88 protein-coding genes (1 of these 88 only partly in view) are annotated in these 105,503 nt (G+C 68.9%); 37 read left to right on the forward strand and 51 right to left on the reverse strand.

What is annotated here, in order from left to right:
• From ACWEOI_RS29210 to ACWEOI_RS29225, 4 genes are all read left to right on the forward strand, one after another.
• On the forward strand, positions 1-208 hold the end of the coding sequence (locus ACWEOI_RS29210) for a GMC oxidoreductase (RefSeq protein ID WP_452361652.1). 1,373 nt of this gene lie to the left of the window's left edge; only the last 208 of its 1,581 coding nucleotides appear in the window; its start codon lies off the left edge, out of view; it ends in the stop codon at positions 206-208.
• Positions 209-230: 22 nt separating this feature from the next.
• Entirely contained in the window at positions 231-1,100 is an 870-nt protein-coding gene (locus ACWEOI_RS29215) for an SDR family NAD(P)-dependent oxidoreductase (protein WP_452361653.1), read from the forward strand.
• 204 nt (positions 1,101-1,304) lie between these two features.
• Positions 1,305-18,287, forward strand: coding sequence for an amino acid adenylation domain-containing protein (locus tag ACWEOI_RS29220; RefSeq protein WP_452361654.1), 16,983 nt, complete (start codon positions 1,305-1,307; stop codon positions 18,285-18,287).
• A complete protein-coding gene (locus ACWEOI_RS29225) occupies positions 18,284-18,958 on the forward strand; it encodes a DUF6875 domain-containing protein (RefSeq protein WP_433671222.1) in 675 nt (224 codons plus the stop codon). Before ACWEOI_RS29220 ends, ACWEOI_RS29225 begins: the two co-directional genes overlap by 4 nt.
• Positions 18,959-18,973: 15 nt before the next feature.
• Here the strand turns inward: ACWEOI_RS29225 and ACWEOI_RS29230 are convergent, their stop codons facing one another.
• The gene (locus ACWEOI_RS29230) at positions 18,974-19,621 is read right to left on the reverse strand and encodes a hypothetical protein (protein WP_404204776.1); all 648 of its coding nucleotides are present in this window, start codon (positions 19,619-19,621) and stop codon (positions 18,974-18,976) included.
• A gap of 105 nt (positions 19,622-19,726) precedes the next feature.
• On the opposite strand from ACWEOI_RS29230, the gene ACWEOI_RS29235 reads away from it, so the two are divergent.
• Positions 19,727-20,977, forward strand: a complete 1,251-nt coding sequence (locus ACWEOI_RS29235; protein WP_452361655.1) for an oxygenase MpaB family protein — start codon at positions 19,727-19,729, stop codon at positions 20,975-20,977.
• A gap of 56 nt (positions 20,978-21,033) precedes the next feature.
• Positions 21,034-22,011 (forward strand): nitronate monooxygenase, encoded by a 978-nt coding sequence (locus ACWEOI_RS29240; RefSeq protein WP_433671218.1) that lies wholly within the window; start codon positions 21,034-21,036, stop codon positions 22,009-22,011.
• Positions 22,012-22,081: 70 nt separating this feature from the next.
• Here the strand turns inward: ACWEOI_RS29240 and ACWEOI_RS29245 are convergent, their stop codons facing one another.
• Positions 22,082-23,809: a GMC oxidoreductase gene (locus ACWEOI_RS29245; protein ID WP_452361656.1), complete on the reverse strand. Its 1,728-nt coding sequence runs from the start codon at positions 23,807-23,809 to the stop codon at positions 22,082-22,084.
• A 168-nt stretch (positions 23,810-23,977) separates the two neighbouring features.
• Between ACWEOI_RS29245 and ACWEOI_RS29250 the strand changes: the two genes are divergently transcribed.
• Together ACWEOI_RS29250 and ACWEOI_RS29255 are read left to right on the forward strand one after the other, a co-directional pair.
• Positions 23,978-24,112: a hypothetical protein gene (locus tag ACWEOI_RS29250; RefSeq protein WP_433671214.1), complete on the forward strand. Its 135-nt coding sequence runs from the start codon at positions 23,978-23,980 to the stop codon at positions 24,110-24,112.
• Between the two features lie 85 nt (positions 24,113-24,197).
• A complete protein-coding gene (locus tag ACWEOI_RS29255; RefSeq protein WP_452361705.1) occupies positions 24,198-25,268 on the forward strand; it encodes a YeiH family protein in 1,071 nt (356 codons plus the stop codon).
• 60 nt (positions 25,269-25,328) lie between these two features.
• Here the strand turns inward: ACWEOI_RS29255 and ACWEOI_RS29260 are convergent, their stop codons facing one another.
• Positions 25,329-26,471: a lipase family protein gene (locus ACWEOI_RS29260; RefSeq protein ID WP_433671212.1), complete on the reverse strand. Its 1,143-nt coding sequence runs from the start codon at positions 26,469-26,471 to the stop codon at positions 25,329-25,331.
• Between the two features lie 223 nt (positions 26,472-26,694).
• On the opposite strand from ACWEOI_RS29260, the gene ACWEOI_RS29265 reads away from it, so the two are divergent.
• Entirely contained in the window at positions 26,695-27,264 is a 570-nt protein-coding gene (locus tag ACWEOI_RS29265) for an NADPH-dependent FMN reductase (RefSeq protein ID WP_452361657.1), read from the forward strand.
• Between the two features lie 64 nt (positions 27,265-27,328).
• On the opposite strand, the gene fadD32 is transcribed toward ACWEOI_RS29265, so the two are convergent.
• The gene (fadD32, locus tag ACWEOI_RS29270) at positions 27,329-29,209 is read right to left on the reverse strand and encodes a long-chain-fatty-acid--AMP ligase FadD32 (RefSeq protein ID WP_452361658.1); all 1,881 of its coding nucleotides are present in this window, start codon (positions 29,207-29,209) and stop codon (positions 27,329-27,331) included.
• Between the two features lie 109 nt (positions 29,210-29,318).
• The gene (locus ACWEOI_RS29275; RefSeq protein ID WP_433671206.1) at positions 29,319-30,563 is read right to left on the reverse strand and encodes a KasA/KasB family beta-ketoacyl-ACP synthase; all 1,245 of its coding nucleotides are present in this window, start codon (positions 30,561-30,563) and stop codon (positions 29,319-29,321) included.
• Positions 30,564-30,855: 292 nt separating this feature from the next.
• Between ACWEOI_RS29275 and ACWEOI_RS29280 the strand changes: the two genes are divergently transcribed.
• The gene (locus ACWEOI_RS29280) at positions 30,856-31,854 is read left to right on the forward strand and encodes an acyl-ACP desaturase (protein ID WP_433671204.1); all 999 of its coding nucleotides are present in this window, start codon (positions 30,856-30,858) and stop codon (positions 31,852-31,854) included.
• Between the two features lie 54 nt (positions 31,855-31,908).
• On the opposite strand, the gene ACWEOI_RS29285 is transcribed toward ACWEOI_RS29280, so the two are convergent.
• The 3 genes from ACWEOI_RS29285 to ACWEOI_RS29295 are packed head-to-tail and all read right to left on the reverse strand — an operon-like array spanning position 31,909 to position 35,057.
• Positions 31,909-32,742, reverse strand: a complete 834-nt coding sequence (locus ACWEOI_RS29285) for a DUF72 domain-containing protein (protein WP_452361659.1) — start codon at positions 32,740-32,742, stop codon at positions 31,909-31,911.
• A 10-nt stretch (positions 32,743-32,752) separates the two neighbouring features.
• Positions 32,753-34,267 (reverse strand): glycerol kinase GlpK, encoded by a 1,515-nt coding sequence (gene glpK, locus ACWEOI_RS29290; protein ID WP_433671201.1) that lies wholly within the window; start codon positions 34,265-34,267, stop codon positions 32,753-32,755.
• Between the two features lie 25 nt (positions 34,268-34,292).
• Entirely contained in the window at positions 34,293-35,057 is a 765-nt protein-coding gene (locus ACWEOI_RS29295) for an IclR family transcriptional regulator (protein WP_452361660.1), read from the reverse strand.
• Positions 35,058-35,230: 173 nt separating this feature from the next.
• Between ACWEOI_RS29295 and glpK (ACWEOI_RS29300) the strand changes: the two genes are divergently transcribed.
• The 4 genes from glpK (ACWEOI_RS29300) to ACWEOI_RS29315 all read left to right on the forward strand — a co-directional run bounded on the left by glpK (ACWEOI_RS29300) (position 35,231) and on the right by ACWEOI_RS29315 (position 40,746).
• Positions 35,231-36,760 carry a glycerol kinase GlpK gene (gene glpK / locus ACWEOI_RS29300; RefSeq protein WP_452361661.1) on the forward strand — a complete coding sequence of 510 codons (1,530 nt, stop codon included), beginning with the start codon at positions 35,231-35,233 and terminating at the stop codon, positions 36,758-36,760.
• A gap of 54 nt (positions 36,761-36,814) precedes the next feature.
• Positions 36,815-38,491, forward strand: coding sequence for a glycerol-3-phosphate dehydrogenase (gene glpD / locus ACWEOI_RS29305; RefSeq protein ID WP_452361662.1), 1,677 nt, complete (start codon positions 36,815-36,817; stop codon positions 38,489-38,491).
• Between the two features lie 254 nt (positions 38,492-38,745).
• Entirely contained in the window at positions 38,746-39,300 is a 555-nt protein-coding gene (locus ACWEOI_RS29310) for a hypothetical protein (RefSeq protein WP_452361663.1), read from the forward strand.
• A gap of 21 nt (positions 39,301-39,321) precedes the next feature.
• Positions 39,322-40,746 (forward strand): WGR domain-containing protein, encoded by a 1,425-nt coding sequence (locus ACWEOI_RS29315; RefSeq protein WP_452361664.1) that lies wholly within the window; start codon positions 39,322-39,324, stop codon positions 40,744-40,746.
• Between the two features lie 14 nt (positions 40,747-40,760).
• On the opposite strand, the gene ACWEOI_RS29320 is transcribed toward ACWEOI_RS29315, so the two are convergent.
• Positions 40,761-41,264 carry a hotdog domain-containing protein gene (locus tag ACWEOI_RS29320; RefSeq protein WP_433671189.1) on the reverse strand — a complete coding sequence of 168 codons (504 nt, stop codon included), beginning with the start codon at positions 41,262-41,264 and terminating at the stop codon, positions 40,761-40,763.
• Positions 41,265-41,310: 46 nt separating this feature from the next.
• A complete protein-coding gene (locus ACWEOI_RS29325) occupies positions 41,311-43,890 on the reverse strand; it encodes an ATP-dependent Clp protease ATP-binding subunit (protein ID WP_452361665.1) in 2,580 nt (859 codons plus the stop codon).
• 220 nt (positions 43,891-44,110) lie between these two features.
• Here ACWEOI_RS29325 and ACWEOI_RS29330 point away from each other — a divergent pair, with 220 nt between their 5' ends.
• Positions 44,111-44,260 carry a hypothetical protein gene (locus ACWEOI_RS29330; protein WP_452361666.1) on the forward strand — a complete coding sequence of 50 codons (150 nt, stop codon included), beginning with the start codon at positions 44,111-44,113 and terminating at the stop codon, positions 44,258-44,260.
• Positions 44,261-44,276: 16 nt separating this feature from the next.
• Here the strand turns inward: ACWEOI_RS29330 and ACWEOI_RS29335 are convergent, their stop codons facing one another.
• From ACWEOI_RS29335 to ACWEOI_RS29350, 4 genes are all read right to left on the reverse strand, one after another.
• Positions 44,277-44,474, reverse strand: coding sequence for a hypothetical protein (locus tag ACWEOI_RS29335; RefSeq protein ID WP_357095852.1), 198 nt, complete (start codon positions 44,472-44,474; stop codon positions 44,277-44,279).
• A gap of 238 nt (positions 44,475-44,712) precedes the next feature.
• Positions 44,713-45,054, reverse strand: coding sequence for a histone-like nucleoid-structuring protein Lsr2 (locus ACWEOI_RS29340; protein WP_213561466.1), 342 nt, complete (start codon positions 45,052-45,054; stop codon positions 44,713-44,715).
• Positions 45,055-45,188: 134 nt separating this feature from the next.
• Entirely contained in the window at positions 45,189-45,710 is a 522-nt protein-coding gene (locus tag ACWEOI_RS29345; protein WP_452361667.1) for an Rv3235 family protein, read from the reverse strand.
• 119 nt (positions 45,711-45,829) lie between these two features.
• On the reverse strand, positions 45,830-47,320 hold the full coding sequence (locus ACWEOI_RS29350; RefSeq protein ID WP_433671182.1) for an NAD(P)-binding protein: 1,491 nt from the start codon (positions 47,318-47,320) through the stop codon (positions 45,830-45,832).
• Between the two features lie 70 nt (positions 47,321-47,390).
• Here ACWEOI_RS29350 and ACWEOI_RS29355 point away from each other — a divergent pair, with 70 nt between their 5' ends.
• Positions 47,391-48,401, forward strand: coding sequence for an AraC family transcriptional regulator (locus ACWEOI_RS29355; protein WP_452361668.1), 1,011 nt, complete (start codon positions 47,391-47,393; stop codon positions 48,399-48,401).
• Positions 48,402-48,514: 113 nt separating this feature from the next.
• Positions 48,515-48,742 (forward strand): hypothetical protein, encoded by a 228-nt coding sequence (locus ACWEOI_RS29360; RefSeq protein WP_379272707.1) that lies wholly within the window; start codon positions 48,515-48,517, stop codon positions 48,740-48,742.
• Between the two features lie 21 nt (positions 48,743-48,763).
• Here the strand turns inward: ACWEOI_RS29360 and ACWEOI_RS29365 are convergent, their stop codons facing one another.
• Both ACWEOI_RS29365 and ACWEOI_RS29370 read right to left on the reverse strand, forming a co-directional pair.
• A complete protein-coding gene (locus ACWEOI_RS29365) occupies positions 48,764-49,570 on the reverse strand; it encodes a nuclear transport factor 2 family protein (RefSeq protein WP_433671179.1) in 807 nt (268 codons plus the stop codon).
• 66 nt (positions 49,571-49,636) lie between these two features.
• On the reverse strand, positions 49,637-50,506 hold the full coding sequence (locus ACWEOI_RS29370; RefSeq protein WP_452361669.1) for an LLM class F420-dependent oxidoreductase: 870 nt from the start codon (positions 50,504-50,506) through the stop codon (positions 49,637-49,639).
• A gap of 127 nt (positions 50,507-50,633) precedes the next feature.
• Here ACWEOI_RS29370 and ACWEOI_RS29375 point away from each other — a divergent pair, with 127 nt between their 5' ends.
• Positions 50,634-51,179, forward strand: a complete 546-nt coding sequence (locus ACWEOI_RS29375; RefSeq protein ID WP_452361670.1) for a YdcF family protein — start codon at positions 50,634-50,636, stop codon at positions 51,177-51,179.
• A 105-nt stretch (positions 51,180-51,284) separates the two neighbouring features.
• Positions 51,285-52,877, forward strand: coding sequence for a GMC oxidoreductase (locus tag ACWEOI_RS29380; RefSeq protein ID WP_433671174.1), 1,593 nt, complete (start codon positions 51,285-51,287; stop codon positions 52,875-52,877).
• A gap of 19 nt (positions 52,878-52,896) precedes the next feature.
• Here ACWEOI_RS29380 and ACWEOI_RS29385 read toward each other — a convergent pair whose 3' ends face one another.
• From ACWEOI_RS29385 to ACWEOI_RS29425, 9 genes are read right to left on the reverse strand one after another with little or no spacing between them, the layout of a single operon-like run.
• Complete coding sequence (locus ACWEOI_RS29385) at positions 52,897-53,484, reverse strand: hypothetical protein (RefSeq protein WP_452361671.1); 588 nt, start codon at positions 53,482-53,484, stop codon at positions 52,897-52,899.
• Between the two features lie 25 nt (positions 53,485-53,509).
• Positions 53,510-54,466, reverse strand: a complete 957-nt coding sequence (locus tag ACWEOI_RS29390; RefSeq protein ID WP_452361672.1) for an MlaD family protein — start codon at positions 54,464-54,466, stop codon at positions 53,510-53,512.
• Positions 54,463-55,596, reverse strand: a complete 1,134-nt coding sequence (locus ACWEOI_RS29395; protein WP_452361673.1) for an MlaD family protein — start codon at positions 55,594-55,596, stop codon at positions 54,463-54,465. Before ACWEOI_RS29395 ends, ACWEOI_RS29390 begins: the two co-directional genes overlap by 4 nt.
• The gene (locus tag ACWEOI_RS29400; protein ID WP_452361674.1) at positions 55,593-56,675 is read right to left on the reverse strand and encodes an MlaD family protein; all 1,083 of its coding nucleotides are present in this window, start codon (positions 56,673-56,675) and stop codon (positions 55,593-55,595) included. The genes ACWEOI_RS29395 and ACWEOI_RS29400 overlap by 4 nt, the downstream gene beginning before the upstream one ends.
• On the reverse strand, positions 56,675-57,676 hold the full coding sequence (locus ACWEOI_RS29405; protein ID WP_452361675.1) for an MlaD family protein: 1,002 nt from the start codon (positions 57,674-57,676) through the stop codon (positions 56,675-56,677). The genes ACWEOI_RS29400 and ACWEOI_RS29405 overlap by 1 nt, the downstream gene beginning before the upstream one ends.
• Positions 57,677-57,705: 29 nt before the next feature.
• Positions 57,706-58,704 (reverse strand): MCE family protein, encoded by a 999-nt coding sequence (locus ACWEOI_RS29410; protein WP_433671162.1) that lies wholly within the window; start codon positions 58,702-58,704, stop codon positions 57,706-57,708.
• Positions 58,701-59,729 carry an MlaD family protein gene (locus tag ACWEOI_RS29415; RefSeq protein ID WP_452361676.1) on the reverse strand — a complete coding sequence of 343 codons (1,029 nt, stop codon included), beginning with the start codon at positions 59,727-59,729 and terminating at the stop codon, positions 58,701-58,703. The genes ACWEOI_RS29410 and ACWEOI_RS29415 overlap by 4 nt, the downstream gene beginning before the upstream one ends.
• A gap of 3 nt (positions 59,730-59,732) precedes the next feature.
• A complete protein-coding gene (locus ACWEOI_RS29420) occupies positions 59,733-60,596 on the reverse strand; it encodes an ABC transporter permease (protein ID WP_452361677.1) in 864 nt (287 codons plus the stop codon).
• Positions 60,596-61,432: an ABC transporter permease gene (locus tag ACWEOI_RS29425; protein WP_357095820.1), complete on the reverse strand. Its 837-nt coding sequence runs from the start codon at positions 61,430-61,432 to the stop codon at positions 60,596-60,598. The genes ACWEOI_RS29420 and ACWEOI_RS29425 overlap by 1 nt, the downstream gene beginning before the upstream one ends.
• Before the next feature lie 400 nt (positions 61,433-61,832).
• Here ACWEOI_RS29425 and ACWEOI_RS29430 point away from each other — a divergent pair, with 400 nt between their 5' ends.
• On the forward strand, positions 61,833-62,048 hold the full coding sequence (locus ACWEOI_RS29430; protein WP_357095817.1) for a nuclear transport factor 2 family protein: 216 nt from the start codon (positions 61,833-61,835) through the stop codon (positions 62,046-62,048).
• Positions 62,049-62,074: 26 nt separating this feature from the next.
• Here the strand turns inward: ACWEOI_RS29430 and ACWEOI_RS29435 are convergent, their stop codons facing one another.
• Positions 62,075-63,163, reverse strand: a complete 1,089-nt coding sequence (locus ACWEOI_RS29435; RefSeq protein WP_452361678.1) for a calcium:proton antiporter — start codon at positions 63,161-63,163, stop codon at positions 62,075-62,077.
• Positions 63,164-63,278: 115 nt separating this feature from the next.
• Between ACWEOI_RS29435 and ACWEOI_RS29440 the strand changes: the two genes are divergently transcribed.
• Positions 63,279-64,010 carry a VIT1/CCC1 transporter family protein gene (locus ACWEOI_RS29440; RefSeq protein ID WP_433673252.1) on the forward strand — a complete coding sequence of 244 codons (732 nt, stop codon included), beginning with the start codon at positions 63,279-63,281 and terminating at the stop codon, positions 64,008-64,010.
• Positions 64,011-64,031: 21 nt separating this feature from the next.
• Here ACWEOI_RS29440 and ACWEOI_RS29445 read toward each other — a convergent pair whose 3' ends face one another.
• From ACWEOI_RS29445 to ACWEOI_RS29455, 3 genes are all read right to left on the reverse strand, one after another.
• Positions 64,032-64,469, reverse strand: a complete 438-nt coding sequence (locus tag ACWEOI_RS29445) for a hypothetical protein (protein ID WP_452361679.1) — start codon at positions 64,467-64,469, stop codon at positions 64,032-64,034.
• A gap of 32 nt (positions 64,470-64,501) precedes the next feature.
• Positions 64,502-65,065 (reverse strand): hypothetical protein, encoded by a 564-nt coding sequence (locus ACWEOI_RS29450; protein ID WP_452361680.1) that lies wholly within the window; start codon positions 65,063-65,065, stop codon positions 64,502-64,504.
• Between the two features lie 154 nt (positions 65,066-65,219).
• Positions 65,220-66,242, reverse strand: coding sequence for a zinc-dependent alcohol dehydrogenase family protein (locus tag ACWEOI_RS29455; RefSeq protein WP_452361681.1), 1,023 nt, complete (start codon positions 66,240-66,242; stop codon positions 65,220-65,222).
• 154 nt (positions 66,243-66,396) lie between these two features.
• Between ACWEOI_RS29455 and ACWEOI_RS29460 the strand changes: the two genes are divergently transcribed.
• The 3 genes from ACWEOI_RS29460 to ACWEOI_RS29470 all read left to right on the forward strand — a co-directional run bounded on the left by ACWEOI_RS29460 (position 66,397) and on the right by ACWEOI_RS29470 (position 69,312).
• Positions 66,397-67,194, forward strand: a complete 798-nt coding sequence (locus ACWEOI_RS29460) for a helix-turn-helix domain-containing protein (protein ID WP_379272673.1) — start codon at positions 66,397-66,399, stop codon at positions 67,192-67,194.
• Between the two features lie 58 nt (positions 67,195-67,252).
• The gene (locus ACWEOI_RS29465; RefSeq protein ID WP_452361682.1) at positions 67,253-67,921 is read left to right on the forward strand and encodes a PadR family transcriptional regulator; all 669 of its coding nucleotides are present in this window, start codon (positions 67,253-67,255) and stop codon (positions 67,919-67,921) included.
• A gap of 185 nt (positions 67,922-68,106) precedes the next feature.
• Entirely contained in the window at positions 68,107-69,312 is a 1,206-nt protein-coding gene (locus ACWEOI_RS29470; protein ID WP_452361683.1) for an FAD-dependent oxidoreductase, read from the forward strand.
• 5 nt (positions 69,313-69,317) lie between these two features.
• Here ACWEOI_RS29470 and ACWEOI_RS29475 read toward each other — a convergent pair whose 3' ends face one another.
• Entirely contained in the window at positions 69,318-71,357 is a 2,040-nt protein-coding gene (locus ACWEOI_RS29475; RefSeq protein ID WP_452361684.1) for a DHA2 family efflux MFS transporter permease subunit, read from the reverse strand.
• Between the two features lie 172 nt (positions 71,358-71,529).
• On the opposite strand from ACWEOI_RS29475, the gene ACWEOI_RS29480 reads away from it, so the two are divergent.
• From ACWEOI_RS29480 to ACWEOI_RS29490, 3 genes are read left to right on the forward strand one after another with little or no spacing between them, the layout of a single operon-like run.
• A complete protein-coding gene (locus ACWEOI_RS29480; protein WP_452361685.1) occupies positions 71,530-72,405 on the forward strand; it encodes an oxidoreductase in 876 nt (291 codons plus the stop codon).
• 42 nt (positions 72,406-72,447) lie between these two features.
• Positions 72,448-72,906 (forward strand): transcriptional regulator, encoded by a 459-nt coding sequence (locus tag ACWEOI_RS29485; protein ID WP_452361686.1) that lies wholly within the window; start codon positions 72,448-72,450, stop codon positions 72,904-72,906.
• Positions 72,903-73,310 (forward strand): DUF3817 domain-containing protein, encoded by a 408-nt coding sequence (locus ACWEOI_RS29490; RefSeq protein WP_433671137.1) that lies wholly within the window; start codon positions 72,903-72,905, stop codon positions 73,308-73,310. Before ACWEOI_RS29485 ends, ACWEOI_RS29490 begins: the two co-directional genes overlap by 4 nt.
• A 215-nt stretch (positions 73,311-73,525) precedes the next feature.
• Here ACWEOI_RS29490 and ACWEOI_RS29495 read toward each other — a convergent pair whose 3' ends face one another.
• The 10 genes from ACWEOI_RS29495 to clpS form a co-directional block, all read right to left on the reverse strand.
• On the reverse strand, positions 73,526-74,131 hold the full coding sequence (locus ACWEOI_RS29495) for a non-canonical purine NTP pyrophosphatase (protein WP_452361687.1): 606 nt from the start codon (positions 74,129-74,131) through the stop codon (positions 73,526-73,528).
• Complete coding sequence (rph, locus tag ACWEOI_RS29500; protein ID WP_357098674.1) at positions 74,128-74,898, reverse strand: ribonuclease PH; 771 nt, start codon at positions 74,896-74,898, stop codon at positions 74,128-74,130. The genes ACWEOI_RS29495 and rph overlap by 4 nt, the downstream gene beginning before the upstream one ends.
• Before the next feature lie 22 nt (positions 74,899-74,920).
• On the reverse strand, positions 74,921-75,685 hold the full coding sequence (locus ACWEOI_RS29505; RefSeq protein ID WP_452361688.1) for a cyclic nucleotide-degrading phosphodiesterase: 765 nt from the start codon (positions 75,683-75,685) through the stop codon (positions 74,921-74,923).
• Between the two features lie 75 nt (positions 75,686-75,760).
• Positions 75,761-76,489 (reverse strand): rhomboid family intramembrane serine protease, encoded by a 729-nt coding sequence (locus ACWEOI_RS29510; RefSeq protein WP_452361689.1) that lies wholly within the window; start codon positions 76,487-76,489, stop codon positions 75,761-75,763.
• Positions 76,490-76,528: 39 nt separating this feature from the next.
• Positions 76,529-77,491 carry a cysteine synthase gene (locus tag ACWEOI_RS29515; protein ID WP_433671129.1) on the reverse strand — a complete coding sequence of 321 codons (963 nt, stop codon included), beginning with the start codon at positions 77,489-77,491 and terminating at the stop codon, positions 76,529-76,531.
• Between the two features lie 2 nt (positions 77,492-77,493).
• Complete coding sequence (locus ACWEOI_RS29520) at positions 77,494-77,772, reverse strand: MoaD/ThiS family protein (RefSeq protein ID WP_433671127.1); 279 nt, start codon at positions 77,770-77,772, stop codon at positions 77,494-77,496.
• Positions 77,773-77,802: 30 nt separating this feature from the next.
• Entirely contained in the window at positions 77,803-78,222 is a 420-nt protein-coding gene (locus ACWEOI_RS29525; RefSeq protein WP_357098659.1) for a M67 family metallopeptidase, read from the reverse strand.
• A 119-nt stretch (positions 78,223-78,341) separates the two neighbouring features.
• A complete protein-coding gene (locus tag ACWEOI_RS29530) occupies positions 78,342-79,403 on the reverse strand; it encodes a P1 family peptidase (RefSeq protein ID WP_452361690.1) in 1,062 nt (353 codons plus the stop codon).
• A 59-nt stretch (positions 79,404-79,462) separates the two neighbouring features.
• Positions 79,463-80,032: an oxidative stress transcriptional regulator AosR gene (aosR, locus tag ACWEOI_RS29535; protein WP_379272699.1), complete on the reverse strand. Its 570-nt coding sequence runs from the start codon at positions 80,030-80,032 to the stop codon at positions 79,463-79,465.
• 22 nt (positions 80,033-80,054) lie between these two features.
• Positions 80,055-80,411: an ATP-dependent Clp protease adapter ClpS gene (gene clpS, locus ACWEOI_RS29540; protein WP_379272701.1), complete on the reverse strand. Its 357-nt coding sequence runs from the start codon at positions 80,409-80,411 to the stop codon at positions 80,055-80,057.
• Between the two features lie 137 nt (positions 80,412-80,548).
• On the opposite strand from clpS, the gene ACWEOI_RS29545 reads away from it, so the two are divergent.
• From ACWEOI_RS29545 to ACWEOI_RS29555, 3 genes are all read left to right on the forward strand, one after another.
• Positions 80,549-81,859 (forward strand): nicotinate phosphoribosyltransferase, encoded by a 1,311-nt coding sequence (locus ACWEOI_RS29545; RefSeq protein WP_452361706.1) that lies wholly within the window; start codon positions 80,549-80,551, stop codon positions 81,857-81,859.
• Between the two features lie 69 nt (positions 81,860-81,928).
• On the forward strand, positions 81,929-82,495 hold the full coding sequence (locus ACWEOI_RS29550) for an isochorismatase family protein (RefSeq protein ID WP_452361691.1): 567 nt from the start codon (positions 81,929-81,931) through the stop codon (positions 82,493-82,495).
• Positions 82,496-82,585: 90 nt separating this feature from the next.
• Positions 82,586-84,631, forward strand: a complete 2,046-nt coding sequence (locus tag ACWEOI_RS29555) for an ATP-dependent DNA helicase (protein ID WP_452361692.1) — start codon at positions 82,586-82,588, stop codon at positions 84,629-84,631.
• A gap of 161 nt (positions 84,632-84,792) precedes the next feature.
• Here ACWEOI_RS29555 and ACWEOI_RS29560 read toward each other — a convergent pair whose 3' ends face one another.
• Positions 84,793-85,299 (reverse strand): DoxX family protein, encoded by a 507-nt coding sequence (locus ACWEOI_RS29560; protein ID WP_452361693.1) that lies wholly within the window; start codon positions 85,297-85,299, stop codon positions 84,793-84,795.
• A 147-nt stretch (positions 85,300-85,446) separates the two neighbouring features.
• Positions 85,447-86,814, reverse strand: coding sequence for a solute carrier family 23 protein (locus ACWEOI_RS29565; protein ID WP_433671120.1), 1,368 nt, complete (start codon positions 86,812-86,814; stop codon positions 85,447-85,449).
• A gap of 269 nt (positions 86,815-87,083) precedes the next feature.
• Between ACWEOI_RS29565 and ACWEOI_RS29570 the strand changes: the two genes are divergently transcribed.
• A complete protein-coding gene (locus ACWEOI_RS29570) occupies positions 87,084-89,138 on the forward strand; it encodes an AMP-binding protein (protein ID WP_452361694.1) in 2,055 nt (684 codons plus the stop codon).
• Positions 89,139-89,144: 6 nt separating this feature from the next.
• Here ACWEOI_RS29570 and glgP read toward each other — a convergent pair whose 3' ends face one another.
• The gene (glgP, locus tag ACWEOI_RS29575) at positions 89,145-91,718 is read right to left on the reverse strand and encodes an alpha-glucan family phosphorylase (RefSeq protein ID WP_452361695.1); all 2,574 of its coding nucleotides are present in this window, start codon (positions 91,716-91,718) and stop codon (positions 89,145-89,147) included.
• A 202-nt stretch (positions 91,719-91,920) separates the two neighbouring features.
• Between glgP and ACWEOI_RS29580 the strand changes: the two genes are divergently transcribed.
• From ACWEOI_RS29580 to glgB, 3 genes are read left to right on the forward strand one after another with little or no spacing between them, the layout of a single operon-like run.
• Positions 91,921-92,571: a hotdog domain-containing protein gene (locus tag ACWEOI_RS29580; RefSeq protein ID WP_433671114.1), complete on the forward strand. Its 651-nt coding sequence runs from the start codon at positions 91,921-91,923 to the stop codon at positions 92,569-92,571.
• Positions 92,572-92,593: 22 nt separating this feature from the next.
• Positions 92,594-94,597, forward strand: a complete 2,004-nt coding sequence (locus ACWEOI_RS29585) for a maltotransferase domain-containing protein (RefSeq protein WP_452361696.1) — start codon at positions 92,594-92,596, stop codon at positions 94,595-94,597.
• Positions 94,594-96,765, forward strand: coding sequence for a 1,4-alpha-glucan branching protein GlgB (glgB, locus tag ACWEOI_RS29590; protein WP_452361697.1), 2,172 nt, complete (start codon positions 94,594-94,596; stop codon positions 96,763-96,765). The genes ACWEOI_RS29585 and glgB overlap by 4 nt, the downstream gene beginning before the upstream one ends.
• A 7-nt stretch (positions 96,766-96,772) precedes the next feature.
• Here glgB and ACWEOI_RS29595 read toward each other — a convergent pair whose 3' ends face one another.
• A complete protein-coding gene (locus ACWEOI_RS29595) occupies positions 96,773-97,393 on the reverse strand; it encodes a TIGR03086 family metal-binding protein (protein ID WP_452361698.1) in 621 nt (206 codons plus the stop codon).
• A 120-nt stretch (positions 97,394-97,513) separates the two neighbouring features.
• Between ACWEOI_RS29595 and ACWEOI_RS29600 the strand changes: the two genes are divergently transcribed.
• On the forward strand, positions 97,514-98,875 hold the full coding sequence (locus ACWEOI_RS29600) for a TrpB-like pyridoxal phosphate-dependent enzyme (protein ID WP_452361699.1): 1,362 nt from the start codon (positions 97,514-97,516) through the stop codon (positions 98,873-98,875).
• A 28-nt stretch (positions 98,876-98,903) separates the two neighbouring features.
• Here the strand turns inward: ACWEOI_RS29600 and ACWEOI_RS29605 are convergent, their stop codons facing one another.
• From ACWEOI_RS29605 to ACWEOI_RS29615, 3 genes are all read right to left on the reverse strand, one after another.
• Entirely contained in the window at positions 98,904-99,761 is an 858-nt protein-coding gene (locus tag ACWEOI_RS29605; RefSeq protein WP_433673250.1) for a tetratricopeptide repeat protein, read from the reverse strand.
• 58 nt (positions 99,762-99,819) lie between these two features.
• Entirely contained in the window at positions 99,820-100,191 is a 372-nt protein-coding gene (locus ACWEOI_RS29610) for a DUF3817 domain-containing protein (RefSeq protein WP_357098615.1), read from the reverse strand.
• 113 nt (positions 100,192-100,304) lie between these two features.
• Entirely contained in the window at positions 100,305-101,489 is a 1,185-nt protein-coding gene (locus ACWEOI_RS29615) for an acetyl-CoA C-acetyltransferase (RefSeq protein ID WP_452361700.1), read from the reverse strand.
• Between the two features lie 87 nt (positions 101,490-101,576).
• On the opposite strand from ACWEOI_RS29615, the gene mce reads away from it, so the two are divergent.
• Positions 101,577-102,074, forward strand: coding sequence for a methylmalonyl-CoA epimerase (gene mce, locus ACWEOI_RS29620; RefSeq protein WP_379278546.1), 498 nt, complete (start codon positions 101,577-101,579; stop codon positions 102,072-102,074).
• A gap of 86 nt (positions 102,075-102,160) precedes the next feature.
• The gene (locus ACWEOI_RS29625) at positions 102,161-103,132 is read left to right on the forward strand and encodes a hypothetical protein (protein ID WP_433671101.1); all 972 of its coding nucleotides are present in this window, start codon (positions 102,161-102,163) and stop codon (positions 103,130-103,132) included.
• Between the two features lie 86 nt (positions 103,133-103,218).
• Here the strand turns inward: ACWEOI_RS29625 and ACWEOI_RS29630 are convergent, their stop codons facing one another.
• The 4 genes from ACWEOI_RS29630 to ACWEOI_RS29645 all read right to left on the reverse strand — a co-directional run bounded on the left by ACWEOI_RS29630 (position 103,219) and on the right by ACWEOI_RS29645 (position 105,305).
• A complete protein-coding gene (locus ACWEOI_RS29630) occupies positions 103,219-103,383 on the reverse strand; it encodes a hypothetical protein (protein ID WP_433671100.1) in 165 nt (54 codons plus the stop codon).
• Positions 103,384-103,562: 179 nt separating this feature from the next.
• Positions 103,563-103,868 (reverse strand): ATP/GTP-binding protein, encoded by a 306-nt coding sequence (locus ACWEOI_RS29635; RefSeq protein ID WP_452361701.1) that lies wholly within the window; start codon positions 103,866-103,868, stop codon positions 103,563-103,565.
• A 4-nt stretch (positions 103,869-103,872) separates the two neighbouring features.
• Positions 103,873-104,550, reverse strand: a complete 678-nt coding sequence (gene nucS, locus ACWEOI_RS29640; RefSeq protein ID WP_357098601.1) for an endonuclease NucS — start codon at positions 104,548-104,550, stop codon at positions 103,873-103,875.
• A 23-nt stretch (positions 104,551-104,573) separates the two neighbouring features.
• Positions 104,574-105,305: a rhomboid-like protein gene (locus tag ACWEOI_RS29645; protein WP_433671098.1), complete on the reverse strand. Its 732-nt coding sequence runs from the start codon at positions 105,303-105,305 to the stop codon at positions 104,574-104,576.
• Positions 105,306-105,503: the final 198 nt, after the last annotated feature.

A 105,503-nucleotide genomic window follows, 5' to 3' on the forward strand; every position in this document is an offset into this window, starting at 1 on the left:
CGCGAACGCCTCGATCACCGCGCACCCACTGGGCGGCGCGGTGATCGGACGCGCGACAGACGAATACGGCCGGGTGCGTGGATACCGGAACCTGTATGTGATGGATGGGGCGGCTGTGCCCGGCAGCACCGGAACGGTCAATCCCTCACTGACGATCGCCGCGCTGGCGGAGCGCAATATCGAGCGGATCATCGGTTCCGGGGGATAGCGCCGAGGGATACAGTCGATTGGTGGACGAGACTCCGGTCCCACACCGCCGGCGCTCACGCACCGAGCGCGTGGCGATCCGGCTGCTGTACCCGACATTCCGGCCCGCCCAGGAGTCGCTGCGGACAGCTGTCACCGGCACGGTCGTGCTGGTGACAGGGGCCTCGCACGGCATCGGCAAGGCCAGTGCGCGAAAGCTGGCCGCGGCGGGCGCGGAAGTGCTGCTCGTGGCGCGTTCACAGCCCGAACTGGAACAGCTGGCCACCGAGATCACGGCCGCGGGCGGCATTGCCCACGCCTACCCGACCGACCTGACCGACATGGAGGCCGTGGGCCGGCTCGGTGAGAAGCTCCTGGCCGAGCACGGGCACATCGATGTGGTGATCAGCAACGCGGGCAAGTCGATTCGGCGCCCGATCGCCGAGTCCTACGACCGCTTCCACGATTTCACCCGCACCATCGACATCAACTACCTCGGCCCGGTGCGGCTGCTGCTGACCCTGCTGCCCGCCATGCGCGCCCGCGGGCAGGGACACATCGTGAACGTCTCCACCTGGGGTGTGCTCATGCCGCCGAGTCCGCGCTGGTCGGCCTACGGCGCCTCGAAAACGGCCTTCGACGTCTGGCTGCGCAGCGTCGCCGCGGAGATCGCGGCCGACGGCGTCACCATCACCTCGGTCTACATGCCGCTGGTCCACACCAGGATGAGCGCCCCCACCGACTTCCACCGGATCCCCGCTCTGACCGTCGACGAGGCCTCCGATCTCATCGCGCACGCCGTCACCGCCAGACCCGGCGAGGTGGCGCCCTGGTGGGCGGTCCGAGTCCAGGCTTGGTCCGCCGTCCACCGCTACCAGGTCCGGCGCTTCATGGAGCATCGGCTCCAACGATGAATGAAGAGAAATGGATTCGGTGGTCCGATCGAAGACCAAATGTCGCCGAATCGTTGCCATCGACCGAATCTACGCCTTTCGCGCCAGAACCGATCGCACGGTTGGTTCGTATACAGCTATGACCGCTGGGCATATACTGGCGGCGGTCGGGGTTTTGCAGTAGATAATGCGCGAATAATGCGCGGTCAGAGCCAAAGGGAAACCATGACTGCACCGCGACCGCAGCCGATACCGCTGTCCGCTGGTCAGCAGGGATTATGGCTGGCCCAGAAATTGAGTCCCGATGTGCCGATATCCGAGGCACAATATATCGAGTTCGACGGCGACCTCGACATCGAAACGCTGTGCGTGGCAGCGATACAAGCGGGTCACGAGTTCCAATCGGGGTATCTGAGACTGGTCGAGACCGACGGCGTGCCCTATCAGGTGTACGACCCGGCACTCGGCCAGGCAGCAAGGCTGATCGATGTCCGGGACGCACCGGATCCGATCGCGGCGGGCGTGGAGTGGATGCGCCGGGAGTACACGGCGCCCTTGGATATGACCCGGGACCTGTTGGTCATGACGGCGATCGTGCAGGTGGGAGATCGGCGCTATCTGCTGTACAGCCGGTGTCATCACATCGCGCTCGACGGCTACGGCGCGATGATGAACGTGAACCGGATCGCGGCGCTGTACACGGCGGCGATGCAAGGCGTCCCGGCCGAGCCCAATCAGCCCGCGGACATCCGCGCCCTGTACGAGGCCGATCGCAGCTACCGGGAGTCGAAGCGATTCGCCGACGACCAGGCCTATTGGGTGACCCGGCTCGCGGGCGTCGGCGAGGAGACCGGTCTGGCCGCCGGGCAGGCGGCCGCCTGCGCGGACAGCGCCGTCTCGATCACCGACTTGCCGGCGGCGACCATGGAGCGGATCGACCGTTCGGCGAATGCGGTGGGAGCGAGCTCGGCCGCGCTGGTGATCGCCGCGTTCGGCTGTTACCTGGCCCGGAAGACCGGCCGCGACGAGGTCCTGGTCAATATTCCGGTGTCGGGTCGCACGACCGCCGTGCTGCGGCGATCCGCAGGGGTTTTCGTCAATGTGGCACCGCTGCCGATCACCCTCGATCCGGCCGAGACCGTCGCGACGCTGGCGCTGCGGGTGCAGTCCGATCTGGTGGGCGTGTTGCGGCACCAGCGGTGCGGCCTCACCGACATTCGCGCCGCGATGGGGATCCCAGGCGCGCAGCGGCGGTTCGCGGGCCCGGTCGTGAACGTCATGCTCTTCGACCACAAGCTCCAATTCGGTTCGGTGACAGGAGTGTTCCATATCCTCAGCTCCGGCCCGGTCGACGATCTGCTGGTCGATGTGTATCGGACCGGGAATCCGCCGCGGACGATCCTCCAGTTCCTGGCCAATCCCAACCTCTACACCGACCGCGAACTGTCGGCGCACGGCACCGAATTCGCGGAGTTCCTCGACGCGTTCGCCGCCACCCCGGACGCCGAGCTCGGACAGGTCCACCCCCGCAGCGCCGCCGAGGGCGCCGGGATCCGCCGCCGCCGTGAGAATCTGGCGTTCTGGCGTGAGACGCTCGCGGACCTTCCCGAAGAGCTTCCGTTGCCATTCGACCGGCCGCGGCCGGCGGTGATGTCGAATCGGCATGCTATCGCGGAATTTTCCGTGGACACGGAATTGATTCGGGGGTTGGAGAATTGTGCACGGCAGCATGATTCTTCGTTCTTCATGGTGGTGTACGGTGCATTGGCGGTGTTGCTGGCGCGAATGAGCGGTGGCACCGATATTTCGGTCGGAACACCGGTCGACGATGCGATCGGGGCATTCGCCGATACCGTCGTGTTGCGGACCGAAGTCGATCCACGGGAGTCGTTCGCCGAATTACTCGGCCGGGTGCGGCAGGTGAATGCGAGCGCGTTCGACCATGCCGATATTCCGTTCGAAGAAGTGGCGGAGCAGCTATCGCGACCGCCCGTGTGCCAAGTGTTGCTGGCGGTCGGCCCGGTCAGCGAAATGTCCTGCTTCGACCTGCAATTCACCCTGTCGTCGCTCGACGGTGACGGGGACACGACCGGCACGGTCACCTTCGCCACGGATGTGTTCGATGCCGCGACGATCGATTCCCTTGTCCGTCGGTGGATCCGGATCCTGGAGTCGGTGGTCGCCGATCCGACCGTTCCGGTCGGATCGATCGACGTGCTAGAACCCGCCGAGCGCGACGATCTGCTGACGCGCCGCGGCGCGCCCGCGGCCGCGCCGGTCACCCTGCCCGAACTGCTGGCCACCGCGGTCGCGGTGGATCCCGACGCGGCGGCGATCGTCGCCGGGGGGCGGGTGGCGAGCTACCGGGAAATGGACGAACGCTCGAATCGGTGGGCTCGGAAGCTGATCGAGCGGGGCATCGGTCCGGAGGACATCGTCGCGATCGCCATGCCGCGGTCCGCCGATTCGGTGGCGGCAGTGTGGGCGGTGGCCAAGTCGGGGGCCGCCTTCCTGCCGATCGATCCGGCCCATCCGGCCGAACGCATCGCCCACCTGCTGACCGATTCGAAGGCGGCGGTCGGACTGACCACGGCGGTCACCCGCGCCCGGTCGCCGAACGACATCGACTGGCTGACAACGGATTACCTCGACGGTGGCGACGATCGGCCGATCACCGACGGTGATCGGGTGCGGCCGCTGCGGGTCGACGATGTCGCGTACGTCCTCTACACCTCCGGATCGACCGGCCTGCCCAAGGGCGTGGCCGTAACCCATCGCGGACTGCACACCTGCGCCGTCGAACACCGGGAGGCCCTGAGCATCGGATCGTCCTCCCGCACACTGCATCTGGCTTCGCCGAGCTTCGACGTCTCGGTCCTGGAACTGCTGCTGGCGTTGTGCGCGGGCGCGACCATGGTCGTCGCACCAGGTGACAGCTTCGGCGGCGACGAACTCGCCGAACTCCTCGACCGCGAACACGTCAGCCACGCGTGTATGACACCCTCGACGCTCTCGACCATCGACCACACCCGTTGGGCCCTACCGGATCTGGGACATCTGGTCGTCGGTGGCGAGGACTACGGTGCCGAGCTGGTCGAGCGGTGGGGTGGAACCCGTCGACTGTTCAACGAATACGGGCCCACCGAGACCACGATCGCGGCCACGCTGACCGCATTGACGGCGGGTGAGCTCGTCACGATCGGCCGCCCGATCCGCGGCGCCTCGGCCTGGATCCTCGACCAGCGCTTGCAGCCCGTGCCGGTCGGTGTGGCGGGTGAGTTGTATGTCGCCGGTGGCCTCTTGGCTCGTGGATACCACCACCGGGCGGGGTTGACCGCGGAGCGGTTCGTGGCGTGCCCGTGGTCGCCGGGTGAGCGCATGTACCGGACCGGTGATGTGGTCCGCTGGTCGGCCGACGGTTCGGTCGAGCATCTGGGCCGGTCCGACTTCCAGGTCAAGATCCGCGGTCTGCGGATCGAGCTCGGGGAGATCGACGCCCTGCTCACCGGTCATCCGAGTGTCGGCTATGCCGCCACGATCGGCTATCGCGCCGACTCGGGAGCCCAGCAGCTCGTCTCGTATGTCGTTGCCGCGCCGGGCCGGACGATCGATACCGCACTGGTGGCGGCTCATCTCGCCGACCGCCTGCCGCCCTACATGGTTCCGGCCGCGATCGTCGTGCTGGACCGGATACCGCTGACGCCGACCGGCAAACTCGATCGAAAAGCCTTGCCCGCACCGGTGTTCGCCGACGACAAGCCGTACCGGGCGCCCCGGACCCCGACCGAGCGTCTCATCGCCGAGACCTTCGCCGACGTCCTGCACATCGACGCCATCGGGATCGACGACTCCTTCTTCGCCCTCGGCGCGGACAGCCTGGTCGCCACCCGGGTCGCGGCGCGCCTGGGCGCCGCGCTGGACACCGAGATTCCGGTGCGGCTGCTGTTCGACGCGGCCACGACCGCCGAACTGGCCACCAGGGTCGAGGAGGAAACCGGACCGGGGCGCCGATCCCGGCCACCGTTGATCGCCGGACCGCGCCCGGATCTGGTGCCGCTGGCCCCCGCGCAACAACGCATGTGGTTCTTCAACCAGTACGACACCGGCTCCGGCGCGTACAACATGCCGATCGCCCTGCGGCTGCGGGGCGAACTGGACGTCGAGGCCCTGCGACTGGCCCTGATCGACGTGCTGGCCAGACACGAATCGCTGCGCACCCGGTACCCGGACCATGACGGCGTGCTGATCCAGGTGGTCGAATCCGTCGACCACCTGGACTCGGATCCCGTGCTGGCGACGGTGCCGTCCGGCGAACTGGTCCCGGCGGTCACCGAATTCGTCACCGAGGGCTTCGACGTGAGTGCCCGGGTGCCGGTGCGCGCCCGGCTGTTCCGGGTGGCCGACACCGAGGAACCGGAACACCTGCTGGCCGTCGTCGTGCATCACATCGCCGCGGACGGCTTCTCCATGGCTCCGCTGGCGCACGATCTGACCATGGCCTTCGCCGCCCGGATGCGCGGTGAAACCCCCTCGTGGGCACCGCTTCCCATCCAGTACGCGGACTACGCGCTGTGGCAGCGGGACGTCCTCGGCTCGCCCGACGAACCGGAGTCGCTGAGCGCCCGGCAGCTTCGCTACTGGACCGAGACCTTGGACGGCATGATCGGCGAGCTGCCACTGCCGTTCGACCGGCCGCGGCCCGTCGCCATGTCGAATCGTGGTGCGACCACCAATTTCTCGTTGAGCGCGGGCCTGGTCCGCGGGCTGGAGGAATCCGCGCGACGGCACGACTCCTCGTTGTTCATGGTGGTGCACGGTGCGTTGGCGGTATTGCTGGCCCGGATGAGCGGCGGCACCGATATCCCGGTCGGCACACCGATCGCGGGGCGTGGCGTGGCGGCGCTCGACGAGATGGTCGGGATGTTCGTCAACACCTTGGTCTTGCGGACCGCCGTCGATCCCGGCCAGTCGTTCGCCGATCTGCTCGGCCTGGTCCGGCAGGTGGATCTGGACGCGTTCGACCATGCCGATGTCCCGTTCGAGCAGGTGGTGGACCAGCTGGTCACGCAGCGGTCCCAGGCTCGCCACCCGTTGTTCCAGGTGCTGCTGGCCTTTCAGAACCTGGAACCGGTGACGCTCCTACTGCCCGGACTCGAACTGTCGGTGCTCGACCTGCCCGGCACCGCGTCCCGCTTCGACCTGCAGTTCATCCTCTCGCCGGACCACGCGAGCGGCGGCATGACGGTGGTGGTCACCTACGCCACGGACCTGTTCGATGCCGCGACGGTCGATTCCCTTGTGCATCGGTGGATCCGGATCATGGAGTCGGTGGTCGCCGATCCGACCGTTCCGGTCGGGGCGATCGAGGTCCTCGAGCCCGCCGAGCGCGCCGATCTGCTGAGCCACCGCGGCGCACTCGCCGCGGCCCCGATGACGCTGCCGGATCTGCTGGCCGCGGCCGCACGGGATCCCGACGCCGCGGCGATCGTGTTCGCGGGGCAGCGACTGAGCTATCGAGAGTTGGATGAGCGTTCGAATCGCCTGGCGCGAGCGCTCATTCGGCGCGGCATCGGCCCCGAGGACATCGTCGCGGTCGGGATGCCGCGGTCCCTGGACTCGGTGCTGACCGAATTGGCGGTCGCGAAAGCGGGGGCGGCGTTCCTGCCGATCGATCCGGGTCATCCGAGGGAACGGATCACGCACCTGATGACCGAGTCGGGGGCGGTCATCGGTGTGACCGTGCCGTCCGTGCGCGCCCGGCTGCCCGACGGGATCGATTGGCTGACACCGGACGACCTCGACCACACCGACGACGTGGCCGACGGCCGGCCCGTCACCGACGACGAACGGACCCGGCCGCTGCGGGTCGACGATCTCGCCTACCTCATCTACACCTCGGGATCGACCGGACTGCCCAAGGGCGTCGCGGTCACGCATCGAGGCCTGTACGACTGCGCCGTCGAGCACCGCGACGCCATGGGCATCGAATCCGATTCCCGGACCCTGCACATGGCCTCGCCGAGCTTCGACGTATCGGTCCTGGAACTGCTGGTGTCGCTGGGTTCCGGCGCCACCATGGTCATCGCGCCCGGCGACGTCCACGGCGGTGACGAACTGGCCGACCTGATCGCCCGCGAACACGTCAGCCATGTCCTCCTGACACCGTCCACGCTCTCGACGATCGACCCCGCCCGCTGGCCGCTACCGGATCTGACCCACCTCGTTGTGGGCGGCGAGGACTACGGCATCGACGTGGTCCAGCACTGGGGCGTCGACCACGCCCTGCTCAATTCCTACGGGCCCACCGAAACGACCATCGTCGCGACCCTGAGCGCACCGCTGACGGCGGGTGACGCGGTGACGATCGGTGGCCCGATTCGCGGTGTGACAGGGTGGATTCTGGACCAACGGCTGGAGCCTGTTCCGGTCGGCGTGGCGGGCGAGCTGTATGTCGCGGGTGGCGGTCTGGCGCGCGGGTATCACGGTCGGCCGGGCGCGACGGCCGAGCGTTTCATCGCGTGCCCCTGGGCGCCGGGCGAGCGGATGTACCGGACCGGGGACATGGCCCGGTGGACGTCCGCGGGGACGGTCGAGCACGTGGGTCGGTCCGATTTCCAGGTGAAGATCCGGGGTCTGCGCATCGAACTGGGCGAGATCGACGCGGCGCTGGCGGCGCACGCGGCGGTGAGTTACGCGGTGACCGTCGGCAGCCAGGCCGAGTCGGGGGCGCAGTCGCTGGTGTCGTACGTCGTTGCCGCACCGGGATGTTCGATCGATCCGTCGGTGCTGGCCGAGTATCTGGGCGACCGGTTGCCGTCCTACATGGTTCCGGCGTCGATCATGGTGCTGGATCGGGTGCCGTTGACGCCGATGGGGAAGCTGGATCGGCAGGCGTTGCCGAAGCCGGTGTTCGCTCCGGACAAGCCTTTCCGAGCGCCCGCGACACCGACCGAGCAGATCATCGCCCGCTGCTTCGCGGACGTCCTGGGCTCGGACGGGGTCGGCGCGGACGATTCCTTCTTCGCCCTCGGCGGCGACAGCATCATGTCGATCCAGCTGGTGACCCGGGCCAGGACCGCGGGCGTGGTGTTCTCGCCACGCGATGTGTTCGAGCGCAAGACCGTCGCCGGACTCGCCCTGGTCGCCACCCGTGACAGTGACACCGTGACACAGCTCTTGGCCGAACTACCCGACGCGGGCCCGCTACCGCTGACACCGATCATGCGAGAGCTACTCGAACGGACGGGGTCCGCGTGCGCCCGCTTCGCCCAGGCGATGATATTGCCCCTGCCGGAGGGGATCGACCGGCGGCGGCTGGCCGACGCCGTGCAGACGGTCCTCGATCGGCACGGCATGCTGCGTACGCGACTGAACCAGGGTAGCGACGGGCAGTGGTCCTGGAAGGTGTTGCCCACCGGAATGATTCGCGCAGACGACCTCATCGCGCGAGTACCGACGGAAGCGGGGCTGGGGCGAGGCGAACTCCGTGCGCTGGCGGCGACAGAGCTGGAGGCCGCCGCGGACCGGCTCGATCCGGGAGCCGGGATCGTCACGCAGGCGGTCTGGTTCGACCCGGCAAGCTCCGCCGAACCGGGCACCGTGCTGCTGGTGGTTCATCGTTCGGCGATCGATCCCGTCTCCTGGCAGGTGCTGGCGGCGGATCTCACCGCCGCGTGGACGCCGAGCGACTCCGGCGAACCACCCGATCCGGCCCCGACCGGAACGTCCATGCGCGGCTGGGCACACGGGCTGGTCGAGGCGGCCCGGCGACCGGAACGCGCCACCGAGCTCGAACTCTGGCGAGCGATGACCGCCGGGGAAGATCCACCGCTCGGAACACGGCCCCTCGACCCGGCGATCGACGTGGCCGCGACCACCCGCTCCGTCCGGATCGACATGGACCCCGACGTGACCGAGACCCTGCTGACCACCGTGCCCGCGGCCTTCCACGGCAGTGTGAACGACGGGCTGCTGACCGCGCTGGCGGTCACGATCGCGAAATGGCGGCGCGAGCACGGGACGACAGCCGCCGCGGACGTCACGATCCGTCTCGAAGGCGACGGCCGCGCGAAAGACGTTGCGCCGGGCTCGGATCCGGCTCATACGGTCGGCTGGTTCGCCACGAGCTATCCGATGCGCCTGGACCTGTCGGGCATCGATCTCGACGAGGCCCACACGGGCGGGCCCGCATTGGCGGCCGCGGTCAAGTCCGTCAAGGAACAACTGCTCGCCATCCCCGACCAGGGGATCGGCTACGGCCTGCTGCGGTATCTCGACGAGGACGCCGGACCAACCCTCGCGACCGTGCCGCCGCAGATCGCGTTCACCTACCGCGGCCGCGTCGCCACCGGGACAGCCGAGGCGGAGTTCCCCGGTACCCGGCCGCCGGACATGCCGGCGACCGCGGCCCTCGACATCGAAGTCACGGTCCTCGACGACGCGAAAGAGCCCCGGCTGCAGGCGATCTGGTCGTACCCCGCAGGGGCGCTCACCGCCGACACGGTGCGTGAGATCGCGGAGGACTGGCGTTCGGCACTGACCGCGCTGGCGACGCATGTCCGCCGCGCCGGGAGCGGTGGACGGACGCCGTCGGATCTGACGGCCGAGCTCGGGCAATCCGACATCGAGGGACTCGAGCACCGGTATCCGGCATTGAGCGACGTCTGGCCCCTGGCGCCGCTCCAACAGGGTCTGCTGTTCCACGCGCTGGTGTCCGAGCAGTCGGTGGACGCCTACATCACACAACTGGTGCTCGAGCTGCACGGCCGGGTCGACGCGGAGCGGCTGCGGCGGGCCACGCGACTGCTGCTCGACCGGCACGCGAACCTGCGCGCCGCGTTCGTCACCGACCCGGAACCGGTGCAGGTGGTCGACGACGCCGCCACCGAGGCGCCCTGGTCGGAACCGGACCTGTCCGGGCTGGACGCCGACGCCCGCGAGCGCGAGTGGACGCGGCTCCTGACCGCCGACCGCACCACCCGGTTCGACCCGGCCCGTCCCCCGCTGCTGCGCTGGATGCTGGCCACCATCGGACCCGAGCGGTACCGGCTGGTGCTGACCAACCATCACCTGCTGCTCGACGGCTGGTCGACGCCGCTGCTCCTGAAGGAGCTGCTGGTCCTCTACGCCACCGAAGGCGACACCACCGTGCTGCCGGAGGTGCGTCCGTACCGGGACTTCCTGACCTGGGTCGCCCGGCAGGACCCGGCCGCCGCGCTCGACGCCTGGGCGCGCGCGTTCGAGGGCGCCGACGAGCCGACCCTGGTGGCCGCACCCGATCCCGGCCGCCGCTACACCGAATCACGGGAGCTGTCAGGCGAACTCGGCGAGGCGGAGACCGCCGCGTTGATCGGCCGCGCGCGGTCCCGCGGCATCACCCTCAACACCATGATCCAGGTGGCGTGGGCGATCGTGCTGGGCGCGTTGACATCTCGGAAGGACGTGACGTTCGGCGCCGTGGTCTCCGGGCGGCCGCCGCAGCTCGCGGGCGTCGAATCGATGATCGGGCTGCTGGTCAACACGGTGCCGGTGCGTGTTCGCCTCGACGCCGGTGAGACGGTCGGGCAATTGCTCGACCGTGTCCAGGCCGAGCAGGCGGCGCTGCTCGATCACCAATTCGTCGGGCTGGCCGAGATCGAGCGAGTGGTCGGGCCGGGTGCGGTCTTCGACACGATGACGGTGTTCGAGTCCTTCCCGGTCGACCGCTACGGGCTGACCGCGGACACCGATATCGCCGGCATGCGGCTGGTCGACATGACCGGTTCCGACGCGGCCCACTATCCGATGGGCGTGGTCGGGCGCGTCGACGAGCGGCTGCACCTGGTGATCAAGTACCTGCCCGAGTTCTTCGACCGGGACACGATCGCGGCGACCCTGCATCGGATCCTGGACGTCCTGGGCGATCTGGCCGCCGACCCGGACGTGCCGCTCGCCCGGCTGAATCTGCTCGCGCCACGGGAGTACCGCGAGCTGGCGCCGGTCTCGGGTGATCCCGCGGTACCGGAGCGGGTGTTGCCGGAACTGCTCGCGGCCACGCACGCCCGGGATCCGGGTGCGGTGGCGGTGGAGTGCGGGGACCGGCAGTGGACCTACGACGAACTCGATACGGAGTCGAATCGTTTGGCGCGCACACTGATCGGTCTCGGCGCCGGACCGGAGACGAATGTCGCGATCGGACTGCCGCGCTGCTACGAGTCGGTGCTCGCGGTATGGGCGGTGGCGAAGTCGGGGGCGGCATTCGTCCCGGTGGATCCGCGCACGCCCGGGGAACGGGTCGAGCACATGCTCGCCGACTCCGGTGTGGCGGTCGGAATCACGCTGTCCGAGTGGAAGGATCGGCTGCCCGGCTCGGTGCGGTGGCTGGTCCTCGACGACCCGGACTTCGCGGCGGAGGTGGCGCGGTCACCCGCGCTGCCGGTGACCGATACCGAGCGTATCCGCCCGGTTCGACTCGACCATCCGATGTACGTGATCTACACGTCCGGCTCGACGGGAGTGCCCAAGGGCGTGGTGGTCTCGCACCGGGGGTTGGCGAACCTGGCGGCCGAGCAGTGCTCGCGGTTCGACATCGGGCCGGGCGCGCGGGTGCTGCACGCCGCGTCGCCCATTTTCGACGCGGCCATCCTGGAACTCCTCTGGGCCTTCGCGTCCGGCGGACGCCTCGTCATCGCGCCGCCGGCGGTCCTCGGCGGAATCGAACTGGCGCAGCTCATCTCGCAGCACGCGGTGACCCACGCCGCGCTGACTCCCACCGCTCTCGGCACGGTCGACCCGGCCGGGCTGCGGCACCTCGGGACGGTCGTGATCGGCGGCGAAGCGCCCCCGCCCGGCCTGGTGTCGCGGTGGGCGCCGGGCCGGAAGCTGTTCAACACCTACGGTCCGGCGGAGGCCACCATCCAGACCGACGCGGGCGCGCCGATGGTGCCGGGTGAGACCGCGACCATCGGCGGACCGATCCGCGGCGTTGGCGAGATCGTCCTCGACGCGTGGCTGCGTCCGGTGCCGGTCGGAGTCGTCGGCGAGTTGTACCTCACCGGACCGGGATTGGCGCGCGGATACCGCAACCGGACCAGTCTGACCGCGTCCCGGTTCGTCGCCGATCCGTTCGCGGGCCCCGGGCAGCGCATGTACCGGACCGGGGACCTGGTGCGGTGGCTGCGGCTGCCGGAGGGAGGTCTGACGCTGGACTACGTCGGGCGCACGGACTTCCAGGTCAAGATTCGCGGCTTCCGGATCGAACTCGGCGAGGTCGAATCGGGACTGCTGGCCTGTCCGGGAGTGGCCCGCGCGGCGGCGGCGGTGCACCACGGGTCCGCCGGTGATCGGTTGATCGGGTACGTCGTGCCCGAACCCGGCGCCGAACTGGACCCGGTCGCGATCCTCACGGTCGCCGGGCAGCGCCTGGCCCCGCACCTGGTGCCCGCCACCGTGATGGTGCTCGACGCGCTGCCGACGACGGAGACGGGCAAGATCGACCGCCGCGCGCTGCCCGAACCAGACTTCAGCACGGGCCGAGTCGAATTCCGGGCGCCGGTCACCAAGACGGAGAAGACGCTCGCGGGGCTGTTCGCGGAAGTCCTGGGGATCGACACGATCGGGCTCGACGATTCGTTCTTCGCGCTCGGCGGCGACAGCATCATGTCGATCCAATTGGTCACCCGGGCCAAGGCGGCCGGTCTGACGCTCTCCGTACGAGAGGTGTTCGAGCGCAAGACGGTTGCCGGACTGGCCCGGATCGCCGTCCGCGACAGCGTCGCCCTTCCGAAGGAACTGCCCGGCGGAGGCGTGGGGCCGATGCCGTTGACGCCCATCATGTGCTGGATGTTCGAGCGCGGCGGATTCGAGTCCTTCTGCCAGTGGGTGATGCTCACCCTGCCGACCGGCGTCGACCGGACCGTCATCGAGGCGACCGTGCAGGCCGTGCTCGACCATCACGACATGCTGCGGGCCCGGCTGGCGCCCGATCCCGCGCATCCGTCGGGCTGGGCGGTGGAGGTGCGGCCGACCGGGGTGTCCGCCGCCGACCTGATCCGGCACGTGTCGGTGGAGGCGGAGCCGGACAGCGCCGCGTTCGCCGTGATCGCCGATGTGGAGGCACGAGCCGCCGCCGAGCGTCTCGACCCCGCCGAAGGCATTGTGCTGCAAGTGGTCTGGTTCGACCGCGCCGCCGGTCCCGGCCGGCTGCTGGTCGTCGTCCACCACCTGGTGGTGGACGGCGTGTCCTGGCGGATCCTCGTGCCCGACTTCGCGGTCGCCGGGGGCCAGGTGACCGCCGGGCAGCCGCCGCAGCTCCCGCCCGTCGGTACGTCCATGCGCCGCTGGGCGCACGCCCTCGACACCGCCGCCGCGAATCTCGACGAACTCGACCGGTGGCGTGCCACGCTCGCCGCCGCCGATCCACCGATCGGGACGCGCCCGCTCGACCCGGCGGTGGACAAGCAGGCCACCGTGGCCACCGTCCAGGTCACGCTGCCCGCCACGGTGACCCGGGCCGTGCTCACCGCCCTGCCCCACGCGTTCAACGGCAAGGTGGACGACGCCCTGATCGCCGCGCTCGCCCTGGCGCTGACCCGGTGGCGTCGAAGCCGCGGCGAAACCATCACCGAAACGCTGCTCACCCTCGAGAGCCACGGCCGCGACGACACCACGCTGCCCGGCGCCGACCTCACTCGCACGGTCGGGTGGTTCACCACCACGTACCCGGTGCGAATCGACCTGTCCGACATCGACATCGATGACGCGTTCGACGCGGGAGCAACCGCGGGGGCGGTCATGAAGTCGGTGAAGGAACAACTCCGGCGGGTCCCCGGCGACGGGACCGGCTACGGGCTGCTGCGCTATCTGAACGCCGAGACCGCCCGCGTCCTGGGCGCGCTGCCGGACCCGCAGGTGAGTTTCAACTATCTCGGCCGGTTCGACACGATTCCCGAGGCGGCGCTCGAGTTCGGGTGGATGCCCGCCGGCGCCGATGCCGCGGGCGGTGCGCAGCCCCCCGACGCGTCGGCCGCGGCCGTGCTGGGCATCAACGCGGCCGTCATGGACACTCCGGACGGACCCGCCCTGACCGCCGCCTGGGACTACCCGGCCGGGCTGATCACCGCCGACGACGTCACCGACCTCGCGGAACTGTGGAGCGACGCGGTGACCGCCCTCGCGACGCACGCGTCCCGGCCCGGCGCGGGCGGGCTGACGCCCTCCGACCTCGACCTCGTCGACCTCGACCAGCCCGCGATCGACCGGATCGAGGCCGAATACCCTGAGCTGGAAGATATTTGGTCGCTCACGCCGCTGCAGGCGGGTCTGTTGTTCCACGCCCAGCTCGCCGACGGCGCCCGCGACGACTACATCGTGCAACTGCGGATGGAACTCGGCGGACAGGTCGACGCGGACCGGCTGCGCCGCGCCTCGCAGACCCTCATCGGACGACACCCGAACCTGCGCACCTCGTTCGCGCGCGACGGCACGGGCGAACCGGTGCAGCTGGTCCACCGCCGAGTCGACGTACCGTTCACCAGGATCGACCTCACCGAGCGCGCCGACGCCGCGGCCGCGCTCGAGCAGCTCATGGAAGCCGACCGGCACTTCGACATGACCGCCGCGCCGCTGCTGCGACTCACCCTGGTCGACACCTCGCCGCAGCGGTACACGCTGCTGCTGAGCATGCATCACATCCTGATCGACGGCTGGTCCACCCCACTGCTGATCCGGGAACTGCTGATCCTCTACGCCGCCGACAGCGACCCCGCCGCGCTGCCCCCGGCCCGCCCCTACCGCGACTACCTGGCGTGGCTGGAAACCCGGGATCAGGAAGCGGCGGAAGCGGCTTGGACCCGGGCGCTCGAGGGCGTCACCGAGCCGACGCTGCTGGCCCGCGCGGACAGCGACCGGGGCACCGACGCCGCACGCGAAGTCCGGGTGCGGCTGAGCGAAGACCGCACCGCGGCCCTGGTCGCCGTGGCCCACCGGCAGGAGACCACCCTCAACACCATCGTTCGCGCGGCCTGGGCGATCGTGCTCGCCAGCGCGACCGCGCGCGAGGACGTCGTCTTCGGCGCCACCGTCTCCGGACGCCCCCCGCAGCTCCCCGGCATCGAATCGATGGTCGGCCTGTTCGTCAACACCGTGCCGGTCCGCGTCCGGCTCGACTACGGCGAAACCCTCGCCCAGCTGCTCCGGCGGATCCAGACCGAACAATCCGGGCTGCTCGACCACGACCACCTCGGCCTCGCCCGGATCCAGCAGGCGGCCGGGGCCGGCGCGATGTTCGACACCGTGACCGTCTTCGAGTCCTACCCGGTCGACACGGCAGGTCTGTCCGAGGACACCGACATCGCCGGGATGCACGTCCTCGACGTGCACGGACGCGACGCCGCGCACTACCCGCTCGGCCTGATCGCCCATCTCGGCGCCCGACTGCAGCTGACCTTCGAATATCTGCCCGATTCGTTCAGCAGGCAGCAGATCGACGCCCTCGCCGACCGGGTGGGGCGGGTGCTCGACGCCATCACCGACGACATCGATCTCCCGCTCCTGCGCGTCCCGCTGCTGTCACCGGAGGAGCTGGCCGACTTGGCCCCCGTGCGCGGCGGGCCCAGCGCGCCGACCTCGACGCTGCCGCAGCTGCTGGCGGCCGCGGCGGACTCCCGCTCGGACGCGGTGATCTGCGACGGCGAGGTGTTGTCCTACCGCGAACTCGACGAGACCTCGAACCGGTGGGCGCGCATCCTGATCGACGCCGGAGCCGGACCGGAAACGCTGGTGGCCGTGGGCTTCCCGCGCTCCCCCGACGCCATGATCGCCATCTGGGCGGTCGCCAAGACCGGTGCGGCCTTCGTCCAGATCGACCCCGACCAGCCTCTGGACCGGATCGGCGACATCCTCGCCGACGCCGGCCCGATCGTCGGGCTGACGGCCGAGTCCTATCGGGACCAACTGCCGGACACCACCCCGTGGCTCAGCTTCGACAGTCCCGGATTCGCCACGAAGGCGGCCTTCGCGCGCGCCACCGCGATCGACGACGGCGAGCGCACCGCCACGCTCCGGCCCGAGCATCCCGCCTATCTGATCTACACCTCGGGTTCCACCGGAATCCCCAAGGGCGTCATGGTCACCCATGCCGGGCTCTCGAACCTGGCCACCGAAGCACGGGAGCGGTTCGGCCTCACCTCCTCGTCTCGCATGCTGGCCGCGGCCTCGCCGAGCTTCGACGTCTCGATCCTCGAATGGGTCTGCGCCATCGCCGCCGGAGCCACCCTGGTGGTCGCGCCGGAGCGAGCGGTCGCGGGCGCCGAACTGGCCGAACGGATCACGGCCGCGCGGGCCACGCATGCGGCCTTCACACCGACCGTGCTCGAATCCCTGCCCGCCGGCGAACTCGACTCCCTGCGCACCCTGATCCTCGGCGGCGAGAACTGCCCGGCGGATCTGGTGAACCGATGGGTCCCGGGCCGCACGCTGATCAACACGTACGGCGCCACCGAGACCACCATCTTCAGTTGCGGCGACACCGCCGTGACCACGATCACGGACAGGGCGCCGCTGATCGGCGGCCCGGGCCTGGGGTTCTCGGCCGTGGTCCTGGACCGCGGGCTGCGCCCGGTTCCGCCCGGAGTGGCGGGCGAACTGTATCTGTCCGGACCGGGCATCGCCCGCGGCTACCACGGGCAACCCGCCCTCACGGCAGCCCGATTCGTGCCCGACCCGTGGGGGCCGCCGGGGACGCGCATGTATCGGACCGGTGATCTGGTCATGTGGAATGGCGACGGGCGGCTGCGGTACCTGGGCCGCAGCGATCTCCAGATCAAGCTCAACGGTCATCGCATCGAACCGGGCGACATCGAAACCGCGTTGCGCGGTCACCCCGACGTCTCCCGGGCGGCGATCGCGGTCCACGCCCGGCCGGGCGGCGGCGACGTGCTCACCGGCTATGTGGTGCCCGCCCCGCATTCCACGCCGGATGCCGCGGTGCTGACCAGGCACCTCGCCACCCGACTGCCGACCCACATGATCCCGACCACCATCGTCACGCTCGACCGGTTACCGCTCACGGCCACAGGCAAACTCGACTACAACGCCCTGCCGGTCCCCGACCTGCGCCGGGCCCCGTACCGCCCGCCCTCCAGCCCGATCGAGGTCGCCGTCTGCACGGCCTTCGCCGAAACCCTCGACACCGAACGCGTCGGCGTCGACGACGGCTTCTTCGCGCTCGGCGGCAACTCGCTGGCCGCGACCCGACTGGTCGCGCTGCTCGCCGAGTCGACCGGTGTCACCGCGCCACTGCAGTGGCTGTTCACCGATCCGACACCGCGAGCGCTGGCCCGCCGCATCGAGAACCGCCGCGACGGCCGCGAGGGACCGGAGGCCGGCGAAGGGGATCTCGCCGAGGCGCTCGCGGTCGTGCTGCCCCTGCGCGCGGACGGCATCGAACCGCCACTGTTCTGCGTCCACCCGGCGATCGGATTGGCGTGGGGTTTCAGCGGATTGGTGCAGTACCTCGATCCCGACCGTCCCGTCCTGGGGCTGCAATCCCCGGCGCTGTCCGATCCCACCGTGCGGTTCGAGACCCTCGACGAGCTGGCGGACCGCTACGTGCGGGAGATCCGGGCCGTCCAACCGCACGGTCCCTATCATCTGCTCGGCTATTCGCTCGGCGGCACCATCGCGCACGCGATGGCCGTCCAGCTCCGCCGCGCCGGCGAGTCCGTGGCCACCCTGGCCATGATGGACACCCGCGTCGTCTCGGCCGACAGCGTGCGGGCTCCGACACCGTCGGTGGCGACGATGCTCACCGAGTTCGGCGGCATCGCGGTTCCGGACGGCTCCACCGAGCTGACCGTCGACGCCGCGACCGAGCTGCTGCACCAGCAGGGCGGACTCTTCACCGCGGTGACCGCCGAGCACGTCGTGCGCCTGCAACACGACTACACCCGGCTGATCGACCTCACCTGGGAGCATCGGCCGGGATCGTTCGACGGCGAGCTGATCTACTTCGGCGCCGACGACGACCCCGGCGACGGATCCTCGCCCACACACGCCTGGGCCGACCACGTCACCGGGCGAATCATCGAGCATCGGATTCCCGTCCGGCACGAACGGATGACCGAACGAGAGGCGCTGCGCGCCATCGGCTTCGTGCTCACCGAGCACTTCCGGTCCACCCGCACTGTCCCCACAGAGTCACAAACACCAGCAAGGACAAGCCGATCATGAACACCGACCGATTCGTCGGAACACGTTCCGGCGTCGAACCAGTCAACCTGTTCGACCCCGATATCGCAGCGGGGAACGGTGTGTATCCACGTGCGGGCGAACTGCGCCGGTGGATGGTCGACTACCTGTGTCACTCCCACCCCGACCTCGGCCGTCCGGGCGCGGTCTGCCCCTACACCAGCCACGCCATCACCATCAATTCCCTGTGGGCGGCGTTCATCACCGGCCGTGAGATCGACCGCTCGCGGATCAGCGAGATCATCGCCGACCTGTACGACCTCTTCCCCTCCCTGCCGCCCCTGAAGGAACCCGATTCCAGACTCAAGGCCGTCCTCGCGGTGTTCCCCGACCTCACCGAGTACACCGACATCGAATCCGTTCAGCACGACCAGAAGACGAAGTTCGTCCAGCAGGGTCTGATGCTCGGGCAGTTCTATCCGGGCTGCACCGTTCCGGGGCTGCACAATCCGTCGTTCCCGGCCCTCGACGCGCCGCTGCCCATGCTCGCCATCCGCTACATGGCGCCCACCGATTTCCCGTTCCTCAACTCGCGCCACGACTGGATGGATTTCTACCTGCAGATCTTCGCCCCTGGCATCCCCAAGTTCATCGCCAGCGCCATGTCCGACAAGCTCGTCCAGACACCCGACGATCAGCAGAGCGCCAACTGATCGCTCCGAACATCGTCAGCCGGCGGCCATTTCGCGTTGCACGGTGGTGGTGATCTCGGCGGCGGTGAGGATCATGGCCACCAGGAAGTCGACGAGCTGGGCGCGGTCGATGGCCAGTTCGCCGCGCAGCCATTCGGTGAGGATCTCCAGGCCGCCGTGGGCGACCGTGCGGGCGGACAGCTCGGCGTGCAGGCCCGCGACCGCCTCCTCGCCGAGCAGTTCCCGGCCCTGGTCGAGCATGACGTTCGCGACGACATTGACGAGTTCGGTTCTGCGGTGCCGCAATTCGTCGGTGAGCTGCATGTCGATGGTGAGCCGGCGCCGGGCCGGATGGTCGGCGATGGCGGTGATCCCGGCCTCCACCACCGCGCGCAGGCGGACGCGGGTGTCGGCGGGCGCGGTGGTGATGGCGGTCATGACCGCGCCGACGACCTCGGCGAGCTGCTCGTCGGCCAGCTCGAACAGCAGCCGGTCGGTGTGGCCGTAGGTCTCGTAGAAGTAGCGGTCGTTGAGACCGGCGCGGGCGCACAGGGCGCGCACCTTCAGACCGGCGATGCCCTCCTCGGCGATGGCTTCGAGGGCGGCCTCGCGCAGGCGTTCGCGGCGCTGGTTCCGGCGTTCGTCCGCGCTGAGCCCGGCGTAGCGCCCACGAGGTGTTTCCACGGTTTCGCCCTGTCTCTTGCCATGCCCCCACAGTTTGGTGAAGACTATCACCAAAGTTCTGGTGACATCCTTCACCAGAAACTCAGTGCACCCAGGAGGCACGCAATGACGCGTTCCGAGTTGCCCGATCCGGTGATCTTCCGGGAGTTCCCCTTCAACTTCGGGGTCAAGGTTCTCGGCCCCGGCGATATCCGGCCCACCCCCGAACAGCAGGCGGCGTACCGGAAATTCACCGCCCTGGGCGATCCGCTGGCCGACGACGTGGTCGCCATGTTCAAGCGACTGCCCACCGGACAGGGCCGGGCCATGTTCGAGACGGCCCTGGAACGCGGCATCGACCAGGTGCCCGACGCACCCACGGAACTGAAAGCCCTTTTCGCACAACTCGATTCGCTGCCGTTCTGGCTCGACCGGGACAAGCTGGACCTCGCCGCCCGGGTCAGCGGACGAGCCGGTCCGTGGGCGACCAATCTGGCGCTGTCCATGTTCGCGCTCAATGGCGGCTACCTGGCTTCCCGCGCCGGAAAGGTGCTGATCGGCACCGGCGGCCTGTCCGCGCGGAACATGGCCCCGCGCCGGGTGGCCGAGACCGTGGGCTGGTGGATGGACGCCACCGCGCGCGGCGGGCTCGAGCGGTTCGCGCCGGGGTTCAAGAACACGGTGCGGGTGCGGATCATGCACGCGCAGGTCCGCGCCGGAATGAAGCAGCGGCCCGACTGGGACTACGAGCAGTGGGACGAGCCGGTGAACCAGTCGCTGACCGCGGGCACCCTCATGCTCTTCTCGCTGGCCACCATCGCGGGCTGCAATACCGTCGGACTCACGTTCTCCCGCAAGGAGAAAGCGGCCGTCTACCACCTGTGGCGCTACGTCGGGCATCTGATCGGACTCGACCCGGAGGTCGTGCCGGCCGACGAGACCGACACCTGGCGGCTGCTGTGGCTGCAAGCCGACTACGAATTCCTGCCCGACGAGGATTCGCGCGCACTGTCCAAGGCGCTCATCTCGGCGCTCGGCAGCATCTACGGGTTCGACGGCCGCGACCTGCGTTCCCGCCTGATCAGCCGGGCCTACACCCTCTACGCCGCGTCCTACGGCCGAATCATGGTGGGCCGCACCAATGCCGACTTCCTGGAGATGCCGCGCAGCCGGTTCTTCATGGCGGCCATCTTCGCCACCGCGGGGATCAATGGGGCGCTGGAGGTTCCGCGCCGGATCATCCCGGGCGCGACCCGGCTCAGCGAGACCGTGGGACGCCGGATCACCGAGCGCATGCACGCCCGGATCGTGCGCGCGAACCGGCCCGATCACAGCTACGCCCGCCACGACCGGCTGGCCGAAACCCGCGCGGCGTGAGTTATTACCGACGAGTAAGGTTCGTCGGGTAACCCCTTGATGAAGGAATCTGGTTCATGAGCCTGCCGCCCATCCTGTCCTCGCGCCTGCGCCTGCCCGCGGTCGCCTCCCCGATGTTCATCGTGTCCGGGCCCGAACTGGTGATCGCCCAGTCCAAAGCCGGCATCGTGGGTTCGTTCCCGTCGCTGAACGCGCGCCCGCAGTCGCTCTTCAAGGAGTGGCTGGTGCGGATCAACGAGGAACTCGCCAAGCACGACGCCGACAATCCGGACCGGCCGTCCGCGCCCTACGCGGTGAACCTGATCGTGCACAAGAGCAATGACCGGCTGGACGAGGACCTGGCCACGGTGGTCGAGCACAAGGTGCCGATCGTCATCACCTCACTGGGCGCGCGCCCGGACGTGAACGAGGCCGTGCACTCCTACGGCGGCATCGTGCTGCACGACATCATCAACAATGTGTTCGCGCACAAGGCCGTCGAGCGCGGCGCGGACGGCCTGATCGCGGTGGCGGCGGGCGCGGGCGGGCACGCCGGGCCGCAGTCGCCGTTCGCGCTGGTCCAGGAGATCCGGGACTGGTTCGACGGGCCGCTGCTGCTGTCGGGGTCCATCGCGCACGGCCGGTCCATCCTGGCCGCGCAGGCGGCGGGCGCGGACCTGGCCTACATCGGCTCCGCCTTCATCGCCACCGACGAGGCCAATGCCGTCCCCGGCTACAAGCAGATGATCGTCGACTCCGCCGCGGGCGACATCGTCTACTCCAACCTGTTCACCGGCGTCCACGGCAACTACCTGCGCGGCAGCATCACCGCCGCGGGCATGGACCCCGACAATCTGGGCCAGTCCGACCCGTCGGCCATGGACTTCGGCACCGGCGAATCGGATTCGACCACGCCCGGCGCCAAGCCGTGGAAGGACATCTGGGGCTCGGGCCAGGGCATCGGCTCGGTCGACGCGGTCCTCCCGGCCGCCGACCTGGTCGAGCGGCTGATCCGCGAGTACGACGAGGCCAAGGCGCGTCTGCTGGCGCTCTGATCGAATGCGAAGGGCGGGCGCATGTTTCGCGCCCGCCCTTCGTGTTTCCGGAACTCTCGCTTCCCGGAAGCTATATCCCCGGCACGTCGACCCGGGGCATCGTGATCTCCACGATCGGCAGGCGCAGCGCGGCCGGGGCCGTGGGCGGGACCACTGGACTGCGCGGTGCGGTCGGGTCGATCCGCCGATAGGCCGCACCCGGCTCCGGGCGGGGATCGGGCTCACCCTTGTTGGGCCACAAGGAGATCGCGCGTTCGGCCTGGGCGGTGATGGTGAGCGACGGGTTGACGCCTAGGTTCGCCGAGATGGTGGAGCCGTCGACGATGTGCAGGCCAGGGTGGCCGTAGAGGCGGTGGTAGGCGTCCACGACGCCGGTGGCGGGCGAGTCCCCGATGGCGCAGCCGCCCAGGAAATGACCGGTCATCGGAATCTCGAGGATGCTCGAGCTCGCGCCGATCGGAATGCCGTCGACGGCGTCGGCGACCCGGCGGGCGACCTCGTGTCCGGCCGGCACCCAGGTCGGGTTGGGTTGGCCGTCACCCTGTTTGGTGGTCATGCGGCGGCCGAAGGGCCCGCGCTTGGTGTAGGTGGTGATGGAGTTGTCCACCGACTGCATGACCAGCAGGCCGATGGTGCGCTCGGACCAGTGGCGGGCATTGTGCACCCGCACCGCGTCGCGGGGGTGGCGGCGGGCCGCCCGTAGCCACAGCCGCCAGCGCGGGGTATCGCCCTCGTCGTCGACCATCAGGGTGCTCATGACGCCGAAGGCATTGCTGCCCTTGCCATATCGAACCGGTTCCACGTGGGTGTCGTGGTCGGGGTGGATCGAGGAGGTGATCGCCACGCCCTTGGTGTAGTCCGCCTGCGGGTCGCGGCTGCGCACGCCGAGCAGCTCCTCGGAGTTGGTGCGGGACAGATAACCGAGCCGATCGGAGATCCCGGTGAGCGAGCCCTTGTCCCGCAGCCGGTGCAGCAGGCGCTGCGTGCCCAGCGAGGCGGCCGCGAAAATCACCTGTTCGGCGGTGAATTCGCTCCGCTGCTTACGGAACAGCCGCCCGGTGCGCGCCGTCTCCACGGCGTACCCGCCGCCGTTCAACGGCCGCACATCGGTGACCGTGGTCAGCGGATGCACCACGGCCCCTGCCTTTTCGGCCAGATACAGATAGTTCTTGACCAGGGTGTTCTTGGCATTGTGCCGGCACCCCGTCATGCACTCGCCGCAATGGGTGCAGGTGCGCCGGCTCGGCCCGGCCCCGCCGAAGAACGGGTCCGGCACATCCTCACCCGGACGCCGACCGGCCCCGCCGAAGAAGACGCCGACAGGCGTGGCCTGATAACTGTCGCCGATCCCCATACTGTCCGCCACGTCCCGCAGCACCCGGTCCGCGGGCGTGGTCGCCGGATTCGCCGTCACCCCCAGCATCCGCTTGGCCTGGTCGTAGTGCGGCGCGAGCTCGCTCTTCCAGTCGGTGATGTGCCCCCACTGCCGGTCCGCGTAGAACTTGTCCGGCGGCTCGTACAGCGTGTTGGCGTACACCAGCGAGCCACCGCCCACCCCCGCCCCGGCCATCACGAACGTGTCGTTCAACAGCGCCAGCCGCTGAATCCCGAAGCACCCCAACGCCGGAGCCCACAAATACTGCCGCAGCCGCCAGGACGTCTTCGCGAACTCATGGTCCTCGAACCGCCGCCCGGCCTCCATCACGCCGACGCGATACCCCTTCTCGGTCAGCCGCAGCGCACTCACACTGCCCCCGAACCCGGAGCCGATCACGATGACGTCGTAGTCGAATCGCATACCCCGACGCTACGACCAGCGGATATGACCACATGACAGACCGACGGCCACAAAATCCACACTTTCGGCCACAAGGGCTGGAATCAGGGCGAGTGCAAGGGTGTCCGAAAACCTCCGGTGGGCTCATAGTTCACGACGCTGTATCGCGTTATGACCTGGAGGTTCCTGGTGAACAGTCCCACTCCCCCGTCGTCGAGGCTGGATGCCCTCGGGCGGCTCGGGGCCGACTGGTGGTCCGTGATCGTGTCGGGCGTGGTGGTCGCGCTCGCTGTGCTCGGCGTGCTGCCGAAGATTCCGTGGTGACGGGATGAGTGACATCGCTGTCAACACGGGTGAGAAGGTCGGATCCGGTTCCGGTGCGGAGGAATTCGATCAGCCTTCGGGGCCGCTGACGCTCGCGCGGCTGCTCGGTTACGTTCCGGGTGTAGTGCTGCTGATCGCGGTCGGCGTGCTCGGGAAGTATGCGCAGATCTGGTGGAACAGTGCCGCCAAGCATCAGCATTGGACGGTTCCCGATATCGAGTACGTGCTGTGGGCCATTCTGATCGGGCTGGTGATCACCAATACCGTTGGGCTGCATCCGATCTTCCGGCCGGGGGTGGGGACGTACGAGTTCTGGCTGAAGATCGGGATCGTGGCGCTGGGGTCGCGGTTCGTGCTCGGGGATGTGGCGAAGCTGGGTGGGACCAGTTTTCTGCAGATCCTGATCGATATGACGGTGTCGGGGGCGATCATTCTCGCGGTGGCACGGTGGCTGGGGCTGCCGGGGAAGCTCGGGTCGCTCTTGGCCATCGGCACCTCGATTTGCGGGGTGTCGGCGATCATCGCGGGGAAGGGCGCGATTCGGGCGCGGAACTCCGAGGTCGGTTATGCCATCGCGGCGATTCTGGCGCTCGGCGCGGTCGCGCTGTTCGCGCTGCCGCCGCTCGGGCACGCGATCGGGCTCAGTGATCACGAGTTCGGGTTGTGGGCCGGTCTGGCGGTCGACAATACGGCCGAGACCACGGCCACCGGGTACTTGTTCTCCGATGAGGCGGGCAAGGTCGCGGTGCTGGTGAAGTCGACGCGGAACGCGCTGATCGGGTTCGTGGTGCTGGGGTTCGCGGCCTACTGGGCCGCGCGGGGCGAGGCCGATGCGATCGCGCCGGGCGTGCGGGCCAAGGCGGCGTTCGTGTGGTCCAAGTTCCCGAAGTTCGTGCTCGGCTTCCTGGCGGTGTCGGCGGTGGCCACCTTCCACTGGCTGTCCAAGCAGCAGACGACCAACCTGGCCAATGTGTCTCGGTGGGCGTTCCTGCTGACCTTCGCGGGCGTCGGGTTGAACACCAATATTCGTGAGCTGGCCCGGACCGGGTGGCGGCCGCTCGTGGTCGCGGTGGTCGGGCTGGTGACGGTCGCGGTGGTGTCGCTGGGGCTGGTGCTGTTCACCTCGCGCGTCCTGCACTGGGGTGTCGCGGGCTGAGACCGGATATGACGAAGGGCCGGGATCCGATGCGGATCCCGGCCCTTCGCGTGTCGCGGATTACGCGCCGCGTTGCAGCGCGGGCGCGGCGGCGTCTTCGGCGAGCCGCTCGGACAGGAAGCGCATGGCCGGTCCGGCGAAGGCCATCGCGCCGCCGATGTGCTCGCGGCCCTTCAGGGTTCGCATGGTGACGTCCGCGCCGAGCGCCGTCCAGTCCTCCGCCAGCCGCACGGCCTGCGGATACGGGATGACCTGCTCGGCGGTGCCGCCCGCGACCAGCACCGGTGCGGTGGGCGCGATTCCGCCGAGCCGGTTCTCCAGCAGCCGGGCCTTCACCTCGGGCACCTCGAAGGGCAGGCGGTGGCAGTAGGTGGAGACGCGGGTCGGGACCAGCAGGCCCGCGCCGACGCCGAGCAGGCCGGCGGCGGCGATGTGGGTGCGGCGGAACAGCGCGGCCAGGGCGCGGCCCTGGGTGTTGAGGTGCCGCAGGACGTTCAGTTCCGGGTAGGCGGCCTCGATGCCGAGGACGCCGTAGAAGAGGAGGAACGCCGCGGGCGTGCCGTCCAGGAACTTCACCATGTCGAGCATGTCGGCGGGGGCCGAGCCGACCGCGCCGCCCGCGATCCGCAGCTCGGGGGCGTAGGTGGGCGCCAGCTGCAAGGCCCAGCCCGCGGCATTGCCGCCCTCGGAGTAGCCGTAGATGCCGACCGGACCGTCCGGATCCAGGTCCGCTCCGGTCACATGCCGCGCGGCGCGAACGCTGTCCAGGACAGCGGGGCCGAGGGCGCGGCCCATGACGTACGGGTGCAGGCCGGGATTGCCGAGTCCGGGATAGTCGGTGACGGCCAGGGCCCAGCCGCGATTCAGGGCGACACGCAGGAAGACCGACTCGTATTCGACGCCGAAGCGCAGCTGCCAGGAGGCGGCGGCGACCGTGCTCGCCAAGCCCTGGGTGCCGACCGCGTAGCCGACGAGCGGGCGGGGGCCGGGACCGCGCCACGGCGTGTTCGGAACCAGGACGGTGCCGCTGACCTGCGTCGGAGCTCCGGTGGCGGTGGTCGAGGTGTAGCTGATGCGCCAGGCGCGCGCGGGCAGTTTCAGTCCGGGCAGCATTCTCGCCGTCATCGGTTCGGCGGCCAGCAGTCTGCCGGGTCCGAACGCACCGACCGCCGCCTCATCGAAGCGGTTGGCGTTCGCAGTCATCGTTGCCTGCCCTTCTCGCACTAACTCGCGTTATGCAGTTGTCGCACAACCGGATCCAGGGGGCATCAGCTGTCCCGGACAGTCCGGCTGATCGAAACCATACCCACTATGCGAGATAACGACACCTGTTGTCACAACAACTCCCAGTCGGTGGGACGGCGCATACGAGACAACCGTCCAGATCACCCGAAATACTCCGGCCCCGCCGCGGGTTGCCGAAGCCGTGACCATTCCACGCATCCTGCTGGTCTCCGGCAGCACCCGTGAGGCCTCGACCAATACCGCCGCGCTGCGCACCATAGCGGCCGACGCCGGATCCGATTTCGTGGCCGTCCGGTACGGGGGCCTGCTCGACCTGCCCGCCTTCGTGCCCGGCGCCGATCCCGAACCGCCCGTGGTCGAGGACCTGCACCGGCAGTTCGCCGAGGTCGACGCGGTGCTGTTCTGCACCCCCGAATACGCGGGCATGATCCCCGGCAGCCTGAAGAACCTGCTGGAGTGGACGGTCGGCAATGCCGATCTCAGCGACAAGCCGGTCGCCTATGTGAACGTCGCCTACGAGGGCCGCGGCGAGGCGGCGGTGGCGACGCTGCGCACGGTGCTCGGCTATGTCGGTGCCGAACTGGTCGAGGCGGCCTGCGGCCGAATCACGGTTCTGCAGAGCGCCGTCGGACCGGACGGATCGGTTACCGACACCGAGGCCCGCGCCCGCCTGAACGCCGCCGCCCGCGCGCTGGCCGAACACGCCGCCCGCCCCGCCGATTCCGCGACCACGGTCCGGCTCGACACCTGAACACCCCCGGACACGCCGAGGGGCACACCACCACCGGTGTGCCCCTCGGCAACGCGCGCCGGAATCAGTCGACGTGGTCGGGGAAGGCCTGCTGGCGATGGCCGCCCCGGAGGGTGCCCTCCAGATAGGCCGCCTTGCACGCGCGGCGCGCGATCTTGCCGCTGGAGGTGCGGGGAATGGACCCCGCGGGCACCAGCAGCAGGTCTCGGACGGTCACACCGTGCCGCTTGGCGATGGCCGCCCGCACGGTCTCGGTGATCGGCTCCGGATCGAGTTTGGCCGCGCCGGTTCCGCGTTCGGCCACGATGACCAGTTGCTCGGCGCCGGTGGCCGGATCCGAGCCGTTGACCGTGACCACCTCGCCGGGCAGCTGGTCGCCCGCGACCGAGAAGGCGGCCACGAATCCGGGCCGCAGCGCGGTGCTGGACTCCTGGGCGGAGTACTCCAGATCCTGCGGGTAGTGATTGCGCCCGTCCACGATGACCAGGTCCTTGACCCGGCCGGTGATGAACAGCTCGCCGTCGTAGTACGCGCCGAAGTCACCGGTGCGCATCCAGTTCGCCTCCGGCTCGGCGCCTTCGGCGTGGCTCCGGGGCTGGCGGGCGACGATCCGGTTGTGGAAGGTGGCCTCGCTCTCCTGGGGACGGCCCCAGTAGCCGCGGCCGATGTTCGCGCCGTGCAGCCAGATCTCGCCGACCTCGCCGTCGGGCTTCTCCGCGCCGGTCTCCGGATCCACGATGGCCGCCCACTGCGATAGCGCCACGTACCCGCAGGACACCTGGGACACAGCGTTGTCCGCGTGCTCGTCGACCTCCACCATGCGCCCGGCATTGAGCTTGGTGCGGTCCACCCAGACCGTGCGGGCCTCGTCCTCGCGCTTGGTGGCGGAGACGAACAGGGTGGCCTCGGCCATGCCGTAGCAGGGCTTGATGGCGGTCTTGGGCAGGCCGTAGGGGGCGAAGGCGTCGTTGAACTTCCGCATGGAGGTCACCGACACCGGCTCGCTGCCATTGATCAGGCCGATGACATTGGACAGGTCCAATTCCTCACCGGGCTTGGGCAATCCGCGCGCCGCCGCGTGTTCGAAGGCGAAATTGGGTGCGGCGGCGAAGATCTCGGCGCCGTCCTCCTGGGCGGCCAGTTCCTTGATCCAGCGGTGCGGCCGGCGCACGAAGGCGCTGGGCGACATGATGGTGATGTACTTGCCGCCCAGGGTGGGCAGGATGACGGTCAGCAGCCCCATGTCGTGGAACAGCGGCAGCCAGGTGACGCCGCGCGCCTTCTCGGTGATGCCGATGGCGTCGATCATCTGCAGCAGGTTGGTGCCGACCGCCCGGTGGGTGATCTCGACACCGGCTGGGGTGCGGGTCGATCCGGAGGTGTACTGCAGGTAGGCGACGTCGTCCATCTGCAGGTGCGGGCGCACCCAGCTCTCCCCCACCCCGTCCGGGATGGCCTCGACCGCGATGATGCGCGGACGTTGCGGCGCGGGCAGGTGTTTGAAGATCTCGCGCACCCCGGCCGCGGCCGAGCCGACGGTCAGGATGGCCGCGGGGTTGCAGTCCTCGAGCACCGCGTGGAGCCGGTCGGTGTGGCCCTGCTCGTCCGGATCGAACAGCGGCACCGCGATATTGCCCGCGTACACCGAGGCGTACATCGACACGATGTAGTCCAGGCCCTGCGGCGCCAGGATGGCGACGCGGTCCCCCGGCTGCGTGACCTGCTGCAGCCGGGCGGCTACCGCGCGCAGCCGGACGCCGAAGCGGTTCCACGTGATGTCGTGGTACTCCCCGTCGCGTTCGCGTGAATAGTCGATATAGCGGTAGGCGAGCTCGTCCCCGTTGGCCGCGGCATGCTTGTCGACCAGGTCGACCATGGTCTGGTTGTCAGGGATCTTGATGTGGCCGTGCTCGTCCAGATAGTCATCGAAGGTCTCGCCGATCATTCCCTATCCTTTTTCAGCTCGCGGTCCGTCAGAACCGCGCAGTGACACCGAACAAAGATCGACACGAAAGCCCGAATGTAGCTGGGGGCTTCGGGACTCTAGCAGAGGGTCAGTACCTGCCGAAAGCGATGGCGACGTTGTGCCCGCCGAAGCCGAACGAGTTGTTGAGCGCGTACTCGTAGCGTCCCGGCCGAGCCTGGCCCTTCACCACGTCGAGGTCGATCTCCGGGTCCTGGTTCTCCAGATTCAGTGTGGGAGGGATGATTCCGTCCCGCACGCTGAGCACGGTGATGACCGACTCCAGCGCACCGACTGCGCCGATCGAATGTCCGAGCGCGGACTTGGGCGCGTACACCGCGGCATGATTGCCGACCGCTTGCCGAATCGCGTTGGCCTCCGCGGTATCCCCGATCGGGGTGGCGGTGGCGTGCGCATTGATATGCGTGACATCGGATTTGGCCAGGCCCGCGAACTCCATGGCGCGGCTCATGGCGCGGGCCGCTCCGGTGCCCTCGGGATCGGGGGCGACCAGGTGGAACCCGTCGGAGGTGATGCCCGCGCCCATGATGCGGGCGTGGATGGTGGCCCCGCGCGCCTTGGCGTGCTCCTCGGTCTCGATCACCATGAGCGCCCCGGCCTCGCCGAAGACGAACCCGTCGCGTTCCATGTCGAAGGGGCGGGAGGCGCCCTTGGGGTCGTGGTTGCGGGTGCTCATGGCGCGCATCATGGAGAAGCCCGCGATGGGCAGCGCCTGGATGGAACCCTCCACGCCGCCTGTGACCACCATGTCGGCATCGCCCATGACGACCGTGCGCCAGGCGTTCGCGATCGCCTCGGAACCGGACGAACACGCCGAAACAGGCGTCGACACGCCAGCCCTCGCGCCCAATTCGACACCCACGCAGGCGGCCGCGCCGTTCGGCATGACGGCTTGCACGGTGTGCGGCAACACCTTCCGGTAGCCGCCGTTGATCAGCTTGTCGCGGGTGGTGATGAGCATCTCCGCACCGCCGAGACCGGTGCCGATGGAGACGGCGAGGCGATCCTTGTCCACCTCCGGGGATCCGGCGTTGGCCCAGACCTCGCGGCACAGCACCACGGCCATCTGCTCGACGTAGGACAGGCGGCGAGCCTCCGCCTTGGACAACTGGTCGGTGGGCGACACCTTGAGGTGCCCGCCGATCCGGACGGGGAGGCCGAAGTCGTCGAGGAAGCTGTCCTCGAGGACGTCGATCCCGCTCTCGCCGTTGAGTAGCCCCTTCCACGTCGAGTCGACGTCTCCCGCGATCGAGGTGGTCGCAGCCAGGGAGGTGACGACGACACTGGGGTATTTCCGGCGGTTGGGCGTCTGCATGTTCACACTCTCCGTAGCAATGCTTCAGCGAATCGGTTCTCGATCCGCGTGGGCTGTCAAGGGCAGGTGGAAACTGACGAGCGGGCCCGGCTGTAGAGACTCCGGCGGGTGATGAAGACAATATTCGGCGAACTGGGCTAGATTATCCGAGGCGAAGCCGACCAGTCCCATTAAGCGACACGCGGGCATCCCTTTTCAATCCCAGAGTCCTACTCGACACGGCGGCCGATCGCCGGATCTCCCGAGCATCATTCCCGCAGTGCCGAGCCATTTCAAGGGAGGGCATACGATCGTGGCCAGGAGTCTCACGCAGTTGGAGCTGCTCCTCGAGCTGGAACCGATTGCCGAGCAGAACGTGAACCGCCATCTATCGATGGCCAAGGACTGGCACCCCCACGACTACGTCCCGTGGGACCAGGGTCGCAACTTCGCAGCTATGGACGGCACGGACTGGCAGCCGGAACAGTCGGCTCTCAGCGAAGTCGCCAAGGCGGCAATGATCACCAATCTTCTCACCGAGGACAATCTGCCCAGCTATCACCGGGAAATCGCCGAGAACTTCTCTCAGGACGGCCCCTGGGGCACCTGGGTGGGCCGCTGGACCGCCGAGGAGAACCGGCACGGCATCGTGATCCGGGACTACCTGGTGGTCACCCGGGGCGTGGATCCGGTGGCGCTGGAGCAGGCGCGGATGACGCACATGACGAGCGGCTACAACGCCGCCCAGCTGATCAAGAAACACTCTGGGACCGACTACGTGCCCGCCGATGCCGGTTTCATGCATTCCGTCGCCTATGTGACGTTTCAGGAATTGGCGACGCGCGTGTCGCACCGCAATACCGGCAAAGCCTGCGACGACCCCATCGCGGACCGCATGCTGCAGCGCATCGCCGCCGACGAGAACCTGCACATGATCTTCTACCGCAATATGTGCGGCGCGGCCCTGGACCTCTCGCCGGACCAGGCCATGGAGGCCATCGCCAATGTCGTGCTCCGCTTCCAGATGCCCGGCCTGGGGATGCCCAACTTCCGCCGTAACGGCGTGCTGATGGCCAAGCACGGCATCTACGATCTGCGCCAGCACCTGGAGGAGGTGCTGCTGCCCAACCTCAAGAAGTGGAGCATCTTCGAGCGCAACGACTTCGGGCCCGAGGGCGACCGCCGCCGCAACGAGGTCGGGGTGTACCTGGACAAGCTCCAGAAGGACGTCGTCCGATTCGAGGAACAGCGGGACAAGTCGCTGGCCCGCGAGGCCCGGCGCACCGGCAACCCGCCGCTGCTGATCGGCTGAATCACCCGGCGGCACACGGTGGCCGGACGACGTCCGCCGGGTGCCGCCGGCCCGTCAGAACAGCGTCATCGGATCGGTGGGTTCGGGGGTGGGCAGGGGCGCCAGGTCGGGCACGCGCGCGGCCACCTCGGCGTGGAAGCGGCGGGCCAGGGTCCGGGAGGCCGCGTTGTCCGGCGTGTGGATGAACACCGTGGGGGAACGGCCTTCCCGCAGCCAGTCGACCGTGGTGTCGATCCACGGCTGCCAGCCCGCCACGGTGGCGGCGGCGTCGTCGCGGCCGTGATAGCGGACGATCGGGAACTCGGTGAGCGCGCGGGTGCGGCGCGGGTTGTTGGGCTTCTTCGACGACGCCTCGTACTCGGCGGCGCTGGTGGGCGGGGCGGCGAACAGGACGGTGGTGTCGAAAGGGATCCACTCGGCCCCGGCCGCGTTCAGCACCGCTTCGAGTTGCGCTGTAGCGCGCTGGTTCTCGAAGAAGGCAGGGTGGCGCACCTCCACGGCGCAGCGGTAGTGGGACGGGATGGCCTGGAGCAGGTCGGCCAGCGCGGTCAGGTTGGTGAACGAGCCCGGCAGCTGGATCCACAACGCGTGCAGGCGGCGGCCCAGCGGTTCGATGGCGTCGAGGAAGCCCGACATCTCGTCGTCCACGCCGGTGAGGCGGCGGTCGTGCGTGATGGTGCGGGGCAGCTTCATGACGAACCGGAAATCGGGATCGGTTTGCCGGGCCCAGGATTGGACGGTGCGGCGCTGCGGGACCGCGTAGAAGGTGGTGTTGCCCTCCACCGCGTTGCACCAGGAGGAGTAGGTGCGCAGGCGTTCGGCCGGGGGTATCGGCTTCTCCTGCCAGTCCGGGTGTGTCCACATTGCGCAACCGACGTAGAGCCGCATACCTGCCACGTTAGGTCAAGGGCTTCTTGGGGCGCAGCCAACCGAAGGTAAGCTCCACCGCCCGCCGCCAGTTGTCGTACTCCTCGGCGCGCAGCGCGGGGTCCATGCGCGGCAGCCATTGGGCCGCGACGCGCCAATTGTGGCGCAGGCCCTCGAGATCCGGCCAGAAACCGACCGCCAGGCCCGCCGCGTAGGCCGCGCCCAGCGACACCGTCTCCGCCACGATCGGCCGCAGCACCGGGATGTCGAGGACGTCCGCGACGATCTGCATGAGCAGGTTGTCCGAGGTCATGCCGCCCGCCACCCGCAGCGACGCGGCCCGGAGCCCGGAGTCGGCGTTCATGGCCTCGAGCACGTCACGGGTCTGCCACGCCGTCGCCTCCAGCACGGCCCGCGCTATGTGCCCCTTGGTGATGTACGAGGTGAGCCCGATGAGCAGCCCGCGCGCGTCGCTGCGCCAGTGCGGCGCGTACAGGCCGGAGAAGGCGGGCACCAGGTAGCAGCCGCCATTGTCCTGCACTGTGCCCGCGAGGGTTTCGATCTCGGGAGCGCTCGCGATCAGGCCGATATTGTCGCGCAGCCACTGCACCAGCGAGCCGGTCACCGCGATCGGTCCCTCCAGGGCGTACACCGGTTCCGGACCCACCTGGTAGCCGATGGTGGTGAGCAGCCCGTGTTCGGACCGCACCAGCTCCTTGCCGGTGTTCATCAAGAGGAATCCACCAGTGCCGTAGGTACATTCGGTCTCGCCGGGCGCGAAACAGGTCTGGCCGAACAGCGCCGCGTGCTGGTCACCGAGCGCCGCCGCGATGCGCACGCCGGGCAGCACCTGCGCCGCGGTCCCGAAGTCACCGGTGGACGGCTGGATGTCCGGCAGCATGGCCCGCGGAATGTCGAAGAACCGCAACAGCTCCGAATCCCATTGCAGCGTGGCCAGATTCATCAGCAGCGTGCGCCCGGCATTGGTGACGTCGGTGACGTGCACTCCCCCGTCCGGCCCCCCGGTGAGGTTCCAGATCAGCCAGGTCTCCATGGTCCCGAAAAGCACCTCGCCGCGTTCGGCACGATCCCGCAGACCCGGTGTGCGGTCCAGCAGCCAGCGCAGCCGGGGCGCGGCGAAGTAGGTGGCCAGCGGCAGGCCGCAGAGTTCCCGGATGCGTTCCGCCCCAGGGGTTTCCCGCATGCGCTCGACCAGGTCCTCGGTGCGCACATCCTGCCACACGATGGCGCGGGCGACCGGCACGCCGGTGGCGCGGTCCCACACCACGGTGGTCTCGCGCTGGTTCGCGATGCCCACCGCCGCCACCTGATCGGCGGTGATGCCCGAATCCCGCAGGGCCGCGGGCACGATGCGCTCCACATTGCGCCAGATCTGCACCGCATCCTGCTCCATCCAGCCGGGCCGCGGGTAGTACTGGCGGTGTTCGCGCTGCGCCACGCCGCTCAGGCGGGCGCGCTGATCGAAGAGGATGGCCCGGGTCGAGGTGGTGCCCTGGTCGATGGCGAGCACGAACCGCTGCGTCATGCGTGACTGCTCCTGTCGGGGAAAGTCATTGCGCGCCACCGAGATCCCGGGAGACCGCGGCCGCCGCGTCGCGGACCTGGGTGACCGGTGCGGACCGGATGCGCAGCTGTCCGTCGCAGAGCCGGTCGATCGGCCCGGTGATGCCGATGGCTCCGACCACCAAACCACCCCGGGAGCGAATCGGCGCGGCGACACTCGCCTCGCCGGAACGGTATTCGCCGATATCGCCCGCCCATCCGGCGCGCCGGACCTCGGTGATCGCCCGCCGCAGCGCCGCCGGATCGGTGATGGTGCGATGCGTCAGGGCGGGCAACTCACCGTCGCGCATCCCGTCGGCGAGGTCGCCGTCGTAGGCCAGCAGCACCTTGCCCAGCGCGGTCGCGTGCGGCGGCAACTCCTCGCCGACCGCGAGTTCCTGCTCGGTGTTGTCGGGCCGAAAGACGTGGTGGACCACCACCACGCCGCCCTCCACGGGCGCGGCGATGCGCACCGATTCACCGCTGCGCGCGGCCAGGGCGTCGGCCCGGTTGATCGCGCGGGAGCGGAGTTCATTGGCGTCCAGATGCCCGGCCCCGAGGTCCTGCAGCGCCGGACTCAGCAGGTATTTGCCGCTGACCGGGTCCTGATCGACGAATCCGACGCCCTGCAGGGTCCGGAGAATGCCGTGCGCGGTGGGCTTGGCCAGACCGAGCGCCGCGGCGATCTCGCCGACCGCCATCCGCCCGGAACCGCGGGCCAGCAGCCGCAGAATGGCCGCGGCGCGCTCGATCGACTGAATCGGTCCCGGCACGCTTGAAACCTATCAGCCGTAACCCGCCGGCTAACCGTTCGGCATTGTCGAACGCGTCCTCTGTGCGGACGACGTTCCACTTCGTAGCGTTGACATCGGCCCGGATACGCACCGGTTCCACCCTCTCCACCAGGGATATCGGACTCAATGGCGAGCTTCCCGAAAGGACCGCGATGACGCAGTATGTCGGAGCCATCGATCAAGGCACGACCTCCACGCGCTTCATGGTGTTCGACCACGGCGGCAATGTGGTTGCCCGCCATCAGCTCGAACACGAGCAGATCCTCCCGCAGGCCGGTTGGGTGGAACACAATCCCGACGAGATCTGGGAGCGCGCCCGCACCGTCATCAAGAGCGCCCTGGCCGGCGCCGGTCTCACCGCGAGCGACCTGGCCGCCGTCGGCGTCACCAATCAGCGCGAGACCACCATCGTGTGGAACCGCCGCACCGGACGCCCCTACTACAACGCCATCGTCTGGCAGGACACCCGCACCGACCGCATCGTGGCCGAGGTCGAGAAGGCGGGCAAGGGCGATCTGATCCGCGAACGCGCCGGACTGCCGCCCGCGCCGTACTTCTCCGGCGGCAAGCTGAAGTGGATCCTCGACAATGTGCCCGGCGTACGCGAGGACGCGGAGGCCGGTGACGCCCTCTTCGGGACGCCCGACACCTGGATCATCTGGAACCTCACCGGCGGCGTCCAGGGCGGTGTCCACATCACCGACCCCACCAATGCCTCGCGCACCATGCTCATGGATCTCGAAACCCTGGACTGGGACGAGGAATTGCTCGCGGTGTTCGACGTGCCGCGGAGCGTGCTGCCGCGCATCGCGCCCTCGGCCGATCCTGAGAGCTTCGGCACCACCAACCCCAATGGCCCGTTCAAGGGCGAGGTGCGGATCGCGGGCGTGCTCGGCGATCAGCAGGCCGCCACCGTCGGCCAGGTCTGCTTCCGGCCCGGCGAGGCCAAGAACACCTACGGCACCGGCAATTTCCTCATGCTGAACACCGGTCCCGAGATCGTGCGCTCCAAGCACGGGCTGCTCACCACCGTCGCCTACCAGTTCGGTGACGACAAACCGGTGTACGCGCTGGAGGGCTCGATCGCCGTCACCGGCTCGGCCGTGCAGTGGCTGCGCGATCAGCTCGGCATCATCTCCGGCGCGGAGCGGGTCGAGGCGCTGGCCCGGCAGGTCTCCGACAGCGGCGGCGTGTACTTCGTGCCCGCCTTCTCCGGCCTGTTCGCGCCCTACTGGCGCGCGGACGCCCGCGGCGTCATCGTGGGCCTGTCGCGCTACAGCAACAATGCCCATATCGCCAGGGCCACACTGGAATCCATCTGCTACCAGACCCGCGACGTGGTCGAGGCCATGCAGCAGGACTCCGGCGTCACCCTCGACACGCTGCGCGTGGACGGCGGCGTCACCGCCAACGAACTCGCCATGCAGATCCAGGCCGACTTCCTCGGCGTCCCGGTCTCGCGACCGGTGGTCTCGGAGACCACCGCGCTCGGCGCGGCCTATGCCGCCGGGCTCGCGGTCGGATTCTGGAGCAGCACGGACGAACTCGTCGCCAACTGGCACGAGGACAAGAACTGGCAACCCACCATGACCGAGGAGCAGCGGCGCCGGGGTTACGCGCGCTGGCTCAAAGCCGTGTCCCGCACCCTCGACTGGGTCGACCTCGACGACGACGAGGACTGAGCGGTGACCGGCCCCCATCACAAGCCTGAAATTACCGATAGCAAGGAGCGTTTCGTGTCCGCACAACTGGATCCCGCCTACCGCGCCCGGGCGATTGATTCGCTCGGCGACACCGAAATCGACGTGCTCGTGATCGGTGGTGGAGTGACCGGAGCGGGCGCCGCCCTCGACGCCGCCTCGCGCGGGCTGTCCGTCACCCTGGTCGAAGCGCGCGACTTCGCCGCCGGCACCTCGAGCCGGTCCTCGAAGCTCATCCACGGCGGCCTGCGCTACCTCGAGCAGTACGACTTCGCCCTGGTCCGTGAGGCTTTGAAGGAACGCGGCCTGCTGCTCAACAAGCTGGCCCCGCACCTGGTGCACCCGGTGTCGTTCCTGTTCCCGCTGCAGAAGCACTACGAGCGCTTCTACATCGGCGCGGGCATCGCCCTCTACGACACCATGGGCGGCGCGCGCTCGGTGCCGATGCACAAGCACCTGAGCCGTTCCCGCGCACTGGAATTGGCGCCCGCGCTCAAGGAAGACGCCATGACCGGCGCCATCCGCTACTACGACGCGCAGGTCGACGACGCCCGCCACACCATGATGATCGCGCGCACCGCGGCCCAGCACGGCGCGACCGTGCTGACCCGCACCAAGGTCACCGGCCTGCTGCGCGACGGTGAGCGGATCGCCGGCGCGAAGGTCGTGGATCTGGAAACCGGTCTGGAGCACAGCATCCGGGCCCGCACCGTGATCTCGGCGACCGGCGTGTGGACCGACGACATGATCAAGATGACCGGCGTGGAGTTCCCGTTCCACGTGCGCATGTCCAAGGGCGTGCACATCATGGTGCCGCGCGAGAAGCTGGACCTGGGCACCGGCATCGCCATGAAGACCGAGAAGTCGGTGCTGTTCGTCATCCCGTGGGCCGAGCACTGGATCATCGGCACCACCGACACCGACTGGTCGCTGGACAAGAACCACCCGACCGCCACCGCCGGGGACGTCCAGTACATCCTCGACCACGTCAATTCGCTGCTGCGCGAACCACTCACCCGTGCCGACATCGTCGGCACCTACGCGGGCCTGCGGCCGCTCATGACCGGCGCGTCCAAGGAGACCTCGAAGCTCTCGCGCGAACACGCGGTGGCCGAGCCCGCCCCGGGACTGTTCGTCATCGCGGGCGGCAAGTACACCACCTACCGGGTGATGGCCGCCGACGTGGTCGACGCCGCCGCCGAACGCCTGGGCAGCGACGTCGCGCCCTCGGTGACCGCGAATCTGCCCATCCTGGGCGCGGTCGGCTACCACGAACTGCTCGACCGGGTTCCCGAGGTGGCCGCGGCCGCCGGGCTGCCGGAGCAGACCGTCACCCACCTGCTGGGCCGCTACGGCTCGCTGACCGACGAGATCTTCGACCTCATCGCGGCGGTTCCCGCACTGGCCGAACCGATTCCGGGCGCGGAGGACTACCTGGGGGCGGAAGCCGTCTACGCCGCCACCCACGAGGGCGCGCTGCACCTGGACGACCTGCTCACCCGGCGCACCCGCATCTCCATCGAGGTGCTCGATCGCGGACTGAAGGCGGCGCGCGAGATCGCCCGGCTCATCGCCCCGTACCTGGAGTGGGACGACGAGCGCACCAATGCCGAGATCAACCGGTACTTCGACCGCGTGCACGCCGAGCTGGCCGCCAACGAGGAGAAGGACGACGAGGCGGCCAACGCGGCCCGCATGATCGCCGTCGGCTGACGACGGATCCGATGGTTCCGACACCGCGCGGGGAGTCTTCCCGCGCGGTGAAAGACCGCATTCTCGTTCACGAAAAGCGCCGTGCCGAAACAGTTTTCGGCACGGCGTTGTGTATTTCGATTCACCGATCCACAGGACGTTCGCCCTTGCCCGTGCCGGGCCCACCCCTCTAGCGTGTTTCCAGAGGTTTGCTGAACTGGAGACCGTAGAGTCGGGTCCAGAGTTGCACCGGACGCCGATCGAGAGGCGAATCAATGGACTTCAGCTCTATTTTTGTCAGCGAGGCCCTGGGCACCGGGATCCTGATCCTGTTCGGCGCGGGCGTGGTAGCCAATGTTGTGCTGGGTAAATCGAAGGGCTTCGACGGCGGCTGGCTGCTGATCAGCTTCGGGTGGGGCATCGCCGTCTTCGCGGGCGTGTACGCCGCCTACATCGCCTACAAGCGGCATTTCGACGAGGAGCCCGACGAGGGTCGCAAGCGCGACCTCGGGCCCCGCATCGCCTACGCGCTGCTGCCCACCCGCCACTCGGCGCACGCTGTCCCGGAACGGATTCCGGCCGGGGTCAGCGCGAGCGGCGCGGCCCGGCGCGTCGTCGAGGACAGCCCCGGCGACCCGGTGACCTCGAACGTCAAGAGCGCCGACTGGAGCTACGCGTGGGTGCCGGTCCTCGGCCCCCTCGTGGGCGGCGCGCTCGCGGGCCTCGTCGCCCAGCTGTACCTGTGGCCCCGAACGCCGCACGGGCCCATCGACCTCGGCGAACGCCGAATGTCGGTGGGCCTTGTTAGTTTTCGCCGCACATCGAGTTGAACGTGAATCTTGGAGCAAGACATGAGCGGCGGGGAGACCACGTACCTGGAACTGTCCCAGGACAGCGGTACAGCACACAAGTTCTACGAGGTCATCGTGACCGGGACGCAGGTGACGATCCGGTACGGGCGCATCGGCGACGCCGGGCAACGACAGGTGAGTTCGTTCCCGACGGCGGACAAGGCCCGCGCGGCGGCGGCCAAGAAGGTCGGCGAGAAGATGCGCAAGGGCTACGCGCCCGCGGTGATGGGCGCCCGCGCGGCGCGCCCGGTCACCCGGCGCGCCATCGTCAGTCAGCGCTCCACCGCCAAGAAGGCCCCGGTGCTGTGGAGCTTCGACTCCGGCGCGGCGGCGTTCGGCATCTTCGTCGACGACGAGCGCTGCTGGGTCGGCAATGAGCACGGCGACGTCTTCACCCTCACCCCCGACGGCACGGTGACCGGCCGGTTCCGGCTGCCCGACGCGGTGAAATGCATTGTCGCCGATGACTTCTGGATCTACGCGGGCTGCGACGACGGCCGCGTCTACGACCTGACCGGCAAGGTGCCGCGCGCGGCCTACGACATCGCCGCCAATGTCGACATCTACTGGCTCGACATCCACGACGGCATCCTCGGCGTCTCCGACCGGCAGGGCGGGCTCACCGTCATCGACCACGAGGAGGAATCGCTGTGGACGCGGCGCAGCACCGGCGACTCCGGCTGGATGGTGCGCATCGACGAATCCGGTGTGTACCACGGACATTCGAACGGCGTCACCACCTACGACCTGGCCACCGGTGACACCCGCTGGCAGGTCGGCACCGGCGGCGCGGTGCTGTTCGGCTGGCAGGAGAACGACGCCGTGTACGCCGGCACCGGCACCCGGCAGGTGCGCATGGTGGCCAAGGACGGGCAGGCCGAACGCACCTACCAGTGCGACGCGGCCGTCTTCTCCTGCGCCACGTCACCGGACGGGCGCTTCGTGTTCGCCGGCGACAACCACTCGTCGGTGTACTGCTTCGACGCCGCGGGCAACCGGCTGTGGAAGCTCGCCACCGGCTGCGGCTCGGCGTACTCCATGCAGTACCACGACGAGAAGCTCTACCTGGTCACCACCAACGGCACCCTGGCCTGCCTGGATGTCAGCGAAGCGGCCATCCGCGACGCCGAGCAGGGCGTGCTGCCGCAGACGCTGTCGATCAAGGCACCGGAGATCTCCGCGGTGGTGCCCAGCTCCACGGTGGAGGTGATCGCGGACGCCGGGGACGGCATCGTGGTCGAATGCGTCCAGGAGAACGGCAACCTCCGCGTGCACGTGCTCTCGGCCGGGTACCAGCGCGGCTGGAATGTGCAGTTCCCCAGGGAGGTTCGCGAAGCGGGGGCGCGCTACGTGGTCGACGCGGTCACCGAGTCGGCGCGCGGCGGGTTCTACCGGGTGCGGGGCGACATCCGCCGGCTGCGCTGAGCCGAAATCCCGAATCAGGCTCCGACGCTGGACAATTCGCCCGGCGTCGCACCGAAACGGTGGAAGTGGGCGGCGTTCACCTCGACGAAGATCGCGCGGCCGATGGCGACCACGGTGTCGCCATCGGTCAGCTCGGTGTGGATGAACAGCTTGCGACCCTCACGGCCGACCAGCTTCCCGGTGACCGTCAATTCTCGGTGCAGCTGGACGGGCACCTTGAAGTCGACCTCGAGTTTCACGGTCACGGCGGGCAGCCGCAGCGGCATCAGCACCGAACCGGAGGCCTCGTCCAGGGCGGCGGAGACGATGCCGCCGTGCGCCACGCCGGGCGCGCCCTGATGCCGCTCGTCCAGTACGAAAGTGCTGCGGACCAGGTCACCGTGGCGTTCGAAGGCCATGGTCGGGGAGGCCGGATTGGCCGGGCCGCAGCCGAAGCAGCCGGGGTGATGGGGCGGGAAGGGCCCCTCGGCGAACAGGTCGCCGAGGGGCAACGGCGCGGCGTCGCGATCGTTCTCCATACCTGAAAGTTAACGCAGGTTCACGTCGGACGCGCAAGCCCGGGGGTCAGTTCTTGCCCGACGCCGACTTCCCGCGCGACGGCTTCACCCCGTTCTTGCTGTGCCCGTCGGCGCTCTTCTTGCCGCTCTTGCCGACGCTCAGGATGGATTCCTCGGTGATCTTGGCGTCGGTCTTCTTGCCGCCGCTGTGGTGCAACGCCTGGATGTTCAACCCGTTGTCGTCGGCGTCGATGCGCACGGTGTCGCCGGGAGCCAGGGCGCCTTCCAGGAGCTTCTTGGCCAGGGCGTTGTCCAGCTCCTTCTGCACCGTGCGACGCAGCGGGCGGGCGCCGAACTCGGGCTGATACCCGGTGTCCGCCAGCCAATCCATGGCCTTGTCGGACACGTCCAGGGCGATGTCCTGGGCGTGCAGCCGGCGGCGGGTGCCGTCGAGCACCAGGCCGACGATGGTGCGCAGCTGGTCCTTGTCGAGGCGGTGGAAGATGATCTGCTCGTCGAGCCGGTTGAGGAACTCCGGGCGGAACTGCTTGCGTAGTCGCTCCTCCAGCTGCGGCTTGATCGAATCCAGGTCACCGTCCTTGGCGGACAGGATGAGATCGGACCCGATATTGCTGGTCAGGATGACGATGGTGTTCTTGAAATCGACGGTGCGGCCCTTGGAATCGGTGACCCGGCCGTCGTCGAGCAGCTGCAGCAGCACATTGAACACATCCGGGTGCGCCTTCTCGACCTCGTCGAACAGGATCACCGAATAGGGCTGGCGGCGCACCTTGTCGGTGAGCTGGGCGGCGTCGTCGTAGCCGATGTATCCGGGCGGGGCGCCGACCAGCCGGGCCACCGTGTGCTTCTCCTGGAACTCGCTCATGTCGAAGCGGATGAGGCGGTCCTCGTCGCCGAACACCGCGGCCGCCAGGGCTTTCGCGAGTTCGGTCTTGCCGACGCCGGTGGGGCCCAGGAACAGGAACGAGCCGATCGGCCGGTTGGGATCCTTGAGCCCGGCGCGAGCGCGGCGCACCGCCTCGGCCACCGCGACGATGGCCTCCTCCTGGCCGATCACCCGCTGGTGCAGATCCTGTTCCAGCTTCAGCAGTTTCGCGCGTTCCTCGGTGGTGAGGTCGGCGACCGGGATGCCGGTGCGGCGCGAGATCACCTCGGCGATATCGGTGATGGTGACCGTCGGGATCTCGGTGCGGTCCACCTCGTCGGCGGTCTTCCGCTCCAGCTTCGCGATCTCGGCCTTGATCTTGTTGGCCTTCTCGTAGTCCTCGCCCTTGACCGCGGCGTCCTTCTCCCGATTCAGGTGCGCCAGTTGCTCTTCCAGCTCACGCACCTTGGGATCCGGTGTGCGCGTGCGCAATCGGACGCGGGCACCGGCCTGGTCGATCAGGTCGATGGCCTTGTCCGGCATGAACCGGTCGGTCAGGTAGCGGTCGGACAGTTCGGCGGCCGCGATCAGCGCCTCGTCCAGATAGCGGACCTGGTGGTGCTCCTCGTACACGTCGGCGAGGCCGCGCAGGATCTCGATGGTGTCGGCCACCGACGGCTCGGACACCATGACCGGCTGGAAGCGGCGTTCCAGCGCCGCGTCCTTCTCGATGTATTTGCGGTACTCGTCGATGGTGGTCGCGCCGATGGCGTGCAATTCGCCGCGGGCCAGGGCGGGCTTGAGCATATTGCCCGCGTCCATGGAACCCTCGCCACCGCCGCCCGCGCCCACGATGGTGTGCAGCTCGTCGATGAACACCACCAATTCGTCGGAGTGCGCGCGCACCTCGTCGAGCACCTTGGTGAGCCGTTCCTCGAATTCACCGCGATATTTGCTGCCCGCCACCATGGAACTCACGTCGAGGGCGACCACGCGGCGGTCGGCCAGCGTGGCGGGCACGTCACCGTTGACGATGCGCTGGGCCAGGCCCTCCACGATGGCGGTCTTGCCGACGCCCGGATCGCCGATCAGCACCGGATTGTTCTTGCGCCGCCGCGACAGGATCTCGACGGTCTGCTCGATCTCCTCGGCGCGGCCGACCACCGGGTCGACCTGGCCCGCGCGGGCCTCCGCGGTGAGGTCGCGGCCGTACTCGTCCAGCGTCGGGGTGTCGGAGGGCTCCTTGGCCGTCGGGCCCCCGGTGGCCGCGGGCATCTTCGCGCCCGCCAGCGCCTGGGCGGCCGCGCTGTCGTGCAGGCCCGCGATGCCCAGCAGGATGTGCTCGGGTCCGATGTAGCTGCTGCCCGCCTCGGCGGCGCTGCGCTGCGAATTGCGCAGGGCCAGCTTGGCGGCCGGGCTCAGGGCCAGGGCATGGTCGTCGCCGTGCGCGCCGGCGCCGCTGCCCGCCGCGGTGCGCATGTGCTCGCGCAGCTGTTCGGGGTCGCGGCCGATCTCGGCGATGATGCTGCGCGCCGGCTCGACGGCCGCGGCCGCGTAGAGCAGGTGCTCGGGGGTGATCTCGGTGCTGCCCCAGTCGTGCGCGGCCTGGCGCGCGGTGTCGACGACCTGTTTGGCGCTCTCGCTCAGCAATCGGGTCAGGTCGATGCGCTGCACCGGTGGCCGGCGTGACATTCCGGATCCGAAGAAGCGGTCGAAGATATCGTCGAAGGAATCCATCGAACTGGGCCAGCCCTGCGTCATGCGGTCACCTCGCGGCTTCGGGTGACGCCCCGGCAGACCCGGTAGGACTCGGAATGACAACGAGCCTGCCGACGCGTCAGCTAACGGATGGCGAACTCGGTGACCACAGTAGTAGCCTCGGCCCCGATGAGCGACCTCTACGGAGATCTCGATACGCGCGCGGCCGCGGTGGCCGCTCAGGTGGTGCGCTGGCGGCAACACCTCCACGAGCACCCCGACCATGGCGTTCGGCTTCCACGTCACGCCATATCCCAAGGGCTACATCGGGTATCCGCACTTCTACGCCGACGACGACACGTTCGTCATCGGAGTGCGATTGCACGCGCAGGTGGCCTACGACCATCTCAGCGGCGCGTTGGCGCCGGGCTAGCGTGCGAGGAAGGCCCTCAACGGGCAGCGAGTACCTGGAGGAACGGGGCGTAGTCGCGGACGTGGCCCTCGGTCCAGTCCCAGAACGAGGCCGGGTCCACCGCCACCCCGCGCTGCAGCATCAGATGCCAGCCGTCATCCCGCTTTTCCCACATGTCACCGTCCCGATCGACGTACATGCCGGTGCTTTCGGGCTCGATACCGGTCTCGCCCACAACGATCACCCCTAGAACTCAGGTTGCTTCTGTTCGGAAGCATTCTCCCTGACACCTGTTGTTCACTTTCGACCGGGGTGGTGGCCGTGCGGTCGCCGCGCATAGCGACGGCGCCGATTGTCGCGAGAAATCCAGGAGAGCTAATGGCCTGATTTGTCAGTTTTGGCCCGATATGTCAGAAGCCGCTGCCAACCGGCCCATCAGCCCGCCGAATTTCCCGCGCTCGGATTTGCGCTGGCTAATTCTTGGCGCGCTGGTAAGCCTCGACGATCTCGGCCGGGATACGACCACGCGAGGAAACCTGATGACCCTGCGCCCGCGCCCATTCCCGGATCGCGGTGCTCTCCTCGCGGTCCACCGCAGGACGGGTACGGCCGCCGGCGGCCACCTTGCGCTTGGAACGACCCACCTTGCGGGCCTTCTCCGACCACGGCTCCAGGGCTTCCCGCAGCTTACCGGCGTTCTTGTTCGACAGATCGATCTCGAAGTCGTTGCCGTCGATCGAGAAAAAGACGGTCTCGTCGGCCTTCGATTCGCCGTCGTAGTCGTCAACCAGAGTTACGGTGACTTTCTTCGCCATGGACTGCCCTTCCACGTGTAGGTGCCGCTATTCGCCGAAATGCTAATCCCGCGGGATGCAGGATTCAAACCAGGCGCGAATCGAATTCGGTGCCACCAGACAATTCAGCTATTACCGCTGAGACCCTCCGGTCTTCAGCACACCCGGAATGCGGCCAAGCGCCACCCGGAACGACCGCGGACAATGCGTGCCGCGAGCGCGAAATGCCGCCCGCCCCGATCGTAGGCCGCGCAAACCTCGCCGCCGGCGGTCCCGGTCATGATCACATCGACCCTGGTGAGGGTGGCGGTCCCGAGCTCACGCCCGGGTAGTCCGCGCCCGCCCGCGAGGGTGCGCACCGCGGCCACGACCGCGGGTTCCGCGAGCGGGGCCAACTGCCCCGGCGGCCGCCGACCATCCAACACCTCGAGCGCCGATCGTAGGGCGGTTCGGGCGAATTGCCCTGCGCCGGTGTTGCGTTCGTCACTCCGCCCGGAATTCGCAGGGTGCGAAGACCGCAAAACCCGTTGCAGACCGGCCGGGCGCGAAGCCCGCACCGCCGATTCGGAGCCCACCCGCGCCCGGCACCCCGGCGCCCCACCGCCCGGCCGCCGCGACGACGGCAACGGCGGCTCGAATCCCGGTGCGGGCAGCAGAAATCCGCTCTCCGTACCCATCGCTGCTCCCCCTCGAGTTCCCCTACCCCGCGTTCGGATGCCACACAGAATCGCACGGGTAGGGGAAGCCCACCGGCCGGACGCGAACTTCGCACCCGGTGATGCCGGTGAGACCAGCGTCACACCCGCTGCAACTCCTTGGCGGCCACCGGACGCAGGGTTTTGCTCAGATCCGTGCGCATGACGGTCGCGGTGTCGAGCAGATAGTTCTGACGGACCGTCCACGGATTGCGGTCGCCCTGGCGCGGGAAATCGCCGATCGATCGCTGGACGTAACCGGACGCGAGATCCAGCAGCGGCCGTTCGCGCAGCGCGCGGTCCGGCTCCGGGACCACCGCGGTGTAGCCGTTGCGTTCCATGTAGCCGAGCACCTTGCACACCAGGCGCGAGGTGAGGTCGGCGCGCAGCGTCCAGGAGGCGTTGGTGTAGCCGATGCAGACCGCGAAGTTGGGCACCCCGGTGAGCATGGTGCCCTGCCAGACGAACTGCTCCGACAGCGCGACCGGGGTCCCGTCGACCACCAGGTCGATGCCGCCGAAGGCGAGCAGCTGCAGGCCGGTGGCCGTGACCACCACATCGGCCTCGATCACCTTGCCGGACTTCAGCCGGATACCTTCGGGCACAAAGGTTTCGATGTGATCGGTGACCACCTCGGCCTGACCCTTGCGCATGGCCTTGAAGAAGTCGGCGTTGGGCACCGCGCACAGGCGCTGGTCCCACGGGTTGTAGTCGGGGGTGAAGTGCTCGGCGACCAGGGCCTCGTCCTTCAGGATCCGGGTGGTGAGCCCGGTGAGCAGCTTCTTCGCGGCCTCGGGCCGGCGGCGGCAGTACTGGTAGAAGCCGATGTTGAACAGGATGTTCTTGGTGCGGATGAGCCGGTGGGCCAGATCGGCGGGCAGCAGTTCGCGGATCCGGTCGGCCACCTTGTCGCGGCCGGGGACCGCGGAGATCCAGGTGGGGCTGCGCTGCAGCATGGTCACCAGTTCGGCCTGCTCGGCCATGGCCGGGACCAGGGTGACCGCGGTCGCGCCACTGCCGATGACCACTACCCGCTTGCCCGCGTAATCCAGGTCCTCGGGCCAGAACTGGGGGTGCACCACGGTGCCGGCGAAGTCGTCGATGCCGGGGAACACCGGGTTGTGGCCCTGGTCGTAGTTGTAGTAGCCGGAGCAGGAGTACAGGAAGCCGCAGGTGAGGGTGCGGTGCTCCACCTGGTCGCCGGTGCGCTGCTCCAGCGTCAGGGTCCAGCGGGACTCGCCGCTGTTCCATTCGGCGGCAACGACTTTGGTGCCGAACCGGATGTGCCGGTCGATGCCGTTCTCGGCCGCGGTCTCGGTGATGTAGCGCAGGATCGACGGCCCGTCGGCGATGGACTGGGCGTCGCGCCAGGGCTTGAACGGGTAGCCGAGGGTGAACATGTCGCTGTCGGAGCGGATGCCCGGGTAGCGGAACAGGTCCCAGGTGCCGCCGAGCGCGTCGCGCGCCTCGAGGACGGCGTAGCTGCGGCCGGGCTGCTCGGTCTGGAGCCGGTACGCCGCGCCGATGCCGGAAAGCCCGGCTCCGACGATGACGACGTCGAGGTGTTCAGCGGGGGTCTGCGCGGCGTTCATGACTTCCAGTCTGTTGGGCTCGGGATTCGGTTTCTTGACACTACGCGACAACTATTTGATCCTGGACGACATGTCGGTGATCAGATCCGCGGGCCTGCGCGGATTCCGCGCCACCGTGGCCGAGCTGGGCGGGAACGCCGAGGAGCTGGCGCTCGCCTGCGGCCTGCCGGTCGCCGCCCTCGACACCGACGATCTGCTGGTCCCCGACCAGGCCGTGGCCGCGCTGCTCGAGCTCGCCGCCCATCAGCTGGACTGCCCGGATCTGGGCCTGCGCATGGCCCGGCGGCAGGACCTGGACATGCTGGGCCCGCTGGCCCTGGCCATCCGCAATGCCACCACCCTGGCCGCGGTGCTGGAGTGCACCTCGCGCTACCTGTTCGTGCACGCCCGCTCGCTGAGCCTGACCATGGAACCCGACCCGTACGGCGACCGCGGCGTCATCGCCCTGCGCTACGGCGTCAGCGCGCCCGGCCTGCCGGTGCCGGTGCAGGGCTGCGATCTCGGATTGACGTTCGTGCACAGGACGATTCAACGGCTCGTCGAGGACCGCTACGGGCTGCGGTCGGTGGAACTGCCCTATCGGCCCGCCGCCCCGATCCAGGCGTACGAGGACTTCTTCGGCGCGCCGGTGCGTATCGAGCGCCCGGCCGCGCTGTTGCGGGTCCCGGTCAGCCTGGCCGACCGCGTGCTCACCGGCGGCGACGAGAACCTGCACCGGCTGGCCCTGGCCTTCCTGGCCCAGCAGTCCGGCGACGAGGCGGCCGCCATCGCGCCGCGGGTGCGCACCGCGCTGCAGAAGCTGCTGGGCACGGCCGCGCCCGAGATCGACACCGTGGCACGGCTGCTCACCGTCCACCCGCGCACGCTGCAGCGGCGGCTCACCGCCGAGGGCACCAGCTTCGCGACGATCCTGGACGAGGTGCGGCGCGCCGAGGCCCGGCGCTACCTGACCACCACCGACATGCCGATGAGCCAGGTGGCCTCGCTGTTGGGGCTGGCCGAGCAGTCGGTGTTCACCCGCTGCTGTCAGCGCTGGTGGGGGGCAACGCCGACCGCCGTGCGCAAGGGCAAAATGGTCTGACCACAGGGCTTGTCAGACAGCCCGGCTCGAGTTGCGATGCGCCCATTGGCAAATCATGCACGGCGAGTCGTGCAAGAAACGCCATCAATTTGCCGGATTGGCGCGTGTCGATCATGGTCATGTGCCGCTCGCACGCGCAGGATGTGCAGATGATCGCCGAATGCCCGTCCTGCGCTTGGCCCTCGCCCGCCGCCGTCTCCTCCCACCGCGGTGTGCAGTACCACCGCTGTGTGTGCGGACAGTGGTTGATCAGCGTCCACGGGAAGGTGGTCGGCGCGGCCGGCGGCACTACGTTCAGTGGGAAGAACCCCCTGGCCGAGATCGCCGGACTCCGGGACTGACCCGTCCCGGAGGGGCCGGAATCAGGCCGCCGACACGAAGATTCGCGCGGACTCGATGCGCAGGCCGCGCTCGGTGAAGTCGAATTCGGCGATGCCACGGCCCTCGCGGGTGTCCACCGACACCGTCACCGAATGACCGGCGGCGAGGGCCTTGTCCCAGCGCACGCCCTTGACCCGGGTGGCGAAGTCCTCCAGCGACATCGCGCCGTCGACACCCCACTCCAGGCGCGGCACCGGGGCCAGAACCGCACGGGCACTGGCCGAATCGCCACGCGAGACCGCGTCCAGCAGCCGCTCGGCCGCCTGCTTGCCGGGCGCGCCCACGCCGCGCAGCCCGGACATGAAGCCCATCGCGCCGCCCAGGCCCTGGTTCCCCAGCAGCTGCGGGCCCAGTTTGGCCCCGGCCAGCAGTCCCTTGGTGCCCGATCCCATGAGCTGGCCGATCATGCCCGCCAGTTCCCAATGTGCGCGCAGGCGACGGATTTTCAGCGCGCCGTCCACCTCGGCCAGGTCGTAGCGCAGGTGCATGGGCACGTGCAGGGTGACCCCGGTCGACATGGTGGTGGCGATGCTCAGATCGCGGAAGACCGTCATGCCGCACACCACGTCATTGGTGACGTCGAAGGCGATGCCGTTGGGTCCGATGAAGGTGTCGTAGAAGCGCTCGATGGCGGCGCGGCCCACGTGCGGGCGCGAGCCGACCGGGTCCTCGACGCTGCCGTCGTCGGCGAAAAGGCCCACCCAGGCGGCCTTGTCGTGCGCGCCGACCGCCTGCGGTGAGGCTTCGACGGTCGCCAGCAGTTCGGCGGCGGTGGGATTCGCGGGCACGGTGTCCTCCAAGTGGTAAAGCCAAGCGCGCGCGATGATACCGAACCCCCGGCGGGTAATCCGGAATCAGATGGCGGACAGCCGCGGCAGCAGCCGCTCGGCGAACTCGGTGGCGTAGGCGACGGGCTCGCGATCGGGCATGAAATCCAGCTGGGTGATGCCCAGCCCGGCCAGCTGTTCGGCGGCGCGCAGCACCTGGTCGGGATCGGTGAGCGCGATCGGGGCGACATAGAGCGCGGTCTTGCGGATCGCGTCGTAATCGCGGCCCTCGGCGGCGCAGTGCCCACGCAGCACCTCCAGCTTGTGCGCGACGTCCTCGACCGAACTCGCGAACAGGTTGCAGGCGTCGGCGTAGCGGGCGACCAGCAGCAGCGTCTTCTTCTCGCCACCGCCGCCGATGAGGATCGGCGGATGCGGCCGCGACAGCGGCGCGGGCACGCAGACGGTCTCGGCCAGCTCGTAGTGCTCGCCCTTGAACGGCCCGTTGTCGGGACCCCACATCTGCAGGCAGATGCGCAGCGTCTCCTCGAGCCGTTCGAACCGCTCGCCGACCGGGACCACCGGCACGCCGAGGGCGCGCTGCTCGCGCTCGTACCAGGACGCGCCGATGCCGAGTTCGGCTCGGCCGCCGGAGAGCACGTCCAGGGTGGTGACGATCTTGGCCAGCAGGCCGGGATACCGGTACATCACGCCGGTCACCAGGACGCCGAGCCGCATCCGCTCGGTCACCGCGGCCACGTAGCCGAGGGTGGTGTAGCCCTCCAGCATCGGTTCGTCGTGGGCGGCGGTGTGCTCCATCTGGAAGTAGTGGTCCATGACCGAGAACTGCGCGAACCCGGCTTCGTCGGCGATGCGGGCGGTGCGCGCCAGGGTGGGCGCGATCAGCGCGGGCTCGGCGGGGGTCGAAAAGTTCCAGTAGTGCAGGCCCAGATCCATGCCGGACTCCTCTCGTTCCCGGATGACACACGTTGTGTGCCTGGGTGATCCGTTCACGTGACTGCCCCCAGTCTGCACGATCGGGGCGTTCCGGGCGGGGAGGCCGGCGATCGGTACCGTCGAGGGCGTGACTGGTCTCCGGAGGGTCGCCCTCTCCGTCGCCCTGGTGGCGGCGCTGATCACCGGTCTCGCGTTCGCGGGACTGCCGGTGTTCGTGCACCCGCAGGTCGATCCGCTGCGTCCGGCCGACGCCATCGTGGTGCTGGGCGGGACCGCGTACGCGCGCTACGACCTGGGGCTGGAACTCGCGCGGCAGGGGTACGCGCCGGAACTGCTGATCTCGCGGTCCACCGGACAGAACGACACGGTGATGGACCGCTACTGCGACGGCGGATTCACCTTCCGGGTGTCGTGCTTCGTGCCGGACCCGTGGACCACCCAGGGCGAGGCTCGCGAGATCCGGCGGCGCGCCCAGGCGGGGCACTGGCAGCACATCATCGTGGTGACCTACACCCCGCACGTGTCGCGAGCGCGCTACATCGTCGAAAAGTGCTTTTCCGGACAGATCACCATGGTTGCCAGCCCCAGTGATTCGGGTCTGTTGTTCTGGTCGTGGATGTATGTACGGCAGTCCGCCGGTTATGTGCGGGCATTTCTGCAGCGCGGATGCTGACCCCGAAAGATGCGCCCCGGCCACGCAATTGAGCGGTTACGATGAGGTCCGGGCAAAGGGAAGCGCGTCCTCTCGGGGGTGGATGCGGGTGCGGGAGGATTTCCGGTGCATATCGACGACCTCAGTGCCGTACGGGACAGCGAGCTGGCGGCCGACGTGTGCATCATCGGTTCCGGACCGGCCGGTCTGACTCTGGCCGCGGAACTCGCGGGAAGTTCGCTGCGGGTCCTGGTACTCGAAAGCGGCGGCCTCGAACTCACCCCCGAACGCGATGCGCTCAATGACATAGAGAATGTGGGAGCGGCGCGGGCCCAGCCGTATCGGAATGCGCGCAATCGCATTCTCGGCGGCAGTTCACACACCTGGAGCGGACGCTGCGCTCCACTCGACGAACTCGATTTCACGGCCCGCCCCTGGGTCCCGTTTTCCGGCTGGCCGATCGGATTGTCCGAGGTGGAACCGTATCTGGACCGGGCGGCCGCGCACCTGGGCCTGGGCTACGGGGCCGGCTTCACCGGCGACCGGTTCTGGGAACTCGCCGATCGGCATCCGCCGCACCAGGAGGTGGACCGGCGCTGGCTGCGTCCCTACTTCTGGCAGATCAGCAAGGACCCAGCGGATCCCTTCGACTCCAAGCGATTCGGGCCGCACGCCGCGGAGATCACCGCGAGCAATAGTCGAATTCTGTTGAATGCGACGGTGACCCATATCGACACCGATCCCGAGGGCACACGAGTACTGGGATTGCGCGTCGCGGATTCGGCCGGGCACGAACGCAGTGTGCACGCCACCCGCATTGTGCTCGCCACCGGCGGAATCGAGAACGCGCGACTGCTCCTCGCCTCGAATCGCGTCGTACCCAACGGAATCGGCAATCGACACGATGTGGTCGGGCGGTATCTGCTGGACCATCGCTGCGGCGTGGTCGGCATGCTCGACCCGCGCACCTCGGCGGCCGCGCGGGATCGATTCGGCAAATACGTCGTGAAAACTCGCGGCGGCAAAAACACGTTCCTGCACGGGCTGGCGCTCTCCCCCGCGATCCAGGCCGACGAGGGACTCCTCAACTGCGCCTTGTGGATTCAGGAGGTGCCCGCCGAGGACGACCCCTGGGAGTCGGTGAAGAACCTGCTGCGCGGCCACATGAACCTGCACGACGCGCGCACCGTCGCCAGCAATCCCGGCCTGCTGCTGTCGGGGGCCAAACGCCGGCTGATCGACCACACCGGCCTGCCGCACAAGCTCGAACAGGTGGAACTGCGCTGCATGGTCGAGCAGCGGCCCGACCCGGACAGCCGGATCAGCCTGAGCGACACCGTCGATGAGCTCGGGCTGCCGCATCCGCGCATCGACTGGAAGACCAGCGCCCAGGAGGACACCACCGTGCGCCGCGCCGCCGCCCTGGTGGCCGGGGAGTTCGCCCGGCTCGGCTACACCCCGCCCGCGCTGGACGAATGGGTGCGCGAGGCCAGTCCGCTCCCCGCCCGGCTCACCGACTGGGCGCACCCCACCGGCGCCACCCGCATGTCCGCCGACCCGCGCACCGGCGTGGTGGACGGCGACTGCCGGGTGCACGGCATGGAGAACCTGTACATCGCGGGCAGTTCGGTGTTCCCGACCAACGGCCACGCCAATCCGACGCTGACCATCGTGGCGCTGGCGGTCCGGCTGGCGGACGAGCTACGCCGGACCGCGTGACCGCTCGCGCGACCGACGACTACTGCTTGGGCAGCGGCAGGTCGATGCCGCCGACCTCGGTGACCTTCCAGTCGCTCGGGTCGACATTGACCGTGTAGTACACGGTGGTCAGCACGCCGTCGGGGTTCTGGGCGTTGGTGGAGTTCACGTTCAGATAGACGTTGACCTTGTACAGGCCGTTGTCGCGGTTGATCACCTGCGAGCTCAGCAGGGTCGGGCTCGAGGTCCACTTCAGCGGGACCAGGATCTCCTGCAGCTTGGAGGAAGTGGCGTCGAACTTGCCCGCCAGCGCCGGGGTGGTGTTGGCCTTGAGCCGCGCGGTCCAGGCATTGAAGTCGGCGTAGTTGAGGTTGGCCGCGCCCATGGCGTACTCGGAGGCGATTTCCGCGGCGTGCTGGTCGTCGGCCGCGCGGGTGTCGTGCGCGCGCACGTCGCCGCGGGCGGACTGCCACAGCACCGTGACGGTCACCAGCGCGGCGATCAGCACCGCCGCCGCGACCGCGGTCACCAGCGTCGAGACCTTCAGCGACACCGTCTTACCGGCGGCCGGCGCCACGGGCGTGGTGTCCGGCTCGACCGGAGTCTTCGTATCGGCGTCCTGGGACATGGGGGTCTTCTCCTTGCTGGAACTGCTACTTCACCTCGACCTGCACACGCACGGCACCGTCACCGGTGGACGCGAGCGCCTGCGAGATCAAGCTGCTGATATCGATGTGCGGCCCCGCCGTGCGCGCCGCGTCGGCGAGCGGCTGCAATTGGGGTGCGAGGGTCTTCAATTCGGGCCCGGCCTGCCGCAACCATTCGGTCAGCCCGGCCAGGAAGGGTGCCAGTCCGTTGCCATCCACATATGCCTGGGGACCGGGGACACGCTCGACGAGTCTACCGACCGCATTGATGAGCTGCTCGAGCGACTGCTCGAACTGCACGAATGCCGGTGCGGCAGCCGCGGTCGCCGCACCCATGCCTTCCATATTCGAGGCCGCGGCCTGGAAGCTGTTGAGTAGCTGGGCAATCTTGGGCTCGCGGCTCAGAATGGCCGCGGCCAGCAGGTCGCCTGCGCGGGTCAGATTCGGCATGGCCGAATCGGTGTCGTGGAAGGCGGCGCTCAGCGTGCTCGCGAGCGAGGCGGCCACCGTGGGATCGAGCTGGTTCATGATCTTGTTGACCAGTCGCGACACCTCGGGAATCGACAACGGCGACTTCACCGCCGCGGCGTCGAGCCGCTGGCCGTCCTCGATATACGGACCGCCCGCGGTGCGGGGCCGGAACTCCACGAACGGCTCGCCCAGCGCGGAGAGCTGCTCGATGGTGATGTCGGAGTCGGTCGGCAGTCTCCGGTCGCCGTCGATGCGGAAGCCCACCTCCACGCCGCGCGCGGTGGAGTCCACCGAGGTGATCTTCCCGACCCGCATGCCGGTGAGCAGGATCGGCGAACCCACGCTCAGGCCACCGGAATTCGCCATCACCAGTGACGCGTCGGTGTGGTGCGCGAACGGATCCGCCCGCACCACCCCGAAGGTCAGATAGCTCGCACCCACCACGGTGACCACCGCGATGCCGCCCAGCGACGCCACCGAACCCCACTTCATCGCACCGCTCCGATCATGCGCAGCCCGGACAGCATGGTGGTGACCTGATCGTCGCGGGACACCGAATCCGCGTGGATGCCGGTCACATTCACCTTCGGGCCGTTCTCGACGAAGGGAATCAGCTTGTCGCGCAACAGCGAGACCAGCAGCGACAGGTTCGAGGGCACCGACAGATCCAGCGGCTTGCCCGACAGCGCCAGCGGCGCGAAGGACTGCGTCACCGGATCCAGCGCGGTGGCCAGCGGGGCCAGCCACACCAGCGACTGCCCGAGTTGCCCGAGCACCGCGAAGATCTGGGTGACGCCCTTGATGGAATTGGTGACACCGGTCATGGCGTCCACCGACTCCTGGCTCAGCTGGTGGTCCAGGAAGTCCGCGCGATCGTGCAGCACCTGGGCGTTCACGCCCAGACCGTTGAGCAGCTTGTCGACCTGATCCAGGTTCGCGGCCAGATCCACCGCGTTCCCGGCGGCGTTCTGCGCGATCCGCTTGGTCTCGTTCGGATCCTGCGGCAACACGGCATTGAAGTGATTGATGATGTCCTGCAACTGGTTCACCGCCCCGCCCTGGGTGAACGCGGCCAGCGCGGCCATGGTGTCCTCGAGCTGCACCGGCGGCCGGGTGTGGTCCTGGGTGATGGTGCCGCCGTCCTTCAGCAGCGTGCCGAAGCCGTCCGGCGGCGTGCTCAGGGCCAGGTGGATGTCGCCGAGCACGGTGTTCTGCCGCAACTCGGCCACCGTATTCGTCGGCAACTGGACCTTCGAGGAGACCTCGGCGTCGACCACGACGTACCCGCCGCGCCCGCCCGCGTGCGCCGAATCCACCACGCGCACACCGTCGACCGTGCCGACCTGCGCGCCATTGGCGATGACCTTCGCCTTGGCGGGCAGGTTCAGCACATTGCCGAACTCGATGTGGATGCGATAGGTCGAACCCGAGACGCCGGTCCCCGGCACCGGCACCGCCGCCGGATCGAAGGCGCAACCGCCCACTCCGGCCAGCAGCCCCGCCGCCAGGACGGCCGCGCCGACGCGCTCCAACCGACGGCGTGACGGGGCCGTCCCCACCACGGTCCCGAGGCGACCGGCGGCCTCGGTGTCGAGCTGGAAGTTCCAGCGTCCGATTCTCATCGCGCACCTGCCATTCCGAGCACCAGGGGCACCAGCGGGACGTTGACCATGCCGTTGGCGGCGTCGGTGCAGCTGCCGGGGGTGACCGCGTTGAGGGCGGCGCAGACCTGCTCGGACTGCGGGGCCGGGAGCGCCGCCCGCGGCGAACCGTAGGTGACGCCGTTGCCCATCACGTTCTGGGCGGCATTGGTCAGCACCGGCATCTTGCGCACCACCTCCGAGAGCGAGCCGACATTGGCGCGCAGCAGGCGCACCAGCGGCAGCGTGTCGTCGAGGGCGCGCATGATCGGGTCACCGGCGATGGTGGCCAGATCGTTCAGCATGGGCAGCAACTCACCCAGTCGATCGATGAGTTGCGCACCGGGAACGAGCAATTCGGCGCTGGCATTGTTCAACGCCGGGCCCAGGCGCAGCAGCATGGAGCGCAGATCGCCCCAGTGCTGCTCGACCTTCTCGCCCACCGAGGCGAAGGCGTCGAAGATGCCCGCCAGATGGCCGATGTCGGCATCCGGTTGCGCCAGCGCCGAACCCAGCTTCTTGACGATCTCGTTGATCTGCGGGCCCGTGCCCTGAGTGGCCGCGTCCAGCCCGGACAGCCCGTGCGCCAGCGCGTCCGGGGCCTGCGCCTGCTGCAACTGCGAGGACAGGTCGGCCAGCGCGGTCAGGGTCTCCGTAATGCTCTTGGGTGTCAGGGATTTGGTGATGCACTTCGACGAATCCCAGTGCGCCAGGTTCTTGCCGCCGTTGAGCACCGCCAGATTGCGATCGGCCACAATGGAATCCGAGACGGTGGTGGCCGCGGCGTCGGCGTACACCGGGTACTTCGCGTCGACGGAGAACTTCACCTTCACCTTGGTGCCGTCGGAGTCGACGGAATCGACGGTGCCGACCGGGATTCCGCGCATGGTCACCTTGTTGCCCGCGTACAGGCCGACCGCGTCGGGCATGACTGCGCAGTAGGCCACCGTCTTCTTCATCGGGTCGAACCAGACGAAGTAGCCGACCACGGCCAGCAGCACCACGACCATCGCGCCCGCGACCGACATGAGCGCCTGCGAGCCGAGCATCCGCTTGAACATCAGCAGTCCTTCCCGGGCACCGGAACGCACACCTGCGGCTGCGCGGGGAGAGTCACCGTCTGCTGCGAGTGGTCGACGGTGACGCCGCCGTCCGGAATCACCAAGTCCGACAGCTTCTTCTGCAAGTCCTGCGCGGCGTTCAGCGTCGGCTCGAACTTCTGGCCGAGCTGCTCGAGCCGGGTGATGGCATCGGTCAGCTGCGGCTTCAGATCCGACCAGGTCGGCTGCAAGCCGCCCAGGCGGCCGAGCACGTCACTGAGCAGGCGGATCGCCTCCGCCATCTCCGAATGCTTGTCGTCGAGCACGGTGACCAGCAGGTTGGCATTGTCCATCAGCCGGCCCAGGTCCTGCTTCGCGCCGTCGTACATGCGCACGTACTCGTCGGCCACCGACACCGCGTTCGACACCTGGCCGCGCTGCTTCTCCAGCGCGTCCACGTAGGTGCCGACCGTGCGCAGCGTGGTGCGCAGGGTGTCGGGCGCACCGTCGATCGAATTGCCCAGCGCCGCCAGGTTCTGGTTCAGCGTGGAGCCGTCGATCTTGGCCAGCGGGGTGGCCGCGTCCTGGAAGGTCTCGATCAGGCTGTACGGCAGGCGCACCCGGTCCGCGGGAATGGCCGCCGAACCGAGTGGCTTGCTGCCCGCCGGGAACACCGCCACGTAGTGGCCGCCGACGATGGTGAGCATGCGGATGTCGAGGGAGGTCTGATCCCCCAGGAACACATCGGATTTCACCGTGAAGCGCATGACGACCTTGTCCGGCTTCAGTTCCAGGGACTTGACCTCGCCGACGGAGATACCGGCCACGCGCACGTCGTCGCCCGCCTTCACCGACTGCGCCTCGGACAGTTCCGCGGTGTAGGTGTGCTTGCCGAACGGGATCACGTACAGCGCGCCGGCGGCGGCCAAGCCGAGCACGACCACGATCGCGCCGATGACGCCCTGCCGCAGATGCCGCTTCTGCTTGGTCGCCTCGTCGACGACGCGGTCGTCACGCTTCAAGCTGATTCCCTGAAGAGCGCGCGGCAATCTCATCCGTTGCATATCGCCACCTGCTGTCCCGACACGAGCACCTTGACCACCGCCGGCAGTTCCGCGGTTCCCTTGCTGCACACCGGCTTCCATCCGCTCGGACTGGCCGGCAGGGCCGCGTCGGCGGCGCTCAGCACGGCGGGCAGGCGGCCGAGGACCGCCACCGCCTCCTTGGCGTCGGGGAAGATCTGCCGGATCAGCGCGTCCACGTCGGAGCCGCTGTTGATCCCCAGCGTGCGCAGCAGGTTGTCGATCGGCCGCAGCACCGACGGCGCGGTCACCGCGAATTGCGCCAGCCCGCCGATGTTCTGCTGCAATGCCTCGAAGATGTCGGAGAGCTGCTTCAGCAGCGGCACCAGGTAGTGCACGCGCCCGCCGAGCCGGTCCGACAGATCCGACATATTGCGGATCAGCGTCGAGATCACCTGCTGCCGGTTGTCCACGTACGACGCCAATTTCCCGATCGCGTCCATGGCCGGGCCCAGCCCGCTGCCGTCGCCCTCGATCAACGCCACCATGCTCGCGCTGAACTGGTTGATCGCCTCCGGAGAGATGGTCTGCAACACCGGCTTCAGGCCGTTGAACAGCTGCGTCACATCGAACGACGGCACCGTGTGGTCTTCGCCGATGCGCGCGCCCGCGGCGATGCGATTGCCCGGCTGCGGCTGCTGCTGCAGGTCGATGTACCGCTGCCCGGTCAGATTCTGGTAGCGGATGGCCAGTTTCGAGTTGTCGTACACCGGCGAATCGGTCTTGACCGACACCTGCACCCGCGCCTTCGAACCCTCCAGTCCGATCTGCTTCACCTTGCCGACCTGCACACCGAACATGCGCACGTCATCGCCGACCTTGAGGCCGTTGGCATCGGTGAAGATGGCGTCGTGGGTCTCGGTGCGCCCGGACACCGGACGCTGAATCGCGGTGAGCACCAACAGGAGCACCACCCCGATCACGCTCGCGAACAGGGCCAGCCGCCAGCCCGCCTGCTTCACATTCATCGCGCACCTCCCAGCAGCGGCACCGCGATACCGGGCATGCCCTTCAATTCGACCTGCACGTTGAGCACCGGCCCCTGCCCGTTGTCGGGCATGGCGGCGCGCAGCCGCTCCAGCAGCAGGCGCAGTTCGGCCGAGGACTGCTGCGGCTGCGGCACCATCTGCGCGAGCGCGGTCAGCACCGGCACCAACATGTCGGTGCTGCCGGAGAGCTGAGTTCCGGCCTGCGAGAACGTGGCCGCCAGCGCGGGCAGCAGCTGACCGGTGACGGTCGCGACGCCCTTGTCATAGGTGGCGCGGTCGGTCTGCAGACGCTGCATGCTGCGAATCAGGTCCACCACCTGCACCGTCGCGCCCGCGAACTGGCCGCCGCCGTCGAAGGCCGGACCGAGCTCGCCGAACAGCTGCGACATCGGCATCTTCTGGTTGTCGGTGATGGTGCGCTGCGCGGTGATCAGCGCCTGCGCCAGCGGCGTGAACGCCTGGGTGTCGGCCGCGGCCTGCGCGATGACCGAGGCCATCTGCGGCGTCAGCACCGACCCGCCCACCTGCGCGGCGCTGCGCAGGATCGAGCCCATGGTGGCGTCGTAGACCTCGCTCGCGCGGCGGCCGGTGAAGTCCAGCACCGTGCCCGGCCGCAGCGGGGAACCGCCCGCGCCCCGGCGCAATTCGATCTCGCTGATGCCGAACAGGTTGGCGGGCGCGTAATCCACCCGCAGGCTGTCGTCGAGGCCGAACAGCTTCGAATCGTCCAGACGCAGCGAGATCTGCTGGGTACCGTGCTTGTCCGGAGCGATCTCGGTGACCTTGCCGACCACCACGCCATCGGCGCGCACATCCGTGCCGACCAGCACGCCGTCACCGATCTGCTCGGTGCGCAACGAGATCGGGATCCCCGGCTCGTCCTGCTGCGACCGGCACAGCGCCCATCCGGCGACCACCGTCACCACCAGCGCCAGCGCCACCGTGCCGACCGTCATCGCGCGCTTGCGATCGACGGCCACACCCGGCATTCCGTAATTCGGCATCCCCTACCCCGTGAACGTAATCGCCGAGTTGAAGCCCCACAGGGCCAGCGACATCACCATGTCCATGGCCACGATGGCCACCGACGACGCGCGGACCGCCTTGCCCGAGGCGATGCCCACGCCCTCCGGACCACCGGTCGCGAAGAAGCCGAAGTAGCAGTGGATCAGGATCACCACCACCGCGAACACGGCCACCTTCACCACCGCCGCGATCACGTCGAAGCCGGAGACGAACTGGAAGAAATAGTGGTCGTACACACCGGCCGAGGCCCCGTGCACCAGCGTGATCAGCCCGCGGCAGGCCGCGTAGGACAGGATCAGCGCGATCAGGAAGGTCGGCACGATGGCCACCGCGCCCGCCAGCACGCGGGTGGTCACCACGAAGGGAACCGAACGCAGACCGAGGGATTCGATGGCGTCGATCTCCTCGGAGATGCGCATGGAACCGATCTCCGCGGTCATGCGGCAGCCCGCCTGCGCCGCGAAACCGATGGCCGCCACGATCGGGGCCAGTTCACGCGTGGTGGCGTACGCCGACACCAGACCCGACACCGGGCCCATGCCCAGCATGTCGAGCGTGGTGAAGGACTCCACCGCCACCGACGCGCCCATGACCAGACCGAGCACGATCATCATCGGAACTGTGCCGCCGCCCACGATGACCGAGCCGCGGCCCCAGGTCATATCGCTGATGGCGCGCATGGTCTCCGCGCGATACCGCTCGAGCGTCAACGGAATCGACGACAGCACCTGCCAGACGAAGGCCAGCGTGAAACCCAGGCTCTCCACCCGGCGCAGGATCAGGCCCCGCTTGCGATAGGCGCGCGCGAACGGGCCCAGCCCCTTGGGCACGTAGGTAGCCGACATCAGGCCAGCCTGGTGGGCAGGAACAGATCGGTGATCTGCGTGGCGACCAGATTGACCGTCACGATCGACACCACCGACAGCACCACCGCGGCGTTCACCGCGTCGGCGACACCCCGCGGGCCGCCCTTCGCCTCGAGCCCGCGCTGGCAGGCGATGATCACCACGAGGAATCCGAAGATGACGGCCTTCAACAGCGACACCCACACATCGGCGGTGGTGGTGAAGGACCCGAAGGTGGACCAGTACGAGCCGGGCGTCACGCCCTGCCCGCCGATGGCGACGCCGTACCCGGCGAGCACGCCGACGAAGATGATGAGCACGTTCAGCAGCGGCGCCACGAAGACCATCGCCACCAGCCGCGGGATCACCAGGCGGTGAATCGGGCTGATGCCCATGGTGTTCAGCGCGTCGATCTCCTCGCGAATGGTGCGCGCGCCCAGATCCGCGGCCAGCGCCGCCGCGCCCGCGCCACCCAGCAGGAAGCCGGTGGCCAACGGTGCGCCCTGCTTGATGACGCCCAGGCCGCCGGTCGCGCCGAGCAGCGAATCCGCGCCCAGGGTGTGGATCAGATTGCCCACCTGGACCGAGACGATGACGCCGAACGGAATCGCGATGAGGATGGCCGGGATCGCGGTGACCGTGATCAGCCGCCACGCCTGCAGGATCGCCTCTTTCCACTGGAACTGGCGACGCGCGATATCGGTGAAGGTCCCGACCACGGCTTCCTCGGCGATGCCGACCGCGCGGCCGAAGGTGCGCAGCGACGCCACCGAGGTGCTGGAGAAGTTGTCCCGGACGATGCGCACAGCGGACCGGCTCTGGACGGCCCGGGTCATCGGGGGACCACTTCTTCGAGACGCCGGAACCGACGCGGGGTGACGAGCTTCAAATTTCTTCTCCGTGATCGGCAACACTGCCTGCCATCAAAGCTAATGGTTACCCGGAGTTACAACAAATCGGACTCGAGTGTGACCGGAGCCTCCAAGTTACCGATGGATACCAGGCTCGTCGGTCCCGGTCAGCGGGACGGCGACCCATGTGACCTGGGATTCTAGAACGTGTTATCAGAGCGGAACGGCTATAACCATGATCCGCGGCACCCTCCGAGCAGACCCCCCGAAAGGGGGATTCGCGGCCCTCGGCCATACCCGAAGCCGCATCGAGTGATCTCTCAGCAACCCTCGACTTCCCGGCGAACCCGCGCGTAACCCGGACACTGCGTGTTCACTGTCGCGTGTGGACAACACGGTGTCGGCGGTCCTGCGCACAATCGAGGCCGGCGACTGGGCGGAATTCGCGAAACTGGTGCACCCCTACGTGCACTGGACCGAGGACGGCGTCACCACGCGCGGGCGCACCCGGGTGATGGCGCTGCTGTCCCGGCACCACGCCACCGCACCGGCGACGTCCGTCGAACTACGCGACGGCCAGATCTACCGCTGGACCTCGTGACCCGTCTCCGGATCTCGTGACCCCGCTTACGGGCTGACCGCGAGAAAGACGAAGGCGGAGAACAACACCAGGTGCACACAACCCTGGAGCAGGGTCGCGCGACCGGGCACCACGGTCAGCGCGCCGACCACCACGGTCAGGGCCAACAGCACCATCTGGGTCGCGCCCAGGCCGAGCATGAGCGGGCCCGAGATCCAGATCGAAGCCAGCGCGATGGCGGGGATGGTCAGGCCGATACTGGCCATGGCCGAACCCAGCGCCAGATTCAGCGAGATCTGCACCCGGTCCCGGCGCGCGGTCCGCACGGCCGCGATGGTCTCGGGCAGCAGGACCAGCATCGCGATCACCACACCGACCGCGGACGGCGGCAGCCCGAGGGCCGCGATCCCGTGTTCGATATTGGGCGATTCCACCTTCGCCAAACCGACCACTCCGATCAGGGCAACCAGCAGCAAACCCAAGCTGCGCAGCGTCTCCCGACGGGTCGGCGGTTCCTCGTGTTCGTCCTCGCCCGCCGCGGCCGAACCCTCGACGGGCAGGAAGTCGTCCGGGTGCCGGACCGTCTGCACCATCACGAACACTCCGTAGAGCACCAGCGAGGCCACCGCGGCGAAGATCAGCTGCGAGGCCGAGAAGACCGGACCCGGCTCACTGGTGGTGAAGGTCGGCAGCACCAGACTCAGCGTGGCCAGCGTCGCGACCGTGGCCAGCGCCCCGCCCGTACCCTCGGCATTGAAGACGGCCACCCGCCGGCGCAACGCTCCCACCAGCAGGGACAGCCCGAAAATGCCATTGCACGTGATCATTACGGCGGCGAAGACGGTGTCGCGGGCCAGCGAGGCGGACTTCTCACCGCTGGACACCATGAGGGTGACGATGAGGCCGACCTCGATGATGGTCACCGCGACCGCCAGGATCAGTGACCCGAACGGCTCCCCCACCCGGTGCGCCACCGTCTCCGCGTGATGGACCGAGGACAGCACCGCGCCGATCAGCCAGACCCCGACCAGAACCGCCACCGTGGAGTTCAGCTCCCGGCCCCAGGTCACCGTCAATATCAGTGCCGCCGCCAGCGGAAGGATGACCGACCAATACCGCTTGCAGAAACCCACCATGGCCCCCATCGTTCCAGCAAACCATCCGCTTCCCCCGGAAGTGGGAGCCATGCCTCGCCCGATCACGCTCCCGCATGAGTCGTGAACCGTGAATTACGCTGATCAGGTGGACGACATCGGAGCCGGGACCGCCGACACCACGGCGCCGCACCCGCACGAGCCGCACGACACCGGTCTCTCGGCCAAACTGAACTGGCTGCGCGCGGGCGTGCTCGGCGCCAATGACGGCATCGTCTCGACCGCCGGTCTGGTGGTCGGCGTCGCGGCCGCCTCCACCGACTCCGACGCCATTCTCACCGCGGGCATCGCCGGACTCGCCGCGGGCGCGATCTCCATGGCGGTCGGCGAATACGTCTCGGTCAGCACCCAGCGCGACACCGAACGCGCCCTGCTGTCCAAGGAGAAGCGCGAACTGGCTGAGGAACCCGAATACGAACTGACCGAACTCACCGGCATCTACCGGGCCAAGGGCCTGAGCGAGGAAACCGCGCGCCAGGTGGCCGCGGAGCTCACCGCGCACGACGCCTTCGCCGCCCACGCCGAGGCCGAATTGGGTTTGAACCCACACGATCTCACCAACCCGTGGCACGCCGCGCTGTCCTCGGCCATCTCCTTCACCATCGGCGCGCTGCTGCCGCTGATCGCCATCCTGGTGCCGCCGGTCCAGTGGCGCATCCCCGTCTGTTTCGCCGCGGTGCTGGTGGCGCTGGCCATCACCGGATCGGTCAGCGCCCGGATGGGCGGCGCCAACCCGCGCCGCGCGGTGCTGCGCGTGGTGCTCGGCGGCGCGATCGCCATGGCCGTCACCTACGGAATCGGCCAGCTCGCGGGCGTCGCCGGAATCTAGTGGGCCGACCGGGGATCCGGGTCACTCGGTGGGTGGCCCCGGTTCGACCGGCGGCGCCGCAGGCAGCTGCACCGGACCGGCCTCGCCGGCGATGACCACCGGCACGTCCACCGGACGCGGCGGCCCGGGCGGCAGCGGGGCCGGACGCACGGCCGCGGGGGCCGGAAGCGGGACGGGCGGAACCGGATTCGACGCCGCCGGATTCACGCCCGGCGCGTACGGAACCTGAACCGCCGGAGCGATAGTCGGCGGATGCTGGGCCGGAGCGTGCGGATCGTGGCGCAGCCGAGGCACATTCACCACCGAGGTGTCGGCGACCGGACTCTCCGCCGAGAACGTGATCAGCACGCCCACCCCGACACCCGCCGCCATCAGCACGGCCGCGAGCAGGACCTGCCCCAGGCGACGCGGATCGAGATCACCGGTGTCGCGCCGGATTTCGTCAGCGGTTCCGAGCATGGCTGTCCTCCTTCGGATTCCGCGGCGCGCGGCTAGGGCGCGGGTGGCGGGGGCGGGGGCACCAGGAACGGCAGGATCGGGGCGAGAATGTCGGGCAGTGCGGGCGGCGGAGGCGGCGGAGCCGGGGCGGGCGCGGGTTCCGGAGCGGGCGCCGGAGCCGGGGCGGGCGCCGGCGCGGGCGCGACCTCGACCGGGGGCGGCGGCGGGACGTAATGCTCGGTTTGCGGTGCGGGAGCGGGATTCTGCGCCACCGGGGCGGGCGGTGGAGGCGGCGGCGCGGCGGGACCGGGGGTCGGGGCCGGGGCCGGGCCGTGCGGCGGAGCCGAGGCGGGGGCCGGGACCGGTGAGGTGGTGGCGTCGACCGGCCGCTGCGAGGTACTGGGCGCCGGGCCGGCCGGAGCGTCGGGCCCCCCGGGGCTGTTCAAGCCCTCCCACAGAGCGCCGCCGATCAGGGCGACCACCATGCTCAGCGACAGCGCCACGAGTCCGGCCAGCATCTTCGGCGACATCGACCCCGGTGCGCTCAGACCCGGGGTGCCTTCGGCGGACGCTTCGTCCGCCGCCTCGGGTCTCTCGTGCACCGCGCCCACCGTCACCCGGGAACTCCTTCGGTCGAAGCGAAAGCCGTAGATCCGAAAAGCCACTCCTTCAAGCACGCTACACAGATTTGCCGAATTGCAGAACCTTCCACTTGATAAGGAAATCGTTCCAGGTGGATATCTTTTCCAACTGATTGCCAACAGATAGCGGTCACTTCATGGCGATCACCACCTTGCCGAACGGGTCACCCTCCATGAAGTAGCGGTAGGCCTCGACCGACTCCTCGAACGGGTACACCCGGTCGATCACCGGCCGGACCTCGTGCTCGGCCAGCGCGGCGTTCATCGCCTCGAAATCCGCCCGGCTGCCCACCGCGATGCGGCGGATCGACACGAACTTGCCCCCGAACAGGCTGGGCGGCTGCGGCTGTCCCGGCGCCGGCTGGAACGCCCCGATCAAGGTCACCTGCGCGTTGTACGCCGCGGAGGCAACGGATTTCGGCAGCGTGGGCATGCCGACGGCCTCCACCGCGTGCTGGACGCCTTCGCCGCCGGTGAGCTCGAGCACCGCCCGCTCCCACTCCGGCACCCGGACCCGGTCGATCACCTCGTCGGCGCCCAGTTTCCGCAACCGCTCCGCCTTCTCGGCCGAGGACGTGATCGAAATGACCCGCGCCCCCAGCATTTTGGCGTGCTGCACCGCCGCCAGCGCCACCGTGCCGGTGCCGGTGGTCAGCACGGTCTCCCCCGGCACCGCCGGGATCGGCTTGGTCAGCGCGGCCCAGGCGACCAGTCCCGCGCAGGTCAGCGACGCCGCCTCGGCATCGGTGAGATGCGCGGGCACGTGGACCACCGAATCCTCCTCCAGCAGTATGTAGGTGGCGAGCCAGCCGTCGTGGTTCGCGCCGTACTGCTGGGCGGACGCCGCCTGCAACTGCGGTCCGTCGTTCCAGGAGACGAAGTAGGTGCCGGCCACCCGGTCGCCGATAGCGGCTCGGGTCACCTGGTCGCCCTTCGCGATCACCTCGCCGACGCCGTCGACCAGCGGCACGACGCCGGGACGGGCGGGCAGCACATAGCTGCCCTCCAGCAGCATGATGTCGCGGCGGTTGAGCGCGGTGGCGCGCACCCGCACCACGACCTGGCGCGGGCCCGGCACCGGGATCTCCTGCACTCGGGTGGTCAGCCCGGCGAGGCCGCGCTGCGATTCCAGTTGGTAGGCAATGCCGTTCATGTTCTTCTCCGTGGGTTCGAGTCCGGTTGTCGAGAAGCGAGTCTGTGCGGTCCGGCGAATCCACGCGATTCCCCGCAGGGAATGATCGGATGGCCGTCCACGTCATTCCCTGGAGGGAATCGCGCGACCGCATCCCCGTCCGCACAGTGGAGGTATGACGACCATGGCCGTGGCGACGACGACACCCTTCGCCCAGGAACTGCGCGGCTGGCGCACCCGGCGACGGCTCAGCCAGCTCGATCTCGCCATCGCGGCCGAGACCAGCCAGCGGTATCTGAGCTTCCTGGAACAGGGCCGCTCGCATCCCGGGCGGACCATGGTGGTGCGGCTGGCCGAGGTGCTCGGGCTGTCCCTGCGCGAACGCAACGCGATGCTGCTGGCGGCCGGGTACGCCCCGGTGTTTCCCGAATCCTCCTTGGACGCACCGGAACTCGGTGCGGTCCGGTACGCGCTCGACACCATCCTGCAGGGACACCTGCCGTATCCGGCGGTGGTGACGCGCCCGTTCGGGGTGCTGGTGGCGGCGAATCCGGCCTTCGAGCTGCTGACCGAGGGCTGCGCGCCGGAGCTGCTGGAGTCGCCGGTCAATGTGCTGCGCCTGGCCCTGCATCCGGACGGGCTGGCCCGGCGAGTGGTGAACCTGCCGGAGTGGGGCCGCCACATCACCGACAGCCTGCGCAATCGGGCGGGCCGCAGCCCCGATCCGGCGCTGGACGCGCTCATCGCGGAGCTCGAGGGCTATCTGCCGCCGGTGGATCCCGGGCCCGGGCATCTGGGTTTCGCGGTGCCGCTGCGACTCCGCTCCGACGCCGGGGAGCTGCGGCTCATCACCACCCTCACCTCGTTCGCGACGGCCACCGACATCACCCTGTCGGAGCTGCACCTGGAGGCATTCCTGCCCGCCGACCAGGCCACCTCCGATCTGCTGCGGGCGCGCTTCGCCGCGGAGTAAGTGCTTGCGACCTCATTACTCGTAGACGTATATTCGTAGACGAGTAAGGAGGTGCCCCATGGCCCGCAAGCGCAAGGTAGCCAATCTGATGGGTCTGGCGGTGCTGTCCGCCGTCGTGCTCCAGCCCATGCACCGGTACGAGATCGCCGCGAGGTTGCGGGCCTGGGGCAAGGACAACGACATGGGCATCAAATGGGGCTCGCTCTATACCGTCGTGGACAACCTCACCAAGCACGGCTTCCTGGAGATCACCGGCAGCGAACGCGACGGCGCGCGCCCCGAACGCACCATCTACCGCATCACCGACGCGGGCCGCGCCGAACTGCTGGACTGGACCCGCGAGCTCATCGCCGAACCGGAACCCGAGAAGCGCCGCTTCATGGCCGGGCTCTCCGTGCTCTCGGTGCTGCCCCCGGACGAGGTCGTCGACCTGCTCACCCGGCGAATCGCCAAGCTGGACACCATCATCGCCGACACCCGCGCCCAACTGGCCGCCGTGGAAGGCTCACTGCCGCGCCTGTTCCTGGTCGAAGAAGACTACGAGCTGACCATGCTGGCGGCCGAGGCAGACTGGGCCCGCGGCCTGCGCGACGCGCTCGCCGACGGCAGCTTCCCCGACACCGAGGGCTGGCGGGCCTGGCATCGCGACGGCGTCATACCCCCCGACCTGGCAGAGCTGGCTGTGGAAGGGGGCGCGAACACACCGCACACTCAGCACGACTCATGAACGGAACCGGGCCCCGGCGAGGGTGCTGCAACACCGCCACCGAAGCCCGGAACACACCGTCTCGAACCGCGTCCGTGCAGGCGAACCCGGCACCGAGTTTGGCAACTACAGGATAACTGGGTTCTCCACGCGCGGGACGGTTCGGGGTTTTCGGCAAGCCTTCGAACACTTCTCGGGAGAGACCCATGTCAAAAACCACTCGTTCCGCGATCATCATCGGCGGCGGCATCTCCGGCCCCGTCACCGCCACCGCCCTGCGCCGGGCCGGTATCGACGCCACCGTCTTCGAGGCCTACCCCGGCCCCGCCTACGGGATCGGCGCCAACCTCGCCCTCGCGCCCAATGGCGTCGCCGCCCTCGATCTGGTCGGGGCCGGAGATCCGGTGCGCGCCAAGGCCGTACCTGTCAGCCGCTCCACGATGTCGGTCAACAACAAACAGTTCCCGCTGCCCGGACTGGTCGACATCGAGCCGCTGCGCGTGGTCGACCGCTCCGATCTGCACGAGATCCTGCACGACACCGCCGTCGCGGCCGGAGTGCGCTTCGAATACGACAAGCGGCTGGTCGAAGTGGACGAGCACGCGGGCGGCGTCACCGCCCTCTTCGCCGACGGCAGCAGCGCCACCGCGGATGTGCTGATCGGCGCGGACGGCATCCGCTCCACCGTGCGCACCCTGGTCGACCCGAACGCGCCCGGACCCACCTACCTGCGCATGCTCGGCTTCGGCGCGTACACCGACGTACCCCTCGACCTGGAGCCGGAGACCATGACCTTCGCCTTCGGGAAGCGGGCCTACTACCTGTACTGGGCCATGCCCGACGGCCGGGTCGCGTGGGGCGCGAATCTCCCTGCCGAGCAGCACTACTCGCTCACCGAGGCCCGCGCCGTCTCCGCCGAACAGTGGCTGCGCACCCTGCGTGAGACCTATGCCGATGACCTGCCCGGCCGGCAGCTGGCCGAGGCCACCACCGCCGCCCAGCTGCAGGTGATCGGCGCGCTGCAGATCATGCCGTCGGTGCCGCACTGGCACCGGGGGCGCATGGTGCTCACCGGCGACGCCATCCACGCGCCCAGCAACACCTCCGGTCAAGGGGCGTCACTGGCCATCGAGAGCGGCATCGAGCTGGCCCGCTGCCTGCGCGACATCGACGACCCGGCAATGGCTTTCGCCACCTACGAGGCGCTGCGGCGGCCGCGGGTGGAGGGGGTCGCGGCCCGGGTGGCGCGGATGAACCAGACCAAGGCGGCCGGGCCGGTCGCCCGGATGGCCATGCAGTTGATGATGCCGATCATGTTCAAGCGGATGAATCCGGAGAAGATGCTCGGCGGCGAGCAGCGGTTCCGGATCGACTGGGACGCCACCGTGCGGCCCGCCACCGTCAACGCCTGATCGGACTAGTGGCCGACCGGGAGCACGTCGGGCCGGTCGGCCTCGTCCAGCAGTTTGGTGGCGATATTGTCGATCGCCTGATCCAGCAGCACCCGATCCGCCGGATCGGCGGAATCCCAATCGGTGAGCTGACTTTCGAGCCAGCGCTTCCACGCGCCCCGCACCCGGTCGACCTCCTGCTCGCCCTTGGCGGTGAGGACGAGTTCGCCGCGGTCGCGGCGCAACAACCCCTCCCGCTCCGCCTTCACGTACACCGGATCGATCAATTCCGCGGGGATCCAATGGGTTCGGGCGATGTCCTCGAGGGTGGCGGCGCCGCGCAACCGGTTGTACATGCGCACCTGACCCAACGCCCACGCCTCGTCCCGTCCGAGCGAACTGCCCGCCGCCGCAAGGATTCCCGGATCCGGCACCGTATTCTCCCGCAGCTTGCGCAGCACTCCCGCCACACACCGCTCCAGCTGCACCAGCCGGTCGCCCGAGTCCGGCATGGAGAACTGCTCCCCCACATCGGTGGCCTCCGCGCGAGCGCTGTCCCGCAGCGTGACCTGCTGCAGGAACCACGCCACGACGAAGCCGAGCACCGCCACCGGCACCACCCAGCGGAACACGAAGTCGATGGAGTCGGCGTAGGCGTGGATGATCGGCGCGGCCTGCTGCGGCGGCAGCTCCCGCAGCAGCGCCGGACTCTGTGCGACCTGCGGCGGCACCCGCGATTCGATCAGCGCCGCTTCCAGATTCGGCCGCAGCTGGTTCGAGTACAGCGTGCCGAACACGGTGGTCCCGAACGCGCTGCCGATGGTCCGGAAGAAGGTCACCCCGGAGGTGGCGGTCCCCAGATCCGAGTACGGGACGCTGTTCTGCACGGCGATGGTCAGCACCTGCATGGCCAGACCGACGCCCAGGCCCAGGATCAGCATGTACAGCGACATCAACCAGGTGCTGGTGCCCGGCCCCATGGTCGACATGAGGTAGAGACCCACCGCCATCACCGCGCACCCGATGATCGGAAACGCCTTGTAGTGCCCCGTCTTCCCGACGATATTGCCGGACAGGATGGAGGTGAAGAACAACCCGACCACCAGCGGCAGGGTGCGCAGCCCGGACGCGGTGGCCGACACGCCTTCCACGTACTGCAGATACGCGGGCAGGTAGGTCATGGCCCCCAGCAGCGCGAAGCCGACGATGAAGCTCAGGATCGAGCAGACGGTGAACACATTGCTGCGGAACAGGTGCATGGGCAGCATGGGTTCGCGGGCCCGGAACTCCGCGGCCACGAAGGTGGCCAGCAGCGCCGCGGCCGCCGCGAACAGGCCGATGATGGTGGGCGAGGTCCACGCGTATTCCTGTCCGCCCCATTCCAATCCGAGGATCAGGCAGGTGACGCCGACCGCGACCAGCGCGATGCCCAGGTAGTCCACGATCGGTTTCACCACGGCCCGGGTCATGGGGATGGTGCGGGCCGCGGCCGCGATCATGACGACGGCGAGCGGGACGTTCACGTAGAAGCACCACCGCCAGCTCAGGTGGTCGGTGAACAGTCCGCCCAGGGTGGGTCCGAGGACGGTGGTGATGCCGAAGACCGCGCCCAGCGCGCCCTGGTACTTGCCGCGTTCGCGCAGCGGGATGACGTCGGCGATGAGCGCCATGGAGGTGACCATGAGCCCGCCCGCGCCCAGGCCCTGGATGGCGCGGGCCGCGATGAGCAGCGTCATGCCGTGCGCGAGCCCGGCGATCATCGAGCCGACGATGAACACGGCCCCGCTGATCTGGAAGACGAGTTTGCGGCCGAACAGGTCACCGAACTTGCCGGACAGGGCGGTGGCGATGGCCTCGGCCACCAGGTAGGAGGTGACCACCCAGGCCATGTGCCCGGCCCCGCCCAGGTCCGCCACGATGGTGGGCAGCGCGGTCGAGACGATGGTGGAGTCCAGTGCGGCCATGAGCATGCCGAGCGCGACCGTTCCGAAGACGACGTTCCTTCGGCCGCGACTCAGCGGCTGCGGTGGGACGGGCTTGGCGGCGGTGACGCTGGCACCGGTCATCGGCCCAGTATGTGGCGCTCACCAGCGAAGATGCGGCAACGACACGGCAAACCGGGCATTGCGGGAGACATTCGGCGAGTTCGGCCTACCGTTGGAACTTACTCTGGAGTAAGGTCGGGACATCCGAGTGCGGAGCCGCACTGCGAACCCCGAACCTGCGAGGTCAACAGCCATGGCATGGAAGCCCAGCGATATCCCCGACCAGACCGGGCGCACGGTCGTCATCACCGGAGCCAATGGCGGCCTCGGCGAGCAGACCACCAAGGTACTCGCGGGCAAGGGCGCGACCGTGATCATGGCCTGCCGCAACGCCGCCAAGGCCCAGCAGGTCGCCGACCGCATCGACGGCGACGTGCGGGTGGCGAGCCTGGACCTGGCCAGCCTGGACTCGGTCCGGCAGTTCGCCGAGAGCACCGGCGAATTCGACGTCCTGATCAATAACGCGGGCCTGATGAACATTCCGTTCTCGCGGACCCAGGACGGCTTCGAGACCCAGTGGGGCGTGAACCATCTCGGCCACTTCGCGCTGACCGGGCTGCTGCTCGACAAGATCGGCGACCGGGTGGTCACGCTGGCCTCGATCGCCCACAAGCAGACCCCCAAGCTGTGGATCGACGACCTCAACTACGAGCACCGCCGCTACCAGCGCAACCTCGCCTACGCGCAGGCCAAGCTGTCCAACCTGATGTTCGCGCGGGAACTGCAGAACCGGCTCGCCGCGGCGGGCTCGGCCAAGCGCTCCTACGCCGTGCACCCGGGCGTCTCGGCCACCGACCTGTTCGCCCGGACCGAAACCCCGATGGACAAGATCTCCAAGCCGTTCATCCGGATCATCGGCCAGTCGCCCTTCCACGCGGCGTACTCCTCGATGTTCGCGGCCACCGAGACCGACGCCGACCCGAACACCTACTGGGGTCCGACCCGCTTCTTCGGCAGCCAGGGCCCGGTCGAGGCCTCGCCGTCCAGCAAGATCTCCCGGGATCCGGAACTGCTGCGCCGGCTCTGGGAGGAATCCGAGCGTTTGACCGGGGTCACATTCAAGTTCTGATCGGCAACCTGCCTACTACGGGACCCGTAGTAGGCAGGTACCGTGGAGTGCGTGTCCGCTCCCCAACGCCGCCCGGCCCTGATCGTGTTCGTGGTCGTGGCGTTCACGGCGTGCCTGGGTCTGGGCTACTGGCAGTGGACCCGGTTCGAATCGGGCGGCGGCACCTATCAGAATCTCGGCTACGCGCTGCAGTGGCCGCTCTTCGCCGGATTCGTGATCTGGGCCTATGTCCGCTTCGTGCGGCTCGAGAAGGAAGCCGGGGAGGACGAAGCCCCGCCCGCCGAGCCCGGCACCGAGGCCACCGCCCGCCCCCGTCGCCCGAAACCGGCCGCACCGCGTGAGATTCCCGCGGGCCTGCTGCCGGAGCGCCCCAAGGCCGCCCGGGACGAGGATCCAGAGCTCGCCGAATACAACAGGTATCTGGCCGACCTGCACGCCCGCGACATGGACGACCAGGTCCGTGACGCCGGACTGCAGCACACCGAGAGGAGCGCCGGTTGAACGCCAGCGACAATTCCGCGCCGTCCCCCGTCGCCACCGAGACCACCGCGCCGGCCCGCCCGCTCGGTTCGGCCGCGCCCGAGAAGATCCGCGGCGCGCTGACCCGTTACCGCGTGCTCGCCTACATCACCGGCGTCTGGCTGCTGGTGCTGTGCGGCGAGATGGTCTACAAGTACCTGCTCCTCGACGACAGCGGCACCGCCCCGCACTGGCTGTTCTACATCGGCCAGGTGCACGGGCTGTTCTACATGCTGTACCTGGTCTTCACCATCGACCTGGGCATCAAGGCGCGGTGGCAGCCCATGACCACGTTCCTGACCTGCCTGGCGGGCACGATCCCGTTCCTGTCCTTCGTGTTCGAGCACAACCGCACCCGAGAGGTGAAGGCAGCCTTCGACCTCTGATCTCCCCCGCCTCCCCGCGCCTTCAGCGGGCGGCTCGGGAGCCGTCAACTGCCATGCACCCGTGCCGGCGGTCAAGTACCGAAACCATTCTGGACGTACCCGACGAGTTACCCCAATCGGCGCGAGATCAGCTGCCACGCTCCGATCGAGCGACACCAGAACAGCGAGAAGGGGTTCGGAGACATGTCTCCGAACCCCTTCTCGTCTGCGGATTCTCAGCCTTCGGCGAGGGCGGCCAGTGCCGGGAGCAGCTGGCGCAGGGCGCGGCCGCGGTGCGAGGCGGCGTCCTTCTCGGCCGGGGTGAGCTGGGCCGAGGAGAGCTCGCCGCCGTCCGGGAAGAAGAGCGGGTCGTAGCCGAAACCGCCGTCGCCCACCGGCTTCCGGCCGATGACGCCCGGCCATTCGCCGCGCACGACTTCCTCGACACCGGCGCCGACCAGGGCGCAGGCCGAGACGAAGCGGGCCCCGCGACGCTCGTCGGGGACGTCGCCGAGCTGGGCCAGCAGCAGGGTGTTGTTGGCCTCGTCCTTGCCGTGGGCGCCCGACCAGCGGGCCGAGAGCACCCCGGGCATGCCGTTGAGGGCATCCACCTCGAGACCGGAATCGTCGGCGACACAGGGCATTCCGGTGGCGGCGAAACCGTCGCGGGCCTTGAGCAGGGCATTGCCCTCGAAGGTCGGTTCGGTTTCGGGGGCCTCGTCGTAGGGCTCGACGTCGTTCAGGCCGACGAGCTCGATGCCCGCGATGCCGGCCTCGTCCAGGATGCGGCGCAGCTCGGTGAGCTTCTTGGCATTGCGGCTGGCGACCAGGACGCGGGTCATCGCTTCTTGGACTCCTCGGGCTCGGGCAGCACGCCCGGGTACGGCAGCGCGAGGGCTTCCTTCTGCACCACGAACAGCTGCTCACAGCCCGCCAGCGCGGAATCGAGCAGCTTGTCCAGGGTGGAGCGCGGGAAGGTGGCGCCCTCGCCGGTGCCCTGGATCTCGACCAGGGTGCCGGTGTCGGTGGCGACCACGTTCATGTCGACCTCGGCGCGCGAGTCCTCCTCGTAGGGCAGGTCCAGGCGCACCCGGCCGTCCACCACACCGACGCTCACCGCGGCGATGGCGCAGGAGATCGGTTGCGGGTCGGCCAGTTTCCCGGCCGCGCCCAGGTAGGTGATGGCGTCCGAGAGCGCCACGTACGCGCCGGTGATGGCGGCGGTGCGGGTGCCGCCGTCGGCCTGCAGCACGTCGCAGTCCAGGGCGATGGTGTTCTCGCCGATCGCGGCCAGGTCGATGCAGGCGCGCAGCGAACGGCCGATCAGCCGGGAGATCTCCTGGGTGCGGCCACCGACCTTGCCCTTCACCGACTCTCGGCCCGAGCGGGTGTGGGTGGCGGCAGGCAGCATGGCGTATTCGGCGGTCAGCCAGCCCAATCCGGAATCACGCCGCCACGGCGGGACGCCGTCGTTCACGCTGGCGGTGCACATCACCCGCGTCTGCCCGAACTCCACCAGCACCGACCCGGCCGGGTGCGAAGTGAAACCCCGAGTGATCTTTACGTCGCGGAGTTGGTCATCCGCCCTGCCATCGGCTCGTTTCGACACGACGCTCAGCGTAACGGGACGATCAGATGTCGAAGACCTCGCCCGGGGACACGGCGTGTACGGGACCGCTGAACACGGCCTTCGCCTCGGCGATGACGTCCTCGCGGGAGGTCCACGGCGGGATGTGGGTGAGCAGCAGCTCGCCGACGCCCGCGCGGGCCGCGATCAGGCCCGCCTCGTGGCCGGAGAGGTGGATGCCCGGCGGGCGGTTGGCCGGGTCGTGGGTCCACGACGCCTCCGACAGCAGAACGTCTGCGCCGCTGGCCAACTCGAAGACCTCGTCGCACAGGGCGGTGTCGCCGGTGTAGACCAGGATGCGGCCGGCCGCGGTGGTGATGCGCAGGCCGTAGGACTCCGGCGGGTGGAACATGCGCCGCGCCTCGACGGTGTGGCCGGTGCCGAACGGGACCGGGACGTCCGCCTGCCAGGGCCGCATGTCGATGACGTCGGACCAGTCGTCGGTCTCGCCGCCGATCTCCGCGGAGGCGTTGCCGATCCGCAGCGAGGTGTCGGCCGGGCCGTAGACGACGGCCTTACCGGTCGGCGGGTTCGGGTGGTAGCGACGCCACACCAGCAGGCCCGGCAAATCCAGGCAGTGATCGGCGTGCAGGTGGGTGAGGAAGATGTCGACCTCGCCCGGATCCAGGTGACGCTGCAACGCGCCGAGCACGCCGGGTCCGAAATCGATGACGGTCGGTGTCATATCCGGGCCGGTCAGCAGGTAACCCGACGCCGGGGAATCCGGGCCGGACACGCTGCCCGAGCACCCGAGGACGGTGAGGCGCATTCCCCCATGCTGCCACGCTGCATTCTCACTCAACGGAGGGATCCCCCAAATCGCCGACCGCGACCAGCGTCACCCCTACGACGCGAGACGGCCGGCGTCAGCCCCGCGACGATGACGACGTTCATGAGCAGAGAGTACCCATCCGGCAACCACTCCACCCACCGCCCCGAAAAGATGTCCTTGCCAAGAGATTTCCGGGTTGCTCGGCAGTACGCCCCACAGGATCGACCCGTAGACGGCCAGCACCCCCAATCCGACCGCGATCTGCACCACATTCCGCGAGAACCAGCCCCAGCAGATCAGATATGTGAGCCAGCCGAACACCAGTCCCGAGGCTCCCACCGACACGGTGTGCGGCATGGCCGTCAGCCACACCCCGGCACCGGCGATCACCCAGATGATGGCGGTCGCCGCCAGCCCGCGCCCGATCCCGGTCAGCAGCGTGAGCAGGCCGAGCACCAGCACCGGCAGCGTGTTCGCCAGCAGGTGCCCCCAATTGGCATGCAGGACAGGCGCGAACAGGATGCCGGTCAGACCCTCGCCGGACCGCGGCCGCACCCCGTTCTGTTCGAGACGGCCGCCGGACACGCTGTCGACGGCTTCCACGCCGTACAGCAGCGCGGTGAAGCCCAGCGTCAGCGCAATGGCGCGCTGCCACAGCGATTTCAGGGCCCCCGGGCCGGACGAACCGGTGTCGCCGGTCGGGACGGGTGCGCGCCCCGCCCCCGGGTCGGCCAATTCCCTGCGCAGCCGCGCGATCCGCTCCGGATCGAACGACGCGCCCATGCCGCTGCCACCGCTCATGGCAAGACCTCCTAGCCCTGCCCCGAGCGTACCGCCGGATCAGGCCCAGAGCTGGCCGTCGAGCCTCTCCTCCGCCTCCTCCAGCGTGCCGTCGTAGGCGCCGGTGGACAGGTACTTCCAGCCGCCGTCGGCGACCACGAACGCGATATCGGCACGCCGCCCGGCCTTCTCGGCCTTCTTGGCGACCCCGAGCGCGGCGTGCAGGATCGCACCCGTCGAGATGCCCGCGAAAATCCCCTCTTCCAGCACCAATTCACGGGTGCGGCGGACCGCGTCGTAGGGGCCGACCGAGAAGCGGGAGGTCAGCACCGACTCGTCGTAGAGCTCCGGGACGAAGCCCTCGTCGAGATTGCGCAGGCCGTAGACCAGCTCGCCGTAGCGGGGCTCGGCCGCGACGATGTCGATGCCCGGCACCTTCTCGCGCAGGAAGCGACCGGTGCCCATGAGCGTGCCGGTGGTGCCGAGACCGGCCACGAAATGCGTGATCTCGGGCAGGTCGGCCAGGATCTCGGGGCCGGTGGTCTCGTAGTGCGCGAGCGCGTTGGCCGGATTGCCGTACTGGTAGAGCATCACCCAGTCCGGATTCTCGGCCGCGATCTGCTTGGCCAGCGCCACGGCCTGATTGGAGCCGCCCGCGGCCGGGGAGTCGATGATCTCCGCGCCGAACATGGTGAGCAGTTGCCGCCGCTCCACCGAGGTGTTCTCCGGCATCACGCACACCAGCCGGTACCCCTTGAGCTTGGCCGCCATGGCCAGCGAGATGCCGGTATTGCCGCTGGTCGGCTCCAGGATCGTGCAGCCGGGCGTGAGCCGCCCGTCGGCCTCGGCCGCCTCGATCATGCGCAACGCCGGACGGTCCTTGATGGAACCGGTCGGATTGCGGTCCTCGAGCTTGGCCCACAGGCGCACGTGCTCGTCACCGTCCCAGCGCGGGGACAGGTTCTTGAGACCCACCAGCGGAGTGTTGCCGAGGGTCGCGATCAGCGACTCGTAGCGGGCCACGGTCAGCGCGCCCCGCCGGCGACCGCGGGCAGGATGGTCACCGAGCCGCCCTCGGGCACCTCGGCGTCCAGGCCGCCGGTGAAACGGACGTCCTCGTCGTCGACGTAGACATTGACGTAGCGCTTGAGCTTGCCGTCCTCGAGCAGCTTCGCCGCCAGGCCCGGGTAGTTGGCCTCCAGGTCGGCGATGACGGCGGCCAGGGTCGCGCCCTGCGCCTGAACTCGCTTCTCGCCCTTGGTGATCGGGCGCATGATGGTCGGGATGGACACGGTGACCGACATTGGGGGGACTCCTCTGTTTCCGGGTGGACGCTAGGCGGGGTAGGCGGCGACGATCTCGACCGGTTCCTCGGTGACGACACCGTCGAGGATTCGGTAGCTGCGCAGCTCGTGCTCGTGCGGATCCCGGGTGGAGACCAGCACGTAGTGGGCATGGGGTTCGGAGGCGAAGGACACATCGGTGCGGCTCGGGTAGGCCTCGGTCGCGGTGTGCGAGTGGTAGATCACCACCGGCTCCTCGTCGGCCGCGTCCAGCTCCCGCCACAGGCGCAGGTGCTCGTCGGAATCGAACTCGTAGAAGGTGGGCGAGCGGGCGGCATTGATCATCGGCACGAACCGCTCGGGGCGATCGGAGCCCTCGGGACCGGCCAGGATGCCGCAGGCCTCGTCGGGGTGGTCGGCGCGCGCATGCGCGACCATCGCCTCCACCAGGTCCGCCCTGATCACCAGCACCGTCGCATCCTTCCGTTCACGCCCGAAGCACCCGGCCGAACGGCCGAAACGCTCCCGTCAACAGGTGAGAATATGCCGGTATTCCCGGGGCGGCCGGTCACCCTCGCGCCCGGGTCGTCTCAATCGCCGAACAGGTCGCGGTAGGTCGGGATGCCCGCCACCGCCGTCGCGGACAGGATCGCGTCCACGATCGCCCGCTCCACGCACACCGCGGCCGCCGTGCACAGCTGGTCCACGATCAGCAGATCCGCGGGAAAGGCCGGGGGCAGTGGGAAATTCGGCTGCTGCTCGGCGGTCCCGGTGGCCAGCGCGAACAGGGTGTCGCCGTCCAGCGGGGAATGCGCGGGCCGGATGGCCCGGGCCAGGCCGTCGTGCGCGGTGGTGGCCAGCCGGCGGCAGGCCGCCGGATCCAGCGCCGCGTCGGTGGCGACCACGCCGATCGTGGTGTTGAGCACGGTGCCCTTCACCGCCAGCGCGTTGGCGGCGGTCAGCTGCGCGGCGGTGGGCGCGTGCAAGCCGAAGAACTCGGGACCGTCGGTGCCCGCACCCCACGGGAGCCCGGTGCGCGGATCGAACACCGAGCCGACCGGATTGGCCACGATCACCGCGCCCACCGTGATGCCCGCGGCCGGGCCTTCCGCGAAACGTACACTGGCCGTGCCGATTCCGCCCTTGATCGACCCCGCCCGCGCGCCCACGCCCGCACCGGCCGTACCGCGCGCGAACTCTTCCCCCGCGGCGTCGGCGGCGAGGAATCCGGCGTCGGCGTCGGGCCGGATGTTCCACGCGCCCACCGGCAGATCGAAGATGACCGCCCCGGGCACGATGGGCACCACACGCGAGGGATCGGTGGGATCCATCGGAATGCCCTCCCGATGCTCCTCCAGCCAGCGCATGACCCCGTCGGCCGCGGCCAGGCCGTAGGCGCTGCCCCCGGTGAGCAGGATCGCATTCGCCTGCCGCACAGTGTTTCCCGGATCCAGCAGGTCGGTCTCGCGGGTGCCGGGGCCGCCGCCGCGCACGTCCACCGCGGCGACCGCGCCGCCCGGCACACGCACCACCGTGCAGCCGGTGGCCGCGCCCTCGCCGAGAGTGGCGTTCGGATCCAGGAGGCTGTGGTGCCCGACCAGCACCCCGCCGACGTCGGTGATCGAATTACGTGGTCCCGCAATACTGTTCACGGCACTCCTCCTCGGTGACCGGGTCCGGCTCGGTGCCCACGCTAGCGTCGGCGGGCGCGCTACGGGGCCAGCGCCTGGATCAGCGAGTCCTGCATCCAGGTGAGCCAGTGGTAGACCTCGAGGCTCGGGCCGCGGGGGTCGTCATCCGGGAAATGCTCGGGCGTGTCGGCGTCGATGTCGAGGGCCGTGCCCAGGGCCAGGCGGACGTCGTTGAGGGCGGTGAGCCAGGCGTCGGCCTGCTCGGGGTTGATGACGATACGGCCGCCCTGCGGGGGCAGCGTGTCCAGGACGACCCGGCCCGCGGCCACCTTGGATTCGATGATCTCCGGCTCGTGCAGGCTGCGCAGGGCGCTGTTCAGGTCGGCGCGCTCGGCGTCGGGGGAACCGGGTTCGGGGCGGTGGAAGTCCGGCAGCAGCCGCGCCAGCCGCGGGTCGGCGGGCGGGGTCGAGTTGCCCAGCTGTAGCCCGGTCAGCGCCGCGAGATCGTCCTCGGGGGCCGATTCGGCCCGGTCGACGAGCAGTCCGGTGACCGCGCCGACCAGGGAACGCAGGACGTCCGCCTCGTGGGCGTCCATTTCCGAACGCAGCTTCAGCCCGCCCAGGGAGTTCTTTCTGCTCCACTTCCGCACGGGTTCACCGTAGTCGCCTTGTTCACTCGTCACGTTGCATGGTCGCCCACAGCCCGGCGGCGTGCAGCCGTTGGACGTCGTGCTCCATCTTGTCGCGCGAACCGGCGGACACCACGGCCTTGCCATCGTTGTGGACCTTCAGCATCAGCTCGGTTGCCTTACCTTTGCTGTAGCCGAAGAGCTTCTGGAAAATGTAGGTCACGTAGTGCATGAGATTGACCGGATCGTCCCATACGACGGTGACCCAGGGCCGATCCTCTGCTTCCAGAATCTCGGAATGTTCAATGGCCTCCGGTGTCGCCTGTGCCGACGACAGTGTCGCGCCGACGCCCACCGAACCGGCGGTCATCTCGACAACGTCTTCTTCACACAGACCCATAACAACCAGGGTACGACTCGACCGCAACGAAACAACAGCCCAGCCGACACGCCGCCCCGGCGGGGGCGTGGCATCGACGCCCGGCGCGGCGCGGAGTCCGGGAGGCGCGCCGGGGTGTGCCTACAGTGGGGATCGTGATGATCGCTGACGGACTGACCAGTACTGCCTTGCTGACCGACCAGTACGAGCTCACCATGCTGGCGGCGGCGCTGGCCGACGATTCGGCGCAGCGGCAGTGCACCTTCGAAGTGTTCGCTCGGCGATTGCCGAACGGTCGTCGTTACGGCGTGGTCGCGGGGATCGGGCGTTTGCTGGCCGCCCTGGACGAATTCCGTTTCGGGGAGCCCGAACTCGCGGTCGCCGCCAAGTTCCTCGACGATCGCACCCTGGAGTGGTTGCGCGACTACCGCTTCCGCGGCCGGATCGACGGTTATCGCGAGGGCGAGCTGTTCTTCCCCGGCTCCCCCATCGTCACCGTGCGCGGCACCTTCGCCGAATGCGTACTGCTGGAAACCCTGATCCTGTCCATCTACAACCACGACAGCGCCATCGCCGCCGCGGCCGCCCGCATGGTCAGCGCCGCCGGGGGCCGCCGCATGATCGAAATGGGTTCGCGCCGAACCCACGAACTCGCCGCCCCCGCCAGCGCCCGCGCCGCCTACCTGGCCGGCTTCGACGCCACCTCCAACCTGGAGGCGGCCCGCAGCTTCGGGGTGCCCAGCGCCGGGACCAGCGCGCACGCCTTCACCCTGTTGCACAGCGGCCGCGACGGCGCGCACGAGGCGGCGGCCTTCCGCAGCCAGGTCGAGGCCCTGGGCGTGGGCACCACGCTGCTGGTGGACACCTTCGACATCACCCGCGGCGTGGCCACCGCCATCGAGGTGGCGGGACCCGAATTGGGCGGGGTGCGTATCGATTCCGGCGATCTGGGCGTGCTCGCCCGGCAGGTGCGCGAACAGCTGGACGCCCTGGGCGCCATCCGCACCCGCATCGTGGTGTCCGGTGACCTGGACGAGTACGCCATCGCCGCGCTGCGCGCCGAACCGGTCGACGTCTACGGCGTCGGCACCTCGCTGGTCACCGGCTCGGGCGCGCCCACCGCGGGCATGGTCTACAAGCTGGTCGAGGTGGAGGGCGTCCCGGTCGCGAAACGCAGCTCCCACAAGGAGTCTCGCGGCGGCACCAAGCGCGCCGTGCGCCTGTCCCGCGACACCGGCACCGTGGTCGAGGAGATCGTCTACCCTGCCGTCTCGGACCGCCCCGAGTCCGACCGCTTCGAGGTCCGCGACCTCCAGGTCCCCCTGGTCCGCGACGGCGAGGTGCTCCCCGGCCTGCCGACCCTGGCCCAGAGCCGCGAACTGGTCGCGAAGGGCCTGATCAGTCTTCCGTGGGAGGGCCTGAAGCTGTCGGCGGGCGAACCGGCGATCCCGACGACCTTCCAGGGCTGACCGCCGAGCGGCACAATGCAGTACGAGACCCGAACCACTGTGGTTCGCCCAGGCCCCCGGAGGCAGTCCATGAGCCGAGCCCTGATCGTCGTCGACGTCCAGAACGACTTCTGCGAGGGCGGCTCGCTGGCCGTGGCGGGCGGCGCGGCCGTGGCCGAACGCATCACCGAATACCTGGGCGTCTCCGATTACACCGCGATCGTCGCCACCCGCGACTTCCACATCGACCCGGGCGCGCACTTCTCCACGCAGCCCGACTACGTCGACACCTGGCCGCCGCACTGCCGTGTCGGCACCCCCGGCGCGGACTTCCACCCCGCCTTCGACACCACCGCGATCCAGGAGATCTTCTCCAAGGGCGCCTACACCGCCGCGTACTCCGGATTCGAGGGCACGGCCACCGACGGCGACACCGCCCTCGACGCCTGGCTGCGCGACCGCGGCATCGACGCCGTCGACGTCTGCGGCATCGCGACCGACCACTGCGTCCGCGCGACGGCCCTGGACGCCCGCGCGGCGGGCTTCGACACCCGGGTCCTGCTCGGCCTCACCGCCGCCGTCTCCCCCGACACCCTGTCCACCGCGCTGAAGACACTGCGCGAGTCGGGTGTGGAACTGGCCGGGACGCTGGAGTAACCCGCCTGGTCGTCGGCGGAAATCGGTCCTGCCGGACGGCCCGCCGAGGTTTGCGCGAGGGTTGTCGGCAGCGGGCAGTAATCTCGTCGCGTGCCCGAACTGCCTGCCGTTCCCAAGCTCCTGGCCACCGCTGTACAGGCGTTGGGAGGTAAGGAACGCAAGGGGCAGCAGACCATGGCCGCGGCGGTCGCGCACGCCATCGACACCGGTGAACACCTGGCTGTCCAGGCCGGGACCGGTACCGGAAAGTCCCTCGCCTATCTGGTGCCGAGTCTGCGCCACGCGGTGCGGACGGGCCGGACCGTCGTGGTGTCGACGGCGACCATCGCCCTGCAGCGTCAGCTGGTGGATCGCGACCTCCCGCGCCTGGCCGACGCACTCGCGTCGGATCTGGGTCGCGTGCCGCAGTTCGCGATTCTCAAGGGCCGCAACAACTATCTGTGCCTGAACAAGATCAACAGTGCGATTCCGGACGAGCCGGAACAGGAACTGTTCGACGCGTTCGCCATCTCGAAGCTGGGCCGCGAGGTCCAGCGCCTCAACGAATGGGTCTCCGACACCGAGAACGGCGACCGCGACGAGCTCACCCCCGGCGTCACCGATCGCGCGTGGCGGCAGGTGAGCGTCAGCTCCCGCGAATGCGTGGGCAAGTCCCGCTGCGCGTTCGGCCAGGACTGCTTCGCGGAGAAGGCGCGCGCCGAATCCGCCCAGGCCGATGTGGTGGTGACCAACCACGCGCTGCTCGCCATCGACGCCATCAGCGGCATCCAGGTGCTGCCCGAACACGACGTGGTGGTCGTGGACGAAGCGCACGAGCTGGTGGACCGGGTGACCGGCGTGGCCACCGCCGAACTGTCCACCGGCGGCATCAGCGCCGCCGCCAAACGCTGCTCCAAGCTCATCGACGAACAGGAAGTGGACCGGCTCGAGGGCGCGGCCGAGGCCTGGCACGGCCTGCTCGACGACCTGCAGCCCGGCCGCTGGGACCGGATGCCCGATGGCGCGGCCCCGGTGCTCGCGCTGATCCGCGACGCGGCCTGGAACGCCCGCACCGCGCTGGCCCCGCAGGGCGGCCAGGCCGCCGATCCGGAGTCGGCGGCGGCCCGCAATCAGGCGCTGGCGGCAGTGGAGGAGGTGCACGACGCCGCGGTCCGGGTGCTGACCACCTTCGAGGAGGCCGATCCGGCCGCGCACCGCGATGTGGTCTGGCTGTCCTCGGAGGAGCTCCGCGGGGTGCCGCGCCGGACCCTGCAGATGGCCCCGCTGTCGGTGGGCGGTCTGCTGCGCAGCCGTCTGTTCGGCACCGCCACCGTGGTGCTGGCCTCGGCGACGCTGCAGATCGGTGGTTCCTTCGACAATCTGGCGGTGACCTGGGGGCTGCCGCCGCAGTCGTCGGCGGTGGTGGATCCGGCGCTGGCCAACGGCGCCGAGGCCCCCTCGGACGAGAAAGCGCTGCGCTGGAATGCGGTGGACGTGGGTTCGCCGTTCGATCACGCAAAGTCCGGAATCCTGTATGTGGCAAAGCATCTGCCCGCGCCGGGCCGGGACGGGCTGCCGCAGTCCTACCTGGACGAGATCGAACGTCTCATTCGCGCGGCGGGCGGGCGCACGCTCGGGCTTTTCTCGTCGATGCGAGCGGCCAAGGCGGCCACCGAGATTCTGCGTGAACGGCTCGATACGCCCGTGTTGTGTCAAGGTGACGACGCGACCGGCGCACTTGTCCGGAAATTCGCCGACGACCCGGAAACCTCACTGTTCGGAACACTTTCGCTATGGCAGGGCGTGGATGTCCCGGGGCCGTCGCTGAGTCTGGTGATCCTGGACCGCATTCCGTTCCCGCGCCCGGACGACCCGCTGCTGGTGGCCCGCCAGCGGGCGGTCGAATCCCGAGGTGGCAATGGCTTTCTGTCGATCGCGGCGAATCATGCGGCGCTGCTGCTGGCACAGGGCACGGGCCGCCTGCTGCGCAGTGTGGACGATCGCGGCGTTATCGCAATTCTCGATTCTCGACTTGCGACGGCACGCTATGGCGGTTATCTCCGAGCATCTTTACCACCTTATTGGGAAACATCCGATCCCCAAGTTGTGACAAAAGCTCTCGAACGACTGACAAATAGTGTCGCACAATTGAAATGACCTGTGAGAACCCTCACAGGAGTAGCTCCTACTTCCGGGCAGAAGTAAATTGGATTTCGATACTCCGGTGAACCCCCAATTCCCACATCGGACGTGTCCGTAGTCCCCGCGCCAAGCCCTGCACGCGGCGCGGGGACCCGAAACTTTCCGATCGGGTTTCGCTACTTCACCGCAAGGGTGATGAGCGCGGCCACGACGCCGAGCGCGATCGCGCCGGCACTCCAGGCCAGGCCCTGACGCTGCCACGGACGGCCGGCGTCGAGCGAGATCCGCCCCGGGCCCGAGAACGCGAAGGCGATCGCCACGAGGGCGTAGACCGCGGGCAGCTCCCACCTCGCGAAGCCGCCGCTCCAGGTGACGTTCAGCGCATTGATCATGGTGCCCAGCACGATGGCCGCGGCCAGGGGCGTCACCAAGCCCAGCGCCAGCAGCAGACCGCCGACCACCTCGCTCAGCCCGGCCAGGGTGGCGAAGAACTTGCCCGGGTCGTAGCCCATTTTCGCGAACGCGCCCGCGGTGGCGTCCAGGCCGTAGCCGTTGAACCAGCCGAACAGCTTCTGACTACCGTGCACGGCCAGCAGGCCACCGACGCTCACCCGCACGATAGCGAGGCCGATGTCGGTGCCGGTCGGGGCCTTGGAGGTGGTGGCGTTCACGGTTGCGGTCATGGCGGGTCCTCATCCTTCGGGTCTATACGTTACTCCGGCAATCCATCCGGACCGTGGTCCGTTTCGGAGCCTACAGCAGGTCCCCAACGAGAGCGGGCGCGAGGCTATTCCGCCTCGCGCCCGAAAACTTGGATCGAGTTGCTTCCCCTACTCGGCCAGGAACCAGAAGTAGTAGAGGAACACCGCCATCAGCACCCACATGATCGGATGCACCTCGCGCGCACGCCGTTTCGCGATCATGACGATCGGATAGAACAGCAGGCCCATGGCGATGCCGTTGGCGATGGAGTAGGTCAGCGGCATGATGATCACGGTGATGAAGGCGGGCACCGCGAATTCGAGCTTGTTCCACTCGATCTCACCCAGCGCCCGGGCCATCAGCACGCCGACCACGATGAGCGCGGGCGCGGTCACCGCCGAGACGTCGGCGAACACCGCGAAGATCGGGAAGAAGAACAGCGCGATCAGGAACCAGCCCGCGGTGGCGACCGCGGTCAGGCCCGTGCGGCCGCCCGCCGAGACGCCCGCCGTGGATTCCACGTAGGCGGTGGTGCTCGAGGTGCCGATCACCGCGCCCGCGGCGGTGCCGACCGAGTCCGCGGCCAGGGCCTGCCCGGCGCGTTCCAGCTTGCCGTCCTTGCCCAGCAGCCCGGCCTGGTTGGCGACGCCGATCAGGGTGCCGGAGGCGTCGAAGAAGTCGACGAACAGCATGGTCAGCACGACCACCACCATCTGCCCGGTGAACGCGCCCGGCAGGTGGATGATGGCCTGGCCGAAGGTCTGATCCAGTCCGTGCGGCAGCGCGGCCACCGAGTCCGGCAGCTTCACCAGGCCGGTCACCATGCCGACCACGGTGGTGGCGAGGATGCCGTAGAGCACCGCGCCGTGCCAGCCGAGCACCAGGAAGACGACCGTCGCGACGAGGCCGAACAGCGCCAGCAGGGTGGTGCCGTGGTGGAAGTTGCCCAGGTGCACGAAGGTGTTCGGATCGGAGGTGACGATCCCTGCGCTCTTGAGGCCGAGGAAGGCCACGAACATGCCGATGCCCGCGCCGACCGCGAGTTTCATCTGCATGGGGATGGCTTCGATGATCTTCTCGCGCACCTTGGTCACCGCGAGGATGAAGAAGATGACGCCGGACAGGAAGGTGCCCGACAGCGCCTCCTGCCACGGAATGCCCATGTGCAGCACGACGGTGTAGGCGAAGAAGGCGTTGAGGCCCATGCCCGGCGCGAGTGCGACCGGATACTTGGCCCACAGGCCCATGACCAGGGTGCCGAAGATAGCGGCGACCGCGGTCGCGGTGAAGACGGCCTGGACCGGCATGCCCTTGTCGTGGAGATCGCCGCCGGGGCCGTCGCCGAGGATGCGCGGGTTCACCGCGAGCACGTAGGACATGGCCAGGAAGGTGACGGTGCCGGCCATCAGCTCGCGCCTGAGGGTGGAACCGTGTTCGCTGATGCCGAAGTACCGGTCGACGCGCCCCTTGGTGCGCGTGAGGACGTCGGTGCTCATAGGTGGGGATCTCCAGTCGGCCGGAGGACAAAGGCTGCTGGTCACGCTAGTTGGTCGGACGGGTCGGTTCGCTCACCACCCCGGCGAACTGTGGGCAATCCCACCTGCCAGAGCGTTGGTTTCCGGGCATCACCAGCGCAATTGATCCGCAAATAAACTGATTACCGGCCGGTAATTAGAGATCCTTGACCGCCATTGTCTGGGACGTTACAAATACGTAATCCGCCGGGGTTGATCAGGGGAACCGGCCAGGCAGAAGTTGTACGCCAGTGGTTACCGAAGTCATCGACGCGGTCGCGGAGTTCGCGATCGACCGCCAAGCGCTCTGGGACGTCCTGATCGATCCGCAGACCTACCCCCGGCTATTTCCTGGAATCGGCGCCTGCGAGCCCGCCGACACCGTCGATACGCACCCCGCGTGGAATTTCCGGGTCGGCGGCGCGGATACCGAGATCCGCGTGGTGCGGGTCCAGCTGCACATCACCCGCGCCGGTGAGGGCTTCGAGCTGCATCACCCCGAGCACGGCAGCTTCGCGACGATCCGGCTGCGCGGCGACAGCGGGCACACCCGCGTCTACGTCACCTATTTCAAGGCCACGCACGTGCATCCACTGCTCACCCGGTTGCCGAACCACGCGGTGGTGACCTGGACGGTGGCGGGGCTCGAACGGGTCGCCGAGCTGATCCAGGGCGCGCCGACGGCCCGCATCGTCAATGCCGAGGATTCGCGAATGAAGTTGCAGGCCGGGGTGGTCCGGCAGATGGTGAGCTCCGGCGTGGTGCGCACCTATCGCCCCGATGTGGGCCTGCGACAGATCGGCGGCCTGGCCAAGTGGGGGTTCAGCCTGGGCGGCGGATACGCGGCGGCGGCCGCGCACTCCCCGCGCCGGGCGGCGGTGATCGACGACCGGTACTCGAGCACCTTCGACCAATTGCACGCGCGCAGTAGCGCACTCGCGGGCGCGTTCACCTCGCTCGGCTTCGGCCCCGGTACGTCGATCGGGCTGCTGTGCCGCAATCACACCGGCATGGTCGAGTGCATGGTGGCGGCGGGCAAGTCGGGCGCGGACGCGGTACTGCTCAATACCGGGCTGCCCGCGCGGCAGATCGAGGAGATCGTGCAGCGGCACCGGCTCTCGGCACTGTTCTCCGACACCGAGTTCGAGGATCTGGTGCGCCACGTGCCCGCCGACATCCCCCGCTTCACCGCCGACGACGCGCCGCCGGACGCGGGCCGCACCAGCATCGAGGACCTGATCGCCATGCGCCAGGATCCGCCGCGCAAGGCTCCGCGCCCGGGCCGACTGGTGGTGCTGACCTCCGGCACCAGCGGGACGCCCAAGGGCGCGCGGCGCCCGCACCCCAAGGGATTCGGGACCGTGGCCGCGCTGCTGTCGCGAATCCCGTTCGGCACCAACGAGACCATGTTCATTCCGGCCCCGCTGTTCCACACCTGGGGGCTCGGGGCGCTGCAGATGTCGACGGCCGTACGGGCGACGGTGCTGCTGGGCGACCATTTCGACGCCGAGGACACGCTGCGCCGGGTAGCCGAGCACAAGGTCACGGCCCTGGTGGTGGTACCGATCATGGTGAATCGGATCCTGGATCTGCCCGAAGCGGTGCGCGCCCGCTACGACCTGTCGAGCCTGCGCATCGTGGCCAGTTGCGGTGCGCCGCTGGACGGCGCAACGGTGCTGCGTTTCCTCGACACCTTCGGCGACATCCTCTACAACGTGTACGGCTCCACCGAGGTGTCGTGGGCGTCCATCGCCGACCCCGCGGATCTGCGGGTGTCCCCCACCACCGCGGGCCGGCCGCCGCTGGGCACGAAACTGGCGGTGCTGGGCCCGGATCGGCGCCCGGTGCCGGTGGGCGCGACGGGCCGGATCTTCGTCGGCAATCACATGCTCTTCGACGGCTACACCGACGCCACCCCGCCCGACGAGGCCGACGGCATGCTCGACACCGGCGATGTCGGCTATCTCGACGCCTCCGGCAGGCTGTTCGTGGCCGGGCGCGACGACGAGATGATCATCTCCGGCGGCGAGAACGTCTTCCCGCGCGCGGTGGAGGAGGCGCTGTCGCATCTGCCGCAGGTGAGCGAGGTGGCGGTGGTGGGCGTGCCGGACCATGAATTCGGCCAGCGCCTGGCGGCTTTCGTGGTGCCGCGGCCCGGCTCGGGGCTGGACTCGGAGATGGTGCGCAACTACATCCGGCACCGGGTGAGCCGCTTCTCGGTGCCGCGCGACGTCACCTTCCTGGAGGCATTGCCGCGCAATACGACCGGGAAGATTCTCAAACGGACGCTGATCGCGCCCGCCTGAGCGCGACTACGGGCTGGGCGAGGCGATCAGGCCCAGTTCCGCGTCCGAGGCCAGCAGCGAATGGTGCGGCAGGATGCGGATGGTGTAGCCGACCGCACCGGAGATCGGCACCGGCGTCCGGATGGTGAAAACGTCGGCGCCGGAATCGTTTCCGGCGTGCAGCATGGTGAAGCTGTGGACATCGGTGAGGTCGTCGCTGGGTGAGACCCGGCCCAGAACCGCCTGCACGCTGACGTCGGCGGGGGTCAGGCCGCCGAGGTCGATGCGGGCCCGCAGGTCCAGTTCCGCGCCGATCACCGGGATGTCGGGCAGCCCGGCACTGTCCACCTGCAGGACTTTCACGGTGGGCCAGGCGGATTCGATGCGGCGGCGGTACCCCGACAGGTCCTGCGCGCCCTTGAAGTCGTCGGCCGACACCGCGCCGAAGGCCGCGGCGGCGGGCGCGTAGTAGTCGACCGCGTAGTCGCGGACCATGCGCGAGGCCAGCACCTTCGGGCCCAGGGTCCGCAGGGTGTGGCGGACCATCTCCATCCAGCGCACCGGCAGGTCGTCGTGGTCGCGGTCGTAGAAGCGCGGCAGCACAGCGCGTTCCAGCAGTTCGTAGAGCGCGGACGCCTCGAGGTCGTCGCGGCGGTGCTCGTCGCGGACGCCGTCGGCGGTCGGGATGGACCAGCCGTTCTCGCCGTCGCACATCTCGTCCCACCAGCCGTCCTTGATGGACAGGTTGAGGCCGCCGTTGAGGGCGGACTTCATGCCGGAGGTGCCGCACGCCTCGAGCGGGCGCAGCGGATTGTTGAGCCAGACATCGCAACCCCAGTACAGGTAGCGGGCCATGGAGATGTCGTAGTCGGGCAGGAAAACGATGCGGTGCCGCACCGCCGGATCGTCGGCGAACCGGACGATCTGCTGGATCAGCGCCTTGCCGCCCTCGTCGGCCGGATGGGATTTGCCCGCCACCACCAGCTGCACCGGGCGTTCCGGATCGAGCAGCATGGCCCGCAGCCGGTCCGGGTCGCGCAGCATGAGGGTGAGCCGCTTGTAAGTGGGGACGCGGCGGGCGAAACCGACGGTCAGCACGCGCGGGTCGAAAACCTCGTCGACCCAGCCGAGTTCGGCCGGGGCGGCGCCGCGGTCGAGCCAGGACGCGCGCAACCGGCGGCGCACCTCGTCGACCAGCACGCCGCGCAGGGCATTGCGGGTGGACCACAGTTCCCGCAGGTCCACGTCACAGAGCTGTTCCCAGCCGCGGGCCTCCTCGACCAGTTCGTCGCCGATCAGCTCACGGGCCTTGTCGATCCATTCGCGCGCGGCCCAGGTGGGGGCGTGCACGCCGTTGGTGATCGAGCCGATCGGCACCTCGGCGGCGTCGAAGCCCGGCCACAGCGGCGCGAACATGGCGCGGCTGACCTCGCCGTGCAGCTTCGACACGCCGTTGGCGCGCTGGGCGAGCCGCAGGCCCAGGTGGGCCATGTTGAACACCGACGGATCGGCCTCGCGGCCCATGGCGAGGATCCGGTCCACCGAAACGCCCGGCAGCACCGGGGATTCGCGCTCACCGTGCGCACCGCCGAAGTAGCGGCGCACCAGCGCGCTCGCGAAACGGTCGATTCCCGCCGGCACCGGGGTGTGGGTGGTGAAGACGGTGCCCGCCCGGACCGCGGTCAGCGCGGTGTCGAAATCCATTCCGGCGACCATGAATTCGCGGATGCGTTCGATGCCGAGGAAACCGGCGTGGCCCTCGTTCATGTGGAAGACGTCCGGATCGGGCAGGCCGTTGGCGCGGGTGTAGGCGCGCACCGCGCGCACGCCGCCGATCCCGGCCAGGATCTCCTGTTTGATGCGGTGGTCCTGGTCGCCGCCGTAGAGGCGGTCGGTGACGGCCCGCAGTTCCGGATCGTTCTCGGCGATGTCGGAGTCGAGCAGCAGCAGCGGAATCCGGCCGACCTGGGCGATCCACACCCGGGCGCGCAGCACCCGGCCTTCCGGCATCGACACGTGGATGAGCACGGGCGCGCCGGAGTCGCCGTCGGTGAGCAGCCGCAGCGGCAGGCCCATGGGGTCCAGCGCCGGATAGTGCTCGGCCTGCCAGCCGTCGGCGGTCAGCGACTGCCGGAAATAGCCGGAGCGGTACAGCAATCCGACGCCGATCAGCGGCAGCCCCAGATCGGAGGCGGCCTTGAGGTGGTCGCCCGCCAGAATCCCGAGCCCGCCCGAGTAGTTGGGCAGGACCTCGGTGACGCCGAACTCCATCGAGAAGTAGGCGATCCCGCGCGGCCCGCTCTGCTGCTTCTGGAACCAGCGGGGCCTGGCCAGGTAGTCACGAAGGTCCTCGGCAGCGGCATCCACACGCCGCGTGTACGCCTCGTCCGCGGCCAGCTCGTCGAGCCGTTCGGCCGGCACCTCACCCAGCATCCGCACCGGATCGTTCCCGACCTCGACCCACAGCCCGGGATCCAGCTCCGCGAATACGTCCTGTGTAGGCCCATGCCAGGACCAGCGCAGATTGGTCGCCAACTCGGTAAGAGCAGCCAACCGCTCCGGCAAATGTGCACGAACGGTGAATCGACGCAATGCCTTCACAGTGCTTATTCTGCCCTCCGCTTCGCTCCGGGCTGGTTCACGGCCCCGAAGTCTCGATTCTTCCCTCCTCCGCTCCTCCGCTTCGCTCCCCCGCTCCGTCGGTCCAGAATCGAGACGGCCGTGAACCTTCGGAGCGGGTCTGATGCTGGTCAGCGGCATCCCCGCGCGGAGTATCCGGTAAGCAACCGATAACGTGTTTCACATGAGCGAGCAGCAGGTCGAGGCACTGGCCCCCGAAGAGCACCATGAGGGCGGGTTTCGGCCGATCCAAACCCTGGGCCGTGACGCCAGCCGGGGTGGGCCGCACTACGGGGAGTTCATCGAGCAGGTGCGCGGGCTGATGGACCGGGTTCGGCTGGCCTCCCCGACCGACGAGGTCGCCCTCGAGGCCATCGCCACGCTGAAGGAACTCAACGCCAAGCTCGACTCCGCGGTCGGCGACGAGTGGGACGCGCCCGCCTGGCACCGCAACGACCTGCCCGCGCGCGGCAATATCACCCTGCCGCCGTTCCTGATCGACGACGCGAGCGCCGACGGCGTGCACGCGCGCATCACCTTCCGCACCTTCCACCTGGGCGGCAATGCGGCGGCGCACGGCGGCCACATCGCGCTGGGCTTCGACGATCTGCTCGGCATGACCGTGGCGTTGAACACGCGCGCGGTCACCCGCACCGCCTTCCTGCACGTCGACTACCGGTCCATCACGCCGCTGAACACCGAGCTGAGGGTGCACGGCTGGGTGGAGCGGCAGGAGGGCCGCAAGGTCTTCGTGCGCGCCACCCTGCACGACGGCGACCGGCTGTGTGCCGAGGCGCACGGCCTGTTCCTGCTCCTCAAGCCGGGCCAGCAGTAGCCGCTCCGGTAAGTTCGAAGGCGTGACCGGCCGCATCGCCATCGATGACACCGCCCCCGCGATCCCCGGCGGCCGGCCGTCGAAGGCCGTGGTGGGCGAGGTGGTCCCGGTCCGGACCGTGGTCTGGCGCGAGGGACACGAGGTCGTGGCCGCGACCCTCGCGGTGCGGGGCCCGGGTTCGGCACGCACGCAACGCATTCGCATGAGCCCGGAATACGAGCCGGACGTGTTCAACGCGGTGTTCACCCCGAGCACGCCCGGCCGCTGGACCTTCCGCGTCGAGGGCTGGAGCGATCCCATCGCCACCTGGCGCTCCGGCGTCGAGGCCAAGCTGGCCGTCGGGCAGAGCGCCGTCGACCTGGCCAACGACCTGGAGCTCGGGGCGCGCCTGCTCGACAAGGCCGCGCTCGCGGTGCCCAAGCAGCAGTGGCAGATCCTGCGCGCCGCGGCCGCCGCCCTGCGCAGCGACGCCCAGCTGCCCGCGCGCGTGGCGCCCGCCTTCGGCGCCGAGGTCGGCGAGATCCTGCGGGCAACCCCGTTGCGGGAGTTGGTGACCCACGGGCCGCTGCACACCGTGCAGGTGGACCGGCAGCGGGCGCTGTACGGCTCCTGGTACGAGTTCTTCCCGCGCTCCACCGGCGGCTGGGACGCCACGGGCAAGCCGGTGCACGGCACCTTCGCCACCGCCGCCAAGGATCTGCCGCGCATCGCGGCCATGGGGTTCGACGTGGTGTACCTACCGCCGATCCACCCGATCGGGAAGGTGAACCGCAAGGGGCCCAACAACTCCCTGACCGCGGGCCCCGAGGATGTGGGCTCACCGTGGGCCATCGGCTCCGACGAGGGCGGCCACGACGCCATCCACCCGCGGCTGGGCACCGAGGCCGACTTCGCCGACTTCGTCACGGCCGCCCGGGAACTGGGCCTGGAGGTGGCGCTCGACCTGGCGTTGCAGTGCGCGCCCGACCACCCCTGGGTGACCGCGCACCCGGAGTGGTTCATCACCCTGCCCGACGGCACCATCGCCTACGCGGAGAACCCGCCCAAGAAGTACCAGGACATCTACCCGCTCAACTTCGACGACGACCCCGACGGGCTCTACGCCGAGGTGCTGCGCGTGGTCCGGCACTGGATCGGCCTGGGCGTCACCATCTTCCGGGTCGACAATCCGCACACCAAGCCCGCCGACTTCTGGGAGTGGCTGATCGCCGCGGTGCACAAGAAGCACCCGGAGATCATCTTCCTGTCCGAGGCGTTCACCCGCCCGGCCCGCATGTACGGGCTCGCCCGCCGCGGATTCAGCCAGTCCTACACGTATTTCACCTGGCGCACCCACAAGCACGAACTCGAGGAGTTCGGGCGGGAGCTCGCCGCCAAGGCCGACGAGGCGCGCGCCAACCTGTTCGTGAACACCCCCGACATCCTGCACGAGAGCCTGCAGCACGGCGGGCCCGGCATGTTCGCGATCCGGGCCGTGCTGGCCGCCACGCTCGGCGCGACCTGGGGCGTGTACTCCGGCTTCGAACTGTACGAGCACCAGGCGGTGCGCCCCGGCAGCGAGGAATACCTCGATTCGGAGAAATACCAGCTGCGCCCACGGCATTTCGCCGCGGCGGCCGCGCGCGGGGAATCCCTGGAACCGTGGCTGACCCGGCTCAACGAGATCCGGCGCGCGCACCCGGCGCTGCGGCAGGTGCGCTGCATCCACTTCCACCCCGTGGACAACGACGCGATCCTGGCGTTCTCGAAGATGGATCCGACCACCGGTGACGCGGTGCTCGTCGTGGTGAACCTGAACCCGTTCGGCACCGAACACGGCATGGTGTCGCTGGACCTGCCGGCCATCGGCCGTGAATGGCACGACCGGCCGGTGGTGACCGACGAGATCACCGGCGAGGAATACCACTGGGGCCAGAGCAATTACGTGCGCCTGGACCCGCATCGCGCGGCCGCCCACATCCTCACCCTGCCGCCGGTCCCCGCCGCCGCGCGCACCGAACTCGCCTATCGCAGATCGTTCCGATGAACCGGCGTGACCTCCTGCTGCTGGCGGCGGGCACGCATCCCGATCCGCACACCGTGCTGGGGGCCCACCCGCATCCGGACGGCACCGTCATCCGGGTGCTGCGCCCGCACGCGGACGCGGTCGCGGCCCGCATCGGCGAGATGGATCATCCACTGACACACCGGGATCACGGGGTGTTCGAGGTCGTCCTGCCGTTCCCGGAGCTGTGGGACTACCGGATCGTCGCCGCCTACCCGGGCGGGCGCACCGTGGTCGAGGCCGACGGCTACCGCTTCCTGCCCACCCTCGGCGATATCGACCTGCACCTGCTCGGGGAGGGCCGCCACGAGCGGCTGTGGGAGGTGCTCGGCGCGCATCCCCGGACCTACCCCTCCTTCGACGGTGAGGTGACGGGCACCGCGTTCGCGGTATGGGCGCCCAATGCGCGCGGCGTCTCCGTGATCGGGGACTTCGACGGCTGGAGCGGAAACACCGCGCCCATGCGCAGACTCGGCGATTCGGGCGTGTGGGAACTGTTCCTGCCCGGCATCGGGCCGGGGGCGCTCTACAAGTACCGGGTGCACGGGGCGGACGGGCGCGTGGTCGACCACGCCGACCCCATGGCCTTCGCCACCGAGGTGCCGCCCGCCACCGCCTCGGTGATCACCGAGAGCGAATTCACCTGGGGCGACGGGGAATGGCTGCGGGAACGCGCCCGCACCGACCCGCTGCGCGCGCCGATCAGCGTCTACGAGGTGCACCTCGGCTCCTGGCGGCCCGGTCTCGACTATCGCGAGCTCGCCGGGCAGCTCGCCGAATACGTTCTCGCCCAAGGCTTCACCCACGTGGAACTGCTGCCCGTGGCCGAGCACCCCTTCGGCGGCTCGTGGGGCTACCAGGTCACCTCCTACTTCGCGCCGACCGCCCGCTTCGGCTCCCCCGACGACTTCCGTTTCCTCGTGGATCACCTGCACCGCAAGGGCATCGGCGTGCTGCTGGACTGGGTGCCCGCGCACTTCCCGCGCGACGAATGGGCGCTGGCCCGCTTCGACGGCACCGCCCTCTACGAGCACGCCGACCCGCGCCGCGGCGAGCAACTCGACTGGGGCACCTACGTTTTCAATTTCGGCCGCCACGAGGTCCGCAACTTCCTGGTCGCCAACGCGCTGTACTGGATCGAGGAATTCCACCTCGACGGCCTGCGCGTGGACGCCGTCGCCTCCATGCTCTACCTGGACTATTCGCGCCCGGACTGGGAACCGAACATCCACGGCGGCCGCGAGAACCTGGAGGCCGTCGCCTTCCTCCAGGAAATGAACGCCACCGTACACAAGCATCATCCGGGCGTGCTGACCATCGCCGAGGAATCCACCACCTGGCCCGGCGTCACCCGCCCCACCGAGGTCGGCGGCCTCGGCTTCACCATGAAATGGAACATGGGCTGGATGCACGACACCCTCGGCTACCTGGCCCGCGATCCCGTGCACCGCAGCTGGCACCACAACGAGGTGACTTTCTCACTCACCTACGCCTGGAGCGAGAACTATCTGCTGCCGATCAGCCACGACGAGGTCGTCTACGGCAAGGGCACGCTGTGGACCCGCATGCCCGGCGACGACTACGCCAAGGCGGGCGGGGTGCGGGCGCTGCTCGCCTACCTGTGGGCGCACCCGGGCAAGCAGCTGCTGTTCATGGGCCAGGACTTCGGTCAGCTCCGGGAATGGGACCACGACCGCGGACTGGACTGGCACGAGCTGGAGAACCCGCTGCACCGCGGCATCCAGGCCTTGGTCGGCGACCTCAACCGGCTCTACGTCGGGAATCCGGCGCTGTGGAGTCAGGACACCTCGCCGGGCGGGTACGCGTGGATCGACGCCGACGACCGCGACAACAATGTGCTGTCGTTCCTGCGGTACGGCACCGACGGGTCGATCCTCGCCTGCGTGTACAACTTCTCCGGGCGGCAGCTCAGTGGCTACCGCATCGGATTGCCGGAGTGCGAACAGGATTCGTGGTACGAGGTGCTCAATACCGACGCGGTCGCCTACGGCGGCAGCGGCGCGGGCACCGGCGGCCCGATCCCGGCCGAACAGCAGCCGTGGCACGGCCGCCCGGTCTCGGCCGCCCTCACCCTGCCCCCGCACAGCGCGATCTGGCTCTCGACCACGCCACCGGCCGCACGCGACTGACAGGTCCCTATTCCGGCCAGCCCGGCGAGCGTCCCAGCACCGCCAGAATCCGATCCAGCCCGGACGCCGGGGTACCGGGCACTTCCGGCGCGAACGACGCGCCCGGCCGCTCCCGCTCCGCGCCCCGCGGGACGGCCTCGGCCACCGGCAACGCCGCGCTCAGCAGGTCGTCGTCGAAGTCCACGGTCCGGCCGAGCGCCCGCGCGACATCCCAGGCGTGCACGACGTAGTCGATGAAGTGGAAGCTCACCGCCAGCGTCCCCGGGATGATGATGCCGTCGCGGACCTCCGGCAGGGGGAACTGCCGGTCCAGGACGCCCGGCTCGGCGAAGGTGGCCAGCACGTGCTCGGCCGCCGCGCGGTATTCGCCGAGCGGGTCCGCGCTCAGCGGCTGTGGCTTCCACAGCCCGATATCACCCTCACCGCGCGCCGCCGCCGCGAACCCGTAGTGCTGAACGATCATGTGCTCCAGCAGATCTCGCAGCGTCCAGCCCTCGCACGGGGTGGGCGCGTCCAAGTCGCCCGAGGTCACCCCCGCCACCACGTCGATGCTCGTCCGCACCGCGCGGGCGTCCAGCGCGAGCAGCTCCGTTCCCGAGGCCGGCGATTCTTCGTATGCGCTTATCATACGCACTAGCTTACTAATTTCGAACGATCATGACCAGGAACAATCCGGCGAATTCCACACCAACGGGTCCGCTTCGGGCGCACCCTGGACGGACAGCCGGATCAAGCCCGGGAGGGCCTCGTGGACGAGCGCACCAAGATCACACTGGACGAATCCGAGATCCCGCGGCGTTGGTACAACGTCATCCCGGACCTGCCCGAACCCCCGCCGCCCCCGCTGCACCCCGGCACCGGGCAGCCCGTCGGCCCCGAGGACCTGGCCCCGCTGTTCCCCATGGAACTGATCCGGCAGGAAGTGAGCGGCGACCGCTACCTCGACATCCCGGACGAGGTCATCGACGTGTACCGGCTCTGGCGGCCGACACCGCTGTTCCGGGCGCGCCGACTCGAGAAGGCGCTCGGCACCCCGGCGCGCATCTATTACAAGTACGAGGGCGTCTCCCCCGCGGGCTCACACAAGCCGAACACCGCTGTGCCGCAAGCCTTCTACAACGCCGCCGAAGGCACCCGCCGCCTGACCACCGAGACCGGCGCGGGCCAGTGGGGCAGCGCGCTGTCCTTCGCCTGCGCGCAGTACGGCATCGACTGCGAGGTGTGGATGGTCCGCGCCTCCTACGACCAGAAGCCGCACCGGCGCACCCTCATGCAGACCTGGGGCGCCACCGTGCACGCCAGCCCCTCCCCGATCACCGCGGCGGGCGCGAAAATCCTTGCCGACCACCCGGATTCGCCCGGCAGCCTGGGCATCGCCATCAGCGAGGCGGTCGAGGTGGCCGCGGCCGACCCGTTCACCCGCTACGCGCTGGGCAGCGTGCTCAACCACGTGCTCATGCATCAGACCGTCATCGGCGAGGAGGCGCTGAAGCAGTTCGCCGCGGCGGGCGAACGCGCCCCCGACGTGATCATCGGCTGCACCGGCGGCGGCTCCAACTTCGCCGGCCTGTTCCTGCCGTTCCTGCGCGAAAAGCTCGCGGGCCGAGGCAATCCCGTCATCCGCGCCGTCGAACCGGCCGCCTGCCCGTCGTTCACCCGCGGCATCTACGCCTACGACTTCGGCGACACCGCGGGCTTCACGCCGCTGATGAAGATGCACACCCTGGGCCACGACTTCATCCCCGATCCGGTGCACGCGGGCGGTCTGCGCTACCACGGCATGTCGCCGCTGCTCTCGCACATGTACGAGCTCGGGCTGTTCGAGGCGGTGTCCAAGCAGCAGCGCGAATGCTTCGCCGCGGCGGTCACTTTCGCCAAGACCGAGGGCATCCTGCCCGCCCCCGAACCCTCGCACGCGCTCGCGGCGGTCATCGAGGAAGCCAACCGCTGCACCGCGTCCGGAGAGGAGAAGGTCCTGCTCACCGCGCTGTGCGGGCACGGCCACTTCGACATGACCGCCTACGAACGCTATCTGGCGGGCGACATCCCCGATTTCGAGCTGCCCCAGCCTCGCATCGATGCCGCCCTCGCCTCGCTACCGAAGGTCTGAGACCCCTGCGTGCGGGGTCCGAGACCCGTCAGTACAGCGCGGCGGCCAGCTTGCGGCGGGCGGCGACGACCAGCGGCTCGGCCGGGTCGAAGAGCTCGAACAGCTCCAGCAGATGGGTGCGGACCCGGGTGCGGTCGTCGCCGGCGGTGCGCTTGACCTGGGCGATCAGCCGATCGAATGCGGCGTCGGGCTGCTGATTGAACATCTCGAGGTCGGCGGCGGCGATAGCGGCGTCCAGGTCCGCCGGGTCGGCGTCGGCCTTGGCCACCGCTGCCGGGTCGAGATCCTGCACACGGGAGATGAACTGGACCTGCCGCAGCGCGGCCTTGGCCTCGGCATTGTTCGGCTCGGCGGTCAGGATGTCCTGGTAGGCGGCGATGGCGTTGTCGAATTCGCCACGCTCCAAAGCCTCTTCGGCCGCCACGAAACGGGGATCCTCGGGGATCTCCGGCTCGGCGGCGTCACCCTCGCCGACACCGGGGAGCTTGCCGCGCACGGCGTCCACCACGGCGGCCAGCCACTGCGTCACCTGCTCCTCGGGCTGATTGCCGGTGAAGTCGGCGAGCGGCTGGCCCGCGGCCACGGCGACCACGGTCGGAATGCCCTGCACGCCGAAGGCCTGCGCGATGCGCATATTGGCCTCGGCCTCGACGGTGGCCAGATCCCAGTCGCCGCCGCTGCGGCCGACCAGCTGCTCGAGCAGCTTCACCAGCTCGATGCTGCCCGGGCTGCGCTGCGAGTACAGCGCCACCACCACCGGGACCTGGGTGGAGCGCCGCAGCACTCGATCCTCGAAATTGGCCTCGGTGACGGCGTGGTCACCCGGGACCTCCCCCGCGGGGGCGGCCGGCTGCTTGAGAGCGGACAGGTCCACAGCGCCCGACATGGCGGCGGCTGCGGCGGCGGAAGGACGGCGTGCGGGTCGAGTCACGCCATCCAGTTTGTCACGAAGCGGCGGCGGCGGGCGCCGGGGCTCCGCTCAGTTCACCCAGCTGACCCGTCTTGATCGCCCACCGCTCGAAGAGCACGGAGGTGAACGGCACCACCGAGGACGCCAGCGCGAGAAGCGTGGTCTTGCCCGGCCATTCGAACTCACGCGAGGCCAGCAGGCAGTTGATCGCGTACGCCAGGAACACGACGCCGTGCAGCATGCCGAACACCATCACCGGCCACTTGATCGGCTGATCGGCGATGCCCAGCGCGTCGGCGCGCTTCAGGGCCGAGCCGATGAACAGCAGCACCCAGGACGGCACCTCGAGCAGGCCGAAGAAACGCACACGCTTCGCGACCGTGGACAGGTCGAACAGATCACCCATGCCCCCCATTCTGCCCGACCGGCTACGACGCCCCGTAGTGGAGCTGGTCACACGAACGAGCAGGCCCCGGCTCGTTTCGGAGCCGGGGCCTGGTTCGGGCTACGGGATCGCGCTTACCGCACGCGGATGATCAGGGCGTCGCCCTGGCCGCCACCGCCGCACAGGGCGGCCGCGCCGACGCCGCCACCGCGGCGCTTCAGCTCGTTGGCCAGGTGCAGCACGATGCGGGCGCCGGACATGCCCAGCGGGTGGCCGATGGAGATGGCGCCGCCGTTGACGTTCACCTTCTCCGGGTCGATGCCCAGCGTGCGGGTGGACGCGATGCCGACCGCGGCGAAGGCCTCGTTGATCTCGACCAGGTCCAGGTCGGCGGGCGAAATGCCTTCCTTGGCACAGGCTTTCGCGATGGCGTTGGCGGGCTGGTCCTGCAGGGTGGAGTCCGGACCGGCGACGACGCCGGCCGCGCCGATCTCGGCGATCCAGCTCAGACCCAGCGCCTCGGCCTTGGCCTTCGACATGACGATCACGGCGGCCGCGCCGTCGGAGATCTGGGAGGCCGAGCCGGCGGTGATGGTGCCGTCCTTGCGGAAGGCCGGACGCAGCTTGCCCAGCGACTCCGCGGTGGTGTCGGCGCGGATGCCCTCGTCCTCGGCGAACACGATCGGGTCGCCCTTGCGCTGCGGGATGGAGACCGGCGCGACCTCGTCGGCGAACAGGCCGTTCTTCCAGGCCGCGGCCGCCTTCTGGTGCGAGGCGGCGGCGAAGGCGTCCTGCTCCTCGCGGCTGATCTTGTCGGTGTCGTTGCGCTGCTCGGTGAGGGCGCCCATGGCCTGGTCGGTGAAGATGTCGTACAGGCCGTCGTAGGCCATGCTGTCGCGCAGGTTCACGTCGCCGTACTTGAAGCCCTCACGGCTATTCTCGAGCAGGTGCGGGGCATTGGTCATGGACTCCTGGCCGCCGGCCACCACGATCTCGTACTCACCGGCGCGAATCAGCTGATCCGCCAGGGCGATTGCGTTGATGCCGGACAGACACACCTTGTTGACGGTCAGCGCCGGGACGTCCATCGGGATCCCCGCGGCGACCGCGGCCTGCCGGGCCGGGATCTGGCCCGCGCCGGCGGTGAGCACCTGGCCCATGATCACGTAGTCGACCTGCTCGGGCGCGACCCCGCCCTTCTCCAGCGCCGCCTTGATGGCGATGCCGCCCAGGTCGGAGCCACTGAAATCCTTCAGCGACCCGAGCAGGCGACCCACCGGGGTACGCGCACCGGACACGATCACGGAGGTAGTCGTCACGTGGGGCCTCACTTACTGTGTGTCGTCACGGCTCCGCCAACCATCGGAGCCGTACTCCACGGTAACTCCAGGCACTTCGGCGGGGGTATGCGGGTGCGCGCTACCGTCAGTCCTGTGAGCACTACCGAGAACACCGCATTCATCCCGTCGGAATACGTCGTGGCCGTCGATCACGTGGGAATCGCCGTGCCGGACCTGGATTCCGCGGTCGCCTGGTACCGCGACAATCTGGGCATGGTGGAGACCCACCGCGAGATCAACGAGTCGCAGGGCGTCCACGAGGCCATGCTGTCGGTCCCCGGCACGCCCGAGGGCTCGGTCGCTCTCCAGTTGCTGGCTCCGCTCAACGAGGAGTCCACCATCGCCAAGTTCATCGACCGAAACGGTCCTGGCCTGCAGCAGCTCGCCTACCGCGTGACCGATGTCGAGGCGGTTTCCGAGCAACTTCGTGAACGGGGCTTGCGTTTGCTGTACGCAGAGCCGCGTGGTGGAACCGCTGGTTCCCGCATCAATTTCATCCACCCCAAGGATGCTGGCGGTGTGCTGGTCGAACTCGTCGAACCGGCCGCGAAAACTACTCACTAGTACCGTGTTCCGCCCTCCTAAAGAGGGCGTAACAACATTCGCGGTCGGGTCACCATCCGCGACGGTCAGGCTGTAGTTTGTGGGGCATGTCGTCCACTGAGCCCGATCGCAATCGCTTCGTCGCGCTGCCCTTTACCGTTGTGCGGAAGGGTTATGACCGTGACGAGGTGCGTAACTACTTCGACCGTTTCGATGCCGAGCTAAGGGTCACCGCCACCGACCGCGATGCCGCCGCCGCCCAGGCCCGCAACCTGGCCGCCCAGCTCGAGGATGCCCGGGACGAGATCGACGAGCTCCGTAAGGAAGTCGACCGGCTGTCCGTGCCGCCGACGACCGCCGAAGGCATGTCCGATCGCATCTCCCGCATGCTGCGCCTGGCCTCCGACGAGGCCTCCGAGGTCCGCGCCCAGGCTCAGGCCGAGGCCGCCGAGATGATCTCGATCGCCGAGCAGCAGGCCACCGAGATGCGTGGGAAGTACGAATCGCTCCTCTCCGAGACCAAGGAGAAGCGCGAAGCTCTCGAAATCGAATTCGAGCAGACTCTCGCCAACGCCCGCTCCGAGTCCGCCAAGATCGTCGAGGCGGCCAACGCCGAGGCCGATCGCCTCACCAAGGAGTCCGACGCCAAGCGCAAGGCGACGCAGCAGGACTTCGAGGTCACCATGGCGGAGCGGCGCACCAAGCTGACCCGCGCCATGGAGGAGCTCGAGGCCACCTCCCGCGCCGAGGCCGCCCAGCGCATCAAGGACGCCACCGACGAGGCCAACCGCCTCATCACCTCGGCGACCAACACCGCCGATCGGAAGATCGCGCACGCCAAGGAACTCGCCGAGGAAATGCGTGTCCTCCGCGGCCGCGTCCTGGCCCAGCTGCTCGGCATCCGCGGCCAGCTCGACTCGGTCCCGGCCATGCTCGCCGCCGTCAACCGCGAAAGCGAACTCCTCGACGGCGCACCGGAACAGCGCTCCCTCGGCAAGAACAACCGCAAGGCCATCTCCGAGGCGCACGACGACGAGGACCTCGTCGACGACCGCGAGAACGCCGACATCTCCGGCTAATTCCACCACCCCGGGCGACAACCCGTTCCGTACGAAGGCCGCCTCCCTACCGGGAGGCGGCCTTCCTTATGCGCACCCAGGGTTTATCAGGAACCACTGGTCAGATTGCAGACGAGGCTGTCGATAGCGGTCGAGGACTGCACGCTCCCGGCGCCGATGTGGCAGGCCAGTTCCGTGACATCGACATCCTGCGACAGTGTGCTGAGGACCGAACCGTCCGGGTTGAACTGCGTCGCGACGATATGGTGCATGCCCAGAGTCGTCGGCCGATAAGCGATTTCGGCGAAGGAGCGGTATCCGGTGCCGAAATCGTCTCCCGGACTCCTTGTGAAAACATTGGAACGTCAGATCGGGAGCCTAGCTAGGCGGGAGAGGGTGCAGCCGGGAACGGTCTCCCCCAATTTCTGGGGCGTCAGGACTCGGGGGGTGGTCAGGACCAGCGGCGGGTGATGGTGCGGGTGTCGCGGCCCTTCCAGCAGCCGGTGTGCCAGTGGCGGCGGTCGTCCTCGCCGCCGTACTCGGCCCAGGCGACTATGTGCGGGGTGCCGGGCGGGATCACCTGATCGCAGCCGGGGCAGCGGTAGGGCTTGGTGGCACGGGTGCCGGGAACCGTTCGGACGATGAAGGATTCGTCGGTGCCGGGGCCGTGCTCGGTGCGGCCGAAGACGTCGCCGAGGGGGCGCGAATCCTGGTGGGATCGCGCCGAATCCTTGGGGCGGGGCTTGCGCCGGGGCATGGGCCTAGAAGAGCCGGAATTCGCTGGAGTCGGTGCCACGCAGGGCGTCGTAATCCAGGGTGAGGCAACGGATACCGCGGTCGGCGGCAAGGGTTTTCGCCTGCGGCTTGATCTGCTGGGCGGCGAAGACGCCGGCCACGGGAGCCAGCAGGGGGTCGCGATTGAGGAGCTCGAGGTAGCGGGTGAGCTGTTCCACGCCGTCGATCTCACCGCGGCGCTTGATCTCCACGGCCACGGTGGAGCCGTCGGCGTCCCGGCACAGGATGTCCACCGGGCCGATCGCGGTCATGTATTCGCGGCGGATCAAGGTGTACCCGGGGCCGAGGGTTTCGATGTGCTCGGCCAGCAGCTCCTGCAGGTGCGCCTCGACGCCGTCCTTCACCAGACCCGGGTCCACGCCGAGCTCATGCTTGGAATCCAGCTCGATGTCCTCGACCGTGATCCGGAGTTCCTCGCCGGCCTTGTTGGACACCACCCACAGTTGGCTTGTCTCGGAATCGGTTTCCCGCTCCTCCAGCCAGCACGGCGGGCTCATCCAATTGAGCGGCTTGTAGGAACCACCGTCGGAATGGACCAGCACCGAACCGTCGGCTTTCATCATCAGCAGACGACGAGCCATGGGCAGATGGGCGGTCAGACGGCCAACGTAATCGACCTGGCAACGAGCAATCACAAGGCGCACCGGTCGAGTCTAGTGACCGGGCTTCAGCCCAGCAGCATCAGGCAGGCGAAAATCGAGCCACCCGCCAACATCACGTACTCGGGAACATTCAAGGGCCGCACCACGCCGCCCTGCCGGCGAATCGTCAGCCGCCCGATACCCAGCCCCAGGCACAGCGCCAGGAAATGCCCCACATTGGTGAAGGTGTGCCACAGCACCACCCCGCCCAGCGCGAACGACAGCCAGGTGCCCGCCCAGACCCACCGCCGATGCGGCGGCAGCACGGCCACCAGGGCGCCCACCACGGTCATCGAGCCATAGCTGACGCCCACGTCCTGGACCATGGTGATGCTGCCGGGGATCAGCTGCGACTGCACAGCCACCCACAGGCCCAGCGCGACCAGCACGGTCGCGCCGATATGGCCGACGAAGAAAGTGTGCACAAGCTTCACAGCCCCGAACCTGCGCTCAGCCAACGCGAGCAGGCAGGCCAGCATGGGGACGATCAGGAAGGCCGTGGCCGCGCCCTCACCGACCAGGAACGCGCTGGAGAACAACGTGCCGAAACGGCCGTTGGTGAGATTGTGCAGGTTGGTGCTGGCGTGCAGCAGGATTCGCGACTCGCGAGGAGCGCTCACCATGGTCAGGGCGACAGCCACCGCCATCAGCACACCCACGTAGCTGTAGGTGGCGGGGAGCCAGAGGGCCGACCACCGGAAGCGGCGGACGGTGACGGGCCGCTGAGGCGCGGGCGCGAGGACCATACTGTCGATCATTGTCTTTCTCATCCAGCCGGGACTGGCTTTCGGCTGGGAACTCTCTGTGGGTATGTCCCCGGGATACCCGGGGAACATCAGAATACGCCAAAGGCCCCCAGCTATTGCTGGGGGCCTTCGCGAATGATGTTCCGGCGGTGTCCTACTCTCCCACACCCTGTCGAGTGCAGTACCATCGGCGCAGGTGGCCTTAGCTTC

The sequence above is a fragment of the Nocardia sp. NPDC004340 genome (assembly GCF_053602575.1).

Coding starts and splice junctions, on each gene's coding strand:
- ACWEOI_RS29315 (WP_452361664.1), top strand. CDS start 39,322: ATGAGCGGCGGGGAGACCACGTACCTGGAACTGTCCCAGGACAGCGGT.
- glgB (WP_452361697.1), top strand. CDS start 94,594: ATGAACCGGCGTGACCTCCTGCTGCTGGCGGCGGGCACGCATCCCGAT.
- ACWEOI_RS29240 (WP_433671218.1), top strand. CDS start 21,034: ATGAGCCTGCCGCCCATCCTGTCCTCGCGCCTGCGCCTGCCCGCGGTC.
- ACWEOI_RS29435 (WP_452361678.1), bottom strand. CDS start 63,163: ATGGTGGGTTTCTGCAAGCGGTATTGGTCGGTCATCCTTCCGCTGGCG.
- ACWEOI_RS29455 (WP_452361681.1), bottom strand. CDS start 66,242: ATGAACGGCATTGCCTACCAACTGGAATCGCAGCGCGGCCTCGCCGGG.
- ACWEOI_RS29470 (WP_452361683.1), top strand. CDS start 68,107: ATGTCAAAAACCACTCGTTCCGCGATCATCATCGGCGGCGGCATCTCC.
- ACWEOI_RS29460 (WP_379272673.1), top strand. CDS start 66,397: ATGACGACCATGGCCGTGGCGACGACGACACCCTTCGCCCAGGAACTG.
- ACWEOI_RS29285 (WP_452361659.1), bottom strand. CDS start 32,742: ATGCGGCTCTACGTCGGTTGCGCAATGTGGACACACCCGGACTGGCAG.
- ACWEOI_RS29325 (WP_452361665.1), bottom strand. CDS start 43,890: ATGACGCAGGGCTGGCCCAGTTCGATGGATTCCTTCGACGATATCTTC.
- ACWEOI_RS29595 (WP_452361698.1), bottom strand. CDS start 97,393: ATGATAAGCGCATACGAAGAATCGCCGGCCTCGGGAACGGAGCTGCTC.
- ACWEOI_RS29420 (WP_452361677.1), bottom strand. CDS start 60,596: ATGTCGGCTACCTACGTGCCCAAGGGGCTGGGCCCGTTCGCGCGCGCC.
- glpK (WP_452361661.1), top strand. CDS start 35,231: ATGACGCAGTATGTCGGAGCCATCGATCAAGGCACGACCTCCACGCGC.
- ACWEOI_RS29635 (WP_452361701.1), bottom strand. CDS start 103,868: ATGCCCCGGCGCAAGCCCCGCCCCAAGGATTCGGCGCGATCCCACCAG.
- ACWEOI_RS29425 (WP_357095820.1), bottom strand. CDS start 61,432: ATGACCCGGGCCGTCCAGAGCCGGTCCGCTGTGCGCATCGTCCGGGAC.
- ACWEOI_RS29320 (WP_433671189.1), bottom strand. CDS start 41,264: ATGGAGAACGATCGCGACGCCGCGCCGTTGCCCCTCGGCGACCTGTTC.
- ACWEOI_RS29330 (WP_452361666.1), top strand. CDS start 44,111: ATGGCGTTCGGCTTCCACGTCACGCCATATCCCAAGGGCTACATCGGG.
- ACWEOI_RS29385 (WP_452361671.1), bottom strand. CDS start 53,484: ATGTCCCAGGACGCCGATACGAAGACTCCGGTCGAGCCGGACACCACG.
- ACWEOI_RS29605 (WP_433673250.1), bottom strand. CDS start 99,761: ATGTCGGGCGCTGTGGACCTGTCCGCTCTCAAGCAGCCGGCCGCCCCC.
- ACWEOI_RS29400 (WP_452361674.1), bottom strand. CDS start 56,675: ATGTTCAAGCGGATGCTCGGCTCGCAGGCGCTCATGTCGGTCGCGGGC.
- clpS (WP_379272701.1), bottom strand. CDS start 80,411: ATGGGTCTGTGTGAAGAAGACGTTGTCGAGATGACCGCCGGTTCGGTG.
- ACWEOI_RS29355 (WP_452361668.1), top strand. CDS start 47,391: ATGTCGGTGATCAGATCCGCGGGCCTGCGCGGATTCCGCGCCACCGTG.
- glpK (WP_433671201.1), bottom strand. CDS start 34,267: ATGACGCAGCGGTTCGTGCTCGCCATCGACCAGGGCACCACCTCGACC.
- ACWEOI_RS29275 (WP_433671206.1), bottom strand. CDS start 30,563: ATGCAGACGCCCAACCGCCGGAAATACCCCAGTGTCGTCGTCACCTCC.
- ACWEOI_RS29505 (WP_452361688.1), bottom strand. CDS start 75,685: ATGCGCCTCACCGTCCTCGGGTGCTCGGGCAGCGTGTCCGGCCCGGAT.
- ACWEOI_RS29580 (WP_433671114.1), top strand. CDS start 91,921: ATGAGCGAGCAGCAGGTCGAGGCACTGGCCCCCGAAGAGCACCATGAG.
- ACWEOI_RS29520 (WP_433671127.1), bottom strand. CDS start 77,772: ATGTCGGTCACCGTGTCCATCCCGACCATCATGCGCCCGATCACCAAG.
- ACWEOI_RS29225 (WP_433671222.1), top strand. CDS start 18,284: ATGAACACCGACCGATTCGTCGGAACACGTTCCGGCGTCGAACCAGTC.
- ACWEOI_RS29395 (WP_452361673.1), bottom strand. CDS start 55,596: ATGAGAATCGGACGCTGGAACTTCCAGCTCGACACCGAGGCCGCCGGT.
- ACWEOI_RS29475 (WP_452361684.1), bottom strand. CDS start 71,357: ATGACCGGTGCCAGCGTCACCGCCGCCAAGCCCGTCCCACCGCAGCCG.
- ACWEOI_RS29415 (WP_452361676.1), bottom strand. CDS start 59,729: ATGCCGAATTACGGAATGCCGGGTGTGGCCGTCGATCGCAAGCGCGCG.
- ACWEOI_RS29360 (WP_379272707.1), top strand. CDS start 48,515: ATGGTCATGTGCCGCTCGCACGCGCAGGATGTGCAGATGATCGCCGAA.
- ACWEOI_RS29545 (WP_452361706.1), top strand. CDS start 80,549: ATGATCGCTGACGGACTGACCAGTACTGCCTTGCTGACCGACCAGTAC.
- ACWEOI_RS29630 (WP_433671100.1), bottom strand. CDS start 103,383: ATGCACCATATCGTCGCGACGCAGTTCAACCCGGACGGTTCGGTCCTC.
- ACWEOI_RS29445 (WP_452361679.1), bottom strand. CDS start 64,469: ATGCTCGGAACCGCTGACGAAATCCGGCGCGACACCGGTGATCTCGAT.
- ACWEOI_RS29565 (WP_433671120.1), bottom strand. CDS start 86,814: ATGAGCACCGACGTCCTCACGCGCACCAAGGGGCGCGTCGACCGGTAC.
- ACWEOI_RS29510 (WP_452361689.1), bottom strand. CDS start 76,489: ATGAGCGGTGGCAGCGGCATGGGCGCGTCGTTCGATCCGGAGCGGATC.
- ACWEOI_RS29220 (WP_452361654.1), top strand. CDS start 1,305: ATGACTGCACCGCGACCGCAGCCGATACCGCTGTCCGCTGGTCAGCAG.
- ACWEOI_RS29370 (WP_452361669.1), bottom strand. CDS start 50,506: ATGGATCTGGGCCTGCACTACTGGAACTTTTCGACCCCCGCCGAGCCC.
- ACWEOI_RS29390 (WP_452361672.1), bottom strand. CDS start 54,466: ATGAAGTGGGGTTCGGTGGCGTCGCTGGGCGGCATCGCGGTGGTCACC.
- ACWEOI_RS29550 (WP_452361691.1), top strand. CDS start 81,929: ATGAGCCGAGCCCTGATCGTCGTCGACGTCCAGAACGACTTCTGCGAG.
- ACWEOI_RS29350 (WP_433671182.1), bottom strand. CDS start 47,320: ATGAACGCCGCGCAGACCCCCGCTGAACACCTCGACGTCGTCATCGTC.
- ACWEOI_RS29310 (WP_452361663.1), top strand. CDS start 38,746: ATGGACTTCAGCTCTATTTTTGTCAGCGAGGCCCTGGGCACCGGGATC.
- ACWEOI_RS29345 (WP_452361667.1), bottom strand. CDS start 45,710: ATGGGTACGGAGAGCGGATTTCTGCTGCCCGCACCGGGATTCGAGCCG.
- ACWEOI_RS29340 (WP_213561466.1), bottom strand. CDS start 45,054: ATGGCGAAGAAAGTCACCGTAACTCTGGTTGACGACTACGACGGCGAA.
- ACWEOI_RS29410 (WP_433671162.1), bottom strand. CDS start 58,704: ATGAATGTGAAGCAGGCGGGCTGGCGGCTGGCCCTGTTCGCGAGCGTG.
- mce (WP_379278546.1), top strand. CDS start 101,577: ATGCGGGTGCGCGCTACCGTCAGTCCTGTGAGCACTACCGAGAACACC.
- ACWEOI_RS29260 (WP_433671212.1), bottom strand. CDS start 26,471: ATGACTGCGAACGCCAACCGCTTCGATGAGGCGGCGGTCGGTGCGTTC.
- ACWEOI_RS29245 (WP_452361656.1), bottom strand. CDS start 23,809: ATGCGATTCGACTACGACGTCATCGTGATCGGCTCCGGGTTCGGGGGC.
- ACWEOI_RS29560 (WP_452361693.1), bottom strand. CDS start 85,299: ATGACCGCAACCGTGAACGCCACCACCTCCAAGGCCCCGACCGGCACC.
- ACWEOI_RS29625 (WP_433671101.1), top strand. CDS start 102,161: ATGTCGTCCACTGAGCCCGATCGCAATCGCTTCGTCGCGCTGCCCTTT.
- fadD32 (WP_452361658.1), bottom strand. CDS start 29,209: ATGATCGGCGAGACCTTCGATGACTATCTGGACGAGCACGGCCACATC.
- ACWEOI_RS29480 (WP_452361685.1), top strand. CDS start 71,530: ATGGCATGGAAGCCCAGCGATATCCCCGACCAGACCGGGCGCACGGTC.
- ACWEOI_RS29465 (WP_452361682.1), top strand. CDS start 67,253: ATGGCCCGCAAGCGCAAGGTAGCCAATCTGATGGGTCTGGCGGTGCTG.
- ACWEOI_RS29645 (WP_433671098.1), bottom strand. CDS start 105,305: ATGATCGACAGTATGGTCCTCGCGCCCGCGCCTCAGCGGCCCGTCACC.
- ACWEOI_RS29610 (WP_357098615.1), bottom strand. CDS start 100,191: ATGGGTGATCTGTTCGACCTGTCCACGGTCGCGAAGCGTGTGCGTTTC.
- ACWEOI_RS29495 (WP_452361687.1), bottom strand. CDS start 74,131: ATGACCCGCGTCCTGGTCGCCAGCCGCAATGCCAAGAAGCTCACCGAG.
- ACWEOI_RS29235 (WP_452361655.1), top strand. CDS start 19,727: ATGACGCGTTCCGAGTTGCCCGATCCGGTGATCTTCCGGGAGTTCCCC.